106 protein-coding genes, 1 tRNA gene and 1 riboswitch (1 of these 108 running past the window's edge) are annotated in these 110,968 nt (G+C 68.3%); of the genes, 68 read left to right on the top strand and 39 right to left on the bottom strand.

The window, feature by feature from the left end; genetic code table 11:
* On the bottom strand, positions 1-324 hold the start of the coding sequence (locus QM732_RS01040) for a helix-turn-helix domain-containing protein (protein WP_415654361.1). 396 nt of this gene lie to the left of the window's left edge; the window shows 324 of its 720 coding nt (coding positions 1-324); its start codon is at positions 322-324; the stop codon falls past the left edge of the window.
* Between the two features lie 172 nt (positions 325-496).
* Here QM732_RS01040 and QM732_RS01035 point away from each other — a divergent pair, with 172 nt between their 5' ends.
* From QM732_RS01035 to QM732_RS01025, 3 genes are read left to right on the top strand one after another with little or no spacing between them, the layout of a single operon-like run.
* Positions 497-2,743, top strand: coding sequence for a TonB-dependent receptor (locus QM732_RS01035; protein WP_415654360.1), 2,247 nt, complete (start codon positions 497-499; stop codon positions 2,741-2,743).
* Positions 2,744-2,756: 13 nt separating this feature from the next.
* A complete protein-coding gene (locus tag QM732_RS01030; RefSeq protein WP_415654359.1) occupies positions 2,757-4,655 on the top strand; it encodes a serine hydrolase in 1,899 nt (632 codons plus the stop codon).
* 7 nt (positions 4,656-4,662) lie between these two features.
* Positions 4,663-6,228 carry a M81 family metallopeptidase gene (locus tag QM732_RS01025; RefSeq protein ID WP_415654358.1) on the top strand — a complete coding sequence of 522 codons (1,566 nt, stop codon included), beginning with the start codon at positions 4,663-4,665 and terminating at the stop codon, positions 6,226-6,228.
* On the opposite strand, the gene QM732_RS01020 is transcribed toward QM732_RS01025, so the two are convergent.
* From QM732_RS01020 to QM732_RS01000, 5 genes are all read right to left on the bottom strand, one after another.
* The gene (locus QM732_RS01020) at positions 6,156-6,764 is read right to left on the bottom strand and encodes a GNAT family N-acetyltransferase (RefSeq protein ID WP_415654357.1); all 609 of its coding nucleotides are present in this window, start codon (positions 6,762-6,764) and stop codon (positions 6,156-6,158) included. The genes QM732_RS01025 and QM732_RS01020 overlap by 73 nt on opposite strands.
* A gap of 226 nt (positions 6,765-6,990) precedes the next feature.
* Positions 6,991-8,871: a molecular chaperone HtpG gene (gene htpG, locus QM732_RS01015; RefSeq protein WP_415654356.1), complete on the bottom strand. Its 1,881-nt coding sequence runs from the start codon at positions 8,869-8,871 to the stop codon at positions 6,991-6,993.
* Positions 8,872-8,937: 66 nt separating this feature from the next.
* Positions 8,938-9,249, bottom strand: a complete 312-nt coding sequence (locus tag QM732_RS01010; RefSeq protein WP_415654355.1) for a hypothetical protein — start codon at positions 9,247-9,249, stop codon at positions 8,938-8,940.
* A gap of 13 nt (positions 9,250-9,262) precedes the next feature.
* Positions 9,263-10,387 (bottom strand): 3-deoxy-7-phosphoheptulonate synthase, encoded by a 1,125-nt coding sequence (locus tag QM732_RS01005; protein ID WP_415654354.1) that lies wholly within the window; start codon positions 10,385-10,387, stop codon positions 9,263-9,265.
* A 221-nt stretch (positions 10,388-10,608) separates the two neighbouring features.
* Entirely contained in the window at positions 10,609-11,532 is a 924-nt protein-coding gene (locus QM732_RS01000) for a LysR substrate-binding domain-containing protein (protein ID WP_415654353.1), read from the bottom strand.
* 96 nt (positions 11,533-11,628) lie between these two features.
* Here QM732_RS01000 and metE point away from each other — a divergent pair, with 96 nt between their 5' ends.
* Both metE and QM732_RS00990 read left to right on the top strand, forming a co-directional pair.
* Positions 11,629-13,956: a 5-methyltetrahydropteroyltriglutamate--homocysteine S-methyltransferase gene (metE, locus tag QM732_RS00995; RefSeq protein WP_415654352.1), complete on the top strand. Its 2,328-nt coding sequence runs from the start codon at positions 11,629-11,631 to the stop codon at positions 13,954-13,956.
* Positions 13,949-14,710 (top strand): acyl-CoA thioesterase, encoded by a 762-nt coding sequence (locus QM732_RS00990; protein ID WP_415654351.1) that lies wholly within the window; start codon positions 13,949-13,951, stop codon positions 14,708-14,710. Before metE ends, QM732_RS00990 begins: the two co-directional genes overlap by 8 nt.
* Here the strand turns inward: QM732_RS00990 and tldD are convergent, their stop codons facing one another.
* A complete protein-coding gene (gene tldD / locus QM732_RS00985; RefSeq protein ID WP_415654350.1) occupies positions 14,711-16,174 on the bottom strand; it encodes a metalloprotease TldD in 1,464 nt (487 codons plus the stop codon).
* A gap of 115 nt (positions 16,175-16,289) precedes the next feature.
* Between tldD and QM732_RS00980 the strand changes: the two genes are divergently transcribed.
* Positions 16,290-16,643 carry a hypothetical protein gene (locus QM732_RS00980; protein ID WP_415654349.1) on the top strand — a complete coding sequence of 118 codons (354 nt, stop codon included), beginning with the start codon at positions 16,290-16,292 and terminating at the stop codon, positions 16,641-16,643.
* A 21-nt stretch (positions 16,644-16,664) separates the two neighbouring features.
* Here the strand turns inward: QM732_RS00980 and rsmI are convergent, their stop codons facing one another.
* The gene (gene rsmI, locus QM732_RS00975; protein WP_415654348.1) at positions 16,665-17,591 is read right to left on the bottom strand and encodes a 16S rRNA (cytidine(1402)-2'-O)-methyltransferase; all 927 of its coding nucleotides are present in this window, start codon (positions 17,589-17,591) and stop codon (positions 16,665-16,667) included.
* Between the two features lie 47 nt (positions 17,592-17,638).
* Between rsmI and QM732_RS00970 the strand changes: the two genes are divergently transcribed.
* The 3 genes from QM732_RS00970 to QM732_RS00960 are packed head-to-tail and all read left to right on the top strand — an operon-like array spanning position 17,639 to position 19,093.
* Positions 17,639-17,854, top strand: coding sequence for a hypothetical protein (locus tag QM732_RS00970; protein WP_415654347.1), 216 nt, complete (start codon positions 17,639-17,641; stop codon positions 17,852-17,854).
* Positions 17,855-17,883: 29 nt separating this feature from the next.
* Entirely contained in the window at positions 17,884-18,462 is a 579-nt protein-coding gene (locus QM732_RS00965) for an SIS domain-containing protein (protein ID WP_415654346.1), read from the top strand.
* Positions 18,463-18,481: 19 nt separating this feature from the next.
* Entirely contained in the window at positions 18,482-19,093 is a 612-nt protein-coding gene (locus QM732_RS00960) for a BON domain-containing protein (protein WP_415654345.1), read from the top strand.
* Between the two features lie 223 nt (positions 19,094-19,316).
* Here QM732_RS00960 and QM732_RS00955 read toward each other — a convergent pair whose 3' ends face one another.
* From QM732_RS00955 to QM732_RS00945, 3 genes are all read right to left on the bottom strand, one after another.
* Positions 19,317-20,207 carry an NAD(P)-dependent oxidoreductase gene (locus QM732_RS00955; RefSeq protein ID WP_415654344.1) on the bottom strand — a complete coding sequence of 297 codons (891 nt, stop codon included), beginning with the start codon at positions 20,205-20,207 and terminating at the stop codon, positions 19,317-19,319.
* 5 nt (positions 20,208-20,212) lie between these two features.
* Positions 20,213-21,349, bottom strand: a complete 1,137-nt coding sequence (locus tag QM732_RS00950; RefSeq protein WP_415654343.1) for a PilT/PilU family type 4a pilus ATPase — start codon at positions 21,347-21,349, stop codon at positions 20,213-20,215.
* Between the two features lie 152 nt (positions 21,350-21,501).
* Positions 21,502-22,545, bottom strand: coding sequence for a type IV pilus twitching motility protein PilT (locus QM732_RS00945; protein WP_415654342.1), 1,044 nt, complete (start codon positions 22,543-22,545; stop codon positions 21,502-21,504).
* Positions 22,546-22,572: 27 nt separating this feature from the next.
* Between QM732_RS00945 and QM732_RS00940 the strand changes: the two genes are divergently transcribed.
* The 6 genes from QM732_RS00940 (at position 22,573) to QM732_RS00915 (ending at position 28,880) form a co-directional block, all read left to right on the top strand.
* Entirely contained in the window at positions 22,573-23,247 is a 675-nt protein-coding gene (locus QM732_RS00940; RefSeq protein WP_415654341.1) for a YggS family pyridoxal phosphate-dependent enzyme, read from the top strand.
* Positions 23,244-24,668 carry a PLP-dependent aminotransferase family protein gene (locus QM732_RS00935; protein WP_415654340.1) on the top strand — a complete coding sequence of 475 codons (1,425 nt, stop codon included), beginning with the start codon at positions 23,244-23,246 and terminating at the stop codon, positions 24,666-24,668. Before QM732_RS00940 ends, QM732_RS00935 begins: the two co-directional genes overlap by 4 nt.
* A 35-nt stretch (positions 24,669-24,703) precedes the next feature.
* Positions 24,704-25,423 (top strand): c-type cytochrome, encoded by a 720-nt coding sequence (locus QM732_RS00930; RefSeq protein ID WP_415654339.1) that lies wholly within the window; start codon positions 24,704-24,706, stop codon positions 25,421-25,423.
* Complete coding sequence (locus QM732_RS00925; RefSeq protein ID WP_415654338.1) at positions 25,420-26,712, top strand: c-type cytochrome; 1,293 nt, start codon at positions 25,420-25,422, stop codon at positions 26,710-26,712. Before QM732_RS00930 ends, QM732_RS00925 begins: the two co-directional genes overlap by 4 nt.
* Positions 26,713-26,985: 273 nt before the next feature.
* A complete protein-coding gene (locus QM732_RS00920) occupies positions 26,986-28,533 on the top strand; it encodes a methyl-accepting chemotaxis protein (RefSeq protein WP_415654337.1) in 1,548 nt (515 codons plus the stop codon).
* Positions 28,534-28,562: 29 nt separating this feature from the next.
* The gene (locus QM732_RS00915) at positions 28,563-28,880 is read left to right on the top strand and encodes an energy transducer TonB (protein ID WP_415654336.1); all 318 of its coding nucleotides are present in this window, start codon (positions 28,563-28,565) and stop codon (positions 28,878-28,880) included.
* Positions 28,881-29,030: 150 nt separating this feature from the next.
* On the opposite strand, the gene QM732_RS00910 is transcribed toward QM732_RS00915, so the two are convergent.
* The gene (locus tag QM732_RS00910; RefSeq protein WP_415654335.1) at positions 29,031-29,432 is read right to left on the bottom strand and encodes a hypothetical protein; all 402 of its coding nucleotides are present in this window, start codon (positions 29,430-29,432) and stop codon (positions 29,031-29,033) included.
* A 107-nt stretch (positions 29,433-29,539) separates the two neighbouring features.
* On the opposite strand from QM732_RS00910, the gene ylqF reads away from it, so the two are divergent.
* From ylqF to QM732_RS00895, 3 genes are read left to right on the top strand one after another with little or no spacing between them, the layout of a single operon-like run.
* A complete protein-coding gene (gene ylqF / locus QM732_RS00905; protein ID WP_415654334.1) occupies positions 29,540-30,493 on the top strand; it encodes a ribosome biogenesis GTPase YlqF in 954 nt (317 codons plus the stop codon).
* 45 nt (positions 30,494-30,538) lie between these two features.
* Positions 30,539-31,930, top strand: a complete 1,392-nt coding sequence (locus tag QM732_RS00900; RefSeq protein WP_415654333.1) for a wax ester/triacylglycerol synthase domain-containing protein — start codon at positions 30,539-30,541, stop codon at positions 31,928-31,930.
* Positions 31,927-33,132, top strand: coding sequence for an acetyl-CoA C-acetyltransferase (locus QM732_RS00895; RefSeq protein WP_415654332.1), 1,206 nt, complete (start codon positions 31,927-31,929; stop codon positions 33,130-33,132). The genes QM732_RS00900 and QM732_RS00895 overlap by 4 nt, the downstream gene beginning before the upstream one ends.
* Here the strand turns inward: QM732_RS00895 and QM732_RS00890 are convergent, their stop codons facing one another.
* Complete coding sequence (locus QM732_RS00890; RefSeq protein WP_415654331.1) at positions 33,133-33,480, bottom strand: hypothetical protein; 348 nt, start codon at positions 33,478-33,480, stop codon at positions 33,133-33,135.
* 82 nt (positions 33,481-33,562) lie between these two features.
* On the bottom strand, positions 33,563-35,599 hold the full coding sequence (locus QM732_RS00885) for a S9 family peptidase (RefSeq protein WP_415654330.1): 2,037 nt from the start codon (positions 35,597-35,599) through the stop codon (positions 33,563-33,565).
* 65 nt (positions 35,600-35,664) lie between these two features.
* Between QM732_RS00885 and QM732_RS00880 the strand changes: the two genes are divergently transcribed.
* Entirely contained in the window at positions 35,665-35,925 is a 261-nt protein-coding gene (locus tag QM732_RS00880; protein ID WP_415654329.1) for a hypothetical protein, read from the top strand.
* Positions 35,926-35,931: 6 nt separating this feature from the next.
* Here QM732_RS00880 and QM732_RS00875 read toward each other — a convergent pair whose 3' ends face one another.
* Positions 35,932-37,089, bottom strand: coding sequence for a YbfB/YjiJ family MFS transporter (locus QM732_RS00875; protein WP_415654328.1), 1,158 nt, complete (start codon positions 37,087-37,089; stop codon positions 35,932-35,934).
* A gap of 56 nt (positions 37,090-37,145) precedes the next feature.
* Between QM732_RS00875 and QM732_RS00870 the strand changes: the two genes are divergently transcribed.
* Complete coding sequence (locus QM732_RS00870) at positions 37,146-37,976, top strand: zinc-dependent peptidase (protein ID WP_415654327.1); 831 nt, start codon at positions 37,146-37,148, stop codon at positions 37,974-37,976.
* Between the two features lie 12 nt (positions 37,977-37,988).
* On the opposite strand, the gene QM732_RS00865 is transcribed toward QM732_RS00870, so the two are convergent.
* The 6 genes from QM732_RS00865 to QM732_RS00840 form a co-directional block, all read right to left on the bottom strand.
* Positions 37,989-38,546 (bottom strand): protein phosphatase CheZ, encoded by a 558-nt coding sequence (locus tag QM732_RS00865; protein WP_415654326.1) that lies wholly within the window; start codon positions 38,544-38,546, stop codon positions 37,989-37,991.
* A gap of 126 nt (positions 38,547-38,672) precedes the next feature.
* Positions 38,673-39,476 (bottom strand): DUF2520 domain-containing protein, encoded by an 804-nt coding sequence (locus QM732_RS00860; protein ID WP_415654325.1) that lies wholly within the window; start codon positions 39,474-39,476, stop codon positions 38,673-38,675.
* Between the two features lie 26 nt (positions 39,477-39,502).
* Positions 39,503-40,270 carry a class I SAM-dependent methyltransferase gene (locus QM732_RS00855; protein ID WP_415654324.1) on the bottom strand — a complete coding sequence of 256 codons (768 nt, stop codon included), beginning with the start codon at positions 40,268-40,270 and terminating at the stop codon, positions 39,503-39,505.
* 87 nt (positions 40,271-40,357) lie between these two features.
* On the bottom strand, positions 40,358-42,391 hold the full coding sequence (locus QM732_RS00850; protein ID WP_415654323.1) for an alkaline phosphatase: 2,034 nt from the start codon (positions 42,389-42,391) through the stop codon (positions 40,358-40,360).
* Positions 42,392-42,407: 16 nt separating this feature from the next.
* Entirely contained in the window at positions 42,408-42,899 is a 492-nt protein-coding gene (locus tag QM732_RS00845; protein ID WP_415654322.1) for a hypothetical protein, read from the bottom strand.
* 78 nt (positions 42,900-42,977) lie between these two features.
* A complete protein-coding gene (locus QM732_RS00840; RefSeq protein WP_415654321.1) occupies positions 42,978-43,817 on the bottom strand; it encodes an SGNH/GDSL hydrolase family protein in 840 nt (279 codons plus the stop codon).
* A 359-nt stretch (positions 43,818-44,176) separates the two neighbouring features.
* On the opposite strand from QM732_RS00840, the gene chrA reads away from it, so the two are divergent.
* The 3 genes from chrA to QM732_RS00825 all read left to right on the top strand — a co-directional run bounded on the left by chrA (position 44,177) and on the right by QM732_RS00825 (position 48,934).
* Entirely contained in the window at positions 44,177-45,514 is a 1,338-nt protein-coding gene (gene chrA, locus QM732_RS00835) for a chromate efflux transporter (RefSeq protein WP_415659315.1), read from the top strand.
* 181 nt (positions 45,515-45,695) lie between these two features.
* Positions 45,696-48,341, top strand: a complete 2,646-nt coding sequence (locus tag QM732_RS00830; RefSeq protein WP_415654320.1) for a TonB-dependent receptor — start codon at positions 45,696-45,698, stop codon at positions 48,339-48,341.
* Positions 48,342-48,376: 35 nt separating this feature from the next.
* Positions 48,377-48,934 carry a DUF1439 domain-containing protein gene (locus tag QM732_RS00825; RefSeq protein ID WP_415654319.1) on the top strand — a complete coding sequence of 186 codons (558 nt, stop codon included), beginning with the start codon at positions 48,377-48,379 and terminating at the stop codon, positions 48,932-48,934.
* On the opposite strand, the gene QM732_RS00820 is transcribed toward QM732_RS00825, so the two are convergent.
* Genes QM732_RS00820 through QM732_RS00805 form a run of 4 tightly spaced genes read right to left on the bottom strand, consistent with a single transcriptional unit; the run spans position 48,931 to position 52,566 of the window.
* Positions 48,931-49,725, bottom strand: a complete 795-nt coding sequence (locus tag QM732_RS00820; RefSeq protein ID WP_415659314.1) for a sulfite exporter TauE/SafE family protein — start codon at positions 49,723-49,725, stop codon at positions 48,931-48,933. The genes QM732_RS00825 and QM732_RS00820 overlap by 4 nt on opposite strands.
* A 37-nt stretch (positions 49,726-49,762) precedes the next feature.
* Positions 49,763-51,430 (bottom strand): TIGR01244 family sulfur transferase, encoded by a 1,668-nt coding sequence (locus QM732_RS00815; RefSeq protein WP_415654318.1) that lies wholly within the window; start codon positions 51,428-51,430, stop codon positions 49,763-49,765.
* A 30-nt stretch (positions 51,431-51,460) separates the two neighbouring features.
* On the bottom strand, positions 51,461-52,357 hold the full coding sequence (locus QM732_RS00810; protein ID WP_415654317.1) for an MBL fold metallo-hydrolase: 897 nt from the start codon (positions 52,355-52,357) through the stop codon (positions 51,461-51,463).
* Positions 52,358-52,380: 23 nt separating this feature from the next.
* On the bottom strand, positions 52,381-52,566 hold the full coding sequence (locus QM732_RS00805; RefSeq protein ID WP_415654316.1) for a DUF2892 domain-containing protein: 186 nt from the start codon (positions 52,564-52,566) through the stop codon (positions 52,381-52,383).
* 755 nt (positions 52,567-53,321) lie between these two features.
* Between QM732_RS00805 and soxC the strand changes: the two genes are divergently transcribed.
* The 12 genes from soxC (at position 53,322) to QM732_RS00745 (ending at position 63,440) form a co-directional block, all read left to right on the top strand.
* Positions 53,322-54,680 (top strand): sulfite dehydrogenase, encoded by a 1,359-nt coding sequence (gene soxC, locus QM732_RS00800; RefSeq protein WP_415654315.1) that lies wholly within the window; start codon positions 53,322-53,324, stop codon positions 54,678-54,680.
* The gene (locus QM732_RS00795) at positions 54,664-55,797 is read left to right on the top strand and encodes a c-type cytochrome (protein ID WP_415654314.1); all 1,134 of its coding nucleotides are present in this window, start codon (positions 54,664-54,666) and stop codon (positions 55,795-55,797) included. Before soxC ends, QM732_RS00795 begins: the two co-directional genes overlap by 17 nt.
* A gap of 36 nt (positions 55,798-55,833) precedes the next feature.
* Positions 55,834-56,292: a thiosulfate oxidation carrier protein SoxY gene (gene soxY / locus QM732_RS00790; RefSeq protein ID WP_415654313.1), complete on the top strand. Its 459-nt coding sequence runs from the start codon at positions 55,834-55,836 to the stop codon at positions 56,290-56,292.
* A gap of 28 nt (positions 56,293-56,320) precedes the next feature.
* On the top strand, positions 56,321-56,632 hold the full coding sequence (soxZ, locus tag QM732_RS00785; protein WP_415654312.1) for a thiosulfate oxidation carrier complex protein SoxZ: 312 nt from the start codon (positions 56,321-56,323) through the stop codon (positions 56,630-56,632).
* Between the two features lie 19 nt (positions 56,633-56,651).
* Positions 56,652-57,473 carry a sulfur oxidation c-type cytochrome SoxA gene (soxA, locus tag QM732_RS00780; protein WP_415654311.1) on the top strand — a complete coding sequence of 274 codons (822 nt, stop codon included), beginning with the start codon at positions 56,652-56,654 and terminating at the stop codon, positions 57,471-57,473.
* 11 nt (positions 57,474-57,484) lie between these two features.
* Positions 57,485-58,120 carry a sulfur oxidation c-type cytochrome SoxX gene (gene soxX, locus QM732_RS00775; RefSeq protein ID WP_415654310.1) on the top strand — a complete coding sequence of 212 codons (636 nt, stop codon included), beginning with the start codon at positions 57,485-57,487 and terminating at the stop codon, positions 58,118-58,120.
* 7 nt (positions 58,121-58,127) lie between these two features.
* Positions 58,128-59,867, top strand: a complete 1,740-nt coding sequence (gene soxB, locus QM732_RS00770) for a thiosulfohydrolase SoxB (protein ID WP_415654309.1) — start codon at positions 58,128-58,130, stop codon at positions 59,865-59,867.
* Between the two features lie 16 nt (positions 59,868-59,883).
* Positions 59,884-60,384: a GlcG/HbpS family heme-binding protein gene (locus QM732_RS00765; RefSeq protein ID WP_415654308.1), complete on the top strand. Its 501-nt coding sequence runs from the start codon at positions 59,884-59,886 to the stop codon at positions 60,382-60,384.
* Positions 60,385-60,415: 31 nt separating this feature from the next.
* Entirely contained in the window at positions 60,416-60,829 is a 414-nt protein-coding gene (locus QM732_RS00760; protein WP_415654307.1) for a DsrE family protein, read from the top strand.
* A 114-nt stretch (positions 60,830-60,943) separates the two neighbouring features.
* On the top strand, positions 60,944-62,017 hold the full coding sequence (locus QM732_RS00755) for a YeeE/YedE family protein (RefSeq protein ID WP_415654306.1): 1,074 nt from the start codon (positions 60,944-60,946) through the stop codon (positions 62,015-62,017).
* On the top strand, positions 62,014-62,934 hold the full coding sequence (locus tag QM732_RS00750; protein ID WP_415654305.1) for an MBL fold metallo-hydrolase: 921 nt from the start codon (positions 62,014-62,016) through the stop codon (positions 62,932-62,934). Before QM732_RS00755 ends, QM732_RS00750 begins: the two co-directional genes overlap by 4 nt.
* Entirely contained in the window at positions 62,931-63,440 is a 510-nt protein-coding gene (locus QM732_RS00745) for a TlpA family protein disulfide reductase (protein WP_415654304.1), read from the top strand. Before QM732_RS00750 ends, QM732_RS00745 begins: the two co-directional genes overlap by 4 nt.
* Here QM732_RS00745 and QM732_RS00740 read toward each other — a convergent pair.
* On the bottom strand, positions 63,410-64,522 hold the full coding sequence (locus tag QM732_RS00740) for a YeeE/YedE family protein (protein WP_415654303.1): 1,113 nt from the start codon (positions 64,520-64,522) through the stop codon (positions 63,410-63,412). The two genes, QM732_RS00745 and QM732_RS00740, sit on opposite strands and share 31 nt — an antisense overlap.
* 107 nt (positions 64,523-64,629) lie before the next feature.
* Between QM732_RS00740 and QM732_RS00735 the strand changes: the two genes are divergently transcribed.
* Both QM732_RS00735 and QM732_RS00730 read left to right on the top strand, forming a co-directional pair.
* Complete coding sequence (locus QM732_RS00735) at positions 64,630-64,986, top strand: metalloregulator ArsR/SmtB family transcription factor (RefSeq protein ID WP_331178924.1); 357 nt, start codon at positions 64,630-64,632, stop codon at positions 64,984-64,986.
* Positions 64,987-64,994: 8 nt separating this feature from the next.
* Positions 64,995-65,513: a TlpA family protein disulfide reductase gene (locus tag QM732_RS00730; protein WP_415654302.1), complete on the top strand. Its 519-nt coding sequence runs from the start codon at positions 64,995-64,997 to the stop codon at positions 65,511-65,513.
* Positions 65,514-65,620: 107 nt separating this feature from the next.
* Here QM732_RS00730 and QM732_RS00725 read toward each other — a convergent pair.
* A protein-coding gene (locus QM732_RS00725) for an IS3 family transposase (RefSeq protein ID WP_415654301.1) occupies positions 65,621-66,759 on the bottom strand; the annotation gives its coding sequence in 2 pieces (ribosomal slippage) (positions 65,621-66,519 and positions 66,519-66,759; 1,140 coding nt in all).
* A 110-nt stretch (positions 66,760-66,869) separates the two neighbouring features.
* Between QM732_RS00725 and QM732_RS00720 the strand changes: the two genes are divergently transcribed.
* Positions 66,870-67,196 carry a hypothetical protein gene (locus QM732_RS00720; protein WP_415654300.1) on the top strand — a complete coding sequence of 109 codons (327 nt, stop codon included), beginning with the start codon at positions 66,870-66,872 and terminating at the stop codon, positions 67,194-67,196.
* Between the two features lie 480 nt (positions 67,197-67,676).
* On the opposite strand, the gene hrcA is transcribed toward QM732_RS00720, so the two are convergent.
* Positions 67,677-68,684 carry a heat-inducible transcriptional repressor HrcA gene (hrcA, locus tag QM732_RS00715; RefSeq protein ID WP_415654299.1) on the bottom strand — a complete coding sequence of 336 codons (1,008 nt, stop codon included), beginning with the start codon at positions 68,682-68,684 and terminating at the stop codon, positions 67,677-67,679.
* A 68-nt stretch (positions 68,685-68,752) separates the two neighbouring features.
* On the opposite strand from hrcA, the gene QM732_RS00710 reads away from it, so the two are divergent.
* The 6 genes from QM732_RS00710 to QM732_RS00685 are packed head-to-tail and all read left to right on the top strand — an operon-like array spanning position 68,753 to position 75,552.
* Positions 68,753-69,619, top strand: a complete 867-nt coding sequence (locus QM732_RS00710; RefSeq protein ID WP_415654298.1) for an NAD kinase — start codon at positions 68,753-68,755, stop codon at positions 69,617-69,619.
* A 10-nt stretch (positions 69,620-69,629) separates the two neighbouring features.
* The gene (recN, locus tag QM732_RS00705; RefSeq protein ID WP_415654297.1) at positions 69,630-71,336 is read left to right on the top strand and encodes a DNA repair protein RecN; all 1,707 of its coding nucleotides are present in this window, start codon (positions 69,630-69,632) and stop codon (positions 71,334-71,336) included.
* Complete coding sequence (gene rapZ / locus QM732_RS00700; protein WP_415654296.1) at positions 71,333-72,247, top strand: RNase adapter RapZ; 915 nt, start codon at positions 71,333-71,335, stop codon at positions 72,245-72,247. The genes recN and rapZ overlap by 4 nt, the downstream gene beginning before the upstream one ends.
* Positions 72,248-72,299: 52 nt before the next feature.
* Entirely contained in the window at positions 72,300-72,692 is a 393-nt protein-coding gene (locus QM732_RS00695) for a BlaI/MecI/CopY family transcriptional regulator (RefSeq protein ID WP_415654295.1), read from the top strand.
* Positions 72,689-74,428, top strand: coding sequence for a M56 family metallopeptidase (locus QM732_RS00690; RefSeq protein WP_415654294.1), 1,740 nt, complete (start codon positions 72,689-72,691; stop codon positions 74,426-74,428). The genes QM732_RS00695 and QM732_RS00690 overlap by 4 nt, the downstream gene beginning before the upstream one ends.
* On the top strand, positions 74,425-75,552 hold the full coding sequence (locus QM732_RS00685; RefSeq protein WP_415654293.1) for an FAD-dependent oxidoreductase: 1,128 nt from the start codon (positions 74,425-74,427) through the stop codon (positions 75,550-75,552). Before QM732_RS00690 ends, QM732_RS00685 begins: the two co-directional genes overlap by 4 nt.
* On the opposite strand, the gene QM732_RS00680 is transcribed toward QM732_RS00685, so the two are convergent.
* The 4 genes from QM732_RS00680 to mutM all read right to left on the bottom strand — a co-directional run bounded on the left by QM732_RS00680 (position 75,549) and on the right by mutM (position 79,655).
* Complete coding sequence (locus QM732_RS00680; RefSeq protein ID WP_415654292.1) at positions 75,549-77,345, bottom strand: methyl-accepting chemotaxis protein; 1,797 nt, start codon at positions 77,343-77,345, stop codon at positions 75,549-75,551. The genes QM732_RS00685 and QM732_RS00680 overlap by 4 nt on opposite strands.
* Before the next feature lie 88 nt (positions 77,346-77,433).
* Positions 77,434-77,736, bottom strand: a complete 303-nt coding sequence (locus QM732_RS00675; protein ID WP_415654291.1) for a hypothetical protein — start codon at positions 77,734-77,736, stop codon at positions 77,434-77,436.
* 81 nt (positions 77,737-77,817) lie between these two features.
* Complete coding sequence (mutY, locus tag QM732_RS00670) at positions 77,818-78,840, bottom strand: A/G-specific adenine glycosylase (RefSeq protein WP_415654290.1); 1,023 nt, start codon at positions 78,838-78,840, stop codon at positions 77,818-77,820.
* Positions 78,837-79,655 (bottom strand): bifunctional DNA-formamidopyrimidine glycosylase/DNA-(apurinic or apyrimidinic site) lyase, encoded by an 819-nt coding sequence (mutM, locus tag QM732_RS00665; RefSeq protein ID WP_415654289.1) that lies wholly within the window; start codon positions 79,653-79,655, stop codon positions 78,837-78,839. Before mutM ends, mutY begins: the two co-directional genes overlap by 4 nt.
* Before the next feature lie 42 nt (positions 79,656-79,697).
* Here mutM and QM732_RS00660 point away from each other — a divergent pair, with 42 nt between their 5' ends.
* The 6 genes from QM732_RS00660 (at position 79,698) to QM732_RS00635 (ending at position 84,695) form a co-directional block, all read left to right on the top strand.
* Positions 79,698-81,452, top strand: coding sequence for a tetratricopeptide repeat protein (locus QM732_RS00660; protein ID WP_415654288.1), 1,755 nt, complete (start codon positions 79,698-79,700; stop codon positions 81,450-81,452).
* Entirely contained in the window at positions 81,449-81,973 is a 525-nt protein-coding gene (locus tag QM732_RS00655) for an outer membrane lipoprotein LolB (protein ID WP_415654287.1), read from the top strand. The genes QM732_RS00660 and QM732_RS00655 overlap by 4 nt, the downstream gene beginning before the upstream one ends.
* Positions 81,957-82,850: a 4-(cytidine 5'-diphospho)-2-C-methyl-D-erythritol kinase gene (gene ispE, locus QM732_RS00650; protein WP_415654286.1), complete on the top strand. Its 894-nt coding sequence runs from the start codon at positions 81,957-81,959 to the stop codon at positions 82,848-82,850. The genes QM732_RS00655 and ispE overlap by 17 nt, the downstream gene beginning before the upstream one ends.
* A 39-nt stretch (positions 82,851-82,889) precedes the next feature.
* Positions 82,890-82,966: transfer RNA gene (locus QM732_RS00645), tRNA-Gln, on the top strand.
* A 61-nt stretch (positions 82,967-83,027) separates the two neighbouring features.
* Positions 83,028-83,990 (top strand): ribose-phosphate pyrophosphokinase, encoded by a 963-nt coding sequence (locus QM732_RS00640; protein ID WP_415654285.1) that lies wholly within the window; start codon positions 83,028-83,030, stop codon positions 83,988-83,990.
* Positions 83,991-84,071: 81 nt separating this feature from the next.
* Positions 84,072-84,695 carry a 50S ribosomal protein L25/general stress protein Ctc gene (locus QM732_RS00635; protein ID WP_415654284.1) on the top strand — a complete coding sequence of 208 codons (624 nt, stop codon included), beginning with the start codon at positions 84,072-84,074 and terminating at the stop codon, positions 84,693-84,695.
* Positions 84,696-84,746: 51 nt separating this feature from the next.
* Here QM732_RS00635 and QM732_RS00630 read toward each other — a convergent pair whose 3' ends face one another.
* From QM732_RS00630 to QM732_RS00615, 4 genes are read right to left on the bottom strand one after another with little or no spacing between them, the layout of a single operon-like run.
* Positions 84,747-86,159, bottom strand: coding sequence for an efflux transporter outer membrane subunit (locus tag QM732_RS00630; RefSeq protein ID WP_415654283.1), 1,413 nt, complete (start codon positions 86,157-86,159; stop codon positions 84,747-84,749).
* A 4-nt stretch (positions 86,160-86,163) separates the two neighbouring features.
* Entirely contained in the window at positions 86,164-89,277 is a 3,114-nt protein-coding gene (locus QM732_RS00625; RefSeq protein ID WP_415654282.1) for a multidrug efflux RND transporter permease subunit, read from the bottom strand.
* A complete protein-coding gene (locus tag QM732_RS00620) occupies positions 89,274-92,405 on the bottom strand; it encodes an MdtB/MuxB family multidrug efflux RND transporter permease subunit (protein ID WP_415654281.1) in 3,132 nt (1,043 codons plus the stop codon). Before QM732_RS00620 ends, QM732_RS00625 begins: the two co-directional genes overlap by 4 nt.
* A 10-nt stretch (positions 92,406-92,415) precedes the next feature.
* A complete protein-coding gene (locus QM732_RS00615; RefSeq protein ID WP_415654280.1) occupies positions 92,416-93,840 on the bottom strand; it encodes an MdtA/MuxA family multidrug efflux RND transporter periplasmic adaptor subunit in 1,425 nt (474 codons plus the stop codon).
* A gap of 82 nt (positions 93,841-93,922) precedes the next feature.
* Here QM732_RS00615 and pth point away from each other — a divergent pair, with 82 nt between their 5' ends.
* The 18 genes from pth to QM732_RS00525 all read left to right on the top strand — a co-directional run bounded on the left by pth (position 93,923) and on the right by QM732_RS00525 (position 109,549).
* Positions 93,923-94,555 carry an aminoacyl-tRNA hydrolase gene (gene pth / locus QM732_RS00610; RefSeq protein WP_415654279.1) on the top strand — a complete coding sequence of 211 codons (633 nt, stop codon included), beginning with the start codon at positions 93,923-93,925 and terminating at the stop codon, positions 94,553-94,555.
* A gap of 97 nt (positions 94,556-94,652) precedes the next feature.
* A riboswitch (cobalamin riboswitch) is annotated at positions 94,653-94,884 on the top strand.
* Positions 94,885-94,959: 75 nt separating this feature from the next.
* The gene (locus QM732_RS00605) at positions 94,960-96,825 is read left to right on the top strand and encodes a TonB-dependent receptor plug domain-containing protein (protein WP_415654278.1); all 1,866 of its coding nucleotides are present in this window, start codon (positions 94,960-94,962) and stop codon (positions 96,823-96,825) included.
* Between the two features lie 10 nt (positions 96,826-96,835).
* A complete protein-coding gene (gene cobU, locus QM732_RS00600) occupies positions 96,836-97,393 on the top strand; it encodes a bifunctional adenosylcobinamide kinase/adenosylcobinamide-phosphate guanylyltransferase (protein ID WP_415654277.1) in 558 nt (185 codons plus the stop codon).
* A complete protein-coding gene (locus QM732_RS00595) occupies positions 97,386-98,243 on the top strand; it encodes an ABC transporter substrate-binding protein (protein ID WP_415654276.1) in 858 nt (285 codons plus the stop codon). Before cobU ends, QM732_RS00595 begins: the two co-directional genes overlap by 8 nt.
* Positions 98,240-99,220 carry a FecCD family ABC transporter permease gene (locus QM732_RS00590; RefSeq protein ID WP_415654275.1) on the top strand — a complete coding sequence of 327 codons (981 nt, stop codon included), beginning with the start codon at positions 98,240-98,242 and terminating at the stop codon, positions 99,218-99,220. Before QM732_RS00595 ends, QM732_RS00590 begins: the two co-directional genes overlap by 4 nt.
* Positions 99,217-99,978 carry an ABC transporter ATP-binding protein gene (locus QM732_RS00585; protein ID WP_415654274.1) on the top strand — a complete coding sequence of 254 codons (762 nt, stop codon included), beginning with the start codon at positions 99,217-99,219 and terminating at the stop codon, positions 99,976-99,978. Before QM732_RS00590 ends, QM732_RS00585 begins: the two co-directional genes overlap by 4 nt.
* A gap of 15 nt (positions 99,979-99,993) precedes the next feature.
* Positions 99,994-100,563, top strand: coding sequence for a cob(I)yrinic acid a,c-diamide adenosyltransferase (gene cobO / locus QM732_RS00580; protein WP_415654273.1), 570 nt, complete (start codon positions 99,994-99,996; stop codon positions 100,561-100,563).
* Positions 100,563-100,895: a DUF1636 family protein gene (locus tag QM732_RS00575; protein ID WP_415654272.1), complete on the top strand. Its 333-nt coding sequence runs from the start codon at positions 100,563-100,565 to the stop codon at positions 100,893-100,895. Before cobO ends, QM732_RS00575 begins: the two co-directional genes overlap by 1 nt.
* Positions 100,895-101,815 carry an adenosylcobinamide-phosphate synthase CbiB gene (gene cbiB, locus QM732_RS00570; RefSeq protein ID WP_415654271.1) on the top strand — a complete coding sequence of 307 codons (921 nt, stop codon included), beginning with the start codon at positions 100,895-100,897 and terminating at the stop codon, positions 101,813-101,815. The genes QM732_RS00575 and cbiB overlap by 1 nt, the downstream gene beginning before the upstream one ends.
* Positions 101,815-102,807: a pyridoxal phosphate-dependent aminotransferase gene (locus QM732_RS00565; protein WP_415654270.1), complete on the top strand. Its 993-nt coding sequence runs from the start codon at positions 101,815-101,817 to the stop codon at positions 102,805-102,807. Before cbiB ends, QM732_RS00565 begins: the two co-directional genes overlap by 1 nt.
* Positions 102,808-102,824: 17 nt before the next feature.
* Complete coding sequence (locus QM732_RS00560) at positions 102,825-104,246, top strand: cobyric acid synthase (protein ID WP_415659313.1); 1,422 nt, start codon at positions 102,825-102,827, stop codon at positions 104,244-104,246.
* Positions 104,243-105,280, top strand: coding sequence for a nicotinate-nucleotide--dimethylbenzimidazole phosphoribosyltransferase (cobT, locus tag QM732_RS00555; protein ID WP_415654269.1), 1,038 nt, complete (start codon positions 104,243-104,245; stop codon positions 105,278-105,280). The genes QM732_RS00560 and cobT overlap by 4 nt, the downstream gene beginning before the upstream one ends.
* A 146-nt stretch (positions 105,281-105,426) precedes the next feature.
* Entirely contained in the window at positions 105,427-105,810 is a 384-nt protein-coding gene (locus QM732_RS00550; protein WP_415654268.1) for a hypothetical protein, read from the top strand.
* A gap of 363 nt (positions 105,811-106,173) precedes the next feature.
* Positions 106,174-106,506 carry a hypothetical protein gene (locus QM732_RS00545; RefSeq protein ID WP_415654267.1) on the top strand — a complete coding sequence of 111 codons (333 nt, stop codon included), beginning with the start codon at positions 106,174-106,176 and terminating at the stop codon, positions 106,504-106,506.
* The gene (locus QM732_RS00540) at positions 106,506-107,006 is read left to right on the top strand and encodes a methyltransferase family protein (RefSeq protein WP_415654266.1); all 501 of its coding nucleotides are present in this window, start codon (positions 106,506-106,508) and stop codon (positions 107,004-107,006) included. Before QM732_RS00545 ends, QM732_RS00540 begins: the two co-directional genes overlap by 1 nt.
* A gap of 144 nt (positions 107,007-107,150) precedes the next feature.
* Positions 107,151-107,927: an adenosylcobinamide-GDP ribazoletransferase gene (gene cobS, locus QM732_RS00535; protein WP_415654265.1), complete on the top strand. Its 777-nt coding sequence runs from the start codon at positions 107,151-107,153 to the stop codon at positions 107,925-107,927.
* A complete protein-coding gene (locus QM732_RS00530; RefSeq protein WP_415654264.1) occupies positions 107,918-108,439 on the top strand; it encodes a histidine phosphatase family protein in 522 nt (173 codons plus the stop codon). The genes cobS and QM732_RS00530 overlap by 10 nt, the downstream gene beginning before the upstream one ends.
* Before the next feature lie 45 nt (positions 108,440-108,484).
* The gene (locus tag QM732_RS00525) at positions 108,485-109,549 is read left to right on the top strand and encodes a S1/P1 nuclease (RefSeq protein ID WP_415654263.1); all 1,065 of its coding nucleotides are present in this window, start codon (positions 108,485-108,487) and stop codon (positions 109,547-109,549) included.
* Here QM732_RS00525 and QM732_RS00520 read toward each other — a convergent pair.
* From QM732_RS00520 to rsmD, 3 genes are all read right to left on the bottom strand, one after another.
* Positions 109,542-109,796 (bottom strand): YfhL family 4Fe-4S dicluster ferredoxin, encoded by a 255-nt coding sequence (locus tag QM732_RS00520; RefSeq protein ID WP_415654262.1) that lies wholly within the window; start codon positions 109,794-109,796, stop codon positions 109,542-109,544. The genes QM732_RS00525 and QM732_RS00520 overlap by 8 nt on opposite strands.
* 123 nt (positions 109,797-109,919) lie before the next feature.
* Entirely contained in the window at positions 109,920-110,417 is a 498-nt protein-coding gene (gene coaD, locus QM732_RS00515; protein ID WP_415654261.1) for a pantetheine-phosphate adenylyltransferase, read from the bottom strand.
* Positions 110,414-110,965: a 16S rRNA (guanine(966)-N(2))-methyltransferase RsmD gene (gene rsmD / locus QM732_RS00510; protein WP_415654260.1), complete on the bottom strand. Its 552-nt coding sequence runs from the start codon at positions 110,963-110,965 to the stop codon at positions 110,414-110,416. The genes coaD and rsmD overlap by 4 nt, the downstream gene beginning before the upstream one ends.
* Positions 110,966-110,968: the final 3 nt, after the last annotated feature.

Here is a 110,968-nt window from a genome sequence, read left to right as displayed (position 1 = left end):
CAACTCAGCCGCGAGATAGGTCTGCTTGTAGCTCCGGGTGTCGACGACCTGGCCGTCACCCGCCCGGTGCACGACGCGTCGCCCTCCGCCACTGGGCGCGGCGCGCGCGCCTTGCGCGTCATGCAGCAATTCCGCCATGTCCACGCCCAGCCCACGGCTGAGCAGCATCAGCTTGTCGTAGGACAGCGAGACGTTGCCTTTTTCCAGTTTGGACAACGTGGACACCGCCATCCCCGTGCGTTCGCCCACCTGTGCCAAGGTCAGGCCGAGCCGCTTGCGGACGCTGCGGATGTGGTCGCCGGGAGAGGGGGTGGAGCTGGCCATGTCTCTGTGGAGAGGGTGTCGATTCATCTTAGGTCATGCCTGCCTTCGGGCCTCCTGCTCGCTTGTCCTGAGCCATATCTTCATTTCATCTAAGGTTTACACCAATGGGAAATATTTTTCCAAAATAGAAACTTTGCTCATCAAGCAACCAACCCCTGATCCAGGAGATGCCATGAGCCGGTCCACCCACTTCGCTCCTCTCGGCACGCCGCCCGAACGCCCCCGATGCCACAAGCGTCGCAAGCTCGCGGCCTTGATCGCGCCCGGCCTGGCCGCGCTCTGCGCGGGGCCACTGTGGGCACAGTCCCAGGCAGCCGCGGCCTCCGACACCAGGGCCGACGTCGAGAAGCTCGATGTCGTGACCGTCACGGCCACACGCCGCCGTGAGCCGGTGCGCGACGTGCCGCTGCGCGTGGAGACACTGGGTGCCGAGAACATGGAGCGCGCGGGCGCAGCGTCGCTGAGCGACTACGTGGGCGGCCTGCCCGGCGTGGACGTGAAGACGTCCGGCGGCCCCGGTCGCGGCGCGGTGACCATGCGTGGCGTCAGCGTCGGCGAACAGCAGATCGCGACGGTGGGCATGTACGTGGACGAGGTGGCCTTCGGCTCCAGTAGCGCCTTCGTCGGAGGCGCCAACACGGCGCTGGACCTGTCGCTGCTGGACCTGCGCCACATCGAGGTGCTGCGCGGGCCGCAAGGCACGCTGTACGGTGCGGGTGCCATGGGCGGCCTGCTGAAGTACGTGACCCACGAGCCCGACAGCTCGCAGTTCTCCGGAAAGCTGGGCGTGGGCCTGCGCAGCGCCAGGAGTGGCGCACTGGGCCACACCGAACATGCAGTACTCAACGTGCCGCTGAGCCAGGACGTGGCGGCCCTGCGCGTGTCGGCATTCAATGATCATGAGGGCGGCTACATCAAGTCCGTCGGCAAGGCCGCGGGCGAGCACATCAACGACGGCAACACGCGCGGCGCGCGGATCTCGGTGCTGATCGAGCCCGTGTCCAGGATGAAGCTGCGCCTGGCCCATACGCAGCAGGAGATCCAGCGCAACGGCCTGAACGTCGTCGAGTACGACACCGCCAAGGGCCAGCCCGTCTACGGCGACATGACTCGCCATCTCGACACGGGCGAGGCCTACAAGACCAAGACCCGGCTGAGTTCGGCCGACTTCGAATACGACTTCAGCTGGGCACGCCTCAACGCCATCGCGTCAACGCAACGCCTGGACAGCGCCACCGGTCAGGATGCGACGGCTCTGCTGGGCAACAACCCGGCCTTCGACTTCGTCGCGCTGGACAACGCCTATGGCCTGCGCAAGCAGACGCAGGAGCTGCGCCTGACCTCGGCGCGAGGCACCCTCGAGTGGCTGGTGGGTTACTACCACACCAAGGAGCGGGGCCACGTCGGCCAGCGCCTGTGGGCGCAGGTGGCGGGCGGCGGCGGCGAGATGACGCTCACCACCACCGGGCAGCCCTCGGAGTACCGCGAGCGCGCGTTCTACGGCGACCTGACCTGGAACGTCGATACGACCTGGTCGCTGACCCTTGGCGCCCGCGTCGCCAAGAACGAGCAGGTCTACACCGTCTTCATCAACGAGCAGCTGAGCTCCTCGGCGCCCAGCGAAGACACCGCCAAGACCTATCTCGCCACGCTGCGCTATGCGATCGACAAGCAGAGCAACGTCTACTTCCGCGCCGCCAGCGGCTACCGGCCCGGTGGCCCGAACTCGCCGGCCATCGACGCCAACGGCCAGGTCATTCCAGGCACGCCGACCACCTTCGGCCACGACACGCTGTGGAGCTACGAGCTTGGCTACAAGGCCGATCTGCTGGACAAGCGCCTGAGCCTTGAGGCGGCCCTGTTCAACATCGAGTGGAACGACCTGCAGCAACCCAAGGCGGTGGGCGCCAGCACCATCGTCGTCAACGCCGGCAAGGCACGCGTGCGCGGCCTGGAGTTCGCGGCGCGCTACAAGCTTGACGCCCACTGGAACCTGGACGGCAGCTTTGCCTGGACTGCACCGAAGCTGACCGAGGACGCCCCTGCCCTCGGCCCCGCCGGCTCACGCATGCCCAACACCGCCCGGCTGGCCTACACGCTGGGTCTGCGCTACGCCTATGACCTGGCCCACTACCCCTCCTACGCCGGCCTCGGCGTGCGGCGCGTGGGTCAGCGCAACGCGGGCTTCGACACGGTGGGCAGCTCGGTACCCAACTTCAGCCAGCCGGCCTACACGCTGGTGGACGCGCAATGGGGTATGGAGATTGGCCGCTGGCAGCTCTCCGCCTTCATCCGCAACCTGACCGACAAGCGCGCCATCCTGGCTGCCGACACGGCACTGACCGCGTTCGGCCTGCCGCTGAACGTCACCACGGCGGCCCCGCGCACGGTGGGCGCCAACCTGACCCTGAACTTCTGACGCAGGAACCCACATGAAGCAGCTGTTCGCAAGCCTGCGCGCCCTCGCGCTGGCCGCCATGGTCGGCGCCCTCCCGACCGCCAATGCCCAACCCAGGCCGGCCACGGCCCTCACCGCCGTCGATGCCGAAGCCTTCATCGACGGCCTGATGCCCAGCGCGCTGCGTGCCGCGCGCGTGCCGGGCGCCGTAGTCGTCGTCGTCAAGGACGGCCAGCCCTTGCTGCAAAAGGGCTATGGCTTGGCGGACTGGGACAGGAACATCCCCGTAGACCCGCACAAGACCCTCTTCCGGCCCGGCTCGGTGTCCAAGCTGTTCACGTGGACGGCCGTGATGCAGCTCGTCGAGCAAGGCAAGCTGGACCTGGATGCCGACCTCAACCAGTACCTGGACTTCACCATACCGGGGCGCAACGGCAAGGCGCTGACGCTGCGCCACGTGATGACGCACACGACCGGCTTCGAGGAAACGGCGCGCGACCTGCTGACCTATGACACGCCGGGGCCTGATCTCGGCCGCGTGCTCAAGGGCTACATCCCGCCCTATGTCTACGACCCGGGCAGCACGCCCGGCTACTCCAACTACGCAACCGCCCTGGCGGGCTACATCGTGCAGCGCGTCAGCGGCAAGCCCTTCGACGACTATATGGACCAGCAGGTCTTCGGGCCGCTGGGCATGAGGCAGTCCACATTCCGCCAACCGCTGCCCGACGCCCTCAAGAGTCAGATGTCGCAGGGCTACATGACCCAGGACGACAAGCCCAAGGGCTTCGAGGTCATCAGCATGCCACCCGCCGGCAGCATGTCATCCACCGGTGCCGACATGGGCCGCTTCATGCTGGCCTTCCTGCAGCAGGGCCGGCTGGGCGACTCGCAGGTCCTCAAGCCCGAGACGGTCAAGCTGATGCACGGCCAGCTCACGCGGCCACTGCCGGGTCTGTCGGGCATCGGCCTGGGCTTCTACGAGCAGAACATCAACGGCCACCGAGTGCTGGCCCACGGCGGCGACACGGTGCTCTTTCACAGTGACCTGCTGCTGTTCGTGGACGAGGGGATCGGCCTCTATGTGTCGGTCAACGCCGCGGGACACGAGCGCCAGGGTGCCTGGCTGCGCGACAAGCTGTTCGAGGCCTTCGCCGACCGCTACCTGCCCGACCAGCGCCCGGCCACCAAGCCGGAGGTCGACGAAGCCACGGCCAGGCTGCATGCACAGCAGATGGCCGGCGCCTACCGCAACACGCGCCGCGAGGACTCGACCTGGCTGTCGGTGCTGCAACTGCTGAGCCCGCTGAAGGTACAGGCCCTGGAGGATGGCCGCCTGTCCATCGACCTGGCCGGCGCGCGCAGCACCTACCGCGAGGTGAGGCCCTATCTCTGGGAGGAAGAACACGGCAAGCGCCGCCTGCAGGCAGTCGTCGAGAACGGCAAGGTCAAGCACTGGGGGCTGGAGCCCTTCGTGTTCGCCTTCATCTTCGAGCCCGTCCCCTTCATGGCCAGCCCGACCGTGCTGGCCCTGACGGGCCTGGCCGTCGTCACGCTGCTGGTGACCGCGCTGCTGTGGCCTGTGGCCGCCGTGCTGCGGCGCCGCCATCATGTGGCCGTGCCGCCCGCCCGCCAGGTCACCTGGGTGCGGGGCGCCAGCGTGCTGGCCCTGGTGGCTCTGGGCCTCTGGGGCTGGGTCGTGGCCTTGCTGGAAAGCCTTGGCGACGCGTCGGTGCTGCTGCCCATGGCGCAACTGGCGATGGCGGTATCCGCCATCGGCGGCCTGATCGCCGCAGGCCTGCATGCCCGCCAAGTGCTCAAGCTCGGCGACAGGTGGAGCCAGGCGCTGGCGGTCGCCTGGGTGCTGGCCTTTGCGGTGCTGCTGATCGTGGCGCTCAGCCACCACCTGATCGGCTTCAACCAGAACTACTGAGGCCGACATGAACGACAGGCCCATGCGGCTCTTCCTTGGCGGGCTGGTGCACGAGACCAGCAGCTTCTCGCCGCTGCCCACCAGCGTGCAGTCCTTCCACGAGGGGGTGCTGATACGGCGCAGCGACCCGCGCGCCCTGCAGCAGATCGCGGCGCAACCCAACCTGGTGGGCGTCATCGCCGCGGCGGCACGCCATGGCGACACGCTGTTGCCGGGGCTGTACGCCCAGGCCCAGCCCTCGGGCCCGCTCTCCCGCACCGACTATGAGCGGCTGCGTGACGAGTTGCTGGCAGACCTGCGCGCCGCACTCAGCCTGGGCGCGGTGGACGCCGTGTTGCTGGAGCTGCACGGCGCCATGCTGGCCGAGGGCTATCCCGACTGCGAGGGTGACCTGCTGCAACGCATGCGGGCACTGGTCGGGTCGTCCATCCCCATCGGCGCCCTGCTGGACCTGCACTGCAACCTCAGCCCGGCCATGGTGGAGTCCGGCGCGATGCTGGTGGCCTGCAAGGAGTACCCGCACATCGACTACGGCGCCCGCGGGGAGGAACTTCACGCCATGCTGAGGGCGATGGTCCGCGGCGAGCCCGCCCTGAAAGCCCAGTGGCGACGCGTGCCCATGCTCGGCATCTTCGGCACGACCCGGCCGCCGATGCGCGACTTCGTGCAACGCTTGCAGTCCTGCGAACAGACCGTGCCGGGCGTGGTCTCGGTGTCAGCGCTGCACGGCTTTCCCTGGTCGGACACGCCGCACACCAGCGCGGCCGTGCTGGTACTGGCCCAGGACACGCCGGCGGCTGCCAAGGCGGCCACGCAGCTGCTTGGCGAGCTCTCCGAGGCTTTCTACGACCTGCGCGAGCGGGCCAGCGCCAACCGGCTGCCGCTGCCCGCGGCGCTGGATGAGGCCATCGAGGCGATGCAGTCCGCGGACGGCCGCCCCGTCGTGCTGGCCGATACATCCGACAACGCTGGCGGCGGCGCGGCCGGTGACAGCACCTTCGTGCTGCGCGAGTTGCTGCAGCGCGGCGTCCGCGACGTGGCCCTGGGGATGATCTGGGACCCGCAGGCGGTGGCGATCGCCACCTCGGCCGGCTCCGGGGCGCGGCTGCCGCTGCGCATCGGCGGCAAGGTGGGTCCGATGTCGGGTGACCCAGTAGACCTCGACGTCGAGGTCCTGGCCTGCCGTACCGACGCCCGCCAGCGCAGCCTGACACCGGGCGGCACAGATCCCCTCGGCCCCGCGGTGGCGGTACGCGCCCAGGGGATAGACATCGTGCTCAACAGCATCCGCCAGCAGGTCTTCTCGCCCGAGTGCTTCACGGAGCTGGGCATCGACCCCGTTGCCAGGCGGCTGGTCGTCGTGAAGTCGACCCAGCATTTCCGCTCGGGCTTCGACGCGATGGCCGCAGCCGTGGTGTACGCCGACGCGCCGGGCAGCCTGCAGTCCGACCTGGGACGCCTGCCCTACAAGCACCTGCCCCGGCCGGTCTGGCCGCTGGATCAGGCCGTGAAGGCCACCACTTCGGGCTCGTTGCGGGGCAACGTCGCCCAGCGGTCGGCACCCAGTTCGTAAAGCAGTGCCGCCGCGCTGCCAGGGCCGTCGGCCAGCGCGCCCTTGAGGCGCAGGCCCAGGCCCTCAAGCGTCTTGCGCGTGGGCGCGTTGTTGGGCAGCACCGCGGCAACGATGGCACCCTCATGGCGCTGCTCGAACGCCTGGCAGATCGCGTACTGGGACATTTCCGACGCCAGCCCGCGGCCCCAGGCCTGGGGCGTGATGCGGTAGTAGAGGTAGAGGCCCGTATGGCCGGCCACGCTACGGTGCATCAGCCCGCCGAAGCCGATGAGCTGGTCGGGCTGCTCGCGCTCTGCGATGGCCCAATGGCCGAAGCCGTAGGCCTGCCAATGAGCAATCCAGCATTGCAGCTGCGCCTCGATCGCCGCCGCGCCCTGCGGCGTGGCTGCGGCGCAGAAACGGTTCACGGCAGGATCGGCATGCAACGCCGACAGAGTGTCCAGATCACTGCCCCGTGGCGGGCGCAGCACCAGGCGGCGGGTGACCATGGCTGCCGGCACGGCGGCGACGGGCTCGCTGAACTCAATCTGGACCATGAAGCGCGAAACTCGGTAAAAACCCTAGGAGGGTAGCCGCGAGCTGGCCGGGGCGGAAGCCCAATTGCGGGGGAGTTGTAGCAAATCCGTAACAAAACCACGTAAAGAACGTGTTCAGGGCCTGCTCCCGCCGGGGTCGGGACAGGCCAGCGCACCGCGCCGGACGCCCCTGAAGCGCGATCGGCCCGGCATCGCCTCGCGACGCCGGGCCGGCCCCGATGGGATCTCAGCCGGTCAGCAGCGCGTTGACGCGGCGGACATAGGCGGCCGGGTCTTCAAGATGGCCGCCCTCGGCCAGCACGGCCTGGTCGAACAGCACCTGGGCCAGGTCGTCGAAGTGAGCGCTGCCCTCAAGCTGCCTCACCAGTGCATGCTCGGCGTTGATCTCCAGCGTGGGCTTGCTTTCGGGTGCGTTCTGGCCGGCCTGCTTCAAGAGGCGGGCCAGGTGGCCGCTCATGTCGCCTTCCTCCACGACGATGCAGGCAGGCGAATCAACCAGGCGGGTCGTCACGCGCACGTCCTTGGCCCGCTCCTTCAGTGCTTCCTTGAGCTTGTCCAGCAGGGGCTTCAGGCTTTCGGCGGTCTCTTCGGCCTTCTTCTTCTCGTCCTCGTCCTGCAACTTGCCGAGATCCACGGCGCCCTTGGCAACGGACTGCAACTGCTTGCCGTCGAACTCGTAGAGGTGGGACAGCATCCATTCGTCGACGCGGTCCACCAGCAGCAGCACCTCGATGCCCTTCTTGCGGAAGATCTCAAGTTGCGGACTGTGCTTGGCAGCGGCCAGCGAATCGGCGGTGATGTAGTAGATGACGTCCTGGCCGTCCTTCATGCGGGCGACGTAGTCCGCCAGGCTGACGTTCCCGTCGGCATGCGTGGACGCGAAGCGGAACAGCTTGGCCAGGCGTTCCTGGTTCTGATGGTCTTCGCCGATGCCTTCCTTCAATACTTGGCCGAAATCGGTCCAGAAGGCGGCGTACTTGTCCTTGTCGGCCTGCTCCTCGCTGTTGGCCAGGCTCTCCAGCATCCCCAGCACGCGCTTGGTGGACCCCTCGCGGATGGCCTTCACGTCACGGCTTTCCTGCAGCAGCTCCCGGGAAACGTTCAGCGGCAGATCGGCCGAATCGATGACGCCCTTGACGAAGCGCAGGTAGACCGGCATCAGCGCCTCGGCGTCGTCCATGATGAAGACGCGCTTCACGTAGAGCTTCACGCCGCCGCGCTTGTCACGATTCCACAGGTCGAAGGGGGCCTTCTGCGGGATGTAGAGCAGCTGCGTGTACTCGCTACGCCCCTCCACGCGGTTGTGCGTGTAGGCCAGCGGCGCCTCGCTGTCGTGGCTGATCTGCTTGTAGAACTCCTCGTACTGCTCGGACGTGATGTCGCTCTTGCTGCGGCTCCACAGCGCGGAAGCCTTGTTGACGGGCTCCCACTCATCGGTGACGACCTGCTTGGCGGCCTCCGCGTCCCATGTCTCTTTCTTCATCAGGATGGGCAGCGAGATGTGGTCGCTGTACTTGCTGATGGTGGACTTGACGCGCCAGGTCTTCAGGAACTCTTCCTCTCCTTCGCGCAGGTGCAGGATGACGTCGGTGCCACGGCCGGCCTTGGTGATGGTCTCGATCTCGTACTCGCCGGTGCCCTCGCTGCTCCAGCGCACGCCCTGGTCAGCGGGCAGGCCGGCGCGGCGGGTCTCGACGGTGATGCGGTCGGCGACGATGAAGCCCGAATAGAAGCCCACGCCGAACTGGCCGATGAGCTGGGCGTCCTTCTTCTGGTCGCCCTCCAGCTTGGCCATGAACTCGCGTGTACCGCTCTTGGCGATGGTGCCCAGGTGGGCCGCAGCCTCGTCGGCGCTCATGCCGATGCCGTTGTCGCTGATGGTCAGCGTCTTGGCATCCTCGTCAAAGCTGACACGCACCTCCAGGCCGGGCGCGTCCTCGAACAGCCCCGCGTTGTCCAGTGCCTCAAAGCGCAGCTTGTCGCAGGCATCGCTGGCGTTGGACACCAGCTCGCGCAGGAAGATCTCCTTGTTGGAGTACAGCGAGTGCGTGACGAGGTGCAGGATCTGCTTGACTTCAGCCTGGAAGGCGTGGGTTTGCTTGGTCATGGCGGGTGGGTTCAGAAAGCGCAACGCGGCCGAAGTGGGGCCGCGCCTGCAGGTTTCAAGTCGGGGTTAGTAGGACACGGCCAGCCGGGGCACGTCGACCTTGACGAGCGCCTTGGACAGCGCGCCGGCCGCCGCGCGGGCGTAGTCCAGCGCCCAGGCCGGGTCGGCAAAGCCGGCCGGGCCGGCCGCGGCGGCGACCTGGATCAGCTTGTCGGCCAGCAGTACCTTGCCCGAGCCGCGCAGCGGCTCGCACTCCAGGCGCACGAAGGCCTCGTCCAGCCAGCGGCGAGCGGCATCGAAGCTCAGCACCTCGGCGCCGTCGAGCTCGATGTCGACAGGCGCGCCGGTCTCGAAGATGACAGTGATCCGGGCTTGCATGACCCGGATTGTGTCAGCGCCTGGCCTTCACCGCCTGAGACAGCACCTCCAGCACATCCAGCGAGGCGTCCCAGCCCAGGCAAGCATCGGTGATGCTCTTGCCGTACTCGAGCGCGGTCGGGTCGTCCTTGCCCGGCGTGAACTTCTGTGCGCCATCGTTCAGGTGGCTTTCCACCATCACGCCGAAGATGCTGCGGCTGCCGTCGCGCAACTGGCCGGCGATGTCGCGCGCCACGTCCAGCTGGCGCTGGTGCTGCTTGCTGGAATTGGCGTGCGAGCAGTCCACCATCAGGCGCTGCGGCAGCTTGGACTTCTCCAGGTCGGCGCAGGCCGCGGCCACATGCTGGGCGTCGTAGTTGGGCGTCTTGCCGCCGCGCAAGATGACGTGGCAGTCGGCATTGCCGCGCGTCTCGACGATGGAGACCTGCCCGTTCTTGTGCACCGACAGGAAATGGTGGCCGCGCGCCGCGGCCTGAATGGCGTCGGTGGCGATCTTGATGTTGCCGTCGGTGCCGTTCTTGAAGCCGATAGGCGCCGACAAGCCCGAGGCCAGCTCTCGGTGCACCTGGCTCTCGGTGGTGCGCGCGCCAATGGCGCCCCAGGCGATCAGGTCACCGATGTACTGCGGCGAGATGACGTCCAGGAACTCGCTGCCGGCCGGCACGCCCAGGCGGTTGATCTCCAGCAGCAACTGGCGCGCGATGCGCAGGCCCTCGTCGATGCGGTAGCTCTCGTCCAGATAGGGATCGTTGATGAGCCCTTTCCAGCCCACCGTGGTACGCGGCTTCTCGAAGTAGACCCGCATGACGATCTCCAGCGTGTCGGCGTACTTCTCGCGCTGGGCCTTCAATCGGCGGGCGTACTCGATGGCGGCATTGGGGTCGTGGATGGAGCAGGGGCCGATGACCACCAGCAGCCGGTCATCCTCGCCGCCCATGATCTTGCGGATGCGCTGGCGCGTCTGGCTGACCAGGCCCTCCATCGCCGTACCGCGGATGGGGAAGAAGCGGATCAGGTGCTCCGGCGGTGGCAGCGGCGTGATGTCCAGGATGCGCTCGTCATCGGTGGCGCTGGTCTTGTCGTCCTGGGAGTACCAGCGCTGGGCTTCGGGTTCGACGGAAGAGACTTTGGCGTTCATCTTTTGCACCTCGGAAATGAAAAAACCGCCGGGCTTTGGAGGCCCGGCGGTTCGTAGGGAGTTCTCTGTTCAGCGCGCGCGCTCAGGACTCTCCACCGCCGGGGCGGGGAAAAAACCAAAAGCGAAAGCAGGAAGCGGCGCGGAACATGGGGACGAAATCTAGCACGCCGGCCAGCGCACGGCTTCGGCGCGGCACAAAGCAGCCATCGCGAGACGCGACGTCACAACAGGCGCACCCCCGCCAGATTCAGCAGCGAGGTCTCGCGCATGATTCGCACAAAGTCGGCCAGGAAGGGCTTGGCGGCCAGGCTCCCGGTGCTGACTGCGTAGAGGCGCCCCGTCAGCCCCCCCTCGCCGATGCGCTGGCGCGCGACGTAGCCTCGCGCCAAGTAGCCCTCCACCGCCCACAGTGGCAGCGCTGCAATGCCCCGACCGCTGGCCACCAGTTGCAGCATGGCCACCGTCAGCTCGCTGGTGCGGCGCGGCGGCGTGATGCCCGCGGGCCGCAGCACGCCGCGCACGAGGTCCAGCATGTCGTCGGGCACGGGATAGGTGATCAGCGTGTGGTCGGCGAAGTCCCGCGCTTCGAGCCAGGGCAAGGTCAGCAGCGCATGGCCCTTCGGCAGCAGCGCGACGATCTCGAAGCTGAACAGCGGGTGCACGACGACACCGGCCTCTTCGGCGTCCACGTCCGACACGATGGCCAGCTCGGCGCGCCCCTGGTGCAGCAGGCCCACCGGGTCGGCCTGGAAGCCGGAGACGATGTCGAGCTCCACCTCTGGCCAGCGCTCCCGGAACGCGTCCATCGCCGGCATCAGCCAGTCGAAGCAGGTGTGACACTCCACGGCAATGCGCAGCTGGCCGGCCGATCCGTCCACAAGGCGGCGCACGTCGCGGTCGGCTTCATCGACCTGGGGCAGCACCTGGTCGGCCAGCTTGAGCAACCGCTGCCCCGCAACGCCGAACACCAGCGGGTTGCTCTTGCGCGCGAACAGCTCGGCGCCGTAGTGCTCCTCCAGGCCCTTGAGCTGATGGGACAGGGCCGACTGCGTCAGGTTCAGCAACTGCGCGGCACGCGACAGGTTGCCAGCCTCGCGCAGGGCGGCCAACGTCCGCAGGTGACGAAGCTCCAACGGCGTCTGCATGAATGAAACTCGTGATGATTCAAAAAACGTTTCGTTTGAATCATAGCCATGGATTGCAGATCATCACGAATCGATTTCAGCATTGTTCGATTCATCATGATCAAGACTCATATCCTCGGCTTCCCCCGCATGGGCGAGCAGCGCGAGCTGAAGACGGCGCTCGAGCGCCACTGGCGCGGCGAGCTCGGCGCCGACGCGCTGGAGGCACAGGCCGCCGGGCTGCGCGCCCGCCACTGGACGCTGCAGCGGCAGGCCGGCCTGGACCACGTCACCGTCGGCGACTTCGCCCTCTACGACCATGTCGCCCACCTGATCCAGCTGTTCGGCTGCGAGCCGCGCCGCTTCGGCTTCACTGGGGAGGAAACACTGCTGCAGCGCTACTTCGCGATGGCCCGCGGCACCGCCACCCACGCCCACTGCGAGGCCTGCGGCTGCGGTGCCGCGTCGGGCGCGGGCGCGCCGGCTCTGGAGATGACGAAATGGTTCGATACCAACTACCACTACCTCGTGCCCGAGTTCGACAGCACCACGCGCTTCAGCCTCCACCCAGAGCGCCTGCTCGCCGAAGTCGATGAGGCCATCGCCCTGCCCGCCAGCCCCAAGGTCGCGCTGCTCGGACCGGTGAGCTTCCTCCATCTGGGCAAGAGCAAGGAGGAGGGCTTCGACCGTCTCTCGCTCCTCGAGCAGTTGCTGCCGGCCTATGAGGCCCTGTTGACCCGGCTCGCCGCCCGCGGTGTGACCTGGGTTCAGCTGGACGAGCCCATCCTCGGCCTTGACCTGCCCCCCGCCTGGCAGGCTGCGTTGCGCCAGGCCTACACCCGCCTCGCGCGCAACGGGCAGCACCTGCTGCTGGCCACCTATTTCTCGCCGCTGGCCGACAACCTGGCCCTCGCCTGCGAGCTGCCCGTGGCCGGACTGCACGTGGACGCCGTACGCGCGCCGGGCGAGCTGCTGGACGTGGCCCGGCGGCTGCCGCTGGAGCGCGAGCTGTCGGTCGGCATCGTCGACGGCCGCAACATCTGGCGCAGCGACCTCGACGCCGCGCTGTCCACGCTGCGCCAGGTGCGGGAGCTGCGCGGCGGGCGGTTGTGGGTGGCGACTTCATGCTCGCTGCTGCACGTGCCCATCAGCCTGCGACACGATCAGGCGCTGGACACCGAACTGCGCAGCTGGCTGGCAGGCGCCACCGAGAAGCTGGACGAGCTGCGCGTGCTCAAGCGTGCGCTCTGGAATGACGAGAGCGGTGTGGCCAACGAACTGGCCGAATCTCGAGTCGCTCGCGCAGCTCGCACCGGCAGCCCGCGCGTGCGCAACGGCACCGTCGCGGCCCGCGTGGCCGCGATGCCGGCAGACGCCGACCGGCGCCGCGCCCCATTCCCCGCCCGCCAGGCCGCGCAGCGCCGCCGCCTGCGCCTGCCGGCCTTCCCGACAACCACCATCGGCTCCTTCCCGCAGACGCCGGAGATCCGCGCGGCCCGCGCCGCCTTCAAGCGCGGCCAGTTGCCGCAGGCCGACTATCACCTGGCCATGCAACGCGAGATCGAACTGGCCGTGCGCAAGCAGGAGACGCTGGGGCTGGACGTGCTGGTGCACGGCGAAGCCGAGCGCAACGACATGGTGGAGTACTTCGGCGAGCAGCTCGACGGCTTCGCCTTCACGGCCAACGGCTGGGTCCAGAGCTATGGCTCGCGCTGCGTGAAACCGCCTGTGCTGTTCGGCGACGTCTCTCGCCCCCGGGCCATGACGGTGGCCTGGACCACGTTCGCCCAGGGCCTGACCGACAAACCCATGAAGGGCATGCTGACCGGCCCCATCACCATCCTGCAATGGTCCTTCGTGCGCGACGACCAGCCACGCGCCGACACCGCGCTGCAGATCGCGCTAGCCATCCGCGACGAGGTGGCCGACCTGGAGGCTGCCGGCATCGCCGTCATCCAGATCGACGAGCCTGCCATCCGCGAAGGCCTTCCGCTGCGCCGCGCCGCATGGGGCGGCTACCTCGCCTGGGCCACGCGCGCCTTCCGCGTGGCTGCCGGCCCGGTCCGCGACGACACGCAGATCCACACTCACATGTGCTATTCGGAATTCAACGACATCCTGCCCGAGATCGCCGCGATGGACGCCGACGTCATCACCATCGAGACCAGTCGCTCCGACATGGAGCTGCTGCGCGGATTCGGCGATTTCCGCTACCCGAACGAGATCGGCCCTGGCGTCTACGACATCCATTCGCCACGCGTTCCGGATGCCGCGGAGATGGTGCGCCTGCTGAACAAGGCCGCGGAGGTCATCCCCGCCGAACAGCTCTGGGTCAACCCCGACTGCGGGCTCAAGACGCGCGGCTGGCCGGAGACCGAGGCCGCGCTGCGGCGGATGGTGGACGCGGCGAAATCGATGCGCAGCCTGGCACAGCGTCATGAATGAAGCCCTCTCGCAGGGCGCGGGACCTGACCTGGTCGTTGTCGACATGGTCTGGCCCGACCAGTCGAACCATCACGGCACGCTGTTCGGCGGCGCGGCGCTGTCGATGCTCGACCGCGTGGCTTTCATCGTCGGCAGCAAGTCCCTGCGGGGCTCCGTCGTGACGGCCGCCGTGGGCAGGCTGAACTTTGCCGCTCCCGCCCCCGCCGGTCACCTGGTCGAATGCCGAGCCAGCATCCTGCACAAGGGCCGGCGTTCCGTCACGGTGGATACAAGCCTGATCGCCGAAGACCTGTTGACGGGCGCACGCACCGAATGCCTGACAGGCGAGTTCGTCATGGTGCGGCAGACGGCCGCGCCGGACGACGCAGAGCCGGCCGGCGCCGCGGCGGCTCCTGGCGTGCCACCGGCGCTGGGGCCTGGGCAAGCCTGCACCCTGGTAGCCGAGATCGTGTTTCCCGGCCACGTCAACCATCGCGACGTACTGCATGGTGGCCCCGCCATGGCTTGGATGGCCAAGGCCGGCTTCGTGGCCGCCACACGAGCCGTGCGCCGCACCGTCGTGATGGCAGGCAGCGAGCAGCTGGATTTCAAGGCATCAGCTCACGTGGGCGATGTCGTCGAGGTCATGGCCCGCGTGGTGGGCACCGGCCGGCGTTCGGTACGCGTGCAGACGGACATGTGGGCCGAATCGGCCAAGACCGGCGAGAGGCGCTTGTGCACCTCGGCAAGGCTGACCTATGTGGCGGTAGCCTGATCAGGCCGTTCCGCCCACCGTCAATCCATCGATGCGCAGCGTCGGCTGGCCCACACCCACCGGCACGCTCTGGCCTTCCTTGCCGCAGACCCCCACGCCGGTGTCCAGCGCCATGTCGTTGCCGATCATGCTGACGCGCGTCAGCGCGTCCGGGCCGTTGCCGATGATGGTGGCGCCCTTGACCGGGTACTGGATCCTGCCGTTCTCGACCCAGTAGGCCTCGCTCGCCGAGAACACGAACTTGCCGCTGGTGATGTCGACCTGGCCGCCGCCGAAATTGGTGGCGTACAGGCCCTTCTTGATGGACGCCACGATCTCCTGGGGGTCGTCCTTGCCGCCGAGCATGTAGGTGTTGGTCATGCGCGGCATGGGCACGTGGGCATAGCTCTCGCGGCGGCCGTTGCCGGTGGGGGCTGTCTTCATCAGCCGCGCGTTCATCGCGTCCTGGATGTAGCCCTTCAGGATGCCGTCCTCGATGAGCACGTTGCGCTGGCTGGCTGCACCCTCGTCGTCCACGTTCAGCGAGCCGCGGCGGTCGGGGAGGGTGCCGTCATCCAGCACCGTGACGCCCTTGGCAGCGACCCGCTGGCCGATGCGGCCGGAGAAGGCGCTCGAGCCCTTGCGATTGAAATCACCCTCCAGGCCGTGGCCCACGGCTTCGTGCAGCAGAACGCCTGGCCAGCCGGGCCCAAGCACCACGGTCATCTCGCCGGCCGGCGCCGGGCGGCTGTCCAGGTTCGTCAGCGCCGCGTGCACGGCCTGCTCGACGTAGCTGGCGATCATCTCGTCGGTGAAATAGGCCAGGCCGAAGCGCCCGCCGCCACCGCCCGAGCCCACCTCGCGGCGACCGTTGCTCTCGGCAATGACGGTCAGCGACAGCCGCACCAGCGGACGCACGTCTGCCGCCAGCGTGCCGTCGGCGCGGGCTATCAGCACCACCTCGTGCTCGGCAGCCAGGCCGGCCATGACCTGGGCCACGCGCGGGTCCTTGGCGCGGGCCATCTTCTCGGCGCGCTCCAACAGCGCGACCTTGGCGGCGCTGTCCAGGCTGGCGATAGGGTCGGCCACGCCATACAGCTCGCGGCTGCCGGCCACACGGCCCTGGGAGGGCACCTTGACCTTGCGGCTCTGGCCGGCCGCGGCGATGGTACGCACCGTGCGGGCCGCATCGAGCAGCGACTCCAGCGAGATGTCGTCCGAATAGGCGAAGGCCGTCTTCTCACCCGCCACGGCACGCACGCCGACGCCCTGGTCGATGCTGAAGCTGCCACTCTTGACGATGCCCTCCTCGAGGCTCCATCCCTCGGCTCGCGTGGTCTGGAAGTACAGGTCGGCATCATCGACGCGGTGTTCGGTGATGAGACGCAACGCCTGCGACAGCGATGCCTCGCTGAGACCGAAGGGCTCCAGCAGTTGCGAGCGGGCGGTGGCCAGGCGGGCCAGGGTGGGTTCGACGGCGATCATGGGCCGATTCTAGGAAGCCATCGCGGACATGCTTCTTTACTCGGGCCATGTCGTCGGTTGTTACAAGGGCTTCGTTGTGGACGAGCTTGCAACCCGACACCACCAGGAGTCCTCGATGAAGACCTCTCGCAAAGCCCTGATCGCCCTGCTCGCCCTGGCCGGGGCGAGCGCCTTCGCCCAGGCGCCCGCAGCCTCCGCACCCGGCACCAACACCCCGCGCATCGACAAGCGCGAAGCTCGCCAGCAGGCCCGTATTGCACAGGGTGCGGAGAACGGCAGCCTGACGCCGCGCGAGACCCAGCGCCTGGAGAAGGAGCAGGCACGCATCGACAACGCCGAGTCCAAGGCCAAGTCCGACGGCACGGTAACGGCCAAGGAACGCCGTCGCCTGACCGCGATGCAGGACGGCGCCAGCCGCGACATCCACCGCAAGCGCCACAACGCCCGCGCCGCCAGCGCGCCGGGCTGAACCCGCCGCCAAGGGCGGCCTTCAGTGCACGTCGTCGCCGCTGCGCTTCAGCTCGAGGCCGGCCTCGTAGAGCCGGTTGCGCGGTGCGCCGCTGATCTGCGCCGTCAGCGCGACGGCCTGCTTCAGCGGCAGCTCTGTCGCCAACAGTCCCAGCACGCGCAGCGCCTCGGCCGGCAGGTCGCCCTGCGCCGCGGCCTGCGCAGCGCGGGCATGTAGCACCAGCACGAACTCGCCCCGCTGGCGCTGGGCGTCGGCCGCGAGCCACCCGGGCAGCGTCGCCGCCGCGGCCGTGTACACGGTCTCGAACTGCTTGGTCAATTCGCGACAGACCGTCACGCGACGCTCGGGCGCCAGTTCGGCCAGCAGCGCGATCAGGTCCTCAATGCGATGCGGGGCCTCGAAGACCACTTGGCTCTGGGCCTCGGCCGCCAGCAGGGCCTGGAGCGCCACACGGCGTTCGCCCCCCTTGGTTGGCAGGAAACCGGCGAAGGCGAAGCCCTGCGCCGCCGTGTCGCCCGCGACGCTGAGGGCCGTCACCGCGCTGCTGGGCCCAGGCAGCGGCAGCACGCGGTGGCCGGCGGCCACCACCTCTTGCACGAGCACGGCGCCGGGGTCGGAGATGGCCGGCGTGCCGGCATCGGATGCATAGGCGACACGCTCGCCTGCAGCCAGCCGCGCCAGCACCTGGGCGCTGGCCTCGCGCTCGTTGTGCTGGTGCAGCGCGATCAGCGGTTTGTGCAACCCCAGATGGCGCAGCAGCGCGCCGCCCTGGCGGGTGTCTTCACAGGCCAGCGCATCCACAAGGCCCAGCGCGTGGATGACGCGCAGGCTGAGGTCAGCAAGATTGCCGATGGGCGTCGCGACGAGATAGAGCGTGGCGGACGGGTACTGCTGGCCGCCGGCCGCGGCCTGAGCGGCCTGGCGAAGCAGGGAGGCGTCAATGTTCAACGGAAGCTCTCGTTCAAGGCGTGCCGAGACGGGCTCGGCGGGCGAGGATGCAGCACCGACCCATCTGCAGCGCGCGGGCCTGCGCCTTCCCGAGCCGAATTATCGAGTCGCCGCCGGTCGAGGAGCTGCGCCGCCTCGTCTACGCGCCCGGCATTACCCGGCACAAGCCGGCGCGCCACGCCAGCCCGTCCTGCCGCCTCGACGCCATCCGCGCCGACGACGAGGCCCTCACCGGGCTGCAAGCGACGCTTGGAGCGGGTTAACCTCGGGTTGACCCTATCATTCGCGCCGCATGATTGAACAACGCATCCAGCAGCAGTTCTTCGAGAGCGCCGACCTGCTCTACCAGGCCGCCGAGCAGTTGGCCCGCCCGCTGGCGATGGCCGCGCAAATGGTGGTGGACGCCATCACCGGCGGCAACCGCATCCTCTGCGCGGCCCAGGGCCTGGCGAGCATGGAGGCGGACTACCTGGCCGCCCGCCTGGCGGGCCGCTTCGAGCAGGAACGCCCCGGCCTGGCCGCCTGGAGCCTGGCCGCCCAGGCCCGCGACGCCGCCGGCCTGGATCTCGCCCGCCTGCTCCAGGCCCATGGCCACCCGGGAGACGTACTGGTCATGATCGAGCCGCTGCGCGAGCAGCGCGACGCCTGGCAGCCGGCCCTCGCGGTGGCCCATGCACAGGAGATGAGCATCATCGCGCTGACGGCCCAGCCGCCCGGCGCGACGGATGAATGGCGCGGCCTGCTGCAGGACACCGACATCCAGATCCGTGTCAGCCACGGGCGCGAGCCGCGCGTTGTCGAAGCCCAGCGCGTGCTGCTGCATGCGCTGGCCGATGCCGTCGACCTGCAATTGCTCGGCAGCGACGAATAACCTTCCAGATGGGATCCCGATGAAGAAGTTCACCCTCACCCTGACTGCCGCCGTCTTCGCCGGCACGCTGGCCACCGGCTGCGCGCCGCTGCTGATCGGTGGCGCGATGGTCGGCACGGTGCAGGTCGCCACTGACCGCCGCACCTCGGCCACTCAACTGGAAGACCAGACCATCGAGCTCAAGGCCGGCGCGCGCATCCGCGAGCAACTGGGCGACCGTGTCCACATCAACGTCAACAGCTACAACCGCGTCGCGCTGGTCACCGGCGAGGCCCGCAACGAAGCGGACCGCGCTGAGGTGGAGCGCATCGTCGGCGGCGTCGAGAACGTCACCAAGGTCATGAACGAGGTGGCCGTCACGATGCACAGCTCGCTGAGCACCCGCTCCAACGACGTGGTCATCCAGGGCAAGATCAAGGCCAAGCTCATCGACGCGCGCGACCTGTTGAGCAACGCCTTCTACGTTGTGGTCGAGCGCGGCGAGGCATTCCTGATGGGCCGCGTGACCGAGCGCGAGGCCGACCGCGCGACCGAGATCGCACGTCAGGTCGGCGGCGTGAAGAAGGTGGTGCGGGCGTTCGAGATCATCAGTGAGGAAGAGCTCGCCCGCATCACGCCGAAGAAGCAATGACCCCTCGCCCAGCGCTTCAGCGCTGGGCGGCCTAGACCTGCGTCCCCGGAACCGCTGCCCGTCAGCTGACACATGCTGTCCATCGAGCGCCATGTGTCCGGCCTCAGTCACCGAGAGGGCGAGAGGGCGAGAGGGCGCCGATGCTCGCGGAGGCAAAGGCCCGCTCGCACATCGGCTCAAGCACGCACCGGCAGCGACGCGGTGGTGCGCTTGGCTGGAGCGCTCAAAGACGCTTGATCAGCGACGAGGTGTCCCAGCGGTTGCCACCCAGCGCCTGCACGTCGGCGTAGAACTGGTCAACAAGCGCCGTCAGCGGCAGGCGGGAGCCGTTGCGGCGGGCCTCGTCGAGCACCAGGCCGAGATCCTTGCGCATCCAATCGACCGCGAAGCCGAAGTCGAACTTGTCTTCGACCATGGTCTTGCCACGGTTGTCCATCTGCCAGCTCTGGGCCGCACCCTTGCCGATGACCTCCAGCACCTGAACCATGTCCAGGCCCGCGTTCTGGCCGAAGCGCACGGCCTCGGACAGCCCCTGGACGACGCCTGCGATGCAGATCTGGTTGACCATCTTGGCCAGCTGGCCCGAGCCGGGGCCGCCCAGCAGCGTCACCGCCCTGGCAAACGCCATCGCGATGGGTCTGGCGATCTCGAACGGCGCCGCGTCGCCACCGCACATGACGGTCAGCGCACCGTTGACGGCACCGGCCTGGCCACCCGATACCGGCGCATCGATGAAGGCTACGCCACGCCGGGCGGCTTCGGCATGCAGCTCGCGGGCCACGGCCGCCGAGGCGGTGGTGTGATCCACGAAGACGGCCCCCGAGGTCATGCCGGCCAGTGCGCCGGCTTCGCCCAGCACGACCGAACGCAGATCGTCGTCGTTGCCCACGCAGCAGAACACGAGCTCCGCGCCCTTGACGGCCTCCGCCGGCGTCGCCGCGAAGGCACCACCGTACTCCTTCACCCACGCCTCGGCCTTGGCCGCTGTGCGGTTGTAGACGGTGACCTGGTGGCCGGCGCGTGCCAGATGGCCGGCCATGGGATGGCCCATGACGCCCAGGCCCAGGAAGGCAACACGGCGGGGAGGAACAGGGTCGTAGCTGCGGGTACTCATGTTGCTCAAAGAATGGTCAGATGTTCGGTGCCGGACGACAGGTCTCCGGAGCGGGCGCGCTCGCTGTTGAGCTTGATCTGCAGGCGCAGGTCGTTGACCGAGTCGGCGTTGCGCAGCGCATCTTCGTAGGTGACTTTGCCCGCTTCGTAAAGGTCGAACAGCGCCTGGTCGAAGGTCTGCATGCCCTGCTCGCGCGAGCGCTTCATCAGCTCCTTGATCTCGCTGATCTCACCCTTGAAGATCAGGTCGGAGATCAGCGGCGAGTTCAGCAGGATCTCCACCGCCGCGACGCGGCCCTTGCCCTCGCGGCGCGGCAGCAGGCGCTGGGAAATCAGTGCCCGCAAGTTCAGTGACAGATCCATCAGCAGCTGCTGGCGGCGGTCTTCGGGAAAGAAGTTAATGATGCGGTCCAGCGCCTGATTGGCGCTGTTGGCGTGCAGTGTGGCCATGCACAGGTGGCCGGTCTCGGCGAAGGCGACCGCATGTTCCATGGTCTCGCGGTCGCGCAGTTCGCCCATCAGGATGACGTCAGGCGCCTGGCGCAGCGAGTTCTTCAGCGCGGCCTCCCAACTGTCGGTATCCAGGCCCAGCTCGCGCTGGGTGACGATGCAGTTTTTGTGCGGGTGCACGAACTCGATCGGGTCCTCGATGGTCACGATGTGCCCGTAGGTCGTCTCGTTACGCTCGTCGATCATGGCTGCCAGCGAGGTGCTCTTGCCCGAACCCGTGGCGCCGACGACGATGACCAGGCCGCGCTTGTGCTGCACCACCTCGCGCAGCACGACGGGCAGGTCCAGCGAGGCGATGGTGGGCAGCGTGGATGGGATGGTCCGCAGCACCAGGCCGACCTGGCCCTGCTGCAAGAAGGCGTTCACGCGGAAGCGCCCGATGCCGTGCGGCGAGATCGCGAAATTGCACTCCTTGGTGCGCTCGAACTCGGCGGCCTGCTTGTCGTTCATGATGGAACGGGCTAGTTGCAGCGTGTGCTGGCCGGTCAGCGGCTGCGGCGAGACCTTGGTGAGCTTGCCGTCGACCTTGATGGCCGGCGGAAACTCGGCGGTCAGGAACAGGTCGGAACCCTTGCGCGACAGCATCAGCCGCAGCAGGTCGTTGATGAATTTCGAGGCCTGGTCGCGTTCCATGGTTGATCCAATGCGAATGACTGCCGTATTCGGGCCGAGCGCCGGGCCGCTCCCAAGACGACCCGCGATGCAATCCTATGGGCGCCCCGCGCGCATAGGATTGCCCCCTCGGAGATGGCCCGGCGTGCCCGCCGAACCGGGGGCAAACCGCTCTAGCCAGGGAAGTTCTCGGGGAACTTGGCCTTGGCTCGCGCTTCCGCGGGCGAGATGATGTTGCGGCGGACGAGGTCTGTAAGGTTCTGGTCCAGCGTCTGCATGCCCTGCGAGTTGCCTGTCTGGATGGACGAGTACATCTGCGCCACCTTGTTCTCGCGGATCAGATTGCGGATGGCCGAGGTGCCCAGCATGATCTCGTGAGCCGCGACGCGGCCGGTGCCATCCTTGAGCTTGCACAGGCTCTGCGAAATGACCGCCACCAGCGACTCGGACACCATCGCCCGCACCATCTCCTTTTCGGCAGCGGGGAAGACGTCGACGATGCGGTCCACCGTCTTGGCCGCCGACGAGGTGTGCAGGGTCCCGAACACCAGGTGCCCCGTCTCGGCGGCCGTCAGCGCCAGGCGGATGGTTTCCAGGTCACGCATTTCGCCGACCAGCACGCAGTCCGGGTCTTCGCGCAGCGCCGAACGCAGCGCGTTGCTGAAGCTGTGCGTGTGCGGCCCGACTTCCCGCTGGTTGATCAGGCTCTTCTTGGACTCGTGCACGAACTCGATCGGGTCCTCGATGGTGAGGATGTGTCCGTACTCGTTCTCGTTGAGGTGGTTGATCATGGCCGCCAGCGTCGTGCTCTTGCCCGATCCGGTCGGTCCGGTGACGAGCACCATGCCGCGAGGCTTCAGCGCCAGCTCGGCGAAGACCTTGGGCGCGGCAAGCTGCTCCAGGCTGAGGATCTTGCTCGGAATGGTCCGGAACACGGCGCCTGCGCCGCGGTTCTGGTTGAAGGCGTTGACGCGAAAGCGCGCCAGGCCCTGGATCTCGAAGGAGAAGTCGACCTCCAGCGTCTCCTCGTACACCTTGCGCTGGGAGTCGTTCATGATGTCGTAGACCATGTCGTGGACCGCGCGGTGGTCCAGCGCCTCGACATTGATGCGGCGCACATCGCCGTGTACCCGGATCATCGGCGGCAGGCCGGCCGAAAGGTGCAGGTCCGATGCCTTGTTCTTGACCGAGAATGCCAGCAGCTGAGTGATGTCCATGGTGTGCAGTGGAGTCCTCGTTTCATTATGGCGATCTCCGACTCCCTGCAAGCCACCAAAAACCGCATTGCTGCGGCATGTGTCTCAGCCGGCCGTGCACCCGACGCGGTCCGCCTGCTGGCGGTCAGCAAGACCTTCCCGGCCTCCGCCGTGCGCGAGGCCTTCTCAGCCGGAGCCAGGGCCTTCGGCGAGAACTATGTCCAGGAGGGCCTGGCCAAGATCGAGGCCCTCATCGACCTGCGCAGCCAGATCGAATGGCATCTGATCGGCCCGCTGCAGTCGAACAAGACCCGGTCCGTGGCCGAACAGTTCGACTGGGTGCACAGTGTGGACCGACTCAAGATCGCCGAGCGGCTGTCGGAACAGCGCCCGGCCGAACTGCAACCACTGAGCGTCTGCCTGCAGGTCAACATCAGCGGCGAGGCCAGCAAGAACGGCCTGCTGCCGGCCGAGGTGGCACCATTGGCCCGCCAGGTGGCCGCTCTGCCCCGCCTGAGACTGCGCGGGCTGATGGCCATTCCCGAGCCCGGCCCCGAGGCTGCCACCCAGCATCGCGCGATGGCCGCCCTGTTCGACGCGCTGAAGGCCGAGGGACTGGACGTGGACACGCTGTCCCTGGGCATGAGCGCCGACCTGGAGGCGGCCATCGTGGCAGGCTCCACGATGGTGCGCATCGGCACGGCGGTTTTCGGCACCCGGTGAACGAGGCTGCTCCCCGCTACCGCCAACTGGCAGACGACATCGCCGGCCTGATCGGGAGCGGTGCGCTGCGCCCGGGTGACAGGCTGCCCTCCGTACGCCAGACCCAGGCCAGCCGTGACTGCAGCGCGGCCACGGTGTTCCAGGCCTACCACCTGCTGGAGTCACGCGGCCTGGTGCGAGCAGCGGAGCGCTCCGGCTACTTCGTCGCACCGGCCGCACCGCCGCCGTCCGCGCCACGTGAACGCGCCCCGCAACCGGTGGCCGTCAGCGAGATGGTGTTCCAGCTGCTGGGCACGGGCGGGCATGAAATCCACGCACCGCTGGGTTCGGCGTTTCCCTGCCCATCGCTGTTCCCCCTGGACGGGCTGCGGCGAGCATTGACGGCCGGCAACCGCCGCATCGTCCCAGCCGAGCTGACCCAACAGTTGCCAGGCGGCCACGCCGGCCTGCGCCGGCAGATCGCGCTGCGCTACCTGCGTCTGGGCATGAGCATCGCGCCCGATGAGATCGTGCTGACCGACGGCGCGCTGGAGGGACTGAACCTGTCGCTGCAGTTGCTGACGCGCCCCGGCGACACGGTGCTTATCGAGTCGCCCGGCTTCTACGCCGCGCTGCAGGCCCTGGAGCGGCTGGGCCTGCGCGCCGTCGAGGTGCCCGCCACCCCGGCCGAAGGTGCGGACCTGGACTCGATGGCCACCGCCATCGCCCGCCACGCACCCAAGGCCTGCTGGCTGATGACCAGCTTCTCCAATCCGACCGGCAGCCTGATGCCGCCCGAGAAGAAGCGCGCCCTGGTCGCGCTTCTGGAACGCCACGGCATCCCGCTGATCGAGGATGACGTCTACGCCGAACTACCCCACGAGGGAGCCCCACCGCTGCCGGCCAAGGCGTATTCGACGCGCGGCGAGGTCCTGCATGCCGGCTCGTTCTCGAAGACGCTGGCGCCGGGCTACCGCGTCGGCTGGGTGGCCGCAGGGCGCTTCGCGTCTGCGCTGCTGCGGGCCAAGCTCAGCCAGAGCCTGTCGGGCTCCTGGCCGGCTCAGGCCGCCATCGCACACTACCTGGCAGGAGGCGACTATGACCGCCACTTGCGCGCTCTGCGCCGGGCGCTGGCCGAGCAACAGCGCGCACTGCGCGCCGCAGTGCTGCAGCATTTCCCCGCCGGCACGCGGGTCACGCGGCCGCTCGGCGGCTATTTCGTCTGGGTCGAGATGCCTGTGCGCACAGGCGGCGGGCACGACAGCCTGGCCCTGCACCGCGCCGCGCTCGCCGAAGGCATCAGCCTGGCCCCCGGCCCTCTGTTCTCGGCCGGCGGTGACTTTCGCGCCTGCCTGCGCCTGAACGGCGGCCAGCCGTGGACGCCCGCACTGGCCCGCGCCGTCGCGCGGCTGGGTGAACTGATACGGTCACAAACCGCTTGATCTGCTCCTTACGCACCATCCTGCACCCAGGCAAGATGGCCGGCATGCTCCGCCATGCCTGCCTGCTCGCCGCCCTGCTGTGCCTCCCCGCTGTGGCGCGGCCCGCGCCCGACGCGCCGGCCCCGCGAGTCGTACCGGACACACTGGCGCAACGCGCCCTGGCCTGCACTGGCTGCCACGGGAAGGAGGGCCGCGCCGCGCCCGACGGCTACTACCCGCGCCTGGCCGGCAAACCCGCCGGCTATCTCTACAACCAGTTGCTGAACTTCCGCGACGGCCGGCGCGACTATGGGCTGATGAGCGAGCTAATCGCGCCGCTCTCTGATGCCTACCTGAAGGAACTCGCCGGCCACTTCGCGTCACTGGATCTGCCCTACCCGCCGCCACAGCGGTCCACGCTGGCCGCTGCGGAACTGGCGCGCGCCGAGCAATTGATCCGCCAGGGCGATACCGCCCGTCGCCTACCGGCCTGCACTGCATGCCACGGCGAGCGCCTGACGGGCACCCAGCCGGCCGTGCCCGGCCTGCTGGGCCTGTCGCGCGACTATCTCAATGGTCAGCTGGGCGCCTGGCGCAGCGGCCAGCGGCACGCGCAGCCCCCCGACTGCATGGCCAGCATCGCCAAGGCGCTGACAGCGGCCGAGATCAACGCGATGACCCAGTTCCTCGCCGGCCAGGCCATGCCGGCCGACCCGCATCCCGCACCGGCGCTGACAGCGCCGGCACCGGTGCGTTGTGGGGGGCTGACGCCATGAAACGGCTGCTGACGGTCTTGGTCGCCCTCGCCGGCCTGCTGGTGGGAGCGGCCTTTGCGCTGCTGGCCTGGCAGCGCGGCCTTGGCGACTCCACCCCCGCCGCTTCAGCGCCGATCAATCTGGAGCGCGGCGCCTATCTCGCGGCGGTGGGCAATTGCGCCGGCTGTCACACGACACGGGGTGGCTCGCGGCTGGCAGGCGGCCGGCCCATCCCCACGCCCTTCGGCACCGCGTTCTCCAGTAACCTGACGCCCGACGTCACCGGTCTTGCCGGCTGGAGCTCCGATGACTTCTGGCGCGCACTCCACCTGGGCATATCGCGCGACGGCCGGCTGCTCGTGCCGGCCCACCCGATCACGAACACGACCCGGGTGACGCGCGAAGACGCCGATGCCCTGCACGCCTGGCTGCAGGCCCAGCCCGCCGTGGCAGCGCCCCGCCGCCCCCACGAACTGCGCTGGCCCATGAACAGCGAGTTGGGCGCACAGCTGGCCGTGGCTGCCTGGCGGGCGCTGTACTTCAGCCCCGGCGCCTACCGGCCCGATCCCGTCCGCGACCCTATCTGGAACCGTGGCGCCTACCTGGCGCAGGGCCTGGCCCACTGCAGCGCCTGCCATGCCGGGCGCAACGCGCTGGGCGGCGACGACGGCCCCGCGGACTTCCGCGGTGGCCTCCTGGCCGGCCTGGGCTGGGCAGCGCCTTCCCTGCACGACCCGGCCGAAGCCGGGGTGCAGCGCTGGTCCGACACGACGCTGCAGCGCTGGCTACGCGAAGGCCATGCCGACGGCCACACCGCCCAGGGGCCGATGGCCGAGGTTGTTCTCGGCAGCACAGCCTCGCTGGACGACGCCGACCTTGCGGCCATGAGCCGCTATCTGCGCAGCCTGCCCGAACAGGCCGTTACGCGACCCGAGCCGGCACGGCCCGACGCGCGGCGCCGCGAGCGCGGCGCCGGCCTCTACCGCGAGCATTGTGCGGCCTGCCACGGCGCACAGGGTGAAGGCCGGCGCGACGACAGCGGCGCGTTGGCCTACCCGGCGCTGGCTGGCAGCCGGCTCGTGACCCAGGCCAGCGCCGCCAATCTGATCCGCGTGATCGAGCGCGGCGGCTTTGCACCGGCCACGCCCGGCAATCCCCGACCCTATGGCATGCCGCCCTTTGCCGGCTTGCTCGATGCGCAGGAGCTGGCCGCGCTGACCAGCTATCTGCGCGGCACCTTTGGCCACGATGCGGGCGAGGTCGACGCCGTTGAGGTCCTGAGGCTGCGCGCCGCCTCGGCCAGGCGCTGAGCACACCCGGATCAGGGTCTTCCACCATCCGGCGGCCCCCTCCTGGGCCTGCCCTCAGGCGCTGGCAAGCCCCGGGGCGCGGGGAGCGACGTGAACGACTTCACGCAAGCTTCCCGCAGTCATGAAGCAAATGGTCACAGGTCGCGACACACTGCGCGCCGGCCCCTGGGTAGGGCCGAAAAAACAGGGCCGCGAGGCCTACAGTCGTCGTCGGATTCAAGAGCGGCAGCTCGCCGCCAATACCCGAGATCACCGGACAAGGACCTGAATCGCATGAACTTCCTGACCCAACTACGCATTGGCCAGCGCCTTTTCGTGAGCTTCAGCCTGCTGATCCTGCTGCTGGTGGCCATCGGCGTCTACGGCGCGAGGAACGCCAGCAGCCTGGCGCAGGATCTGGATCGCACCGCGAACTCCAGCCTCGTGAAGATCGGCGCGGCCAACGGCCTGGAGAATCAAGTCAACATCATTTCGCGCGCCGTGCGCGACCTGCTGCTGCTGGACACCGCCGGCGCCATCAAGAAGCAAAAGGCCGCCATTGCCGCCGCGACCGAGGAAGCCGAGAAGCAGCTCACCGGCCTGGAGGCCGCAGTGGCCGGGGACCAGGAGAAGGCCGTCATCAGCGAAGTGCGCGAGCGCAAGACCAAGTTCCTGGCTGCGCTGGAGAAGTTCCAGAAGATCCAGACCGACGGCAGCCCCGACGAGGCCCGCGAAAGCCTGATCACCGACCTGCGCCCCGCCCAGACCGCCCTGCAAGATGACCTGAAGAAGCTGGTCGACATGCAGTTCGACAGCGGCAAGGAACTCGCCACCAAGGGCGGCGAGGTGGCACGCACCTCGGTGCTGGTGACCGCTGGCCTCGTCTTTATCGCCGCAGCACTGGGCTTCGGCGGCTTCCTCGTGATCTCGCGCTCCATCGTCGGCCCGGCCCGCAAAGCCCAGGCTGCGGCTGAAGCCATCCGCGCTGGTGACCTGACCCAGGACATCCAGGTCGAGGGCCGCGACGAGCTGAGCCAGATGCTGCAGGCCATGAAGGACATGCAGACCGCACTTTCCGGTGTCGTCCGCGATGTCTCCACCGCCGCCAGCGAAGTCGCCCAGAACTCCGGCTCCATCGCCGACAGCAATACCAACCTGGCCGACCGCACGACACGCTCCGCCGCCAGCCTGCAGAACACGGCCGCGTCCGTTGAGCAGATCGCCTCCACGCTCAAGGGCGCTAGCGAACTGACCCGCCGCGCCGCCGGTATCGCCGTGACGGCGCGCCAGTCGGCCAGCAACGGCGGTGCCGTGGTCTCCAAGGTCGTCGAGACCATGGAAGAGATCAGCGCCAGCTCCAAGAAGATCGGCGACATCATCGGCGTCATCGACGGCATCGCCTTCCAGACCAACATCCTGGCACTGAATGCCGCCGTCGAAGCTGCCCGTGCCGGTGAGCATGGCCGCGGCTTCGCGGTCGTCGCCTCGGAAGTTCGTGCCCTGGCCCAGCGTTCGGCCGGCGCCGCCAAGGAAATCAAGGTGCTGATCCAGGAATCGACCGTCAAGGTCGAGAACGGCACCACGCTCGTCAACAACGCCGGTGTGACGATCCGCAGCGTCGTCGACGAGGTCAACAACATGGGCCAGCTGATCGAGGAAATCTCGCATTCGGCCCAGGAGCAGGCCACCGGCGTCACCGTCGTCAACGGCGCGATGAGCGAGCTGGACAAGGCCACGCAGCAGAACACCAGCCTGGTAGGCGAACTCAGCCGCTCGGCCGACGCGCTGCGCGACAGCTCCACACGCCTGATCGAAGCGGTCGGTTTCTTCCGCGCTGCCTGACCCCAACCATTCACCTGCCGAGGTTCGCCATGTCACTCCTGCGTTCCGCCACCGTCCTTGCCGCCAGCCTGATGCTGGCCCTGGCCGCCCAGGCCACCCCCAAGATCGTCAAGAAGGTGCCGCCCGACTTCCCTGCCGAGGCCGCCAAGAAGGGCATCTCCACCGGCGTCGTCAAGGCCAAGATGGTCATTGAGGCCGACGGCAAGGTCAGCGACGTCGAAATCCTCGAGGCTGAGCCGAAGCGCATCTTCGACCGCGCGGTCAAGTCGGCGCTGATGGAATGGAAGTTCGAGCCGGGCGAGAAGGCCACCCACGAAGTCAAGCTCGTCTTCAAGAACGAGGACTGAACAAGGCCCGGCGGCCTGCTCCATGCCCTGTGAAGACCCGGCGCCAGGCAAGGCGCAGGCTGGAGCTGGTCCGAGAACGACGCCTGCGCGGCGTTCTCGCCGGCGCTACGCCGTAGCTGGCATACGGCCAGGGACGGGGCTGGGCTGCCTCTACCGCCTCATCGCGGGCGGCACATCGTGAGTCACCGCCGGGTGCCACCAGCGCACGCCGCCCAGCACCAGCATCACCGTCACGACGGCGCCTCCGGCCACCAGGCCGAGGCGCCGTTTTCTTTGCGCCTGGCGGGCGCGAAAGCGCGCCCCGCCCGTCGCCTCTCGCATCGCCGTCGGACTGACGTGGCCACGCGACAAGCGGCGCAGTTGGACAGCCTGCTTGCGGCCGTCACGACCCGTCACAATTTCAAAGCTGAGCCGCTCGTCCAGCCGCGCGCCCTCCCCATCCGTAGGGAAGGCCGCCAGGCCAACAAAGACCTCTTCGCCGCCGCCAGACGGCCGAATGGCGCCATGACCAGTATTCGGGTCCCAGGCGCTCAGCACTCCTTCAAATCTCATGTTCACCTCGACGACACCCTGAATTCTTGAGATAGATGGCATGGGCCGCAGCAACGGGATGTAAGCCCGACAATGCGCTCTTTGCAAGCCCCCAAGCTCGTCAGCGCATGCCCATCAACTGGTTCCCCGGCCACATGAACTCCACCCGTCAGGCGATCAAGGATCGCGTGAAGGCGGGGCTGGACGTGGTCATCGAGCTGCTCGACGCACGACTGCCCGGCTCCAGCAGCAACCCGCTGCTGGCCGCGCTGACCACTGGCCGCCCGTCGCTCAAGGTGCTGAACAAGCAGGACCTTGCCGATCCCGACATCACGGCCGACTGGTTGGCTTTTTACAACGCCCAGCCGCACACCCGCGCCATCGCGCTGGACGCCAGCGACAAGTCGCCCGCCCGCGCGCTGGTCAAGGCCTGTCGCGAACTGGCGCCGCTGCGCGGCGACCTGCACAAGCCGCTGCGAGTGTTGATCTGTGGCATTCCCAACGTGGGAAAGAGCACGCTGATCAACACGCTGGTCGGCAAGCGCGCGGCCAAGACCGGCGACGAGCCCGGCATCACCAAGACCGAGCAGAAGATCGTGCTGGAGAACGGCTTCTATCTGTTCGACACGCCCGGCATGCTGTGGCCGCGCATCGCCATCGAGCAAAGTGGCTACCACCTCGCGGCCAGCGGCGCCATCGGCCGCAATGCCTTCGACGAGGAGGAGGTGGCGCTGGAGCTGATCGCCGTGCTCAAGCGACGCTACCCCGAACGGCTGCAGGAGCGCTTCGGCCTGACGGAACTTGGCGCGGACGAGGCCGTGCTTGAGGCCATCGGCATCAAGCGCGGCGCCAAGGTGCGCGGCGGCGGCGTACAGATGCACAAGGCCGCCGAGGCGCTGCTGATCGACTATCGCCAGGGGCTGCTGGGCCGCATCACGCTGGAGACGCCACAGGAGATGGCGGCCTGGCGCCAGGCCGCCGCCGCCGAGGAGGCTCGCAAGGCGGAGAAGGCCGAGGCCGACCGGACGGCAGACAAGGAACGTCGCAGCGGCAGGCGCAAGGCGAGCAGCGGCGACGCGTGATTCCCCTGGTTTGACCGTCCCGGGCACCCGCCTATGCTGGATGCCATGACCCGCCTCTCCCTGCTCGACCTGGCCTTCTTCATCGCCGAGAGCGAGGCCAGCCCCAAGCACGTGGCGGGGCTGCACATCCACCAGATCCCCAAGGGTGGCAAGGCGGTTTTCGCCCGACAGCTCTACGAGGAGTTCCTGCGCCACACCGACGTGCAGCCGCCCTTCGACCAGGTCATCAACTTCGTGTCGCCGGCACTGATGCCGAGCTGGAGCACGGCCGAGGGCGTGGACCTGAAGCAGCACGTCTTCCTCCACAAGCTCGAACGCGCGGCCAATGACCGCGAGGCCCTCTACGCGCTGGTGGCCCGATTGCACGAGCCGGTGCTGGACCGCAGTCGACCGCTGTGGGAAGTACACGTCATCGCCGGCCTCTGGGATCGGCAGTTCGCGATCTACTACAAGATGCACCACGCAGTGGCCGACGGCATCACGATGACGCGCTGGGGCGTGGAATCGCTGCGCATGGCGCCGGACGACCTGGCTGTCACGCCGGTCTGGACCCTTGCCCATACTCGTCGTGAGGACCACGGCCGCAGGAAGCGCCTGGATCAGGCCGTCGCCGGCACGGTCTGGAAGCAGCTGACCGCCAACAGCAAGCGTGCCGTTGGCATCGGGCGGCTCACGGCCATGCTGGCGCTGGAGGCCGTGAAGCTGACCAAGAACGCCATCGCTCTGCCCTTCATGGCCAGCGGCGACACGCCCTTCACCGGCAACGCCACGCCCGGCCGCCAGTTCGCAACGGCGGCCGTGCCCATGGCCCGCATCGACGCCATCCGCAAGCTGTCGCGTGCCACCCTCAACCACGTTGCGCTCACGTGCCTTGACGGTGCCATGCACCGCTACCTGGCGGACGAAGGCATAGCGCTGGACCGGCCGATCACTATCCAGATGCCCGTCAACCTGCGCCGCGAAGGCGAGAAGGGTGGCGGCAACAAGATCGGCATCATCCTCGTCGACCTGTCACCGCCGACCGACGACGCCTATGTGCGGCTGCGCAACGTCGGCTACTCGCTGCGCAACGTGCGCGCCATGATCGACGCCGTCGCACCTGAGGCGGTCGAGACCTACACCATCCTCACGGGCCTGCTGGGCCAGATCGCCGGCATGCTCAAGCTGGCCGACGTCGTCACGCCCATGGGCAACACGCTGGTATCCAACGTCCCGGGGCCGGCCGAGCGCCTGTACCTGAAAGGTGCACCGCTGCTGGAAATGCACCCGGTCTCGACGCTGCCGGCTACCCATCTGCTCAACATCACGCTGTTCAGCTACGCGGGTACGCTCTACGTCGGCCTGATCGCCACCGACGCCCTGCCCAACCTGGGCCGGCTGGCCACCTACGTCGAGGACGAGATCGCGACGCTGGAGAAGGCGGTAGGCATCGCATGAGCTTTGACGCCTACCTCTACGACCACTGCCGCACGCCGCGCGGCAAGGGCAAGCCCGAGGGATCGCTGCACGCGGCCACACCGATCTGGCTGGTGCGCACGCTGCTGCAGGCGCTTCGCGAGCGCAACCGGCTGGACACGCGTCTCGTCGATGACGTCGTGCTCGGCTGTGTGACGCCCATCGCCGAGCAAGGAGGCGACATCGCCCGCATTGCCGTGCTGGATGCCGGCTGGGCCGAGTCGGTCGCGGGCATCACGCAATCGCGCTTCTGCGCCTCCGGGCTGGAGAGCGTCAACCTCGCCGCGGCCAAGGTGGCTAGCGGCTTCGAGCGGCTGGTCGTGGCCGGTGGCGTGGAAAGCATGAGTCGCGTGCCCATGGGCAGCGACGGCGGCGCCTGGCTGCTGGACGGACGTGTCGTCGAGGCCGTCGGCTTCGTGCCCCAGGGCATCAGTGCCGACCTGATCGCCACGCTGGAGGGTTTCTCGCGCGAGGCGCTGGATGCCTATGCCGCGCGTTCGCACCAGCGCGCCGCCAACGCGAGCGCGGCCGGCTATTTCGGTCGATCCGTCGTGCCGGTGCACGATGGAGCCGGTACGCTGCTGTTGGCCGAGGACGAGACGATACGTCCGCAAACGACGCCCGAAACCCTGGCCGGGCTGAATCCGAGCTTCGTCAAGCTGGGCGCGACGCTCGATGCGCTGGCACTGCGGAAGTATCCGCAGGTGCCCGCCATAGAGCACCGCCACCACGCGGGCAACTCCTCGGGCATCGTCGATGGCGCTGCCCTGGTGCTGGTGGGTTCCAGGACCGGCGGCGAGGCGGCGGGGCTCCAGCCCCGCGCCCGAATCCGCGCCGCTGCAGTGACGGGTAGCGAGCCTACGATCATGCTCACGGGAACGACACCGGCATGCCTCAAAGCGCTGGAGCAGGCCGGCATGAAACCTGGCGACATCGACCTGTGGGAGATCAACGAGGCCTTCGCTGCCGTACCCCTGAAGACGGCACGCGACCTTGGCCTCGACATGGATCGCGTCAACGTCAACGGTGGCGCCATCGCCCTTGGGCACCCGCTGGGGGCGACCGGCGCGATGCTGCTGGGCACCCTGCTTGACGAGCTGGAGCGGCGCGACCTCCAGACCGGCGCCGTGACCCTGTGCGTGGGCGCCGGCATGGGCATCGCCACCGTCATCGAGCGCGTCTGATCACAGGCGGAACCAGCCGCCGATGCGCAGATGCCAGCGTCCGCCCCGGTTCTCCCAGCGGTTCGGCTCATAGCGATAGCCGGGATGGGGGCGCTCGTAATAGCCCGGCACCCATTGATGGCGCCCGCTGCGCCAACCCCAGTAGCCGCCGATCCACACCGCGCCCGGGTAAGGCGCGACGGGGACGACCTCGGCATAGGGTGCCGGGGGCGGTGCATCGACGACGATCTCGCCACCATCGGCATAGCCGCCGCCGTAATAGCCCGCGCGATGCGCAGGCACCACCACGCAGCCCGACAGCAGGGCCGCGGAAGCGATCAGCGTGAGAGCCAGGGCCAGTCGTTTCATGAGGCAACTCCAGGCCGCTGAAAGCGCGGCCGCATGCCTCTAACCCTCAGCCATGCCAACCGGATGACGGGCTCACACAGAGTTACTTCGTGGCGGACTGTGTCTGCGGCTTCAGGTAGTGGTCCATCCAGGCAATGAAGCGCGTCTCCCAGTCACGCTGGTAGCTGGGCAGCGACAGGCCATGGAACTGCCCCGGATAGATGACCAGTTGGGTCGGCACGCCCAGTGTCTTCAGCGCGAGGTACATCTGCTCGCTGCCCGAGATCGGCACGTTGAAGTCCTTCTCGCCGCCGAGGAAAAGCGTCGGCGTCCTGATGCGCTCAGCCTTGAAGAAGGGGGCGGACACCTTGAGCCAGCGCTCGCGCTGCGCCCAAGGCAAGCCCATCTCGCGCTCGTACTGCACGGCGTACTGGTCGGTACCGAACATGCTGAGCTGGTTGCCGCTGCCGGCGCCGCTGACAGCAGCCTTGAAGCGGGTGTCGGCGGCGATGAGTGCATCGGTCAGGATGCCGCCATAGCTCCAGCCGCCCACGCCCAGGCGCGACGGATCGGCAATGCCCTGCTTCACCGCCCAGTCCACCGCGGCATGCAGGTCCTGAACTTCCAGCCGCCCCCAGTCCGCGAAGATCGCGCGCTGGAAGGCCTTGCCACGCCCGCTGCTGCCACGGTAGTTGACGAGCAGCACCGCATATCCGGCCGCCACCAGGCGCTCCCGCAGCGAGCTGCGGGTGGACAGCTCCTGCGCGTCCTGGCTGTTCGGGCCGCCGTGAATGAGCAGCACCGTCGGCAGCGGCAGCACGGCCTCGGGTGGCAGCGCCAGCAGGCCGTGCACGTCGGTGCTATCGGCGCTCGCCGTCGCGAACTCGCGCAGGCGGGACAGGGCCACGTCACGGCGCCAGCCCTCGTGGTGGGCCGTTACCGCGCGGGGCCCGGCGGCGTCCAGCACATGCAGCTCGGCGGGCTGCTGCCAGCCGCCCGCCAGAAAGGCAACGCTGCCGTCACGTGCCACGCTGGCCTGCCCAGCGGTGCCCGGTCCGCTGAGCCGCTGCACCTGTCCGTCCGCCACCCCGATGCGCGTCAGCCGGCTCTGGCGGTCTTCGTCGACGACACCGATCAGGGCCTTGCCGTCCGCCGCCCACGCCAGTTGCGGCTGCCAGCCGCGATCCAGGTCCGCGCCCAGCACCTGTGCCGCACCGCCACCCACTTCAAAGACGCCAGGGCGCCATTGCTGGTAGGCGCTCCATTTCACTTCGTCCCCGGTCGGCAGCGCGATGAAACGGCCATCGGGACTCCATGCAGGGCGGGCATCGCTGTCCGTCGTCAGCGTCGCCAGGCCTCGCGCCGACGCACCAGCCTCGACGGGCATGACGAAAAGGCCTGTCGCCTCGGTACGGTCCCGCTCCGGAGACCGCCTGCTGAGGAAGGCCAGCAGGCGTCCGTCCGGACTCCAGGCCGGCGCGACCTCGTCGAACTCGCCCTGGGTCAGCACGTCGAGCCTGCGGCTGGCCAGGTCCAGCAGTTGCAGATGCTTGCGTCGGCCGTCGAGATAGCCCTCGCGATCCTGCTTGAAGTGGAAGCCGTCGATGACGATGGGCAGCGGCGTCTTGCGCCGCCAGCCGGCGAGCTTCTCGGGGTCCGGGGCCTCCTCCTGAACGACAAGCACCGCACGGCTGCCATCGGGTGCGACCGCATAGTCCTCGACACCGCCCTTGAGCTCGGTCAGTTGCTCGGCCTCGCCGCCAGCCAGCGACAGGCGCCAGAGCTGCGCGCCTTTCTTCTTCTCGTCGTCGCTGCCGCGCGCGGCCAGGAAGGCGATGGCTGCCCCCTCGGCGCCTACCCAGCGCGGCTTGCCGCCGAAGTCGCCGGTGAAGGTCAGCCGACGCGGCGCGCCGCCGGCCGCCGTTGGCGCGAGCCACAGGTCGGTCTGGTACTTGTCCCTGGCCGGATCCGCCACGCGCAGGCCATAGACCACCCAGCGTCCGTCGGGCGAGATCTCCGGTTCGACGAGGCGCTGCAGGCTGTTCGCGGTCTCGGCGTCGAACGGTCGCGCCGCAGGCTGGGCCTGCACGGTGGCCTGCGTCAGGCCAAGGAAGGTGAAGATCACCAGCAGCTGTCTCATTTCAATGGCGGTAAATGGTCGGGCTCGCAGTATTCTCCGGCGCCTCAACCCGATTGCCTTCCGACATGAAACGAGCATTGCCCCCGACCTGGCTGTCCCTCCTCCTCGCCGCCGCACTGGCTGGCTGCGCCTCGACGCCTGCGGGCAACGAGCAGGTCGCCGTCGCGAAGGACAAGGACGTCGTTTGCGACCGCGAGGAGCAGCTGGGCTCGATGTTCTCCAAGGTGAAGTGCCGCACCGTGCAGCAGAAGGAAACCGAACGCGCCGACGCGGCCGCCTTTGGGGACAACCTCCGGCATCACTCCCCAACGCCCGTCGGCAAGTAAGCCGGCTCAGCGCGACTCGCGCAGCACCGCAGCCAGGGCCAGCATTCCCAGCGCCAGCACCGTGGCCGTCAGCCACAGTGCCGCATCGAAGCGGCCGCTGGCCTCCACCATGCGGCCGGTCAGTGCCGGTGCGCTGATCTGGGCCACGCCGTAGCTCAGCGTCAGCCGGGCCATCGCCTTGCCGGGGTTGGCGGGCGAGCGGCGCCCGACCAGCGCCAGCGTCAGGCTGACGATGCCGATGAAGGTTGCGCCGTACAACAGGGCGCCTGCCAGCGCGGCGACCAGCCCCCCGGCCAGCACCGGCAGCAGCACGCCGACGATCTGCGCCGCAAAGGCGATCATCAACGCGCCGACATCGCCCGTGCGTCGCGCGATACGGTCCCACACGAACACCGCCGGCGTGGCCGCAAGGCCGACCAGCAGCCAGGCCCAGGGCCCCTGCCCCGCCAGCAGCGGTTGCTTCTCGACGATGGTGACGGTGAAGGTCGCATTGATGACAAACCCCCAGCCGGCGCAGAAATAGGCCGCCACCATCAGCCCCATCCAGCGCCGGCTCGGGTTGTGGCCGGCGGCTGCCCTGGCGGGTGGCGGTGGCACCGGCGGGCGCCAGCGCCAGGCCGGGATCAGGAAGGCCAGGCCCAGCAGCGCAAAGCCCTGCCATTGCGCCGCCCAGCCCAGGTCCAGCCTGGTCATGCCCATCGCGCCCAGGGCCGACACGACGATGCCCAGGCCCAGCCCGATGAAGTAGAGGCCCAGCTCGGGCCGGCGCCCCGAGCGCATCAGCCAGCCCTGCACCAGGCCCGATCCCAGCAGCATGCCGGCGGCGCCGCACAGGCCGCCGACGTAGCGCGACACGGCCCACGCGCCGAAGGACGAGCTCCAGCCCATCAGTGCCGTGACGGGCAGGGCCAGCGGCAGTCCCCAGCTGTACAGACGCTGGCGCCAGACCGGGCTCTCGATCCAGGCCGCCAGCAGCGCGCCGCTCATGTAGCCGGCGTAGTTGATGGCTGCCAGCAGCCCGCCATCACCCAGGCCCAGGCCCGCCTGGGCCTGCATCTGCGGCAGCAAGGGCGTGTACGCGAAGCGGGCCAGGCCTATCGTCAGCACCAGCGCGCAGATGCCGCCCAGCAGCACCTGCCAGGCCGCAAGTGGGGAAGTACGCATGCCCGCAGCCTACCCCGGGACTTGCAAAGCCGACGCGCGCACCCAGTTGGCCTGCCATGCCCTTGCTCATCTGCTTCTGCCTCGTCCTGCTGGCCGCCGCCGGTATCGCGCTGTGGCCCCTGTGGGTGAGACGTCGCCGCGAACGCGTCGCGAGCCGCCCCTTCCCGGCCGCCTGGCGCCGCCTGCTGCGCCGCCATGTGCCGCTGGTCGCGAGGCTGCCCGCCCGGCAGCAATTGCGACTCAAGGGGCTGATGCAGGTCTTCCTGGCCGAAAAACCCATCCTCGGCTGCCGCGGCCTGCGCGTGACGGACGAGGTGCGCGTGACCATCGCGGCACTGGCCTGCCTGCCACTGCTGGGCGCGGCGCGCGGCATCTACCCGGAGCTGCGCCAGGTGCTGGTCTACCCCAGCGCCTTTGTCGTCGACCGGCCGGTGACGGAAGCCGGTGGCGTGCTGTCCGACCAGCGCCGCGTGCTGGCCGGCGAGAGCTGGAGCCAGGGGCAGGTACTGCTGGCCTGGGACGAGGTCAAGCGCGGAGCTGCCACGCCCGGCGACGGGCACAACGTCGTCATCCACGAATTCGCCCACCAGTTGGACCAGGCCGGTGGCCCCGCCAACGGCGCGCCTGCGCTCCCCACCGCCGAGGCCTACCGACGCTGGTCGACGGTGATGCAAAACGAGTTCGATGCGCTCAGGTGGCGGCTGGCACGGGTGCACGAGATGGGCCCGGGGCTCATCGATGCCTATGCAGCCACCGACCCGGCAGAGTTCTTCGCAGTGGTCAGCGAGCTGTTCTTCGAGCGGCCACTCGAGCTGGCCGCCGGCCATCCAGCGCTGTACGCCGAACTGAGCGGCTACTACCGCCTCGATCCGGCGTCCTGGGCCTGAAAGCCCAAGGGCTCAGAAGCCGAGGCTGGCCAGCAGGTCGTCCACGTCGTCCTGCTTGAGCGCCTTGTCGGGCGTCTGCACGCCGTGAAGTTCGGTAGACGCGTCTTGCGCAGCGACGGGCGCCGGCAGGGAATCGATCAGGTCATTGAGCGGCGGCTCGGCGCGCTCCAGCATCCTGCTGACCTTGTTGATCACCTGGCCGGAGAGATCCTGGAAGTCCTGCGACATCATGATCTCGGTATGCAGCGATTTCTCGCGCGACGCGAAACTGGCCGCATCGGCCGCATAGGCGGCGCACAGCTTCATCAGCGCACGGGCACGGTCGGTGCTGATGTTGGTGGACAGGGCCAGGCGATTCAACGCGTCCGACAGCTCCCGGCCCTTCTTGCGCACCGCCTCAGCGTCCGCCTGGGCGGCCTCGACGAGGTTGAGCACCTTGGTGGCGGCCTGCTCCGTCATGCTGCGCACATAGGCTAGTCGCTCGCGAGCATCGGGCAGCTCGTCGACGACGCTGTGCAGGATCTGGGCGGCGTCGGCCCGGATCATGGCTTGAATGGATGCGTCGGACATCTGGACTCCCTGGGTGCTCCCGCCACCAGCGACGGATTTGGGAAGTTTAGAAGTCCACCCCCGCAACGTTGGGGGCGCAAACCGGGCCGATCGCGGCCTTTGTCACGCTGCCGGCCGCCAGCGCATTCATTGCCCCGCCAGGCTGGCCCGCAGCGCGCAGCTCTGGGCGGCGTCCAGACGGCCGGCAGCCTCGGCCAACGCGAGCTGGCGCCGGGCCAACGCGAGCAGCAGGTCGGCGTCCAGGCCCGCTGTCGCCAATGCCTGCAGATGACGCGTCAGCACGCCCGCATCGCCACGTGCAATGGGGCCGGAGACGGCACCGGCCAGGCCGCGAGCCAGCGCGGTATCCAGCGCGCCACGGCTCAGCGGCGTCAGCGCCGGCAGGCCGTCGGCAGGCGCCAGGCCGGCGGCTTCCCACAGCGCCAGAGCCTCGGCCAGCACTGCCAGCACCCCACTGGCGGCGAGGTTGGCTGCCGCGTGGTAGGCCGCCCGCGCGTGCTCCGTCATGGGCGAAGGCAGCACCAGCGGTACCAGGCCAAGCACCTGGGCGAGCTCCTGCAGCGCGGGCCGGAACGCAGCGTCGGCTTCAATGCCGACGTGCACGCCCGCAAGACCCGCATCGCCGGCCAGCAGTTTGAGCGGATGGAAACCGGCCGCCTCCGGCGCCGGCGCCAGCGCAGCCAGCGACGTGGCGCCGCTGCAGTGCAGCGCGAGCTGACCCGCGCGCCAGGGCAATGCCGCGGCGGTCGCCGCGATGCGGTCGTCAGGTACGGTCAGCCAGACCCAGTCGGCCGCACGAGCAGCATCCGCGGGCAGGAGTTCGCCTGCGCCGGGCGAACGCCGCCCAACGACGACCACCTCACCCGCGGCGCGCAGCGCCGGCACCAGCGCGCGCGCGAGACGGCCATAGCCGATGACGGCATGGATCATGTCCGCCCGCTTTGCCCGCACTGTCGTCAAGGCTTGACGAACTTCAGCGTCATGCGATCGCTCTCGCCGATGGCTTGGTACTTCGCGCGGTCCTTGTCCTTGAGCGCGAAGGTCGGCGGCAGCGTCCAGACGCCTTCGGGATGCTCGGCCGTATCCCTGGCGTTGGCATTGACCTCGCTGCGGCCCGCCAGCTTGAAGCCGGCGTTCTCGGCGAACTTGATGACAACGGCCTCATGCACATAGCCCGAGCCGGCCTTGGGATCTTGGGTGCGCGAGGCCGGCAGGCGATGCTCCTCCACGCCCAGCACGCCGCCCGGCTTCAGCGCCTTGAAGGCCGCGTCGAACACGGCTTGCGCCGTACCGGCGCTCATCCAGTTGTGCACGTTGCGGAAGGTCAGCACCGCGTCGGCGCTGCCCGGAGGGGCGATATCGAACTGGCCCTTGGCGGGGTTGAAACTGGTGATGGTGACCTTGCCATAGATGCCCATGGACTCCATCTTGGCCTTGAAGCGTGCGCCGCCACCGTCTGCGGCATAAAGCTGGCCTGTCTCGCGCAGATAGGGCGCCAGGATCTCGGTGTACCAGCCGCCGCCCGGCGCCAGCTCAACCACCGTGTGGTTGGGCTTGATGCCGAAGAAGCTCAGCGTCTCGTATGGGTGGCGCGCGGCGTCGCGCGCGACATTGCCGACCAGGCGGTTGTCGGCCGCGATGGCGGCCTTCAGCGGGTCGGCCGTCTGGGCCTGGGAGCCGACGGCAGCGGCGGCAACGAGGGTGGCGATGAGCCAGGTCTTCATGGGTACGGTCTCCTGTTTGAGCCGAGCCAGTATCCCGTCTCGGCCGTACCCATGACTAAGGTCAGCCTGCCCCGCCATGGCCGGCCCTCAACGCCTGGGCTTGGGCGGCTTCTTGGCGCCGCTGGAGTCGGCCGGCGCGACGACGCCCTTCACCGCCGCTTGCGCGAGCTTGAAGAACACGTCGGTGTTGTCGATGACGCCGGTAAAGGCCAGTGCGCCGGGGCCGTAAGCCGACAGCGGCACATCAGTAGCCGTGTGCACAGCCTGCTCGCCGGGCACCTGGCCGGTCACTTGGTACTCACCCAGCGCGTCATCTCGCTCTGCCGCGTTGGCGGGATACCACTTCAGCGGCATCTCGCCGACGAACGGCTGCTGGCCGTCACGTTGCGGTGTCTTCTTGGTGCGCCAGTCCTCGTAGCGGTCGGCGTTGGCGCCGTAGCCCACCAGCAGGCGATAGTCGATGTCGGTCGTCTCGGGGTAACCGTCAGGCGCCAGCCTGTAGTGCGGGAAGCCGGCCTTCTCGTAGACGCCCACCACGCTGTTGCGCAGGTTGGCCACGCCCTTCTTGGCCGCCAGCTCGGCGAGCTTGGCATCCGTCACGATGGAGCCCCCGATCAGCGCGGCGCCGGAGCACTCGTGATCGGCCGTGACAATGACCAGCGTGTCGCCTTGCTCGGCCGCGAAGTCCTGCGCCACGCGCACGGCACGATCGAACTCCAGCGTGTCCAGCATCCAGCGCTCGGTGTCCATGTTGTGGGCTTGCTTGTCGATGGACGCGCCTTCGATCATCAGCACGAAGCCCTTGGGCGAGCGCCTGAGCACGTTGATGGCCTGGGCTGCCATCTCGTCCAGCATGGGCTGGTCGGGCAGGCCGAAGTCTTCCACGACGCTGGCACCGGAGAGACCGTTCTTGTCCGCGCCGCGGCGGCCGTTGATCTTGTCCAGCGCCACATTCATGTTGGAGAACGCGAACAGGCCCAGCAGCGGCCTGGCCGGATCGGCCTTGTCCAGTTCGGCCTTGGTCGCAGCGTACTGGAATCCGGCAGACTGGAAGTCCTGGATGAGATCGCGCCCCTTGTCCAGGCCGCCAGCGGACACGCCCCAGCGTTTGACGATCTCGGCCGTATGCGGATCGATGGCGGAGAACGCGTAGTCGTTGGTTTCGGTGCGCGCCGAGCCGGGCGTTCCCGCCGGCAGGAACCACTTGCGGCCGCCGCCCATCAGCACCGTCAAGCCCGTGTGGGCGCGGTCGTCGAAGAACTGGTCCACGATGCCGGTGCCGGCGCCGCGATTGCTGGTGTGCACGGCGTTGCCAGCCGGCGTGGCGTCGAAGACGTCGGCCGTGGTCACGATGCCCAGCTGTTTGCCCTGCGTGCGGTGCAGGTATTCGGACAGGTATTCGACGCGTGGGTTGTCGAACGGGTCGACCGTATCGTCGGGAAACACGCCCTCCTCGTTGTTGTTGTTCTTGTTGCCGCTCACATAGGCCGTCATGCCTGGCGAGGAGTCCGTGACGATTGAGTTCAGCGATGAAGTCTTGACCAGTGCAGTGGCCGAGAAGCTGTCCATGGCCAGCGGCTCGATGGCCTTGCCCTGGGCATAGCCATGCACGATGCGGGCGGCGGTGCGCTGCGCCGCGCCCATGCCGTCACCCAGCAGGATGATGATGTTCTTGATCTTGGGGCCCATCGCTGCCGAGAAGGGCACGACCTCGAAGTTCCCCTTGGCAACGACACGCTGGCCGTCTGCCTGCGTCGCCTCGACGCTGAACTCGTGCTTCCCCGCGGCGCTGGCGCTGAGCGCGCGCACGGTAGCGATGGCCGTCTCGGCGGCGGCGCCCTTCACACAGCCCGTCGAACAGTCGCGCAGCGCGACGGCAGCGCCCACCGGCTTGCCGTCGACGAGGAAGCGCGCGGCCGTGATCTTCTGACCCGCGTCGGGCCTGATCGTTGCCTGCAGGTCAAAGCGCTGGCCGGGCAGGAAGCGGGCGATGACGGGGTCGGCGCGGCCGCTGGAGAACAGCTCGCTAGGCGGTGTCAGGCGCGTCACGGTGGGGGCGGCAACGGCGGTGCCGCAGGCGCAGGCGACGGCGGCGGCAAGGAGCAGGGCGGGGTGTTTCATCGTCTTCCGGATGAGGTCAATGCGAATGGGCTGTTGCCGCGGCGGCGGGCTGGGCGGCCAGCGCGTCGGACGCGAGGTGCAGGCGCAGCCAGGAAACGCGGCCGGTCTCGTCCTCGGCCGCGCCGTACTCGAGGCGGCCGCTCAGCGCCAGCGGCCCGGCCTGGTGGGCTACGACGCGGCCGCGCTGGGCCTCAGGCAGCAGCACGGTGACGGTGGCGGCAGGCAGGTCATCGGCCTCGCCGTCGGCATGCTCGGACATGGCGACCGGTCGCGGCGTCAGCAGAAAACGTCCCGGCTGCACATGCTCGCGCTGCACCATGAAGCCGACCAGGCGAACTTCACGGCCGCGGGCGGCGAGCAATCGGGCCGTCGGCTCCAGGCCGCGCGGGCCGGCAGGCTGCACGAAGAAGTCGCCGAAGCCCAGCTCCAGCGGGGCCTCGGCAGCGAGGGCGGCCGATGTGGAGGTGATCAGGCCGCTCAGGGCCAGCAGGACAGGCAGCAGCTTCATGCGACGCGGCATTGCAAAACCGGCGATGCTGGTCGCGCTGCGTGACAAGGGCGTGACGGCGCCGGGCGCCACCCCGTCTCAGGCCAGTCGGTCGGCCCAGATGCTGGCCTGCTTGCGCCAGCCTCTGGCGTTGGGGTGGATCTCGTTCTTCCAGTCGCCGCTGCTGCCAGTGGCGTCGGGCGAGGCCGGGGTCAGCACGCCAGTGGTGGGCATCAGCTCGACGCCAGTGCGCCCGATGGCCCACCCCTCGACCGCGGCCTTGATGTCCCTGAACAGCCCCTGAGTCAGGGACGGCCACAGCGACGGGTCGATGTGGTTGCTGCGGTAGGCCGTCCACAGCCAGGGGCCGACCAGGCCGGGTATGGCCGGCGCATTACGGGCGACCGGCGTGTCGTAGCAGTTCAGCAGCAGGGGTGTGCCCGCGTTTCTGGAGCTGGCCCGCAGCGCGTCGTACATGGCTGCGAAATTGGGGTTCAGGAAACCATCGACCAAGCTCCTCAGGGCCTCCTGGCGGACGCATTCGTAGCCATCGGCGGGCAGGGGCTGGCCCTGCATGTCGCGCAGCAAGCCTTCGCCCGCCGCCTCATCGCGGGCTGCGTCGATGAAGTCGTTGCCGCCGGCGCTGAGCAGGACGGCGTCGTAGCGCAACTGCTTCAGCCACCATAGGTAGTCGCCACTCATGGTCGCGGAGATGCGCTGCAGCGTCTGGCCTGAGGTAGAAATGTTGATGATGAGGTGGGTCTTGCCCCGCCGGTTGAACTCTTCGGCGAGGTAGTAGGGCAGCGAGCCCTGGACCGCTGCGCTGGCGTCCATCCAGGAATCGCCCTCGGCGAGAAAGGTCTTCTCGAAGGGCCCGAACTGGTCGGCCTGCTCCGGACGAACCAGGTAGCGGCTCCCGGTGATCACCACGGACGTCATGAACTCTCCCCTGGGCTGGGCACCCGATGTCGGCGGGCGCCAGCCTCGGGCATATCCGCTTGCGGCGCCACGGGGTCGCCCCGAACGGATCCCCAACTCTGCGGAGATCGCAGCCGCCGGGGCGCCGCAGTGGAGCGCCCAAGAAAAACCCTTCGGCCGGCGGAGCGGTCCGAAGGGCTGAATCCACCCTTGGCGGGAGGAGGAGACAAACAGTGGGGCAACGTTAACGCCAGACAAACCCCCACGGCGATCAAGTTCACGACTGAACGCATGCCAAAAGCGCCGCGAGACATCAGGCAAGGCAGGACAGGCACCAGGACCTACATTGCCACCTCACCCCGCCCGCCGGAGACACAGCCATCGCCACCTCCCCGCCCTGCCCCGTCGGCTTCTGGGAAGCCCTGCGCTTCTGGCTCAGGCTCGGTTTCGTCAGCTTTGGCGGGCCGGCCGGCCAGATCGCCATCATGCACACAGAGCTGGTGGAGCGGCGCCGCTGGATCAGCGAGCGGCGTTTCCTGCATGCCCTGAACTACTGCATGCTGCTACCCGGCCCCGAAGCCCAGCAGCTGGCCACCTACATCGGCTGGCTGATGCACGGCACCCGGGGCGGGCTGGTGGCCGGTGCGCTCTTCGTTCTTCCATCACTGTTCATCCTGGTCGCGCTGTCCTGGATCTACCTGGCCTGGGGCCAACTGCCGCTGGTGGCCGGGCTGTTCTACGGCCTCAAGCCGGCCGTGACGGCGCTGGTTCTGCACGCGGCCCACCGCATTGGCACGCGTGCATTGAAGAACGCATGGCTCTGGGCCATCGCCGCTGCGGCCTTTGTCGCCATCTTTGCACTGGACGCGCCCTTCCCGCTCATCGTGCTGACCGCTGCCCTCGTCGGGCATTTCGGCGGCCGATGGGCGCCGCAGGTCTTCACACCCGGCGGCGCCCCAGGTACGGAAGGACCCGGCCATGGCCCGGCGCTCATCGACGACGCTACACCCACGCCGGCCCACGCCCACTTCGGCCGTACCCGGCTGGCGCGCGTGCTGGCCGCCGGCCTCGGGCTGTGGGCGGCCGCGATGGCAGCCCTGATGCTGGTCTGCGGCGTGCAGGGGGCGCTGACGCAGATGGGCTGGTTCTTCACCAAGGCGGCGCTGCTGACTTTCGGCGGCGCCTACGCCGTACTGCCCTATGTCTACCAGGGCGCCGTGGAGCAGCACCAGTGGCTGACGGGCACACAGATGATCGACGGCCTGGCCCTCGGGGAGACGACACCGGGGCCGCTGATCATGGTGGTGGCCTTTGTCGGCTTCGTGGGCGGCTGGACGAAGCAGCTGTTCGGCCCCGATGCCCTCTTCCTGGCCGGCGCGGCGGCCGCCGGCGTGGTCACTTTCTTCACCTTCCTGCCGTCCTTCGTGTTCATCCTGGCAGGCGGCCCGGTCATCGAGTCCACGCACGGCCAGTTGCAGTTCACTGCCCCGCTGACGGCGGTCACAGCCGCCGTCGTCGGCGTCATCCTGAACCTGGCGCTGTTCTTCGCCTGGCATGTACTGTGGCCGAAAGGGCTGACCGGGCGCATCGACACGATCCCGGCGCTGATCGCCGTCGGAGCCAGCATCGCGCTGTTCCGCTTCAGGCTGGGCATCATGCCGCTGCTGGCCTCGTGCGCGGTGCTGGGGCTGGCTGCAAGCTGGCTGCAAGGCAGCTGAGCCGAAACCGGGGCGCACGCCCCCGGCCGGGCGGGGGCTGTGGCCACGCCGTCACGCATTCCGAAATCAAGATAGCTGCGCGCAAAGAAGTCATATCTGGCGCATGTAACCGCTCCGTACCATGGTTTTCAGCCGGCCCCCGAGAGGGCCGTCGTCACTAGAAAAACCTACGGAGACATCCATGCCCAAGACCCTTTTCAAGCCAACTCGGCTTGCCCTGCTGCTACAAGCCCTCGTGCTGCTGCCGGCCACCGCCCAGACTGGCGCACCCACCCCAAATGACAACGCTGCCGACAAGCTGGACACCGTTGTCGTCAGCGGCATCCGCGCCTCAGTGCGCAAGGCGCTGGACACCAAGGAAGCGTCCAACAGCATGATTGAGGTCATCGCGTCGGAGGACATCGGCAAGCTGCCCGACACGACCATCGCCGAGTCCCTGGCGCGGCTGCCGGGCCTGTCCGCCGGCATCGACCGCGGCAATGCCAGCCAGATCGTCGCTCGCGGCCTGGGCCCGCGCTTCGTCGGTGCAACGCTGAATGGCCGCGAATTCGCCTCCTCCGAGCCCGACCGTGCGGTGCGCTTCGAGATGTTTCCCTCGGAGTCGGTATCAGGTGCGACGGTCTACAAGACGCAATCCGCAGAAATCGTCGAAGGCGGCATCGCCACCACCATTGACCTGCAAACCGTGCAGCCGTTGGCTTACCGCGAACGCACGGTTTCGCTGAAGGCTGACGCGCTGTACTACCAGCTCGGCAAGGACATCCAGGGCGCAAAGAAGTACGCGCCCCGCCTGGGCGGCATCTACGTGGATCAGTTCGCCGACCGCACCGTCGGCGTGGCTCTGGCCTTCAGCTACTACGACCAGCCCTCGCTGGAGGATCGTGTCGACAACTGGGGCTTCAACGAGGAGCACTCCGCCGACGTGACTGGCGACGGCAAGGTGGACAAGACACCCTGGGGCTTCCAGAACGGCGTAAAGAAAGGCACCGACAAACGCTCCAGCCTGCTGGGCAAGATTGAGTACCGGCCCAACGCCAACGTGGCCATCACGGGCGACGTCTATGCCGCCCGCTCCAACATCCTCGAGCCCACGCTGGTGCACGTGGAAGGCAACGTCGGCAACTGGGACGGCTGGCAAAGCGGCGCCTTCAGCAAGGTCACGACCGATGGCGGCTACGTGACCGGCGCGACGGTGGCAGACGTCAACCTGGACAACCTGAACGCCCGCTGGAAGCAGAACATGCGCAACTTCGCCGCAGGCCTGAACGGCAAGTTCAAGCTCGACGACTGGAATCTGGACGCTGACATCGCACGCTCCACCGCTGGACGCGACACGATGTGGACCGCCGTGCAGATGAGCATGCTGCAGCCCGGATCCGTGACCTGGAGCTTCCCACGCGACGGCTGGATGACCTACAGATTCAGCCGCGACTCCGGCGACCCGGCCGCCTTCTCCACCAACGTCTTCGAGACCTGGGGGCCTACCTATGCCGGCAAGCTAAACGACGCGCTGAACTCACAACAGTTCAACGCCAGCCGCGCCGTGAAGTGGGGCGATTTCAGCCGGCTCAAGTTCGGCCTGCGCGCCACGCAACGCGAGAAGTCTTATGCCCAGACCTCGTGGAACTACGCTTCGGCGGCCACCATCCCGACCAGCGCATTCCGGCGCGTGAGCGTCGCCGGCCGGCCCGACTTCATCGAGTTCGCTGAAGGCTTCGACAATGCCGTACCCAAGTACTTCGGCACCGCCGCCCTCAGCGCCGACGGCCGCAGCCCCACCACCGGCGACATGGTGCAAAACAACTGGCGAGCCAAGGAAAGCAGCACAGCGGCCTTCGCTCAGGCCGACCTGAGCGGCAGCGCCTTCGGCGACCTGAGCTACCGCGGCAACCTGGGCCTGCGTGCCGTGCACAGCCGCCAGACCGGCTACGGCATGGAGCAGCTCAACGGCGGCACGCCCACGCCGGTGTCCGCCGGCACGAGCTACACGCGCTTCCTGCCCAGCCTCAACCTCATCCTCAACCTCGACTCGGAGGACGTGAACCAGCTGCGCTTCGGCGTCTCGCGAGCCATGGCTCGCGCGCCGCTGGATGTCATGAACGCCGCGCACACCGTCAGCATCGACCCCAATGGCGTCAACCCCACGACGGTCTCGGGGGGTAACCCGCTGCTCAAGCCCATGATGGCCAGCCAGGTCGACCTGACCTACCAGCGCTTCTTCGACAAGGACAGCCTGGCCTCGGTGGGCCTGTTCTTCAAGAAGGTCAGTGACTACATCGGCATCGCGTCAGTCGCCGGCAGCTTCAACGGCAAGCCGGCCTACTACACGCAGCAGGTCAACCGCGAAGGCGGCAACGTCAAGGGCATAGAGCTGGTCTACCAGCAAGCCTTCACCGGACTGCCGGCGCCCTGGAACAGCCTCGGCCTGATGGCCAACTACACCTACACCGACAGCAACATCAAGGAGAACGGCGACCGTAGCGGCGGCAGCTTCAACCCCATCGCCACCAATGGACTGATGAAGAGCAACGGCGGCCTGACGCTCTGGTACGCCCGCAACGGCTTCGAGGCCCGCCTGGCCGCAAACCACCACTCGGCCTACAACCGCGCGCCGACCTGGGATTCAACCGCCTTCCAGATCAACGGCGCCGAGACCTGGGTGTCGGCCAATGTGTCGCAGCAGCTCACGTCGCAGCTGCAGCTGCGCTTGGGCGTCGAGAACGCAACCAACCAGCGCGTGACCTATACCGACCCGCTCAATCCGTGGCACCAGACCAACTTCCAGTTCGGACGGCGCTTCAACGTGGGTCTGACCTACAAGCTGTGACGCAGGCGCGGCGGGGATGGCGTAGCCTTGGCGCCATGTCCCGCCGTCTCGCTGCCATCACCGCCGCCCTGCTCGCCGCCGTGGCGCTCGCCACCTGCGCAGCCGTCAACCACCTGGCTGACGGCCATCTCGACATCGAGCAGGCCGAGCTGCAGGCGCGCATCGCGCCGCGCTTCCCCACGCATCAATGCAAGCTCGTCGTCGCCTGCCTGGACTTGTCCAACCCCGTCGTCGTGCTGACCGAGGGAGAGGACCGCATCGGCCTCACGGTCGACACCAAGGTGGGGCTGAGCGGGCGCGAGTACACGGGCCGCGTTGGCTTCTCCGGCCGGCCGCGCTACGTGCCCGGCGAGGGCCAGCTCTTCCTGGACGACCTGCAGATCACCACTCTGGAGTTCGCCGGTCTACCCGACGAGTACGCCGCTCTCGTGAAGCTTCGCGGGCCGGCGGTGATCAACGCCCAGTTGCGCTCCCGCCCCGTCTACACGTTGGACGCCAGCACCGCCAAGGGAGCGTTGGCGAAAAGGGCCGTGCGCGACGTGAAGGTCGTCGGCGGCAAGCTGAGGATCAGCTTCGGCGCAGCAACGACTTAGCGGTCCGCCCATCCGGCGACGCGCAGCAGCATCAGCACGGCCACTACGGCCGCAAGGGCGCCGAAGGCCTGCTGCAACCGCGCCCCGCTCCAGCGCGCGCTGAACTGGCGGCCGACCAATAGCGCGAGGACCGCCCCCGCGGCGAACGGCAGCGCCACGGGCCAGGCCATCGCGCCCTGCGTAGCCGCACCTAGCACGCCCCCCACCGACACCAGCGCGATGACCGCCATGGACGTCGCGACCACACCGCGCGGCGGCACGTTGCTGATGCCAGACAGCATGGGCGCGATGACGAAGCCGCCCCCGACCCCAAGCAGCCCGCTGAGCATGCCCGACAGGCTGCCCGTCAGCGCAAGCATCGCGGTGCATGGCGCCCGCCACGACAACCGCCCGGTGGCCGGATTCATGGCGCAGAGCGGGGCCTTGGACGCCTGGACGGCCGCCGCGTCTACCGGCTTGCGACCCAGGCCAAGGTTGCGCCAAGCCACCCAGCCCAGCACGGCGGCGAATGCCGCCATCACCGGCTCGTTGGGCAGCTCGCGTGCAAGCCACACCCCCAGCGGCGCCACGAGCATGCCGGTCAGCCCGATCATCAGGGCAGCCCTATAGCGCACCAGCCCCTCCCTCAGCCCGAGCAGCGCGCCGATGGCCGCAGCCAGGCCTACCGCGAGCAGGCCGACGGGCGCTGCCTGGGCCATCTGCAGGTGCAGGCCGAACACCAGCAAGGGCACCGCCAGGATGCCGCCGCCGGCGCCCGTCAGCGCCAGCACGACGCCGACCACGCCTCCCATCAGCAGGCTCAGGCCGGCAACATCCCAAGCCACAGCTTCAGCCCGCCATCTCGGGTTGGGCCAGCCATTCGCGGCCCTTGAGCATGCCCTGCCAGTACAGCGGCGGCAAGATGCGCTCCTTCAGATACCAAGCCAGGCGTGATGGCCGCGTACCGTCGATGAACCAGCGAGGGAAGCTGGGCGCGAGTTTGCCGCCGTAGGTGAATTCGGCCAGCACGATCTTGCCCCGTTCCACCGTCAGCGGACAGGAGCCGTAGCCGTCGTAGCGCGCCTCGCCCTTGGCCGCGCCGCGCGCAGCGAGCACGTTGTGGGCCACCACGGGTGCTTGCTTGCGGGCTGCGGCCGCCGTCTTGGCATTGGTGGTGTTGCCGGCATCCCCCAGCGCGAAGACGTTGGGAAAGCGCTTGTGACGCAGCGTTGCCGGGTCCACGTCCACCCAGCCTGCCGCGTCGGCCAGCGGGCTGACGCGGATGAAGTCCGGCGCCCTCTGCGGCGGCACCACGTGGATCATGTCGAACTCGCGCACCACCTGGGTCTTGCTACCGTCGGCGTTCGCCTGGCTGAAGGTGGCCTTGCGTGCCGGCCCGTCGATGGCGACAAGCGACTGGCCGAAGTTCAGGTGGATGCCGTACGCCTGCACGTACTCCATCAGCGCAGGCACATAGTCGGGAACGCCGAAGAGCACGGCGCCGGCATTGCAGAACTGGATGTCCACGTCGCGCAGCACGCCAGCCCGGCGCCATTGGTCTGCCGACAGGTACATCGCCTTCTGCGGCGCTCCGGCGCACTTGATGGGCATGGGTGGCTGGGTGAACATGGCACGGCCGCCGTTCAGCCCTCGCACGAGCTGCCAGGTGTAGGGCGCCAGGTCGTAGCGGTAGTTGGACGTGACGCCGTGACGGCCCAGGGTCTCGACGAGCCCGTCAATGCCGTGCCAGTCCAGCTTCAGGCCGGGGCAGACGATGAGCTGGCGGTACTTGACGACGCGACAGCCGTCGAGGATGACCGCGTCGCGCTCCGGCTCGAAGGCTGCCACGGCGGCCTTCAGCCAGTGAACCCCGCGCGGCAGTACCGAGGCCATCGTGCGCGCGGTGCGCGACGCATCGAAGACCCCGCTGCCCACCAGTGTCCACCCGGGCTGGTAGTAGTGCACGTCGGCAGGATCAATGACGGCGATGTCCAGGTCCGGCTGGCGCGCCAGCAGGCTGGACGCCACCGCGATGCCGGCCGCGCCGCCACCGATGATGACGACCTGGTGCGTCGCGTCGGCCACCTCCACGGGCGTCTTGCCGCCGTTGGCGAGGCGGCGCACCACGCCCTTGAGGTCGTAGCCGGCGCCTGCGGCGCGCTCGATGATCTGGGGCAGCGGCAGCGTACCGGACTGGGACAGCGCCCACATCGTCGACGAGCGCATGCCGGTGCGGCAGAAGGCCAGCACGGGCTTGGAGCTGACGGCCATCAGCGCGCCGAACTGGCGGCCCTGCTCGTCGGTGACCTTGCCCGATTCGGCGGGCAGATAGTGCATGGAGATGCCCAGCCCGCGGGCCGCTGCTTCAAGTTCGGCAAAAACTGGCTGGTCGTTTCCCTCGCCGTCAGGACGATTGCAGATCAGCGTACGGAAGCCCGCGCGGGCAATCGCAGGCAGGTCGGGCGGGTGAATCTGCGCCGCCACCGACAGCTCGGGCGTCAGGGTCTTGAGTTCCATGGTTTGTCTCCTTGTCTTCTTGTCAGGGACTCAGACCGCGTTGAGCGGGATCTTGAGGTAGCGCAAGCCGTTGTCCTCGGCGGGCGGCAGCTCGCCGGCGCGCATGTTCACCTGCACGGAAGGCAGGATCAGCGTGGGCATGCCCAGCGTCGCGTCGCGGGCCTGGCGCATGGCGACGAAGCTGTCTTCGCTGATGCCGTCGCGCACGTGGATGTTGTGGGCACGTTCGTCGGCCACCGTGCAGATGAACTGCACCTCTCGGCCACCGGGCTGGTAGTCGTGGCACATGTAGAGGCGAGTCTGTGGCGGCAGGCTCAGCACCTTGTTGATGGAGCGGTACAGCGCACGCGCGTCACCGCCGGGGAAGTCGCAACGCGCGGTACCGTAGTCGGGCATGAAGAGGGTGTCGCCGACAAAGGCGGCAATGTCCGCCTCGGCGCCCTCGCCAGCCGTCACCACGTAGGTCATGCAGGCCGGCGTATGGCCGGGTGTGTGCAGCGCACGCGCCTGCAGACCGCCGATAGCGAAGCCCTCGTCGTCCCCGAACAGGTGGTCGAACTGGCGGCCATCGCGGGCAAAGTCGGGTCCGGCATTGAACAGCTTGCCGAAGACCTGCTGCACAGTCGTGATGTGGCAGCCTATGGCCACCCTACCGCCCAGCGCCTGGCGGAGATAGGGCGCGGCGGACAGGTGGTCGGCGTGCACGTGGGTCTCGAGAATCCACTGCACCTGCGCGCCCAGCTGCCGCACTCGCTCGATCAGGCGGTCTGCGCTGGCGGTGGACGTTCGGCCGGACTTGGGGTCGTAGTCCAGCACGCTGTCAACGAGAGCGCATTGACCCGTCGGGCGGTCAAGCACCAGGTAGCTGACGGTCCAGGTCGCGGCGTCGAAGAAGCCCTCGATCTGCGTCCGGGAGGCATCGTTCATGCGAATCTCCAGATGACGGGCGCTCAACGCCGACAGGTGTTGATGCCCAGCACCGCGTACAGCGGGCACCAGCCCACGATGCCGGTCAGCAGCGGCACGACGCCGATCCAGCCCCAGGCACCCACGGTGCCGGTGGCGGCCAGCGCGATCAATGCCAAGCCGGCGACGACGCGCAGGCCCCGATCCACGGTTCCTTCATTTGCTTTCATCAAGGTCTCCTCGTTGGGACATTGCCGATGCACCGTTGCAACGGCAGCAGCCGGTGTCTCAAGCCAGTGGCATTTCAAGAGGCGTGCCAGGCCGTGGCAACGCAGCACTCGACATGCTCAAGCCATTGAGGCATAACGGGATTCCGCACCAGCGACTTGGCCGGCGATGCGCACTGCATGCCACCATCGACTGCCATATGCCACCGAACTGGCAGCCCCATGGCAGTCCATGACAGTCCCCTGGCAGCAATCGCAGCCGCCGCACGCCATCGCCCGCTTCCGCGCCAAGGGTGCCGCCGGACAAAGCCGCATGCCTGCAGCCGCCGCCAAGTCCCCCTGCAGTCCTGCCAGCGCAGCCCCAGACCCTGACCAGCCCGGCGAGCGCTGCCCCATGAAGCACGCCTTCGAGTCAAAGGGCCCTGCGTGCCGAACCTTCACTGATCACACCGCGTGCCCCTCCGGAGCCTAGGGTTGCCACCAGGCCCTGCAACATCCATCATCGTTAATATAATGATTCACTGATGTTGATGGAGATCAACGTCCATGAAGGCACCCCAAGCGGCTGACCAGCGGCTGAGGTGCCCGCTGGATGAACAAGGGCCTGGCCGGGATGCCAGCCCACAGGAGACAAGGCTTCTTATGCCGTGCACCGACTTTGCGGCGCCCCCCTCGCCGGCCCATGCCGATGCGGGGTACGCCGGCGTCACCCGCCTGGGCAGCGCCCGGCCCGCCCCGACAGCTTCCGGGAATCTGCCTTGAACCACGACCCCTCCCAGTCCGGCCGCCTTCGCAAGGCGCCGGAGAACTTCCTTTCACCGGACGGCGTCCGGTCCGTCTTCGACGAGGCCAAGCAGGGTCGTCGCGACTTTGTGCGCAACGCTTTCGCGGCGGCGCTGGCCGGCAGCAGCGCCGTCGCGGCACAGGCTGCTCCCGATGGAGATCCCAACATCCTGACCCTGCCCGAGCACAGCCAGGGCCTGGGGCAGGCGGTCGTGACGGATGGCTATGGCAAGCCCTCCAAGTACGAGGCCAATGTGCAGCGTCGCCCCAGCCCGGGTCTGACGCAGACCACGCAGGCCTCGGTCTCCTTCGCGCCGCTGCAGTCGCTGTTCGGCATCGTCACGCCCAGCGGCCTGCACTTCGAGCGCCACCACCAAGGCTGGTGGGACATCGACCCGTCCAAGCATCGGCTCATGATCAACGGCAGCGACAGCGCGCTGCTGAAGCGGCCTCTGGTGTTCACGATGGACGAGCTGATGCGCCTGCCCAGCGTCAGTCGCTTCCACTTCATCGAATGCGGCGCCAACACCGGCATGGAGTGGGGCAACGTGGCCGTTCCCACTTGCCAGTACACCCACGGCATGCTGAGCTGCAGCGAGTTCACAGGCGTACCACTGCGCGTGCTGTTCGACCTGTGCGGCGTGGACTACAAGCGCGCCCGCTACGTGCTCGCCGAGGGCGCTGATGGCTCCAGCATGACACGCACCGTGCCCATGGAACTGGTCGAGAGCGGTGAGGTCTTCGTCGCCTACGGCCAGAACGGCGAGATGCTGCGCCCCGAGCAGGGCTACCCGCTGCGCCTGGTGGTGCCGGGCGTGCAGGGCGTAAGCTGGGTCAAGTACCTGCGCCGCCTGGAGGTGGGCGACCAGCCCTATGCCACCAAGGACGAGGCGGTGCACTACATCGACCTCATGCCCGGTGGCCTGCATCGCCAGTACACCAGCACCCAGGAATGCAAGAGCGTCGTCACGACGCCTTCGGGCGGCCAGATGCTGCTCGACAAGGGCTACTACCAGATCAGCGGGCTGGCCTGGTCCGGCCGCGGCAAGATCAGGCAGGTGGACGTGACAACCGACGGCGGCCGCAACTGGCGCACCGCTCGGCTGCAGGATCCGGTGATGAGCAAATGCCTGACCCGCTTCACGCTGGACTGGCAATGGGATGGCAAGCCTGCCATCGTGCAGAGCCGCGCCACCGACGAGACCGGCTACGTGCAGCCCAGCACCCGCCAGCTGCGCGCAGTACGCGGCACACGGTCGATCTATCACAACAACGCCATCCAGTCCTGGCTGGTGGAGGAAAGCGGCGAGGTGCGCAATGTCCAGCTCTCGTAAGTTCGCCGCAGCGCTGCTTGGGCTGGCGGTACTGGGCCCGGCCTGGGCCCAGCAGGCCGCCACCGCGCCTGCCTACCCCGGTATCGGTCGCACGGCCACCAAGGCCGAGATCGCGGCCTGGGACATCGACGTGCGCCCCGACTTCAAGGGCCTGCCCAAGGGCTCTGGCTCGGTGAACCTGGGCCAGGAGGTCTGGGAGGCCAAGTGCGCGTCCTGCCACGGCATCTTTGGCGAAAGCAACGAGGTGTTCTCGCCGCTCGTTGGCGGCACGACGGCTGAAGACATCAAGGCCGGCCGCGTCGCACGGCTGAACGACACCACCTTCCCCGGCCGCACGACGCTGATGAAGGTCGCCACGCTGTCCACGCTGTGGGACTACATCAACCGGGCGATGCCGTGGAACGCGCCCAAGTCGCTGAAGACCGACGAGGTCTATGCAGTCACCGCCTACCTGCTCAGCCTGGGCGGGATCGTGCCCGAGGACTTCACGCTGTCCGACGCCAACATCGCCGACGTGCAAAAGCGCATGCCCAACCGCAACGGCATGACGACGGCGCACGCGATGTGGCCCGGCAAGAGCCTGGGCAAGGCCGCACCGCCAGACGTGAAGGCCACGGCCTGCATGCGCGACTGCGACACCGAACCCAAAGTGGCCTCGCTGCTGCCCGACTTTGCGCGCAACAACAACGGCAACCTCGCCGAGCAGCAGCGCCTCGTCGGCCCGCAGCGTGGCATCGACACCACCCGCCCGGCCGGGACGCGTCGCGACGGCCCGATCAGCATCGCTGCGACGCCGGCGCCAGCCGTAACGGCATCGCCCACGGTCACGCCGGCCCAGGCGCCAGCAACAGGCAATGTCGCCGCCGCCCTGGCGCTCATCAAGAAGAATTCGTGCACGGCCTGCCACGGCATGGACCAGAAGCTGGTCGGTCCTGGCTTCAAGCAGATCGCGGCCAAGCACGGTTCGCGCAGCGACGCCGAGGCCTATCTGGCGAGCCGGATCAAGAGCGGCGGCCAGGGTGTCTGGGGACCTATCCCCATGCCGGCCCAGGCCCTTCCGGATGCAGATTTGAAGACCATCGCCGCCTGGCTGGCCGCCGGCGCGGCCAGCCGTTGAACGCCCCACCCCGTGCATGACACCAAGGAGAACCCCATGCTGACCCGTCGAACCGCACTTGCCCGCTCCGCGCAGGTGGCCCTCATGCTGGGAGGCCTGGGCCTGCTGCCCCGGACCGCCATGGCTGCCTACCCGACCGCGGCCTTCGAAGCCAAGAGCCTGGCCGACCTGCTGAAGGTCCTGGGAGCAGGCGCCCCCGTCGAGAGCAAGGACGTCACCGTCACCGCGCCGGACATCGCCGAGAACGGCGCCGTCGTGCCGGTGGGTGCGTCCACCACGCTGCCCGGTGCCAAGCGCTTGCTCATACTGGTCGAGAAGAACCCGAGCGTGCTGTCGGCCGCCTTCGATGTGAATGAATCCGTCGAGCCCGCGTTCACGACGCGCGTGAAGATGGGTCAGTCCTCCAACGTCATCGCCGTTGCGCTGATGAACGACGGCAAGGTGCTGTTCGCGCAGAAGGAAGTCAAGGTCACCCTCGGCGGCTGCGGCGGCTGAAGCAACACTCAGATAGAAGGAGAACACCATGCCAGATCCGATGCGCATCCGGGCCCAGGCGGCCGGCGACAAGACCACTGTGCGTGTGCTGATGAGCCACGAGATGGAGACCGGCCTCCGCAAGGACGCGGCCGGCAAGACCATTCCCGCCTGGTTCATCCAGGAAGTCACCGCACAGCTCAACGGAAAGCCCGTCCTCACCGCCGAGTGGGGACCGTCAGTGTCCAAGAACCCTTTCCTGCAGTTCATCGTGAAGGGTGCCAAGGCCGGCGACAAGATCGCCGTTACCTGGCGCGATAACCGCGGCGAGACCCGCACCGACGAAGCCACCGTTTCCTGAACACTCCACTGGAGGGGACATGCGCTCAACAAGACTGATGGCCGCCATCGCAGCAGCCACCGCCGCCTTCGCGGCCGTACCGCTGCTGGCCCAGACCCAGCAACCCAAGTCCGCCGCCGACGGCATCGCCGAGTACCGCAAGATGCTCGAGGACGGCAATCCCGCTGAGCTCTTCGAGGCCAAGGGCGAGGAGCTGTGGAAGACCCCGCGCGGGCCGAAGAACGTGTCTTTGGAATCCTGCGACCTGGGCCTCGGCCCCGGCGTGGTCAAGGGCGCATGGGTGCAGCTGCCGCGCTGGTTCCCCGACACGAAGAAGGTGCAGGACCTGGAGTCGCGCCTGCTGTCCTGCATGCAGATGCTGCAGGGCTACGACGCCGAGGAGATTGCCAAGACGCCGTTCGACAAGGGCGAGCAGGCCTCCGTCACGGCGCTGGCGGCGTGGATCTCGTCCATGTCGCGCGGCATGAAGATGGCGCTGCCGCAGAAGCACGCCGAGGAGAAGCGGTACTACGAGCTCGGCAAGCGCGCGTTCTTCTACCGCGGCGGGCCAATGGACTTCTCCTGCGCAAGCTGCCACGGCGAACCGGGCAAGCGCATCCGCCTTCAGGACCTGCCCGACCTGACCAAGAACCCAGGTGACGGCGTCGGCTTCGCCGCCTGGCCCGCCTACCGTGTCTCCAGCGGCGAGCTGTGGAGCATGCAGCGCCGCCTCAACGACTGCTTCCGCCAGCAGCGCTTCCCCTACCCGGGCTTCGCGTCCGACGTGACGGTGGCGCTTGGCGTCTACATGGGCGTCAACGCCAAGGGCGCCGAGTCCATCGCACCCGCCATCAAGCGCTGAGGAGACAGGCCATGAAGACCACCCACATCGCCACGCTGCTCTCGCTGCTGGTCACCGGCGCCGCCCAGGCGCAATCGGCCAAGCAACTGGACCAGCAGACCGCCGCCATGATGCAGGCCTCGTTCCGCGAGCAGGGCATCGCCAAGATGGACCGCATCGTGCAGGACGATGCGCAGAAGGCATGCTCCCAGGCCAAGCCGCCGTCGGAGGCCGTCACGAAGAAGATCGAGGCCGCGCAGCTGGCCGCGGTGAAATGGCCCAGCGACGGCCAGTTCATCGGCGACTGGAAGGAAGGCGAGAAGCTCGCCCAGAACGGCCGCGGGATGACCTGGACCGACGCCAGCACAGCACCGTCCAAGAACGGGGCCATGTGCTACAACTGCCATCAGGTGGACAAGAAGGAGATCTCCTTCGGCACCATCGGCCCCAGCCTGTGGAACTACGGCAAGCTGCGCGGCGTCGCCAATCCAGCGGATCCGGCGTCGGAAGCCATCGTCAAGTACACCTGGGGCAAGCTCTGGAACAGCAAGGCCTACTCGGCCTGCTCCACCATGCCGCGCTTCGGCCACGCGGAGCTGTTGACGGAAGCACAGATCCGCGACCTGATGGCGCTGCTGCTGGACCCCAAGTCCCCGGTCAACCAGTAAGGCCGCGATGTCACTGTCCAAACGCGAATTCCTGCAGATGCTGTCCTGCGCGGCGGTGGCCGGCATGCCGCTGGCCCGCCACGCCGAGGCGGCCACGGGCGAGGCCGAGGGGCTGCTCTACGACGTGCCGCCGTTCGGCAATGTGTCTTTGCTGCACATGACGGACTGCCATGCGCAGCTCAACCCCGTCTATTTCCGCGAGCCCAGCGTCAACCTCGGCGTCGGCGGCATGCAGGGCCAGTTGCCGCACCTGGTGGGCGAGCACCTGCTCAAGGCCGCCGGCATTCGCCCCGGCACGGCCTCCGCCCATGCGTTCACTTCACTGAGCTTCGAGACCGCGGCACGCCGCTACGGCCGCGTGGGCGGCTTCGCCCACCTGAGCACGCTCGTCAAGCGCCTCAAGGCCAGCCGCCCCGGCGCACTGCTGCTGGATGGCGGCGATACCTGGCAGGGCTCGGCCACCTCGCTGTGGACCAACGCGCAGGACATGGTGGACGCCTGCAAGCTGCTGGGCGTGGACGTGATGACCGGCCACTGGGAGTTCACCTACGGCATGGAGCGCGTCAAGGAGATCGTCGAGAAAGACTTCGCCGGCAAGGTCGACTTCGTTGCCCAGAACGTCAAGACGGCCGACTTCGGCGATCCCGTCTTCAAGCCTTACGCCCTGAAGAACATCAACGGCGTGCAAGTCGCCATCGTCGGCCAGGCCTTCCCGTACACACCCATCGCCAACCCGCGCTACATGGTGGCCGACTGGGAGTTCGGCATCCAGGACGCCAACATGCAAAAGGTGGTGGACGAGGCCCGTGCCGCCGGCGCGCAGCTCGTCTGCGTGCTGTCGCACAACGGCATGGACGTGGACCTGAAGATGGCCTCGCGCGTGCGTGGCATCGACGCCATCCTCGGCGGCCACACCCACGACGGAGTGCCGGTGGCCGTGCCGGTGAAGAACGCCGGCGGGACCACGCTGGTGACCAATGCCGGCAGCAACGGCAAGTTCCTGGGCGTCATGGATTTCGACGTCAAGGGCGGCAAGCTGGTGGACTTCCGCTACCGGCTGCTGCCGGTGTTCGCCAACCAGCTGCGCCCCGACCCCGACATGCAGACGCTGATCAGCAAGGTCCGCGCACCGTTCGAAGCGAAGCTTGGCGAGAAGCTCGCCGTCACCGATGGCCTGCTGTACCGCCGCGGCAACTTCAACGGCAGCTGGGATCAGCTCATCTGCGATGCGCTGATGGACACGCAAGGCGCCGAGATCGCGTTCTCGCCTGGTTTCCGCTGGGGCACGAGCCTGCTGCCGGGCGACACCATCACGCGCGAGCTGCTGATGGACCAGCTCGCCATCACCTACCCCTACGCGACGCTCACCGAGATGACAGGCACGACCATCAAGACCGTGCTGGAGGACGTAGCTGACAACCTCTTCAACCCCGACCCCTACTACCAGCAGGGTGGCGACATGGTGCGCGTGGGCGGGCTGAGCTACACGATGACGCCGACCGAGACCATGGGCCGGCGCGTGAGCGACATGCGCCTGAACGGCAAACCCATAGAGGCCGACAAACGCTACAAGGTGGCCGGATGGGCGCCCGTGGCCGAGGAAGCCAAGAGTGCGCCGGGCGTCAAGCCCGTATGGGAGCATGTCGAGACTTGGCTGCGCGGCCAGCATGGCCGTGTGAAGCCACGCAAGATCAATACGCCCCGCCTCGTCGCGATGCAGGGCAATCCCGGCCTCTTGCCGGGCTAAACCCGGGGAGTCCGCCATGCGCCGACTGCTATCCCTCGCCGCCCTGGCCTTCGCCGCATCGGTGCAGGCCGCAGACACTCCGCCGCTGTTCACCGTGCAGCAGCTGACACCCGAGACCGCGCTGGCTGCGGCACAGGCGGCGCTCGCGCATTGCCGCGCGGCCGGCCATCAGGTCGGCGTCGCTGTCGTGGACCGTGCCGGCGTCTTGCAGGTGCTGCTGCGCGACCGCTTCGCTGGCGCGCACACGGTGGACATCGCCCCGCAAAAGGCCTGGACGGCCGCGAGCTTTCGCATGCCCACCGCTGCGCTGGCCGCCGAAACACAGGCTGGCCGACCCATGAGCGGCATCCGCTCGGCGCCGCGCGTCATGGCGATCGGGGGCGGCCAAGTGATCGAGGCCGCCGGCGCGGTCGTAGGCGCCATCGGCGTGTCCGGCGCACCGGGTGGCGAGGCGGACGACGCCTGCGCGCTGGCCGGCGTCAAGGCCGTCGCCGAGGCCGTCGAGCTCGGTGGTTGAAGATACTGGTCGCCTTCCGAAGGAGAACCCCATGCGCAAACGCGTCCTGCTCGCCCTGTTCGCGATGTTCCTCGCCACCCCGCTTGCGTGGGCCGGCGACCTGGTCGTCTACCACTTCGACAATGCCGCCACGCAAGGCCTCAAGGGCCTGCGCAACATCCGCAACCACCTGGACACCGATCCCTCGGCCCAGATCACCGTGGTCACCCACGCCGAGGGCGTGGACCTGCTGATGGAGGGCGCCAAGTCTGCCAACGGTACCGAGTACGCGCCGCTGGTGTCAGCGCTGAAGGCACGCGGCGTACGCTTCGAGGTCTGCGAGATCACGCTGAAGAACCGCGGCCTGAACAAGGACCAGTTCGTCCTCGACGCCGACTACACGCCCTCCGGCGTCGTGCGCATCGTCAAGCTGCAGAAGCAGGGCTACGCCTACATCAAGCCCTAGTCCTGCCGCCCTCGCCTGCCAGGTGCGCCGACCAGTCCCCGGCAGGACGGCGATGCGCATCGCATCGATGCCACGAGCACCGACCTGCTACCGCCTGACCACTGAAGCCTTCGCATGCTCCTCGAATCCGCCATCGACACGCTCGGCGAACCCGGCACGCTGGCTCTGGGCGCGCTGCTGATCGGCCTGGTGTTCGGCTTCTGCACGCAGCGCTCACGCTTTTGCCTGCGTGCCGCCGTCATTGAGTTCGCACGCCACCAGCGCAGCGACGGCCGGTTGACGGTATGGCTGTTCGCCTTCGCGAGCGCCGTCGGCGCCACGCAATTGCTGGCACTGCTGGGCGCGTTCGACGCCGGCAACGCACGCCAGATCGCAGCGCGCGGCAGCCTTTCAGGCGCGGCCATAGGCGGCGCGCTGTTCGGCACAGGCATGATCCTGGCGCGCGGCTGCGCGAGCCGGCTGCTGGTGCTGGCGGCGCAGGGCAATCTGCGCGCACTGCTGTCGGGTCTGATCTTCGCCGTCACTGCGCAGTCGGCGCTGACCGGTGCGCTGTCGCCGCTGCGCGAGGCACTCTCCGGCTGGTGGACCATAGACGGCGGCGGCGCGCGCGACCTGATCGCCCGCACCGGCATCGGCCACGGCGGCGCACTGCTCTTTGCCGGGGTCTGGTTCGCCGCCGCGGTGTTCTGGGCGCGGCGCCAGCGCGTCGGCGCCTGGGGCTGGGGCGGCGCCATCGGCGTAGGCCTGGCGGTGGCGGCCGGCTGGTGGTTCACCTACGCGGTCTCCCGGCTTGCCTTCGACCCGCACCCCATCCAGTCGCTGAGCTTCACCGGGCCGTCGGCCGAGCTGCTGAGCCGTGTGCTCTTCGTAAGCGACAAGCCACTGTCCTTCGACCTCGGCCTGCTGCCGGGTGTGGTGCTGGGCGCCTTCGCCGCCGCGGCGCTGTCGGGCGAACTCAGGCTGGAAGGCTTCCAGGGCGGGGCCAGCATGCGCCGCTACATCGTCGGTGCCGTCTGCATGGGTTTCGGCGGCATGCTGGCCGGCGGCTGCGCTGTGGGCGCCGGCCTGTCGGGTGCGGCCGTCTTCACGGCGACCGCATGGGTCACGTTGGTCGGCATCTGGGCCGCCGCGGCACTGACGGACCGCTTGCTCGACCAACGCGAGGCGCAGCCGGGAGCCGCGCCGTGAAGGGCTGGCTCGCACTGGCGCTGCTGTTTGCGGGCGCCGCCTGCGCCGCGCCGCTGCAGCTGCAGCCTGTCGCCCCCAATGTCTGGTTCGCGCAGGGCGAGGCAGCGCTGGGCTCGGCCGAGAACCGCAACTTCATCTCCAACGCAGGCGTCGTCATCACCTCAGCCGGCGTCGTCGTCATCGACGCACTGGGGTCGCCCGCGCTGGCCGAGGATCTGCTGGACGCAATCCGGGCCATCACGCCGCTGCCGGTACGCTACGTCGTGCTGACGCACTACCACGCCGACCACATCTACGGTCTGCAGGTCTTCAAGGACCGCGGCGCCACCGTCATCGCGCATGAGGCCGGCCGTGACTACCTGCAGTCCGACACTGCGCTGATGCGGCTGCAGGCCAGCCGCGAGGCGCTGGCGCCCTGGATAGACGCTGGCACCCGACTGGTGCCCGCCGATCGCTGGATCGCCGGCGACATGACACTGGAGCTGGGCGGCGAGCGCCTGCGCATCCATCGCGTCGGGCCGGCCCACACACCAGAGGACCTGACCGTCTTCGTCGAGAGTGCGCGCGTGCTGTTCGCGGGCGACTTGGCATTCCGCGGCCGCATCCCCTACGTCGGCCAGGCTGACAGCCGGGGCTGGATCGCCGCGCTGTCGACGTTAATCGACGCAGCCCCCGCCGTCATCGTTCCCGGCCACGGGCCGGCCTCGACTGAGGCGCTCGCCGACCTGAAGTTGACGCGCGACTATCTGCTGTACCTGCGCGACACCATGGGTCGCGCCGCCGCCGCCATGACGCCCTTCGACGAAGCCTATGCTGGCACCGACTGGTCGGCCTTCCAGCACCTGCCGCTGTTCGGCGCGGCCAACCGCATGAACGCCTACAACACCTATTTGCTGATGGAGCGCAGCGAGCCATGAGCCGCTGGGCCTTGCTGGCGGGCTTGCTGGCGCTGGGTGCCGCGCAGGCGGACCCGGGCAACGCTGCGCCGTTCGCGCACTGCCCGGGCGGTGTCCCCAAGGTCGACATCCAGGGCCGCCCCATCGATGCCGGGTTCTGGCGCCGAGGGCCGGTGCTGGCCGTCTTCTGGTCGGTGGACTGCGGCTTTTGCCAGCGCCACAACGCCAGCCTGGACCGGATTCTGAGCGAACGGCCCGGCGCAGCCGTGCTGGGCGTGGCAGTGGACGAGGACCCCGAGGCCGTGCGCCGCGCCGTTGAGCGCCGCGGCTATCGCTTTCCCATCATCGTGGACGGCAGCGGCGACTGCGCGCTGCGGCCGCAGCTGACTGCGCGCCGCCTCGTGCCCATGACCTGCTGGCTGGGCGACGCTCCGACCCAGCCCCGCTGCATCCCCGGCGAGATGAGCGACGACGACCTGCGCAGCCTGTTGCGTGATCAGGTCCGGTCCAGCCGCCATTCCTGGTAGCGCAGGCCAAGCCAAGCGCCTGCCAACATGGCTGCCAGCGCCAGGAAGCTGCCCACCGACAGCGTCGACACGCCGGTGATGCCCTGGCCAAGGGTGCAGCCCATCGCAACGATGCCGCCAACACCCATGCAGACGGCACCCGCGAGATGCAGGCCCAGGTCGCCAACGCTGCCAAAACCCTCCCAGCGGAAACTGCCGTCACGCCAGGCCATCAGACCCGCGCCGATGACGATGCCTGCCACGCTGGCGATGCCCAGAGTCAGCGACTTGGACTGGTCGCTGAACATCAGCAGCCAGTCCAGCGCATAGGCGATCGGCGCAATGGTGCTGAGCGACTCCATATGGCGCGAGTTCGTCGCAAGGTAGACCGGCTCCAGCGTGCGCGGATCCTCGGGCAGGAAGCCCAGGTGGCCGGACACCCACCACAGCGCGGAGATCACCGCCCCGACACCCAGTCCAGCCAGCACGACCTCCAGCGACCGCCCGTCGCGCGGCAGCAAGGCCCAGGCCAGCAGCCCCACGGCCGCCACCGCGGCCAGGCCCAGTCCCCATGCCGCGGCGCTTCCGGACAGGGTGCTGGCCAGCAGCCCGGGCAGCGCCTGCCCTGCAGGCAGCTCGACAAAGACCTTCTCCACAGTGGCCACGCGCAGCACTGCCGTCAGGCCGCGCAACGTCGCTCCTGCCGCGATGGCCGCGACCACCAGCACCACCAGCGACTTCAGGTTGCCACCGCCCAGGCGCACGAGATTGCGGCTGATGCAGCCAGAGCCGAGCACCATGCCGAAGCCGAACAACAGGCCGCCCGTGACGGCCGACAACCACAGCAGGCGCGGCCCTGTGTAGATGCTGCCGGCTGGATCAACGAGACCCAGCGCCACCAATCCGTTGAACCCAAGCATCGCGACGGCCACTGCGACGATCCACATGCGGGCACGCCGCCAGTCGCCCATTGCGTAGACATCGGAGATGGCACCCATCGTGCAGAACCGGGTGCGCTGGCACAGGGCCCCGAACAGCACCGCCAGGCCGAACGCTGCACCAAGCACCTGATGCGTGAGGGCGGGCAAGCTCGATTCATCCATGGGGTGGGTGCTGCAAGAGTTCCGAAAGCCGCATTCTCCATTCACTGCGGCACACATCGGCGCTTGCTGATACAGTGATTTTCCCGCTCCACCTACTTGCCGCCGCGATGAACGCCGCCCCCGAGGAAGATCGCGTTTTCGAATCCGCCGCCGAACTCTTCGGCGTGCTGGCCACGCCGATCCGGCTCAAGATCATCAGCGCCGTCTGCAATGGCGAGCGCAACGTGTCGGAACTGCTGGAGCAGATCCAGACCACCCAGCCCAACATGTCCCAGCACCTGTCCACGCTCTACCGCGCTGGCGTCCTGGGCAAGCGCCGCGAGGGCACGCAGATCTACTACCGGCTGCAGAGCGAGAAGGTCGCCATGCTGTGCCGCGCCGTCTGCACGCAGCTCGCGGTGGAGCTGGACGGCGACGAGTCGGTGCCGACCGAAGAGCGCCTGCTCGTCGGCGGCCTGCGCTGAACGCTGCCATGCCGCACCTGGACCGACGCCATTGGTGCCGTAGCGTCGGCACCGTGCTGGCATTGGGCCTGGGTGGGCCGCTTGCTCGCGCGGCCGAGCCGCTCAAGAACGTCCCCGCAGTCGGTACCGCGCTACGTCTGCCGGACGTCCCGCTGCTGGAAGGCGGCGAGTTCAAGGCCGCCTCGGCCCAAGGCAAGGTCGTCGTCGTGTATTGGTGGGCCAGTTGGTGCCCCTTCTGCGCCCAGGTCACGCCCGCCATTCAGAAGCTCTGGCGCGCGCAGCGCGAGCGCGGCCTGATGGTGCTCGGCCTGTCCATCGACCAGGAGCCCGCCGCCGCCAAGGCCTACCGCGCCAAGCGCGGCTACGACTTCCCCAGTGGGTGGGTGACGCCGGCCGTCGAGGCCCAACTTCCAAGGCCCCAGGGCTTGCCGGTCACGCTGGTGCGGGGCCGCGACAGCCATGTCGCGGCAGTCGAGATCGGCCAACTCTTCCCCGAGGACGTCGAGCAACTGGCGCGCTTCCTCTGACGGAATAGCAAGTGGTGGGCATTCGCCCACGCAGCCGCACTCCTCTCCTTGGGCGTTGGGTCGCCTGCACGGCGCTGCGCTGCCCCCAGGATTCGTAGCACTTCGATCTAGAGCCCAGGGGTTTGCATCGTAGTTGTCGATGCGGGGTTTGGCGCGGTGTCGCCAGCATGCTGGCGACACCGCGCGGCGAACACGGCCGGCGGCACATACCCGAGGGTGCTGTGCGGCCGGTGGTGGTTGTAGTCCTCGCGCCAGTTGTCGATGACGCTGCGCATGTGGCTCAGGCTGGCGAACCAGTGCTGCGACAGGCACTCGTCTCGGAAGCGGCTGTTGAAGCTCTCGATGTAGGCGTTCTGCACCGGCTTGCCGGGCTGGATGAAGCGCAGCTCGACGCCGTTCCTGGCGGCCCATGTCTGCATCGTCCGGCCCGCGAACTCCGGGCCGTTGTCGGTGCGGATCACTTTGGGCAAGCCTCGTTCGGCCTTGACCTGGTCGAGCACCCGCGTGACATACAGCGCGGGTATCGACGTGTCCACGGCGATCTGCACTGCCTCCTTGCTGCAGTCGTCCACCACAGTCAGCGTCTTGACCCTGCGGCCGTTGGCCAGCTCGTCGAACACAAAGTCCATGCTCCACACCTCATCGGGTTGCATCGGGCGCACCAACGGCTGCCGCTCAGGCACGGGCAGCTTCTTGCGCCGGCGCTTGCGCACCATCAGCCCTTCCTCGCGGTAGACCCGGTAGGTGCGCTTGACGTTGATCGTCCAGCCTTCGAGCTGCAGTCGGCTGTGCAGCATGCGGTAGCCGTGGCGGCGATGCTGGCCGGCGAGCTCTGTCAGTCGCTCACGCAGCCGGCCGTTGCCGTCGTCGCGGGGCCGGTAGCGCAGGGTGCTGGCGCTCATGCCCACCAGCTTGAGGGCCCGGCGTTCGCTCAAGCCTTTGTCCTGCAACTGCCGCACGACCTCGCGCCGCGCCGCCACGGCCATCACTTTCCCTTGAGCACCTCGCGCATCGCGTCGATCTCGAGCATCGAGTTGGCCAGCAGCTTCTTGAGCTTCGTGTTCTCGGTCTCCAGCGTCTTCAGCCGCTGCGCGTCCGACACGTTCATTCCGCCGAACTTGGCCTTCCAGGCGTAGTAGCTCGGCTCGCTGAAGCCATGCTTCCTGCACAGCTCCTTGACCGGCAGGCCAGCATCGGCCTCACGCAGGAACCCAATGATCTGTTCCTCGGTGTATCGCTTCTTCATCGGTCCGATCTCCATCTCGGGTTGATCGGACTCTAGAACTACCTGCTGCGAATCTCAGGGGGCAGCGCACGGCGGCAAACCCTACGAGTCTCGTGGCGTTGAGCTAAGACATGGCCGACAGCGGCCGCATCGACCCCAACGCATATGCGAACAGCTTGGCCTACTTCCGGGACCGCTACTTCCAGGGCGGCCAGTTCACCCACAATTTCGAGCAACTGCTATTCCGCCCGCGCGATCGGCGGGCTTTGGTGGAGGGTGTGCTGAGCGGCCAGGATGGTGACCCGCAGCACATGGTCGCAGCGTTGCTGCTCATCGTGTATCGGCTGAGGAACAACCTCTTCCACGGGGCTAAGTGGGCCTACGGTATCAAGGGGCAGCAACCCAACTTCAACCACGGGGCCGAGGTACTGATGGCAGTCCTGGGCGCGCACTACTAGCCTGGAGAAGCCCCGACAGGCGTCGGGTGTCGTAAGTGGTAGGCCGTGCAGGACTTGAACCTGCGACCAAAGGATTCCGGTTTGTGCCCATTTCTGGACTCCCTGGACTATGCCTTCGCCGTGGGCCTTGCGGCCTGTAGGCGGGCGCCGTCTAGTCTCTACACCTTCCCCTTTCAGGGCTTGGCTCGGCATTGCCTTGCGCCCTTGCGGGCCGTCAGGTTTCACCGACTTTGACGCCATTCACTCGGGCGCTTTCGCCTCCCGGTGCACAACTTTCGCTATGAGTCCTCTGCTCTAACCAACTGAGCTAACGGCCCACTGATACAACAACTTCTATTTTCCCTCGCCCCAGGACGCTGACAGTCTGCGTACAGCGGCCCCGCAAACACTGCCACCGCCATAGGTGGAAGCAGTTGTTTATGAGTCCTCTGCTCTGACCAACTGAGCTAACGGCCCCCGGTTGGAAGGGGCGGATTCTAGTCAGCGCTGCGACAACGCCTGCCCAACCATGCGCGACGTGATGTCCACGATCTGGATCATGCGGTCGTAGGCCATGCGCGTGGGGCCGATGACGCCCAGCGTGCCAACCACCTGACCGTCGACCTCGTACGGTGCCGACACGATGGATAGCTCCTCGTAGGGCACCACCTGGCTTTCGCCGCCGATGTATATGCGCACGCCCTCCGCACGGCTGGACGTGTCAAGCAGGCGCATAAGCTGGGTCTTCTGCTCGAAGAGGTCGAACAAGCGGCGCAGGCTGCCCATGTCATGGCTGAAGTCCTGGACAGTCAACAGGTTGCGCTCGCCGGAAACGACAACGCGCTCCTCTTCCTGTGCGATAGCCTCACTGCCGACCTGGACCGCCGCACTCATCAGCTGCGCGATCTCGCCGCGCAGCGCGTCAACCTCGTGCCGCAGGCGTTCGCGCACGGCCTCCAGCGTCAGGCCCGCGTAGCCGGCGTTGAGGCGGTTGCTGGCCTCGGCCAGTTCGGCCTGGCTCAGGTCCTGTGCGGTGAAGATGACACGGTTCTGCACGTCACCGTCGGGCGACACGAGGATGACCAGCACGCGCCGCTCGCCCAGGCGCAGGAACTCGATGTGATGGAAAACGCTTGGCTTCCTGGGCGACGTGACGACGCCGACGAAGCTCGACAGGTTGGACAGCATCTGCGCCGCGCTGGCGATGACGCGCTGGGGCTGGTCGGGCTGCAGCTGGGCCGTCTCCACCCCGATAAGGCCGGGCTGGGCGGTCAGCATGGTGTCGACGAAGAGCCGGTAGCCGCGCGCCGTCGGAATGCGGCCTGCGCTGGTGTGGGGGCTGGCGATGAGGCCCAGCTCTTCCAGGTCCGCCATCACATTACGGATGGTGGCTGGGCTGAGCTCCAGGCCCGAGGCCTTGGACAGCGTGCGCGAGCCGACCGGCTGGCCGTCCGCGATGTAGCGTTCGACCAGGGTCTTCAGCAGGGATTTGGATCGCTCGTCGAGCATGGCGCCCATTCTAGAAACCCCCCGGATTCACCCATGACGGGCAAAACCCCTGTGGTGTAATTTGTCGCATGGCCGAGCGCTTCAGACATGTCGCCATCGTGGGCAAGCATCAGGCGCCGGGCATCAAGCCGGTGCTGGAGGAGATTGCCCAGTTTTTGTGCAGCCAAGGGCTCGATGTCTCGCTGGAGGCAGACACCGCGCAGAACACTGGACTGACAGGTTACGAAGCCCTGTCACACGATGAACTGGGGCGGGCCTGCGACCTGGCCGTGGTCGTCGGCGGCGACGGCACCATGCTGGGCTTTGCGCGCGAAATGGCACGGCACGGCATTCCGCTGGTGGGCATCAACCAGGGGCGCCTGGGCTTCATCACCGATATCCCGTTCGAGCGCTGGCGCGAGTCGCTGGCACCCATCCTGGCCGGCGACTACGAGGTCGAGCCGCGCGCGATGCTGGAGGGCGAGGTCTGGCGCGACGGCGAGTCCATCTTCTCCGGCCAGGCGCTCAACGACGTGGTGCTCAGCCGCGGCCAGACGGCCAGCATGATCGAGCTGCGCATCCATGCAGGAGGCCAGCTCGTCGCCAGCATCCGCGCCGACGGCATCATCGTCGCCACGCCGACGGGCTCGACCGCCTACTCACTGTCTGCCGGCGGGCCCATCCTGCACCCGAGCATCGCCGGCTGGGTGCTCGTGCCCATCGCCTCGCACACGCTGTCCAACCGACCCATCGTGCTACCCGACCTCGGCGAAGTGAGCTTGGAGATCGTCGCGGGCCGCGATGCCTCGGTGAACTTTGACATGCAGAGCCTCGCCAGCCTGCTGCACGGCGACACCATCACTGTGCGGCGCAGCCAGCACCAGATCCGTTTCCTCCATCCCAAGGGGTGGAGCTATTACGCGACGCTGCGTCGCAAACTGCGTTGGTACGTCTAGAGCCTGACCCATGCTGCGGCATCTGAGCCTGAAGGATTTCGTCATCGTCCCCACGCTGGAGCTCGACTTCGAGCCCGGCTTCGCTGTGCTGACCGGCGAGACCGGCGCTGGCAAGTCCATCCTCATCGACGCGTTGCAGCTGGCGCTGGGTGGTCGGGGCGATTCCGGCGTTGTACGCGAGGGTGCCCCCAGGGCCGAAATCTGCGCCGAGTTCGACACGCCGGAACATCTACGCGCCTGGCTGGACGAGGCCGGCTTCGAGACATCGGGAACGGCCGACGACGCGCTGCTGCTGCGCCGAGTCATCGACGCAGCGGGCAAGAGCCGCGCATGGATCAACGGCAGCGCCGCCACGCTCACGCAGCTGCGCGAACTGGCCGACCACCTGCTGGACATCCACGGCCAACACGCCTGGCAGGGCCTGACCCGCCCGGCTGCCGTGCGCGAGCTGCTCGACGGCTTCGCCGGCTTGGATACTGCGCCTCTGACCCGGGCCTGCCTCGCCTGGAAGCAGGCCTCCGAGGCACTGCACAAGGCCCAGGGCCAGCAGGCCGACGCCCTGCGAGAACGCGAGCGCCTGGCATGGCAGATCGCCGAGCTGGACGGCCTGGCGCCGGCCGAGGGCGAGTGGGAGGAGCTCAACGCCGAGCATGGTCGGCTGTCGCACGGCCAGTCCCTCATCGACGCGGCCAAGTCGGCCCTGGATGCACTGGACGAAGCCGAGCCCAGCGCGCAGTCGCTGGCCGGCGGCGCACTTGACCAGCTCGAACGCGTGCTGGACCACGACGCCCGCCTGCTGCCCGCCGTGCAGGCTTTGCGCGACGTGCAGGCCCAGTTGCAGGACGCCAGCCACACGCTGTCGGCCTATCTGCACAAGGCCGACCTCGATCCAGCCCGGCTGGCCGAGCTGGACGAGCGCGTTTCCGCCTGGATGACTCTGGCGCGCCGCTACCGCCGCCAGCCGCAGGAGCTGCCCGCCCTGCTGGCGCAATGGCGTGCCGAACTCTCCGCGCTCGACGCCGCCAGCGACCCTGGCCAGCTCGAGGCGGCGCTCGCCACCGCTCGCCAGGTTTTCGATACGGAGGCCCGCGCCGCCAGCCGCGCACGCGCCAAGGCAGCACCCCAGCTCGCCGCCGCCGTCACGGCCGCGATGCAGCAGCTGGGCATGGCCGGTGGCCAGTTCGACATCGCGTTGAATGCCACCGACGGCCCGCAGAGCTTCGGCCTGGAGTCCGCCGAATTCCTCGTTGCCGGCCACGCCGGCAGCACGCCGCGTCCGCTGGCCAAGGTGGCCTCGGGTGGCGAGCTGTCGCGCATCGCACTGGCCATCGCCGTCACGGCCAGTCAGGCCGCCAGTGACAGCGCGCCTGGCACACTGATCTTCGACGAGATCGACGTGGGTATCGGCGGCGCCGTCGCCGAGACGGTGGGCCGGCTGATGAAACAACTGGGGCATGCGACAGGCGGCCGGCGCCAGGTGCTGGCCGTCACCCACCTGCCCCAGGTCGCCGCCTGCGCCGACCGCCACCTCGTCGTCGCCAAGGCGATGCAGGGCAGCAGCACTGTCAGCTCCGTGAACCCGGTGACTGGCGAAGCCCGGGTTGCCGAGATCGCCCGCATGCTGGGTGGCGAGCGCCTGTCGTCCACCAGCCTGGCGCATGCGCAGGAGATGCTGGACGCGTCCACCACCCCCAAGCCACGCAAGGCAAAGTCATGAACCTGGACACCGAACTGCAGGGCGACGTCGTGCTGCTGACGGGCATGTCCGGCGGCGGCAAGTCCGTCGCCATGCATGCGCTGGAGGACGCCGGGTATTTCTGCGTCGACAACCTGCCGGCCGAGCTGCTGCTGGACTTCCTCAAGCTGGAGCAGCAGCGTGGCGAACGCCGCGTCGCCATCGCCGTGGATGTGCGCTCCTCAGGCTCGCTGCCCTTGCTGCTGCCCTTGATCAAGGACCTGCGCGCAGCCGGTGTGGCCGTGCGATCGGTGTTCCTCGATGCCAGCAACGAAGCGCTGATGCGGCGCTTTTCGGAGACGCGTCGTCCCCATCCGCTTCGCGAGGATCGCGACACCAGCTTCGGCACGCTGGATGGCGGCGCTGACGACAGTCACCGCCTGCTGCTCGACGCAATCAAGCTGGAGCGCGAACTGCTCGGCGGGCTCAAGGCCGAGTCCACCGTCATCGACACCAGCCAATTGCGCCCGGCCCAGTTGCGCGCCTGGCTGGCCGATCTCGTCGGGCCCAATGCGGGCGCCAAGCTGACGCTGGTGTTCGAGAGCTTCGCCTTCAAGCACGGCGTGCCCAGCGACGCCGACTTCGTCTTCGACGTGCGCGTGCTGCCCAACCCCTATTACGACCGTGAGCTACGCCCGCTGACCGGCCGCGACGCGCCGGTGGCTGCCTATCTTGCGGCGCAGCCGGAGGTAGGCCTCATGATGGGACAGATCGCTGGTTTCCTGTCGCGCTGGCTACCCAACTTCGCGGCCGATCAGCGCAGTTACCTGACCGTTGCCATCGGCTGTACCGGCGGCCAGCACCGTTCGGTCTACCTCGTCGAGATGCTGGCTCGCCAGTTCAGTCACCACGGCCACGTGCTGAAGCGCCACCGCGAGCTGGACGCACGCTAGATTCAGAATTTTTGTTCTAGACATAGAGTTCTAGAACGACTATTCTGAATCCATGAAACCCACCTCTCCTCCCGCGGCCCGGCCCACGGCCGCCGAGCTGGACCTGCTGCAGGTCCTGTGGCGGCTCGGCGCTGCCGACGCCAAGGCCGTCCACGAGGCCCTGCTGCCCGAACGTCCCGACGCAAGCTACGCCACCGTGCTGCGCCAGCTGCAGGTCATGCACGGCAAGGGACTGCTGAGCCGAGACGAAAGCCAGCGCCCGCAGCTCTATGCGCCCTTGCACGCCCAGGACAAGCTGCAGCAGTCCCTGGTCAGGGACTTCATCGCCAAGGCCTTCGCCGGCTCGGGCAAGGCCCTGGTGCTGGCCGCGCTGAAAGGCCATGTCAACGCAAAGGAGCGTGCGGAGATCCGTCAGTTGCTTGCAAAGAACGGAGACGAAGCATGAGCCTTGACGCCGTGATGAACGCCTGGGGCTGGGCTCTGCTGAACTTCGTCTGGCAAGGCGCCCTCGTCGGTGCCGTGGCGGCGCTGCTGCTGGCGCTGCTGCGCGGCGCGTCTGCGCGCTGGCGCTACGCCGTTTGCGCCGTCAGTCTGGGTCTGTGCCTGGGCCTGCCGCTGGCTCAATGCTTGGACTTCGCGCCCACTGAAGGCCAGTTCGTCGGCGAGTTGTCGGCGCTGGCCGAGCAGATGCCAGCACTCGTCAGCGCCTGGGCGCTGGGCACGGGGCTGATGCTATTCCGCCTCGCGTTGGGCCTGGTCTGGGTCGGCCGTGCACGGCGCCGCAGCCAGCCGGCGCCCGCCGAATGGCAGGTGCGGCTTGACGCCCTGGCCCACCGCCTGGGTCTGCGCCGCGCCGTCAGCCTGCGCCTGCTGCCCGAACTGGCCAGCCCGATCACGCTGGGCTCGCTCAGGCCCTGCGTGCTGCTGCCCGCAGCGCTGCTGAGCCGCTTGCCCGTGGAGCTGCTCGAGGCCTTGCTGGCCCACGAGCTGGCCCATGTGCGGCGTTGGGACTACCTCGCCAACCTGCTGCAAAGCGCCGTCGAGGCCCTGCTGTTCTTCCACCCGGTCGTCTGGTGGTTGTCAGCGCGCATGCGCCATGAGCGCGAGCTGGTGGCCGACGAGATTTCGGCCGAACTCCTCGGCGACTCGCGCCGCCTGGCGCTGGCCCTGCACGCATTGTCCGAACTGGATCACTCACCCATGCCCTCTTCCCTCGCCCTGGCCGCCCGTGGTGGCGACCTGCTCGCCCGCATCGAACGCCTGCTCGCCCCACGCCCCCAGGCTACCGGCTGGAAGCTGGCCTTGCCAGCCTTGCTGATCGCGACGACCAGCTTCGTCGTCCAGGCCCGCACCAAGGACGCCCCCCGTACATCCGACACGCCAGCCGCCACCGCCGTCGCGGACGCTCCCGTCGCAAACCTGCCACCCGCCCAGCAACTGCGCCTGCCGGTGAACGCAAAGCATGTGGTCGTCGTCGACGACGCGACCGGCCAGGTGCTGATGGCGCGCGATGCCGACACCGTCGTTCCCATCGCGTCGCTGACCAAGCTGCTGACGGCCATGGTGGTGCTGGACGCCAAGTTGGACCCGGCCGAGAAGCTGCGCATCACCAGCGACGACGTCGACACTCTCAAGCACAGCCGCTCCCGTGTGCGCGTCGGTACGCAGATGAGCCGCCTGGCGGCGCTGGAGCTGGCACTGATGGAGTCCGAGAACCGCGCGGCCGCCGCGCTGGCGCGCACCTTCCCCGGCGGCGAGGCCGGCTTCGCCAAGGCCATGCAGGCCAAGATCCGCGCGCTTGGACTGAAGCGCACGGCCATCAGCGACCCCACCGGCCTGTCGCCGGCCAACACCTCCACCGCCACCGAGATCGCCACCATCACGGCCGCCGCGGCGCGCTATGGCGAGATCGAACGCATCACCAGCGTCAGGAAGGCCAACGTGCCGGTGGACGGCCGTCCGCGCGAGATCCGCAACACCAACCGCCTGGTGGGTGCCAAGGGCTGGAATATCAGGGTCTCAAAGACCGGCTACACCGAGGAGGCCGGCCGCTGCCTGGCGATGCGCATCCTCAACGGCAAACGGCCTGTCACCGTCGTGCTGCTGGACGCCGACGGCTCGGCCAACCGCTTGCGCGACGCGGCGCTGATCCGCAAGTCGCTGGCCCGGCAGGCCTCATGAAGCGCCGCAGCCTGCTCGCGGCCGGCAGTGCCGCGCTCACCCTGCCCGCATGGCCCCTGGAATTCGCGGCGCCGCACCCACCGGCCGCGATGCGCGTCAGCACGGACCGCATCGTCGACATCGCCGTGGGCATACGCCCCTTCCGCGCCCAAGGCCCGCGCATCGAGTCGCAGAAGCGTTTCGGCAAGACGGTGATCCACCACTACGGCCACGGTGGCAGCGGGTGGTCGCTATCCTGGGGCTCCGCACAGCGAGCCCTGGCACTGCTCCAGGCCAGTGGCGCGAAGCCCGGCGAGCGCGTCGCCGTCATCGGCTGCGGCGCCATCGGGCTGACGACCGCACGCACGCTCCAGCAAGCCGGCCACAAGGTGCGCCTCTACGCCAAGGACCGTCCGCCCCTCGTGCATTCCTCGGCGGCGACGGGGTTGTGGACACCGGATTCGCGCATCGTCGCGAGCGAACACGCCAGCGAGCCCTGGATGGTCAGCTGGGAAGCGATGGCCCGGGCCTCGTTCAAGGTGCATCAGGGCTATCTCGGACTGCCCTCCGGGCCAGTCGAATGGCATGACGGCTACGTGGTGTCCGACGAGGGTTTCAATGCACCGCTGGGAGGCCATGTCGGCGAGCCCGACTACCCCGATCTCGCAGGCCGCGTCGCCGACCTGCGTCCACAGGGCAAGGCGATGGCGGCCGACGAGCACCCGTTTCGCACACCCCATGTGCGCCGCTTCACGCAGCTCGTCTTCAACATCCCGGCCTACCAGCGCCTGCTGCTGGACGATTTCGCGCGCGACGGCGGCGAATTGGTGCAGCGCGAGTTCCGCTCGCCGCGGGAGTTCGCGCGACTACCGGAGAAATGCGTCGTCAACTGCACCGGCGACGGTGCCCGCCTGCTACTGGGCGACGCCAGCATGACCCCCGTGCGCGGCCAGACGGCCCATCTCGTGCCTCAGCCCGAGGTGGACTACGCTCTGATCTACCGTGGCCAGAACGTCGTCGCGCTGCCGCGTCGCGACGGCCTGCTCGTCGCCGCAATGGGCGAGCATGATTTCGGAAACGACGACCTGCGCCCCGATCGCGCGCACTCGGAGGACGCCGTACGGCGCCTGGCGCGGCTGTTCTAGAAGGTCTCCCAGTCGCCCTCGCTGGGCGCTGGCGCGGCAGGCCGAGGTGCCGGCGCGGCGGAGACGGGCCGGGGCACAGCGACCGCGGGCTTGGCCACAGGCTTCTTCGCGGCGGCCCTCACGATGGCGGCCTTGGCCGGCTTGGGAGCGAGCGGCCTGGCGGACGCCACGACCGGCCGCGGGGCTGGCGGCCTGGGTGCGCTGCGCGACGCGGCCGGCGCAAGGCCGGCGCTGTCGACGCGGAAGGCCGCCACGGCCTCGGACAGCTTGGCCGTCTGCATGCGCATGCTCTCCGCGGCCGCAGCAGTCTGTTCCACCAGGGCCGCGTTCTGCTGCGTGGCCTGGTCGAGCTGGCTGACGGCGGCATTGATCTGCCCCACGCCTTCGGATTGCTCGCGGCTGGACACGGTGATCTCGCCGACCAGATCGGTCACCTTGCGCACCTCGTTGACCATCTGGCCTATGGTCTCGCGCGCAGCCAGCACCTGGGCGCTGCCGCTCTCCACCTTGCCGACGCTGTCGCCGATGAGGCTCTTGATCTCCTTGGCCGCCTCGGCGCTGCGCTGGGCCAGCAGCCGCACCTCGCCGGCCACGACAGCGAAACCGCGGCCTTGCTCGCCGGCACGGGCCGCTTCCACCGCCGCATTCAGCGCCAGGATGTTGGTCTGGAAGGCAATGCCGTCGATGGTGCCAATGATGTCGGAGATCTTGCGGCTGGACTCGGAGATCGCGTCCATCGTCGTGACCACCTCGCCGACCGCCGTGCCGCCCGCGCCGGCCACCTCGGAGGCATGGTTGGCGAGCTGGTCGGCCTGGCGGGCATTGTCGGCATTGGCCTTGATCTGCGCCGCCATCTGCTCGACGGAGGCGGCCGTCTCTTCGAGGCTGGATGCCTGGCTCTCGGTGCGCGCGGACAGGTCGGCATTGCCTTGTGCGATCTCTGCCGCAGCGACGTTGAGCTGGTCGCAGCCCTGGCGCACGCCGGACACCATGCGCGCCAGGTTCTGTGTCATCTCGTCGAGCATGCTCAACAGCTGGCCGAGCTCGTCGCGTGAGCTGCTGTGCACGCGCTTGGTCAGATCGCCGCCGGCCACAGCTCTGACAGCTTCAGAGGCGAGCTGCACCGGACCGGTGATGGAACGCGTGATGAGCACCGCCGCGACGATGCCCAGGCCCAGGGCCACCAGCGAGGCGATGGCGAACGTCCACAGCACGCGGCGGTAGGCTGCCTCAGCAGAGGCCGTCGTGGCGTTGGCCAGCTTCTCGTTGTAGGCCCACCATTGATCAACTGCCTCGCGCACGGGCGTGAAGGCGGCGCGAGCTGCGCCGAAGGTCATCTCCCTGGCTGCAGTTCCCTGGGTCGGATCGGACGCACTGTCGCTGGACGCCTTCAGCACCTTGTCCTGCACGGCGAGGTAGGCGGCCAGGCCTTCGCCCACCTTCTTCAGCAGCGCGCGGTCCTCGTCGTCGGTCACCAGCGGCTCGTACTCCTTGAGCCGTTTCTGCAGGTCGCCACGCGCCTTGGCAATGCGCTCGCCAAGCGACTTCTTCTCCTTGTCGTCGTCGCTCAGGATGTGCTGCTGTTCCAGTCGCCGCGCGTCGGAGATGGCGCCGTCGATCTGGTGGATGTTGCGCAGCGACGGCAGGATGTTGCCGGGGTAGTACTCTGCGTAGTAGTTGATTGACTTCGCCAGCAGCGCCCCGCCGCCGGCCATCGCCAGCATCAGCGCCAGCAAAACAAAGAATGCAAAGCCAAGGCGCGCCCCAACGCGCAGGTTCTTCAATGCATCCACGGCTGTCTCCCCTTCGTCGTTGTGCCGGGGGACTTTGCCCTTTTCGCCTCAGGCAGGCAATGAGCGCGGGCGTGCAGACTGCACGATGTCAGCTTTCCGCCGCATCGGCCTCGCTGAGCAGCAACGCCAGCAGCACGGCCGTTCCGACGGGCATGAAGATCACCACGGCGATGAACCAGGGCCAAAAGGCCCTCCCGGTGCGCCGCACGAGCTGCATCATGAAGACGCAGTGCATGGCGCCGGACACGATGAGGCCCAGGCCCGAGATCGCAAGCAGGCCGGCCGACGGCTCTCCTTCCTGCGTGCTGCCGATGAGCTGCCACAGGCAGAAGCCCGCGATGACCAGCGTGATCAGCGAGTACTCGATGCCACTCTTGATGTGGGCCTTCATGCCAGTGCCACCCGGTCGCACGCGGGCAACGATACGCCCGACCGGAGGGCGGCGATCGTGGTGGGCGTGGTGGCAGCTTCGTCAGCTTTCATCGATCAGCTTCTTCAGAGGCGCCGGCAGCGCGTAGCTGGCGAGTTTCTCCCGGGCGACCCAGGTACCGCCAGGCAGGTTTCCCTCGGGAGCCTCGGCCCGCATCGTGTGCAGCACCCAGTCGAAATGAGTCAGCGCATGTTCTATGCGCGGCAGCGTCTCCAGCGCGGCGCCAGGCAGGGCCGCGCGCGCACCGGCCTCGTCCTCGAACATCGGCAGCGTCCACAACCCGGCCCAGACGCCAGTGGCAGGACGCTGTTGCAGCAGGATCTGGCCGCCGGCCTTCTCCACCCACAGCCACCAGCTCTCGCGTCGGCCGCGCTTGAGCTTGCGGGTCTTGACCGGATAGCGTGTCGGCGAGCCGTCTCGCTGAGCGAGGCACAGCGGCTGCACCGGGCAAAGCAGGCAGTTGGGCGAACGCGCCGTGCAGACAGTGGCCCCCAGGTCCATCAGGCCTTGCGTATACCGCTCCACGTCCTGTTCAGGCAGCAGCCCGGTGGCATGGTCCCAGAGCTTCCTCTCAGCGACGCTGCTGGCCAGGTCGCCCTCGAAGGCCAGCACGCGGCCCAGCACGCGCTTGACGTTGCCGTCCAGGATGGCGACGCGCTCGCCGAAGCAAAAGGCCGCGATCGCGGCCGCCGTCGAGCGACCTATGCCCGGCAGCGTCTGCAAGCCCGCCGCCGTGGGCGGGAATTCGCCGCCATGCAGTTGCGCCACGGCCCGGGCGCAGGCATGCAGGTTGCGCGCGCGGCTGTAGTAGCCCAGGCCGGCCCACTGCGCCAGCACCTCGTCCAGCGAGGCAGCAGCGAGGTCCGTGACCCTCGGCCAGCGCGCCAGGAAGCGCTCGTAGTAGCCCAGCACCGTCGACACCTGTGTCTGCTGCAGCATGACCTCGGACAGCCAGACGCGGTAGGGATCGCGAGTGTTCTGCCACGGCAGCGTGTGCCGGCCATGCTGGCGCTGCCAGGCAACGACGGTCTTGCCGAAGTCCTCGGTCAGCGCTTGTGGCGTCATCGTTTCTGACATTGGGGACAGAAAAAGGTGGAGCGCTGCCCCTGCACGATGCGCCGGATGGCGGTGCCGCAGCGCCGGCAGGCCTCGCCCTCGCGGCCATAGACCTGGGCCTGCATCTGGAAGCTGCCGGCCACGCCGTGGGCGTCCCGGAAGTCGCGCAGCGTCGTGCCGCCGGCCTCCAGCGCCTGGCCGAGCACCTGCCGCACGGCAGCAGCGAGCTTGTCGGCTCGCGGCCGGCTGAGCTTGCCCGAGGGCAGGCGCGGGTCGATACCGGCCATGAAGAGGGCTTCGCACGCATAGATGTTGCCGGCGCCGACGACGATGTCGCCCGCCAGAAGCGCCTGCTTGACGGGCACGCGCCGGCCACTCAGCGCTGCATGCAGGTGCAGGCCGTCAAAACGTTCATCGAAAGGCTCCAGGCCCAGCCCCCCCAGCAGCGTCACCACCGGCTCGGCCTGCAGCGAAGCCGCCCAGACAACGGCGCCGAAGCGACGAGGGTCGGTCAGCCGCAGCAGGCCGCGGTCGGTATGCAGGTCGAAATGGTCGTGCGCACCCGGCGCTGGCGTCGTGTCGAGAAAGGCCAGGGAACCCGACATGCCCAGGTGCATCAGCAGCCCGCCACTGTCATGCAGCGGAAGCCACAAATATTTACCACGCCTTTGCACTTCGCCGACCCGGCTGCCAAGCAGCGTTTCAGGGTCCACGCCAATGGGCCAGCGCAGCGGTTTCCCCAGGCGCAGGCCGGTAACCCGGGCTCCCTGGATGGCGGCGGCAAAGCTGCGGCGCGTGACTTCGACTTCGGGCAACTCGGGCATGGGGGCGAAATCATAATCAGGCCGTTGTTTGCCGGAGCCCGAATGCCTTTGCCCCTTCGCCGAGTGATGATCGCCGCCAGCCTGCTGGCCGCGCTGCAAGCCCATGCCCAGGACGCCGCGCCGCCGAGCTCTGCGGCCAGTGCACCTGCCGAGGCGCCGACGAACTCGGCGATGGACGCGCCACTGTTCTATCAGTTGCTGATCGGCGAGATCGAGCTGCAGAACGGCCAGGCCGGAGTCGCCTTCCAGGTCCTGCTGGACGCCGCACGGCGGACGGCCGACGAGGAGCTGTTCAAGCGCGTCGTCAACATCGCCATCCAGGCCCGCGCCGGCGACCAGGCGCTGATGGCTTCGCGCGCCTGGGCCGAAACCGTGCCGACGTCCAGCGAAGCACTGCAGAGCACGGTGCAACTGCTGGCCCTGATGAACAAGCCCGCCGAGGTGTCGCAGCCGCTGTCGGCGCTGCTGCGCATCGCGCCTGCGGCGCAGCGCCCTGGCCTCATCCTCGCGCTGCCGCGACTATTCCAGCGCTCGCCCGACCCCAAGGCGGTGCTCGCCGCCATCGGCCCGGTGTTGCGCGCCCAGACCGGATCGCTCCACCCCCCCGCCGTCTATACCGAAGCCCGCCTCGCCATCAATGCCGGCGAAAGCGCACGGGCGCTAGCGCTGACCCGGGAGCTTAGCCAGGCCCTGCCGGACGGTGACGACGCGATGCAGCTTGCCGTCGACCTCATGCCCACCGAACCACAGGCAGAAGGCCTGATCACCGAACGGCTGCAGCGCAAGCCCGACCAGCATGCGCTGCGCCAGGCCTACGGCCGCGCGCTGATCCAGGCCCAGCGGCCGGCAGACGCGGCACGCGAGTTCCGCCAGCTGACTGTGGCCACGCCTGACAACCCCGCGCCTTGGCTGGCCCTGGGTGCCATCGAGCTGGAGCTCAAGCATCCGACCGCGGCTGAAGATGCGCTGCGCGAAGGCCTGAAACGCCTGGACACGCCGGCCGCCGGCACCGACGCCGAGATCAAGGCCCGCACGGACGGGCGCCGGCAGGCCTGGCTGATGCTGTCCCAGGCGGCCGAGCAGCGCGGCGACCTGAAGGCCGCGGAGGCCGCGCTGCAAAAGGTCGACAGCAGCGGCCTGGACGTGCGCTACCGCCGCGCCAGCCTGCTGGCCCGGCGGGGCTTGCTGGCCGAGGCCCGCAAGCTGCTGCAGCCAGACGCCGACACCAGTGACGCGGACGCCCGCGCCCTGCTGCTGGCCGAGGCGCAGCTGATGCGCGAGCAACGCGACTACGCGGCCTCGCTCAAGGTGCTCAAAACCGCCACGGCCCGATTCAGCGGCGATCCCGACCTGATCTACGAGCAGGCCATGATGACCGAGAAGGTCGGCCGGTTCGATGAGATGGAGTCCCTGCTGCGCAAGGTCATCGAGATCAAGCCCGACTACCACCACGCCTACAACGCGCTTGGCTACTCGCTGGCCGAGCGCAATCAGCGCCTGCCCGAGGCCAAGCAGCTCATCGAGCAGGCGCTGAAGCTGGCACCTGGCGAGCCCTTCATCGTCGACAGCCTGGGCTGGGTTGAGTTTCGCCTCGGCAACCTGGCCGAAGCCACCCGGCTGCTGCGCCAGGCTCACGCCGGCCGGCCCGACGCCGAGATTGCGGCCCACCTGGGCGAAGTGCTCTGGGCCAGTGGTGCGCAGGACGAGGCCCGGCGCGTGCTCGCCGAAGCCGCGCGGCGCGACCCCGATAACGAGGCGCTGCGCGAAACCCTCGACCGGCTGAAGGTCAAGCCGTGAGGTTGGCGCTCGCCTGCCTCGCGCTGGCCTTCGCCGGCTGCGCGCAACTGCCCCATACACCGCCGGCTGGTCACGAAGCCCGGCTCAGCGGCCGCATCAGCGTGACCGTGGCCGGCGACGTTCACAGCCGTGGCACCGGCGGCGCTGCCAGTTTCGAGCTCTTCGGTGGCCCCGAGGCCGGCCGGCTGGAACTCACCTCGCCGCTGGGCTCGCTGGTGGCCCGTGCGGACTGGCAGCCGGGTCGGGTCACTTTGCAGACGCCAAACGACGAACGGCGCTTCGACGACCTGGACTCGCTGACCCGTGAGCTGCTGGGTGAGGCCGTGCCGGTGGCCGCGCTGTTCGACTGGCTGAACGGGCGCCCCTGGTCCGCGGCACCGCATCAGAAGACGGCCAACGGCTTCGAACAGTTGGGCTGGCGCATCGAGCCGCGACCGCCCGCCCTCGTCGCAACGCGACTGGCCGAGCCCGTCGTCACGCTACGCGCCAAGCTGGATGGAGGCGATGAAGGCACTCCATGACCTGGCCGCGCCGGCCAAGCTCAATCTATTCCTGCACGTCGTCGGCAAGCGGGCAGACGGCTACCACCTGCTGCAATCACTCTTCGTGCTGCTCGACTGGGCCGACACGCTGCATGTCGAACGTCGCACCGATGGGCAATTGCGCCGCCACGACGTGCTCGGGGGCGATCTGCCGGCAGACGACCTCTGCCTGCGCGCCGCCCGCCTGCTGCAGGCGGAGACGTGCTGCGCACTGGGCGCCGACATCCACCTCGAGAAGCGCCTGCCCGCCGGTGCCGGCATGGGCGGCGGCTCGTCCGATGCGGCGACGACGCTGCTGGCGCTGAATCGCCTCTGGGACCTGCGGCTGCCACTGCCCAGGCTGTCGGCGCTGGGCCTCAAGCTCGGTGCCGATGTGCCGTTCTTCCTCGGCGGCGGGCCGGCCCTCGTCGAGGGCATCGGTGAAATCCTGCACCCGCTTTCCGTCCCGGAACAGCGCTTCGCCGTCATCAAGGGACCGGGCGGCCTGGCCACCAAAGAGATCTTTTCGAGCGAACTCTTGGCAAGGTCCGAAAACTTGGCTATAGTCGCGGGCTTTCCCGCCCTGGCTGGAACTGCAGAAAACCTGGTGAGTGGATTCGGTCGAAACGACCTGCAACCCGCCGCCGAAGGGATCAGCAGTGACGTGCGAGACGCGTTGGCTCTGTTGTCAGAACATTTTGGCAACGCCCGGATGACGGGCTCAGGAGCCGCCGTGTTTGCCGCACTCTCCGGGGATGGAAAAGATGGCAAGGACGACCAGTCCCTGGCGACATTGCTTCAGGCTCGACCTGAAGGGTGGACCGGTCGAATCTGCCGCAGTCTGGCTCAACACCCGCTCGCGGGCTGGGCCGATTGAGAAAGTTGTAGGGTGCAGCAGCTCTGCTGTGTCCTGTGTAGGGGAGTCGCCAAGTTGGTCAAGGCATCGGATTTTGATTCCGACATGCGAGGGTTCGAGTCCTTCCTCCCCTGCCAAATTTCTGCTTTTCGCTGAACCGGCTTGCTTCAGCGAGCCACTGATACCCAGAGGCTCCCAGTGCTGCTCAACACGGTTCTCTTCACCGGCAACGCGAACCCGGTTCTCTCCCAGGAGATCGCCACCCATCTCGGCCTCGAGCTGGGCAAGGCCGTGGTCGGCCGCTTTTCCGATGGCGAGGTCACCGTCGAGATCCAGCAGAACGTCCGCGCCCGCGACGTTTTCGTCGTCCAGCCCACCTGCGCGCCGACGAACGAGAACCTGATGGAGCTGCTGATCATGGTGGACGCGCTCAAGCGCGCCAGCGCCCGCCGCATCACCGCCGTGATCCCCTACTTCGGCTATGCCCGCCAGGACCGTCGCCCGCGCTCGACCCGCGTGCCCATCTCGGCCAAGGTCGTCGCCAACCTGCTGGAGACCGTCGGCGTCGAGCGCGTGCTGACCATGGACCTGCATGCCGACCAGATCCAGGGCTTCTTTGACATCCCGGTCGACAACATCTACGCATCGCCGGTGCTGCTGTCGGACCTGAAGAGCCGCAACTACAAGGATCTCGTCGTCGTGTCGCCGGACGTCGGCGGCGTCGTGCGCGCCCGCGCGCTGGCCAAGCAGCTGGGCTGCGACCTGGCCATCATCGACAAGCGCCGCCCGGCAGCCAACGTGTCCGAGGTGATGCATGTCATCGGCGAGATCGACGGCCGCAACTGCGTGATCATGGACGACATGATCGACACCGCCGGCACGCTGGTGAAGGCGGCCGAGGTGCTGAAGGCCCGCGGGGCCAAGAGCGTGTTCGCCTATTGCACCCACCCCATCCTGTCGGGCCCGGCCATCGAGCGCATCGCTGGCTCGCAGCTGGACGAAGTCGTCATCACCAACACCATTCCCTTGACCGACGCGGCCAAGGCCTGCAAGAAGATCCGCCAGCTGTCGGTGGCCTTCCTGTTCGCCGAGACCATCCGCCGCATCTCCGATGGCGAGTCGGTCACATCCCTCTTCTCGGAACAGAACAACAACTTCTGATCCGGGTTTCGTCGCTGTCGCAAGACGGCATTGCAATACGGCGCCTGGTCGCGGGTGCCGTTCTCTTTTTGGAGATAAACCATGAAGTTCGTCGCTTTTGAGCGCAAGCTGCAGGGGACCGGAGCGAGCCGCCGCCTGCGAGTCGCCGGCAAGGTGCCCGGTATCGTTTTTGGCGCTGGTGAGCCCACCATGATCGAACTCGATCACAACGCGCTCTTCCACGCCCTCAAGAAGGAAGCCTTCCACAGCTCGCTGCTGGACATGGAGCTGAACGGCACCACGACGCAAGTGCTGCTGCGCGACTTCCAGATGCACCCCTACAAGCCGCAAGTCCTGCACGCTGACTTCCAGCGCGTGGACGGCACGACCAAGATCACGAAGAAGGTGCCGCTGCACTTCATCGGTGAAGAGACCTCGCCGGCCGTCAAGACCGACCACTGCACGGTCAACCACGTCGTCACCGAGCTGCTGATCACGTGCCTGGCCCAGCAACTGCCCGAGTTCATCGAGATCGACCTGTCCGGCCTGACCAAGGGTCACTCGCTGCACGTCAACGACATCAAGATGCCCGCCGGCGTCAAGGTCGTTACCCACGGCAAGCCCAACCCCGTCATCGCGACGCCGGTCGAGCCCAAGGTCGAGGAAATCGTCGTGGCTGCCGCTCCGGCCGCCGACGACAAGAAGGGCAAGAAGGGCAAGAAGTAATTCTTCTCGCCGGCTTCAGCCAAGACGAAGGGCTCCGCACGGAGCCCTTTTTCATTGCTGCGCCGACGACGGCGGCAGCCGTCCGCCCAGGTTCTTCAGCAGCAGGTTGGCCGCCACCAGCTGACGATTTCGCGACGAAAGCAGGTTGCCCTCCGCCGTCAGCGCCGAGGTCTGCGCTGCACTGACGTTCAAGAAACTGACCGTACCGGCACGGTACTGGTTCAGCACCAGGTCGAGGTTGCGCTCGGCCGCCTCGAACGCATCGCGCTGCAAGGCCAGTGATGCGCCTGACTCGGCGAATTGCACGAGGTTGTCTTCGACCTCCTGGAAGGCCGTGAGCACCACCTGGCGGTAATTGGCCGTCGCCGCTTCGGCCGATGCGCGGGCCTGATCGCTGGCCAGCCTGCGCTGGCCGCCGTCCAGCAGCGGTGCCGCCACGGCCGCGCCAATGGACCACAGCAGGTTGGGCGCCGACACCAGGTTGGACCAGGAGGACCCACGATAGCCCGCACTGCCCGACAGGCTGACCGAGGGGAAGAAAGCCGCATCGGCAATGCCGATCTGCGCGTAGGCGGCTGTCTGGCGCGCCCGTGCGGCGGCGATGTCGGGGCGCTGGGCGAGCAGCGTCGACGGCACCAGGTCCGGCACCGGCGGCAGTTCGGGTAGATGGGCCGTATCTTTACTCGACGGCAGCCGGAACTGCCCTGGCAGCTTGCCCAGCTGCGTCGCGAGGGCATGCTCAAGTTGGGCGCGCTGCGTGCGCATATCGCTGAGCTGGGACTGCACGCTGCGAAGTTGGGTACGGGCCTGCAGCACATCCGTCTGTGCGGCGACACCGCTCGCGTAGCGGGCCTCAGTCAGCTCCAGCGCGCGCTGGTAGGCAGCCGCGGTGCGCTCCAGCAGTGCCTGCTGGGCCTCGGCAGTGCGCAGCGAGAAATAGCTCTGCGTCAATGTCGCCTGGGCCGACAGGCGCAACGCGGCAAGATCGGCCTGACTGGCCTGGTAGCTCGCGCCCGCAGCCTTCACACCCTCTGCGAGACGCCCCCAGAGATCGATCTCCCAGGCTGCATTGGCGGTCAGCGAGTTGCTGGTCGACACGGTGCTCTGGCCGTTGTTGCTCTGCGCAGTCGCCGAACGCGTGCTGCCAGCGCCGACGGACAGCGTCGGGAAGATGGCCGCTTGGCTGGCCCGCAGCACGGCACGCGCCGAACTGACCTGGGCCAGCGCCGCAGCGAGATTCTGGTTGCCGACGACGAGCTCGGCCTGGAGGCCGTCGAGCACCGGGTCCTTGAACATCGTCCACCAGTCCTCGGGCACAGCCACCTCAGGTGCCACGCGCTGCCAATCGTCCGAACCCCGGAAGCTCGCGGGGGGAGCGGCCTCGGCGGGCGGGCGCTGCGGGGTGACGGCGCAACCGGCCAGCAGCAGGGCCAGGGTCAGGGGAGCGAGGGCGGTCTTCGGCATGGCTTCAGGTCGCGGTCTGGACGGTGGCCGCAACGACAGGCGCGGCCTTGGGGCGCCTGCGGCTCAGCCGATCCATGCAGCAGAACACGACAGGCGTGGTGTAGAGAGTCAGCAGCTGGCTCAGCAGCAGGCCTCCGACGATGGAGATGCCAAGCGGCACGCGCAACTCCGCGCCCTCGCCGTGGCCCAGGGCCAGCGGGACGGCACCGAAGACGGCTGCCACCGTCGTCATCAGGATGGGCCGCAGTCGCAGCAACGCCGCGCGGTAGATGGCCGAACCGGCAGTCAGCCGCCGCCCCCGCTCGGCGGCCGCGCGCTGCGCCGAGATGGCGAAGTCCAGCATCATGATGGCGTTCTTCTTGACGATGCCGATCAGCAGGATGACGCCGATCAGCGCGATGATGGTGAAGTCGGTCTTGAAGGCCATCAGCGCCAGCAGCGCGCCGACACCAGCCGATGGCAGCGTAGACAGGATCGTGATCGGATGGATCAGGCTCTCGTAAAGCATGCCCAACACCAGGTAGATGGTCACGACGGCCGCGAGAATGAGCAGCGGCTGAGACTTCAGCGAAGACTGAAAGGCCTGGGCCGTCCCCTGAAAGCTGCCACGCACCGACACCGGAGCACCGCTGCCCGCGACGGCGTCGTTGACGGCCGTCACCGCGTCGGAAAGCGACACACCTTCCGCCAGATTGAAGCTGATGGTGCTGGCCGGCGTGCCGCTCTGGTGGCTGACGGACAACGGCGTATTCGTCGTCTCGACGCGGGCGACGGCCGACAGCGGTACCTGCTGGCCGCCGCTGCTGGTCAGCATCAGACGGTCCAGCGTTTGCGGACTCTGCAGCCAGACGGGAGCCAGCTCCATGACGACGCGGTACTGGTTCAGCGGGTTGTAGATAACGCCCACCTGACGCTGGCCGAAAGCATTGTTCAGCGTGTTGTCGAAGGCGCTCATCGTGATGCCGAGCCGCGCCAGCGCGTCGCGATCGACGACAAGGGAAGTCTGCGTGCCCTTGTCCTGCTGGTCGGTGTTGACGTCGGTGATCTCGGGCACCTCGGTCAGTGCGCGGCGGATGCGCGGTTCCCAGGTGCGCAGGTCGGCCAAGTCGTCGGCCTGCAGCGTGTACTGCCAGGCCGCGTTGGATTGCCGGCCACCGATGCGGATGTCCTGCACGGGTGCGAGGAAGAGGTTGGCGCCCGGCACCTTGGCCAGCTTGCCGCGAAGCCGGTTGATGACGTCGTCCACGCTCTCCTTGCGCTCGGTGCGGGGTTTGAGGCTGATGAACATGTTGGCGCTGTTGCGCTGGCCCCCGCCGGTGAAGCCGGTCACGTTGGCAACGGCCGGGTCCGCCCGCACGATGTCGTGGAAGGTGCGCAGCTTGAGCTGCATGGACTGGAAGGAACTGGCCTGGTCGGCCTGCACGCCGCCCACCATCAGCCCTGTGTCCTGCTGCGGGAAGAAGCCCTTTGGGATGGTCATGTACAGGTGCACGTTCAGCACGATGACGCCGATCAGTGCCATCAGCGCCAGCGGCTGATGGCGCAGCGTCCAGCGCAGCGAGCGGCGGTAGCCGCGCATCAGCGCGCGCTGGGCCCGAGCCATGGCCCGGCCGAAACGCCCGGGCCGGCGTGCAGCGGCGTGCGGCTTGAGCAGCGTGGCGGCCATCATGGGCGTTGTCGTCAGCGACACCACCATGGACACCAGGATGGCCACCGACAGCACCACCGCGAACTCGCGGAACAGCCGCCCAACGATGCCCCCCATCGCGAGGATGGGGATGAAGACGGCGATCAGGCTCAACGAGATCGACACGACGGTGAAGCCGATCTCGCGCGCTCCGCGCAGCGCCGCCTCGCGCGGTGGCACGCCGCGTTCGATGTGACGCGAGATGTTCTCCAGCACCACGATGGCGTCATCGACGACGAAGCCGGTGGCCACGGTCATCGCCATCAGTGAAAGGTTGTCAATGCTGTAGCCCAGCAGGTACATGGCACCGAACGTGCCAGCCAGCGACACTGGCACGGCCACCGCTGGCAGCAGCGCCGCACGGAAGCGCCGCAAGAAGATGAAGACGACGACGATGACCAGCCCGAAGGCGATGACCAGCGTGCGCTGCACCTCCACGATGCTGCCGCGTATGGTGGCCGTGCGGTCCATGACGACGTTCACATCAATGGCCGGCGAGATGGACGCGCGCAGTTGCGGCAGCAGGCCGCGCACGGTATCCACCGTCTGGATGATGTTGGCGCTGGGCGCCTTGTTCAGGATCAGCAGCACGGCCTGGCGGCCGTTGGCCAGGCCATCGTTGCGAAGGTCCTGCACGCTGTCCTGCAAGTCGGCCACGTCACGCAGGTGCACGGCAGCGCCGTTCCTGTAGCTCAACACCAGCGGCGCGTACTCGGCCGCAGTCTTGGCCTGGTCGTTCGCGGCAATCTGCCAGTAGCGGCCCTCGGACTCCAGCTGACCCTTGGGTCGGTTGGCGTTCGTCGCAACGACGGCCGCGCGCACCTGATCCAGCGAGATGCCCTGGGACGCCAGCTTGTTCGGGTCCAGCTCGATGCGCACAGCCGGCAGCGCGCCGCCGCCCACGGTCACCTGGCCCACGCCATCGACCTGCGACAGCCGCTGCGCCAGCACGGTAGACGCGGCGTCGTACATCTGGCCGCGCGTCAGCGTGTCCGACGTCAGCGAGATGATCATGATGGGTGCATCGGCCGGATTGACCTTGCGGTAGGTCGGGTTGCTGGGCATGCCGCTGGGCAGCAGCGCGCGGGATGCATTGATGCCGGCCTGCACCTCGCGCGCCGCGGCATCGATGTTTCGGCCAAGGTCGAACTGCAGCGTGATACGGGTGCTGCCCAGCGACGACGACGAGGTGATCTCGGTGACGCCAGCGATGCTGCCCAGCGTACGCTCCAGCGGCGTGGCGACCGTCGCGGCCATGGTGTCCGGGCTGGCGCCTGGGAGGGATGCGCTGACCGAGATGGTCGGGAACTCCACCTGCGGCAACGGCGCTATGGGCAGCAAAAGGTAGGCGATGGCCCCGGCCAGCGCGACGCCGCAGGTGATCAGCGCCGTGCCGATGGGGCGCGCTATGAAGACGTGCGACAGGTTCACGCCGCGGCCCCTTCACTGCCCGCCGGCTGGTGGCGGCTGCCCTTGAGACGGGCGGCCAGCGCAGAGAAACCGAGATAGATGACTGGTGTCGTGAAGAGCGTGAGCAGTTGACTGACGATCAAGCCGCCCACCATCACCACGCCCAGCGGATGGCGCAGCTCGCTGCCAACACCCGTGCCCAGCATCAGCGGCAGCGCACCCAGCAGCGCGGCCATCGTCGTCATGAGGATGGGCCGGAAGCGCAGCAGGCATGCCTGATAGATGGCCTCGCGCGGCTTCAGCCCCAGGTCGCGCTCCGCCTCCAGCGCAAAGTCGATCATCATGATCGCGTTCTTCTTGACGATGCCAATCAGCAGCACGATGCCGATGATGGCGATGATGTCCAGGTCCAGCCGGAAGGCCATTAGCGCCAGCAATGCACCCAGACCAGCCGAGGGCAGCGTGGACAGGATGGTCAACGGGTGGATGGTGCTCTCGTAGAGCACGCCCAGCACGATGTACATGGTCACGATGGCCGCCAGGATCAGCAGCAGAGTGCTGGTCAGCGACGCCTGGAAGGCCAGCGCCGCACCCTCGAAGCGAGTCTCCACGCTGAGCGGCAGCTGCAGCGCGTCCACCTCGGCCTTGATGGCCTTCACAGCCTCGCCCAGCGACGCACCCGGCGCGAGGTTGAAGGAGATCGTGGACGACGGGAACTGTGCGACGTGGTTGACCGCGAGCGGTGCTTGCTTCTCGGCGAAGCGGGCTACGGAGCTGAGCGGCACCTGCGTGCCACCGGTGCCCGGCACGTAGAGCCGCCTCAGACCGTCCAATCCGGCGCGGAAGTCAGGCGCCACCTCCAGCACGACGCGGTACTGGTTGCTCTGCGTGAAGATGGTGGAGATCAGCCGCTGACCGAAGGCACTGTAGAGGGCGCTGTCGATGGCGGCGACGCTGACGCCCAGTCGCCCAGCCGCGTCGCGATCAATGTCCACGTAGGCCTGCAGGCCCAGCTCCTGCTGGTCGCTGGCGACGTCCACGATGGACTTGAGTCCTCGCAGGTGATCCAGCACGGCCGCGGTGGAACGGCTCAGCTCGGCCGAGTCCGGCGAGGACAGCGTGAACTGGTACTGGGTCTTCGCAATACGGTCCTCGATGGTGAGGTCCTGCACCGGCTGCAGGTAGAGGGAGATGCCGGGCTCGTCCGCCACCGTGTCGGCGAGGCGACGCGCCACTTCGGCCGCGCTCGCTCCGCGCCCCTCCTTGGGCTTGAGGGTGATCTGAAGCCGGCCCTGGTTCAGCGTCGTGTTGCCGCCATCCACGCCGATGAAGGAGGACACGCTCTCCACGGCCGGATCCTTCAGCACGCGCTCTGCCAGCCGCTGCTGGTGTTCGGCCATGGCAGAGAAGGAGGTGGACTGGGCGGCCTCCGTGATGCCCTGGAGCTGGCCAGTGTCCTGCACCGGAAAGAAGCCCTTGGGCACCAGCAGATAGAGAACACCGGTCAGCACCAGCGTTGCTATGAAGACCACCAGAGTCACCGCCGAACGGTCCAGGACCCAGTTCAACATGCGGCCGTAGGCGGCGATGGTGTCATCGAAAGCCTTGCCGACGCGGCGCCACAGACGACCGTGATCCTCGTCGTGCTCGTGCTTGAGCAGGCGCGCGCACATCATGGGCGTCAGCGTCAACGACACGAAGGCCGAGATCAGGATGGACACCGCCAGCGTGATGGCGAACTCGTGGAACAGGCGTCCCACCACGTCGCCCATGAACAGCAGCGGGATCAGCACCGCGATGAGCGACACCGTCAGCGAGATGATGGTGAAGCCTATCTGCCTGGAGCCGGTCAGGGCCGCGTCGAAGGCACTCACCGTTTCGCCGCCCTCCTCCATGTGGCGCGCGATGTTCTCGATCATGACGATGGCGTCGTCGACGACGAAGCCCGTCGAGATCACAAGCGCCATCAGCGTCAAGTTGTTGATGGAAAAGCCTGCCATGTACATGACGCCAAAGGTGCCCACCAGCGACACCGGCACGGCGACAGCCGGGATGATGGTGGCCGGCAGGCTGCGCAGGAACACGAAGATGACGCCGATGACGAGGACGATGGCGAACAGCAGCTCATGCTCCACGTCACGCACCGAAGCACGGATGGTCGTCGTGCGGTCGCTCAGCACCCGCACATCCAGCGAGGCCGGCAGGCTGGCCTGCAACTGCGGCAGCACGGCCTGCACGCGGTCGACCGTGTCGATGACGTTGGCACCGGGCTGGCGCTGCACGTTCAGGATGACGGCCGACACGGAGGACTGGCCCGCCTGCCCAGCCCAGGCTGCCAGTCGCAGGTTCTCGGCGTCGTCGACCAGGCGGGCCACGTCCTTGAGCCGCACGGGGTTGCCATTCTTGTAGGCGATGACCAGGCTGGCGTATTCGGAGGCACTGCGAAGCTGGTCGTTGGCATCCAGCGTGGAGGCCCGCAGCGGCCCGTCGAAGCTGCCCTTGGACTGGTTGACGTTGGCGGACGAGATGGCCGTGCGCACGTCGTCGATGGACATCCCCAGCGCGGCCAATGCACCCGGGTCGGCCTGGATGCGCACGGCCGGCCGCCGGCCGCCCGCGATGCCCACCAGGCCAACGCCCGGCACCTGCGAGATCTTCTGCGCGAGGCGGCTCTCGACGAGGTCATGCACGCGCGTGATTGGCAGCGTGGCCGACGACACCGCGATGGTCAGCACCGGCGCATCCGCCGGGTTGACCTTGCTGTAGACCGGCGGCATGGGCAGGTCGCTTGGCAGCAGGTTGCTGCCCGCGTTGATGGCCGCCTGAACCTCCTGCTCGGCCACGTCCAGCGACAGGCTGAGCTCGAAGCGCAGCGTGATCACCGAGGCCCCGCCGGAGCTGGTCGACGACATCTGAGCCAGCCCCGGCATCTGGCCGAACTGGCGCTCCAGTGGGGCTGTGACGGAGGAAGTCATCACGTCCGGGCTGGCGCCGGGATAGAGCGTAGTGACCTGGATGGTGGGGTAATCCACCTCCGGCAGGGCCGACACCGGCAGCAGCCGGTAGGCCAGCGCACCGGCCAGCACGATGGCCAGCATCAGCAGCGAGGTCGCGACCGGCCGCGCGATGAACAGGCGTGACGGATTCATGGCCGCTGCCTCAGTTGGCAGGTACTGAGCCTGCGGCGGAGGCGCGATGCTCCTGCAGCCAGGCGCGGCGATCCTCTGGACTCATGGCCCGGAGCTTCTCGACCATCTCGGGCGGTACGCGCTCCATCCAGCGCGACCGATCGCCGCCGGCCGCTTCTGCTCCACTGGCAGGATCGCTCGATGCAGCGCTGGCCGCACCACTGCGGCCCCGGCCACGCCCTCCGCCCGACGCGGCTCCCGCCGCAGGTGTCTTGATGACCTCGGCCTTGCCGCCATCGCGCAGACGGTCAGCCCCGTCGGTAACGACCTGATCACCGGGCCTGAGCTCGCCCTGCACGGCCGTCGAGTCGCCATCAGTGGCCAGCGGCACGACCTTGCGCAGCGTGACTTGGCCGTCCGTCACGACATAGACGAAGGTGCCCGGTGCCCCGCGCTGCACGGCGGCGCTGGGCACGACAAGCACGTCCTTGAGCCGGTCCAGCTGCAGGCGCACATTGACGAACTGGTTGGGGAAGAGGCTGTTGTCCTTGTTGGCGAACAAGGCCTTGACCTTGATGGTGCCCGTCGTCGCATCGATGGCGTTGTCCGTGCTCGCCACCCGGCCTTCACCCAGCAACTGCTTGCGCTCGCGGTCCCAGGCCTGCACGGCCAATGCCTGCTTGTCGGCCAGTTGCTGGCGGATGCGCGGCAGACGCGCGTCGGGTACGGCGAAGACGACGGCGGCCGGCTGGGTCTGGGCGATGCTGAGGATGCCGTTGGTGTCGCTGGGCGTCACGTTGTTGCCCAGGTCCGCCTGCTTCAGGCCGGCCTGCCCGGCGATGGGCGCCGTCACGCGGGTATAGGAGAGCTGCAGCTTGGCGTTGTCCACGGCGGCCTGGTCGGACAGCAGCGTGGCCTCCAGCTGGCGCACCAGGGCCTGCTGGGTGTCGAGCTGCTGGCGCGGCGCGGCATCCTTGGCGACGAGGTCCTTGTAGCGTGCCAGGTCGGCGCGTGCGTTCTCCAGCTGGGCCTGGTCGCGGGCCAGCGTCGCCAGCGCCTGGTCGCGCGCGATCTCGTAGGGCTTGGGATCGATCAGCGCGAGCACCTGGCCCGCCCTCACCGGCTGGCCTTCATGGAAGTACAGGGCCTTGAGCTCGCCGCTGACCTTGGCCCGCACGACAGCCGTGTTGGCCGAGGCGATGCTGCCGATGGCGTCGACGATGACGTTCATGTCGCGCCGCTGCACCATGGCAACGGAGACCGGCTGCGGCCCGCTGCGGCCGAAGCGCCCTCCGGGCGTGCGGCCGGCGCCGGACGCGGCTGACGCTGCCCCGGCCGGTCCATCAGCGGCGCTGCCGTCCCGCCCCTTCCACCACCAGCCCGCGAGGGCCAGTCCGGCCACGGCCACGGCAATCAACACCCAGGTCCTGCTGCGCTTGGAATCCTTGTTTTGCATTCGGTCCACTCCTGATGGCGGCCCAGTGTCCCGGCCGAATGTAGCTGCTGCGTTGCTGAGGCCCAAAGCTACGATCACGGCCATGATCAAACTGATGGTGGGCCTGGGCAACCCCGGCTCCGAGTACGAAGACACTCGCCACAACGCCGGCTTCTGGTGGATAGACGGCCTGGCGCGCGGGCTCAAGGTGAGCCCCTCGCCGGACAAGGCCTACCACGGTCTCGTCGCCCGCGTGAATGGTGCGCCCGGCGCGTCGGGCCCGGTCTGGCTGCTGCAGCCCATGACCTACATGAACCTGTCCGGCAAGTCGGTCGCGGCGCTGGCGCGGTTCTTCAAGATCGCGCCGGAGGAGATCCTGGCCATCCACGACGAACTCGACCTCGCTCCTGGCGAGATGAAGTTCAAGAAGGGCGGCGGCGACGGCGGTCACAACGGGCTGAAAGACATGCGGGCGCAGCTTGGCAGCGGCGAGTTCTGGCGGCTGCGACTGGGCATAGGCCATCCGGGCCACAAGGCCGAGGTCGCCAACTACGTGCTGCGCAAGCCGCCGCTTACCGAGCGCCAGGCGATAGAGGATTGCATCGAGAAAAGCTATGGCGCCGTCGAGCTGATGCTGAGCGGCCAGATGGACAAGGCCTTGGCCAAGATTCACGCCAAGCCGCCGCGCCCCAAGCCGCCCAAGCCCACGCCGCCGGATCCAACTCCCGCGGCATGAGTCCCCTGCCGCCCCTCATCCGGGCGCGGCGCTGCCGATAGCGAGGGCGCCCAGCGCGGTCGGGCCGCGCAAGCCGCACGGGGCATTGGCGCCGGCCGATAGAATCCATACCGTTGGTGCTCGCGCCCGCCTCCATGGCGGCCGCAGTTCAACGGGAATCAGGAGGGGGATCCGCTGCGCGGCCAACCTAACCTGAGCTGTCCCCGCAACGGTAAGTGGACGAGGCTCCCAGCCTCAGCGTTCGATCCACGACCACTGGCCTCATGGCTGGGAAGGTCTCGAATGCAGCGCCACCAGCCCGGATACCGGCCAACGACGGGGTTGCCGTGCCAGCAGGCCGGCAGCCGTTTTTCAGCGGTGCTGCGGGGGTCAGCGCGGCTGAGTGTTCGTGCCCGCTTCATTCAATGTCCCACTCCCTCCTCGCGGCCCGTCGGTCGCTGCTCGCCCTGTCCACCCTGGCCCTGGCGGCGTCCGCCCACGCCCAGAACAAGCTCGATACCGTCGTCACCACCGCCACACGCACGCCGCAGAAGCTGTCCGAGGTGTTGGCCGACCTGACCGTCATCACCCGTGCCGACATCGAGCGCCAGGCCTCGGCCAGCCTCGCCGACCTGCTGCGCAACAACGGTTGTGCCGAGATGGTCCGCAACGGCGGACCCGCGTCCACGACATCGCTGTACCTGCGTGGCGCCGAGACGCGTCACACGCTGGTCCTCGTGGACGGCGTGCGCGTGGACTCGCAGTCCACCGGCGGCGCGAGCTGGCAGGGCATCCCGCTGGCCCAGATCGAGCGCGTGGAAGTGCTGAAGGGCCCGGCCAGCGCCATCTATGGCTCCGACGCCGTCGGCGGCGTCGTGCAGATCTTCACCCGCAAGGGTGGCAACAATGCCGGAGTGGACCTCGGCGTCGCCGCCGGCAACCTGGGCACCGCCAAGATTGACGGCGCCGTGTTCGGCAGCGCCGGCATCTTCGACTACGCCGTGTCTGCGGCCTTCGATCGCAGCACCGGCTTCAACGCGACCACCCCCGACAGCACCTTCAGCTACGTGCCCGACCGCGACGGCTACCGGCGCCGCGAAGGCAGCTTGCGCCTGGGCGCGCAGATCGCAGAAGCTCATCGTGCCGAAGTCGTCGCAATGCGCAGCCACGTCAACGGCCAATACGACGCCTCTCGGTCCAAGCCACTGGTGGACGACCACACGCTGCAGGACACCGATGCCGCGCGCCTGGCCTGGACGGCGCAATGGGCGCCTGCACTGCAAACGCAGCTGAGCTACGGCGAGTCGCGCGACCGCTATGAGACGACGCCTTCCCCCTATCTGACGATCACGCGCATCAAGAACGTCGCGCTGACCGGCTACTACCAACTGGCCCCGGGCCAGCAAGTCAACTTCACCGGAGAACGCGCCGAGGACAAGCTGGAAAACAGCGGCCTCGTGACGGCCGGCGTCGGCAAGCGCCACCGCAACGCGATCGGCGCCGGCTACATCTTCAACGCCGGCGCATTCAGCTTCCAGGCCCACGGTCGCCACGACGACGACAGCCAGTTCGGAGGCGCCGACACTGGCACGCTGCTGGCCGGTTACGAGGTGTCGCCGGGCCTGCGCGTCGTCGGCTCGGTCGGCAACGCGTTCCGCGCGCCCACGCTGTACCAGCAGGGCACCGTCTACGGCCCCGACCTCAGCAAGCCCGGCGTGACACCACTGGATGCCGAGAAGGGCCACAACGTCGAGTTCGGCCTGAAGTACGGCTCGGGCGACCATGAGCTGTCCGCCACGGCCTACCGCAACCGCATCAGCAACCTCATCATCTTCGGCGCAGCCGGCAGCTGCAACAGCAGTTTCGGCTGCTACCAGAACGTGTCCATGGCCCGCCTGCAAGGTCTGACTCTGGCCGGTGGCACCCGGCTCGCGTCCGTCAACCTCAAGGCCACGCTGGACCTGCAGGCGCCCAAGGACGCCAGCACCGGCCTGCTGCTGGCCCGCCGAGCCAAGCGCCTGGGCACCGTCAGCGCTGACACCGCGCTCGGCGACTGGCTGCTGGGCGCCGGCGTGCAGTGGTCCGGCGCGCGTTTCGACAACGCCGCCAACACGCGCCGCCTGGGTGGCTACGGCCTGTTTAACCTGAGTGCGCAGTACAAGTTCAGCCGCGAACTGAGGATGCAGCTCAACGTGGACAACGCCTTCGACCGCGACTACACGACCGCCTACGGCTACGCGTCGGCACCACGCACGGTGCTGGTCTCGCTGCGCTGGAGCCCGTCTCTCTGATCCGGCGGCGATGAGCGCACATCAACTCATCGTCGGCGGCCAGCGCAGCGGCAAGTCGCGGCGTGCCGAAAGGCAGGCGCTGCGCTGGCAGGCCGACGGTGGCCACGTAGCGATCGTCGCGACCGCGCTGGCCGCCGACGACGAGATGCGCGCCCGCATCGCCCACCACCGCGCCACCCGGCCTGCAGGCTTCGAGACCATCGAGGCTCCGCAGCGCTTGTGTGCAGCCTTGCAGCAGCTCGACGATGCCGGCACGCTGGTCATCGTCGACTGCCTCACACTATGGCTCACCAACTGGCTGATGCCCATGAGCGGCGCGTGCGACGAGCCGGGCTGGCAGGCCGAGCGCGACTCGCTGCTGGCGCTGCTGCCGCGGCTGGCTTCACCCGTCATCTTCGTATCCAACGAGGTCGGCTGGGGGGTGTCGCCGCTGGGCCGCGAGGTGCGCGACTTCGTGGACGAACTGGGCCGGCTGAACCAGGACGTGGCCCGGTGCTGCGGCCAGCTGACACTGATGGTCGCGGGCCAGGCCTGGACGCGGCCCGTCGAGGACATTCCCCATGCTTGAACGCCTTCTGTTGATCGCGCTGCTGCTGGGCAGCGCCCTGCCCGCCCAGGCCGTCGAAATCAAGGACGATCTTGGCCACACGACCACGCTGGTCACGCCGCCGCAGCGCATCGTCAGCCTGCTGCCATCGCTGACCGAGACGGTCTGCGAGTTGGGCGCCTGCGCCCGGCTGGTCGGCGTGGACCGGTACTCCAACTACCCGGCGCAAGTGAATGCGTTGCCCAAGCTCGGCGGCCTAGACGACACCAACGTCGAGATGATCGCGGCGCTCAGGCCCGACGTCGTGCTGGTGGCCGTGTCCTCGCGCGTCGCCGAGCGGTTGCGCGCGCTGGGCATGAAAGTCATCGTGCTGGAGCCCAAGTCCTATCGCGACGTACAGCGTGTGCTGGGCATCGTAGGCCGCGTGCTGGACGTTCCGGATGCACAGCGTGTCTGGCGCCACATCGAGGCCGGCGTTGCCGCAGCGGCCGGCAGCGTGCCAGCCCGGGCGCGCGGCATGCGCGTCTATTACGAGGTCGCGCCAGGCCTGTACGCGGCCGGCACCGTCTCATTCATGGGCGAGACTCTGACCCGCCTGGGCGCGGGCAACATCATCCCGCCCGAGTTGGGGCCCTTCCCCAAGATCAACCCCGAGTTCGTCGTCAAGGCCGACCCGGCCCTCATCATGATCGGTACGCGCGGCTCGGAAGGCCTTGCCCAGCGTCCGGGGTGGCAGCAGATCGCCGCCATCAGGAGCGGCCGCGTCTGCGTCTTCAAGCCCGAGGAGGGCGACATCATGGCCCGGCCCGGCCCGCGCATGGCCGAAGCCGCACAGATCATGGCCCGCTGCCTGCGGGAGAAGGCCCAGTGACTCTGCGCCCCGGTGTCCTGCTCGGGCTGCTGCTGGCAGTCGGCGCCCTCGGCGTGCTGGCCGGCGTCGCCGCAGGCAGCACCGGCTGGGCCAGCCTGGGCGACGAGGGCATGGCCCTGATCCTGTGGGAAATCCGTCTGCCGCGCTCGCTGGGCGCCTGGTGGGCTGGCGCATTGCTGGGCATGGCCGGCGCCATCTCGCAAGGCCTGTTCCGCAACCCGCTGGCCGATCCCTATCTGCTAGGCAGCGCCTCGGGCGCCCAGCTCGCCGTCGCCATCGCTCTTGCGCTGACCGGCATGTCGGCGCAGAACGCATCTCTGCTCGCCAACGTCGGCCTCACCGGCATCGCCTTCGTCGGCACGCTGGCCGGCGTGGGCCTGACGCTGGTGCTGGCGCGCGGTGTGGAACAGACGCTACGGCTGCTGCTGGCCGGCGTGGTCGTCGGCGTGGTGCTCAACGCGCTGACCAACCTCGCAACGCTTTGGGCGCCCGATATCCTGCGTGCGATGCAGGCATTCCTGCTAGGCAACACCGGGCTGCTGGGCTGGAACAGCGTGGGCGTAATGGCTGCCTGCGGCGTCGCCGCCCTCGCCGTGGGCTTGGTCGCCAGCCCCGCGCTGGACGCGCTGACGCTGGGCGAATCCACCGCCGCGTCGCTTGGCGTACGCCTGCCCCTGGTGCGGCTGCTGCTGATCTTCGCGTTTGCACTGGCCACCGGCGCGGCCGTCGCGCAGACCGGTATCGTCGCCTTCGTGGGTCTGGTGTCGCCTCACCTGGTGCGCTCGCTGTGCCCCATGCTGCACGGCTGGCTCATCTTGCTGTCGGCTGCGGCCGGTGGCGCACTGCTATTGGTGGCCGACGTCATCGCCCGCGCCGTCATCCGGCCACAGGAGCTGCCGGTGGGCCTGGTTACCGCGCTCGTGGGCGGCGTCTACCTGCTGGTGCTGATGCACCGCCGAGGAGCCCCCCGGAAATGAGCACGGCACTGCAGGCCCGCATTGAGCGCGTGCGCATCGACGGCCGTGACCTCATCAGTGGCATTGCACTAGACGTTCCTGCCGGCCGCTGGACGGCCATCGTCGGCCCCAACGGCGCTGGCAAATCAACGCTGCTGCGCGCCGTCGCTGGCCTGCAGCGCTGCGAGGGCCGTGTGACGCTGGAGGGGCGGCCACTACCCGACTGGCCCGCCCGCGCCCTCGCCCGGCAACTCGCCTGGATGGGCCAGCACGAGACCGGCGCCGACGACCTGACGGCGTTGGACGTGGTGCTGCTGGGTCGCCTACCGCACCGCCCCTGGCTCGCGCCCCCCACGGCGGCAGACCATGCGGCGGCCAGGCAGGCAATGGATGCCACGCAAAGCTGGGCCTGGCGCGAGCGCCGCCTGGGCAGTCTGTCGGGAGGCGAACGCCAGCGCGTGCTGTTGGCCCGCGCCTTGGCCGTGCAGGCCCCGCTGACGCTGATGGACGAGCCGCTGGCCCACCTGGATCCGCCCCACCAGGCCGAATGGATGGCGCTGGTGCGAAAGCGCGTCGCCGGCGGTCACGGCGTCGTCAGCGTGTTGCACGAGCTGCATCTGGCGTTGCAGGCTGACCACCTCGTGCTGATGGCCAACGGCCGCATCGTCCATGCCGGCGCGCCCGCTGACCCTACGACGCACGACGCACTCAAGCGCGTCTTCGGCCCCAGCCTGCGCATCGCGCAGATCGATGGCTGCTGGGTGGCGCTGCCCCTCTAGACCCTCTAGACCGCCATGCAGATCGAACAACCTCCCCTCGACCATCAGCGCCTGTCGCAGCCTGCCGAACGCCGTGGCCTCGTGCTCGTGCACACCGGCGACGGCAAGGGCAAGAGCACGGCCGCCTTCGGCCTCGCGTTGCGCGCCCATGGCCGCGGCAAGCCGGTGTTGATCTACCAGTTCATGAAGGTGCCCAGCGCGCGCTTCGGTGAACATCGTGTGTTCGAGCAACTGGGCGTGCCCATCATCGGCCTGGGGGACGGCTTCTCGTGGAAGAGCAAGGATCTGGAGCATTCCGCCGAATTGGCCCGCGAGGGCTGGGCGCGCGCTGAAAGCAGTATCCGCGGCGGAGAGCATTTCCTCGTTGTGCTGGACGAGATCATGTATCCGCTGCGATACGGCTGGCTGTCGCTCGACGCCGTGCTGGCCTGCCTGCGCGAGCGACCACCGCATGTGCACGTTGTTTTGACCGGTCGCGGCGCGCCAGTCGAGCTGACAGCGCTGGCCGACACCGTCACCGAGATGGCGCTGGTGAAACATCACTACAAGGCCGGTGTGCCGGCGCAGCGGGGCATCGAAGACTGATGAACACGCTCGTGATATGCACGACCTGCGCTGATGGCGAGGGTCAGGCGCTTCTGGAAGCGGTCGAGAACGAGGCGCTCGCACGGGACTTCACGCAGCCCATTCGCGGCCAGGCCTGCATGGCGGCCTGCAGCCAAGGCTGTGCAGCGGCATTGCAGGGTCAGGGCAAGCACAGCTATCTGTTCGGCAGGCTGGCACCAGACGCAGCCAGCGTCGACGCTCTGCTGGCCGTGGCCGCTGAGCACGCGGAACCCGGCGATGGTCTGCTGGCCTGGGCCCGTCGCCCGGAGCGGCTCAAGGCCGGGCTGATCGCGCGCCTGCCCCCGTTGTGATGACCCTGCTGCTGCCGCTCGCAATGGCCGTGGCCCTGGCGACGGACCGCCTGCTGGGCGAACCGCCCACGTGGGCGCATCCGGTCGTTGGCATGGGTCGCTACCTGGACGTGTTCAGGCTGGCCAGACTGCCGCCGGCTCTGGGCTTCATCGCCGGTGCACTGGCCTGGCTTGGCGGCGCAGCGCTGGTCGCCTTCATCGCGCTATGGCTGGAAGGCTGGGTGCTGATCGCGCTGCAGCCCTGGGCCTCTCCACTGCGCCTGATCGGCGCCGCCGTGCTGATCGGCCTGCTGCTGAAGCCTCTGCTGGCTTGGGCAATGCTGGCGGAGGAGGCCATGGCCGTGGAGACAGTTCTGGCCGAATCGCTGGAAGCCGGCCGTGCCAGGCTATCGCGCATCGTCAGCCGCGACACCTCGGTGCTGAGCGCCACCGAGGTGCGCGAAGCCGCCATCGAGACGCTGGCGGAGAACCTGAACGACTCGGTCGTCGCGCCGTTGTTCTGGTTCGCAGTCGCCGGTCTGCCCGGCGCGGCCGTCTACAGATTCGCGAACACGGCGGACGCGATGTGGGGCTACCGTGACGAACGCGAGTGGTGCGGCAAATGGGCCGCGAGGGCTGACGACGCGCTGTCCTGGCTGCCGGCGCGGCTGACGGCCTTGGTGCTGATGCCGCCATCGCTGGGTCTGCTGCTGCGCGAAGCCCGCAGCACACCCTCACCCAATAGTGGCTGGCCCATGGCCGCGATGGCGCTTCGGCTGGGACTGCGGCTGACCAAGCCCGGCGTCTACACCCTGCACAAGGCCGGCCGGCCCGTCCGGGCCGGCGACCTGCAGGCCGCACGCGGAGCGGCCCGGCAGGCAGTCATCACTGGCACGGCACTGATGGCTACGCTAGCCTGGAGCCTTAGGAGCGGACTGTGATGCGACCTCCAATGCCGGAGCACGGCGGCCCCGATGGCGGCCCTGATGCGACACATGACTTCTCGACGAACGCCAGCCCGCTGGGCCCGCCGCCGGCGCTACTAAGTGCTGTGCAGCAGGCCGACCGCCGCGCCTACCCCGACCCGGCCTATGGCGTGCTGCGCCGCCGGCTCGGCGACGCCCATGGGCTGCGCGCCGAACGCGTGCTCCCCACGGCGGGCGGTTCCGAAGGTATCCGCCGCCTGACGTCGACCGCGCTGCGCACGGGCCGTCGCGAGGTCTGGGTGCCGCAGCCGGGATTCGGCGACTACGCCGCCGCCGCACAGGCCCTGGGCCTGACCGTGCGACCCTATGCCAGCCCCACCGACATCCGCCCCGCAGTACCGGCGCTGGTATGGATCTGCGAGCCCTGCAACCCCACCGGCACCAGCCTGACGGCCTGGCCCACGCTGGGCGACGAGCACCTCCTGGCCGTGGACCGCGCCTATGAACCGCTGCGCCTGCGAGGTGAGGCGCCGGCCGTACCGCCACACGCCTGGCAGTTGGTCTGCCCCAACAAGGCGCTCGGGCTGACGGGTGTTCGCGCCGGCTACCTTCTCGCTCCGGCCGAGGACGCGGCCTTGGAAAGCGCGCTGGCGCTGGCGCCGAGCTGGGTGCTGTCGGCAGAGGGCGTGGCCATGTTGACGCATTGGCATGACGCGGCCACCGCAGACTGGCTCGTGGGCGCACGCGCACAGCTGCGCGACTGGAGCATCGCCCAGCGACGCATGCTGGAGACGCTGGACTGGACGCAGCAGCCCAGCTGCACCCCGTTCTGGCTGGCACGCCCGCCGCGGCCCGACATCGCGCTGCGGCTGCGTGAACGGGGCATCCGCGTGCGCGACGCGGCCTCGTTCGGCCTGCCAGGCTGGGTGCGCGTGTCGGCGCAGCCGCGGCGCAGCCAGGACGCGCTGCAGCAGGCGCTGCTGGAAATCGAAAGCGAGGATTCGTGAGCCAGGGCAAAGCGGTGATGGTGCTGGGAACGACCAGCGGTGCGGGGAAGAGTTGGCTGGCCACGGCGCTGTGCCGGTGGTATGCCCGCCAGGGGCTGAAGGTAGCGCCCTACAAGGCGCAGAACATGAGCAACAACGCGCGCGTCGTGCCGGGACTAGACAACCGCATGGGCGAGATTGGCAGTGCCCAGTACTTCCAGGCCCTTGCCGCGCGCCGCGTGCCTGAGGTGCGCATGAACCCGGTGCTGCTCAAGCCCGAGGCCGACACGCAAAGCCAGGTGGTCGTGCTGGGTGAAGTCGATGCTGCACTGGCGCACCTGCCCTGGCGCGAGCGCAGTGCCCTACTGGGCCCGCGGGCGGAAGGTGCGCTGCACGAGCTGATGACCGAGAACGACGTGGTCGTCATTGAGGGCGCAGGCTCGCCTGCCGAGATCAACCTCGCGGCCAACGACTACGTGAACCTGGGTACCGCGCGCGCGGCCCGTGCTGCCTGCCTGCTCGTCGCCGACATCGACCGCGGCGGCGCCTTCGCCCACCTGTACGGCACGCACCAACTGATCCCTCCGGACGTGCGCGCGCTGCTGCGTGGCTTCGTACTGAACCGCTTCCGCGGCGACGCTGCACTGTTGTCGCCCGGCCCGGAGCAACTGCAGGCGCTGACCGGCGTGCCTACCGTCGCGACGCTGCCCATGTGGCGCGGCCACGGCCTGCCCGAAGAGGACGGCGTATTCGACGACGCTACGACGGGCGCCGGCCTGCACATTGCCGTCGTCGCCTATCCGCGCATCTCCAATCTCGACGAATTCCAGCCGCTGCGACAGCTGACTGGCGTGCGCCTGTCCTGGGCCCGCACGCCACAGGACCTGCGCGGTGCGGACTGGATCATCCTGCCCGGCTCCAAATCCACCGCCGCCGACCTGGCCTGGCTGCGCGCGCAGAAGCTGGATGCAGCGATCAATGCGCACACCGGCCCCATCCTGGGTATCTGCGGCGGCCTGCAGATGCTGGGTGAAGCGCTGATCGATACAGAAGGCGTTGACGGCAACGCGCCGGGCCTGGGGCTGCTGCCACTGGTGACGGTGTTCGCTCGGGAGAAGCTGCTGCTGGACACCGCTGTCCGCTTCGGCACGCTCGACGGCCCTTGGGGCGTACTCGCCGACGTGAGCGCCCGCGGCTACGAAATCCGCCATGGCCGCACTCGCGCCCACCCCGCCTTCGAGCCGCCCCGTGTCGCGCTGCGCAATGCCAGCGGCGAGGCCATAGGCTGGCAGGCGGGGCGGGTGCTGGGAATTTACGCCCACGGCCTGTTCGAGCAGCCCGCCGTGCTGCAGGCATTGTTCAGTCAACACGTGAAGCCCCTGGACGCGGTCTTCGACGGCCTTGCCGACTTCATCGACCTCCATTTCAAACCCGGTGCGCTGGCCGACCTGCTCTCATGAACGATCTCATCCCCCTCATCACGCCGCTCGACCAGCCTGGGTTGGCCGAAGCTCTGCATCGGCGTATCGACAACAAGACCAAGCCGCTCGGCGCGCTGGGCCAGCTCGAGACGCTGATGCTGCGCCTGGGGTTGATCCTCGGCAGCGAAACGCCACGCCTCGTGGCACCACAACTGCTGGTCTTCGCCGCAGACCACGGGCTGACGGCCCAGGGCGTGTCAGCCTACCCAAGCGAGGTCAGTTGGCAGATGGTCGAGAACTTCCTCGCCGGCGGCGCCGCGGTCAGCGTGCTGGCACGCCAGCACGGCCTGGCTCTGCAAGTCGTCGACGCCGGCGTGGCCCACGACTTTGCACCGCGCGCCGGGCTGATCGCCCGCAAGATCGCCCCCGGCACGGCCGACAGCTCCTTGGGCCCGGCGATGACGCATGCGCAATGCGAAGCCGCCCTGCTCGCAGGCCGCGCGGTAGTGCAGTCGCTGCCGGGCAATGCACTGCTGCTGGGCGAGATGGGCATAGGCAACAGTTCCGCCGCGGCGCTGCTGTTGGCGCGCCTGTCTGGTGCGCCGCTCGCCGACTGCGTGGGTCGCGGCACCGGCCTGGACGACGCCGGCCTTGCGCACAAGACGGCCGTGCTGACGCGCGTTCTGGCGCGGCATGCTGACGCGCACGCGCCGCTGGACGCGCTGGCCGCGATGGGCGGCTTCGAGATCGCGATGATGACGGGCGCGGTGCTGGAGGCCGCCGCGCAGCGCCGCGTCGTCGTCGTGGACGGCTTCATCACGGGCAGCGCGGTCCTGCTGGCATCGCGGCTGGCACCGGCCGTGCTGCAGTGCTGCGTGTTTTCGCACTGCTCTGCCGAGCCAGGCCACCGCCGCATGCTGGCCGCGCTGGGCGCGCGCCCGCTTCTGGACCTGGGTCTGCGCCTGGGCGAGGGTTCAGGTGCCGCGCTGGCCTGGCCTTTGCTGGTGTCGGCCTGCGACCTGCTGCGCGAGATGGCCAGCTTCGAGACAGCCGGGGTCAGCGAGAAGACCTGAAGTCCGACGCACGGGGGCAATCACAGCCTTTGAAGATCTGCCGCCTTCGCTAGTGTCTTGTTGGCATAGTCGTGCGGAGGCAGTCACATGCGGCGGCTTCAGCATTCCGCAGCAACCGCTTTGTCCCGCAACAGACTAGGACTCCCATGACATTGCGCGCAAGTTCCATCGCGGCCTTGCTGGCGCTATTGATGCCGGTGCTGCTACTCGTTGCTCGCCCCCCCAACTCCGACGGACCGCCATCGTTTGAGCCACGGTTTCTTGTCGCAAACTGGTTGTACCTCGCCGCGCCGCAGCTCGTGGTGCTGACGATCGCTGCAATCTATGCTCCCGCACGGCGGCACTTCGTGGTGCCTGCGCTTGCTGCAAGTGCGCTGCTTGTTGCTGCGTTTCAAGCGTGGAGCTGGTTCTTTGTCCCTGCGCGTGAAGGTGGCCTCGCCTGGATTCTCTATATTCCGCTTTGGGCGGCGCTGCCGGCGGTAGTCGCTGGCATTGCCTGGTTGCAGCAAAGGCGCACAAATGAACTCTAGCCAGCCACTCAAGCCGACCGGCGTCGGCCGGCAGGCGCCCAGCATCGTCGCGCAGCGCGCAGGCCAACGCTGCCTTCGAGGCAGCACCTTGCCCATCGGCCTCAACCGGGCGGGCTCGCGCGGCTACTCGGACCAGATCCCGCCAGGAGCGCACTGGGGCGATGCGCATGCCTGCCACTCTTCAGACGGAATCTCGAAGCTCCGACTTCAACGCACGCGCGAGTGTCTTGTCGACGCCGACGGTGATCTTCTGCAAGAGCTCGAGTGGGTCCCCGGCCTCACCGCCGACATCGTCAGAACAGGCTGGGCAAGGCACTCGAATGGGACCTACCAGCAACACACCGGGCGCAATCGTCAGGCTCCATGTTTCTGATTCCACTCCTGGCGTTTCCGTTCGTCTTCGCCGCAGCCGCATACCGTCTCTACACCTTGCCGCGTCGCTGTATCGCAGGCACCCTTCGCCTTGCCAAGCCTGGCCTCACCTTGCGCACCAGCCTCACCGCAGCCGCGTACCTGGGACTACTGGCCTACGTCGTTGTGTTGCCGGTGCTAGCCGCGAAGGTCCTGGCCCTCGGCACGTTCAATCTGGAAGCCTGGCTAGGTCTCGGCCCTGCGCTTGCCGGGTTCCCGGTCGCCTACATCGCCTCTGAATGGACCTTCTACTACGGCTTCCAGCGCCCGTCCAGGCACGCCTGATGCAGCGCCTGCGCTTCCCCGTCCGCTCAACCCACCATCACATGCATGCACTCGAACTGAGAATTCCCCCGTTGGCGCTAGTGCTTGCCTTCGCGAGCGGGATGGTAGTCATCGCATACACCGTGCCTGCTGCGGTAGCGGTTCCGTGGCGGATCGCTCTGACCATTGCGCTGGCTCTTGCCGGCGCAATGGTGGCCCTGGCTGGCGTCGTTGCCTTCCGCAACCACAGCACAACGGTCAACCCGTTCACACCGGAGCAGTCTTCGTCACTCGTCTCGACGGGCATTTACCGTATCAGTCGCAACCCCATGTATCTGGGCTTTGTGCTTGCGCTCGCCGGACTTTCCGCCTTCCTCGCCAACTGGGCCGCTGCTTTGCTGATCCCGGCGTTCATCGCATACATGAACTGGTTTCAGATCCGACCGGAGGAGCGTGCGCTCGAGCAGCGATTCGGCCACGAGTTCGCAACTTACTCCGCCACCGTCAGGCGTTGGCTGTAGGAGCGCCGCGCGCCCTCGCATCCGCCTTCGCAGCAAGTGGCCGACTCATGCCGGCGGGTCGAGGGAGCCACCTGCCGCCACCCATCACCCCGCGCCCAGCCAAGAGCTGCCGCTGATGCTTATCCCTCGCCGACACTCGCGTGGATGCTGCCCCTGCGCCTGTTCTTCACCGCCCTCCAGTTCCTGACCCGCCTGCCCATTCCACGCTGGGTAGGTTTCGAGCCGGAGTGGCTGGCCCGCTGCACGCCCTACTTCGTACCAGTCGGGGTGCTAGTGGGCGCGCTGACCGGCGCCGTGCTGTGGGCGTCCGCGCAGCTGTGGCCGCCAGTCATCGCCGTGCTGCTCGCGATGGCCGCCGGTGTCTACATCACCGGCGGCTTCCACGAGGACGGGCTTGCCGACACCTGCGACGGCCTGGGCGGCGCCGTGAGCCGCGAGAAGGCGCTGCTCATCATGAAGGACTCGCGCCTGGGCAGCTATGGGGCGCTGGGGCTGGTGCTGGTGCTGGCGCTCAAGGCCGCGGCGCTGTGGACGCTGGCCCAGGCCAGCCCGCTGACAGCTGCGCTGATGCTGACCTGGACGCAGGGCATCAGCCGCGCGCTGCCGGTGGCGTTGATGACTGCACTGCCGTATGCAGGCGATCCGGAGCATGCAAAGGCAAAGCCTCTGGCCAGTGGCAGCGGCACGGGCGAGCTGGCTCTGACGATGGGGTTTGCGCTGGCGCTGTGCGCACTGCTTGCCACACTGCGCCCCACGCTCCTGCCCGCAATGGCTGTAGGGCTCGCCACCTGCGCTGCCGTGGGCCTGTGGATGGCACGCTGGCTGCATCGCCGCCTGGGTGGCTATACCGGAGACACGCTGGGCGCTACGCAGCAGTTCGGCGAGGTCGCGCTGCTGCTGGGGCTGCTGGCATGGCACTGACCGTCTGGCGTCACCCGCGCCCCGAGGGCGTGAGCGGCCTGTGCGTCGGTGCAGGCAGCGATCCAACCGTTCACTGGCGCCGCGCCAAGCGGCTGGCGCGGCGCATTCAGGCCCATGCGCGCCGGCACCGGCTGGCGCATGAGGTCGTCACATCGCCGCGCTCACGCTGCGCCGACGTCGGCGTCTGGTTGGCGCGTTGGGGCTGGCGCCACCGCACCGATGCCGGGCTGCTGGAGCTGGACTTCGGCGCCTGGGACGGTCGGCGCTGGGACGACATCGGTGCCGCCTCGCTGACGGCCTGGACGGATGACTTCCTGCAACACCGCCCAGGCGGAGGGGAAAGCCTGGCCGCGCTGCTGGCGCGCGCCGCCCGGCCTCCGGATGCGACGCTCGCCGTGGGTCACGGCGGTTGGATGCTGGCGCGGCGCTGGCTGCTCGAGTCGCCCGGCGAGGCGCCCAGGGCGGACAGCTGGCCCCCCCCGCCCCGCTATGGCCAATGCTGGCGGCTTTAGGACGCACGCGGCAATATGGAGCCATACCACTACCCCCTGCCCTCGATGCGCCAGTTGCTCACCTCCGCCCTGCTCGCCGGCTGCGCGCTGAACGCCCATGCCTGGGGCGCTGACGGCCACGCCACGGTGGGAACTATCGCGGCCGGGCTGCTCAAGGGCACGCCGACCGAGGCTCGTGTGGATGCGCTGCTGAACGGCCTCACGCTGGCGCAAGCCGCCGTCTGGGCCGATTGCGTGAAGGGCATTTCACCCAGCCAGCACTACACCTACCCATCACCCGGCAAGTACCCTGAGTGCGCCCCGCTGGAGACGCCCACTGGCATCGCGGAGATGGCCGACTATGTGAAGCGCAACGACCGCCAGTGTCAGGTCGGCCTGGACGAGGACGCCTGCCATCGCCAGACGCACTACGCCGATGTCGCGCTGCAGCGCAGCCGCTACCTGCAAGGCTTTGTCGGCACGCGCGGCGATGACGTCGTGGGCGCGCTGCGGACCGCCATCCTGGTGCTCCAGGGCAAGCCTGCGGTCGGCCCGCCGAACCTCGAAGGCCGGCGCGAGGCCTTGCTCGTCCTCGTGCACCTGGTGGGCGACCTGCACCAGCCCCTGCACGTCGGTGCGGTCTACCTCGACGCGCAAGGCGAGCGCGTGGACCCGGACAAGAGCGGGCTGGACGAGAACAGCTTTACCGTGGGCGGCAACAGCATCTGGGTGGTGGGCGCGCCCAAACCCCCAGCTCCGCCTGCCAGCACGACGGCTGGGCCTGGGCCGGTGGCCGCCGGCTTCGGTCCGCTGAAGCTGCATACGCTGTGGGACGGCGTGCCAGACAAATTCAAGCCCCAGCGCGTGAATGCCGCCTGGCTGGCCGAGGCGCGCAAGATTCGCCTCAGCCGGGGCGATCCGGCCGACTGGCCGGCCCGCTGGGCGTCGCAGTCGCTTGAGCAGGCCGGTCTGGCCTTCGAGGGCCTGAAGTTCTCGGCCAAGCAGGGCTCGCACTGGACAGTGGTCCTGCCTCGCGGCTACAGCGCCAAGGCGGATGCCATCAAGCGTCAGCAGCTGACCATCGCCGGGGCCAAGCTGGCCCAGTTGCTGAAGGCACTGTTCCCTAACTAGCCGCGGCCGTGAGGCGCTGGTATTTCTGCAGCAGCGTCTCGCGACTCTCGATGTGCGCCGGGTTGATCGGGATGCAGGCGACGGGGCACAACATCACGCACTGTGGCTCGTCGAAATGGCCCACGCATTCGGTGCACTTGGCCGGGTCGATCTTGTAGAACTCGTCGCCCATGGAGATGGCGTTGTTCGGGCAGGCCGGCTCGCAGACATCGCAGTTGATGCATTCGTCCGTGATCATCAGCGCCATGGATTGCTCCCATCCGGCCGACTGACGAATGCGGTGCGCACCAGCAGGCATGCGCCCCCCCTGGCGAGGGCAGGCAGACCTTGCCGGCTCCCGCCACGCGTGTCGGCGCTCAGCCACGCCATCTCAGGCCCCCTTGAACTTCGCATCCAGCCGCGCCAGCACGCCAGGTGACACGAACTCCGCCACCTCGCCACCCAGCGTCGCGATCTCGCGCACGAAGGTGCTTGAGGTGTATTGGTGGCGCTCGCCGGGGGTCAGGAAGATGGTCTCGACCTCGGGCATGAGCTTGCGGTTCATGCCGGCCATCTGGAACTCGTATTCAAAGTCGCCCCCGGTGCGCAGGCCGCGCACCACGACACGGCCGGCATGGGCACGAACGAAGTCGCGCAGCAGCCCGTCGAAAGCGATGACCTCCACGTTACCCAGCGGCGCGGCCACGTCCTGGGCCATGGCCAGTCGCTCGTCCAGCGAGAACAGCGTCTTCTTGTGATGGCCCACGGCCACCGCCAGCACCAGCCGCTCGAACATGCCAGCGGCGCGGCGCATCAGGTCTTCGTGCCCGAGGGTAATCGGGTCGAAGGTGCCGGGATAGATGGCTGTGATGGTGGTGCGCGACGTCATATGGCAGGATTCTCGCCCCGACGCAGTACTTGGTAGTGCACGGCGCCCGCGCGGCCCTGACGCCAGGTGGAAAATCCAGGCGGCGCGGCGATGCCGCCTGGCGACTCGACGTAGATCAGGCCGTCTTCGGCCAGCAGTGGCAGCGAAGCGGCCAGGGCGGCGTCGAACAGGTCGGCGGCAAAGGGCGGATCGAGCAGGATCAGGTCGAACCGGCCGGCTGGCTGCGAGCGCATCCAGGCCAGCGCATCGGCGGTGTGGATCTGTATCGTCGTGGCCTTGAGCCGCTGCGCGCTGGCGCGCAGACCGGCGGCGAGCCGGGCGTCACGCTCCACCAGAACCACCTCTGCCGCGTCACGCGAGGCCGCCTCGAAGCCCAGCGCGCCACTGCCGGCGAAGGCGTCCAGCACATGCCAGCCGGCCAGCGTCTGGCCCAGCCAGTTGAACAGAGTCTCGCGGATGCGGTCGGACGTGGGGCGCAGCCCCGGTGCGTCGGGCACAGGCAGCTTGGAGCGCTTCCACTGCCCCCCGATGATGCGGACCTCACCCATCAC

It is taken from the genome of Roseateles sp. (genome assembly GCF_047654805.1).
Classification (GTDB): Bacteria; Pseudomonadota; Gammaproteobacteria; order Burkholderiales; family Burkholderiaceae_C; genus Pelomonas.
This window is presented reverse-complemented; position numbering and strand designations above follow the sequence as displayed.

What these genes read in the sequence shown, in the direction of transcription:
- QM732_RS00575 (WP_415654272.1), top strand. Translation starts at nt 100,563, where the DNA reads ATGAACACGCTCGTGATATGCACGACCTGCGCTGATGGCGAGGGTCAG.
- soxX (WP_415654310.1), top strand. Translation starts at nt 57,485, where the DNA reads ATGAAGACCACCCACATCGCCACGCTGCTCTCGCTGCTGGTCACCGGC.
- QM732_RS00585 (WP_415654274.1), top strand. Translation starts at nt 99,217, where the DNA reads ATGAGCACGGCACTGCAGGCCCGCATTGAGCGCGTGCGCATCGACGGC.
- QM732_RS00925 (WP_415654338.1), top strand. Translation starts at nt 25,420, where the DNA reads ATGAAACGGCTGCTGACGGTCTTGGTCGCCCTCGCCGGCCTGCTGGTG.
- QM732_RS00840 (WP_415654321.1), bottom strand. Translation starts at nt 43,817, where the DNA reads ATGACGTCCGTGGTGATCACCGGGAGCCGCTACCTGGTTCGTCCGGAG.
- pth (WP_415654279.1), top strand. Translation starts at nt 93,923, where the DNA reads ATGATCAAACTGATGGTGGGCCTGGGCAACCCCGGCTCCGAGTACGAA.
- QM732_RS00855 (WP_415654324.1), bottom strand. Translation starts at nt 40,270, where the DNA reads ATGAAGACCTGGCTCATCGCCACCCTCGTTGCCGCCGCTGCCGTCGGC.
- mutY (WP_415654290.1), bottom strand. Translation starts at nt 78,840, where the DNA reads ATGACGCCACAAGCGCTGACCGAGGACTTCGGCAAGACCGTCGTTGCC.
- QM732_RS00620 (WP_415654281.1), bottom strand. Translation starts at nt 92,405, where the DNA reads ATGAATCCGTCACGCCTGTTCATCGCGCGGCCGGTCGCGACCTCGCTG.
- metE (WP_415654352.1), top strand. Translation starts at nt 11,629, where the DNA reads ATGATCAAGACTCATATCCTCGGCTTCCCCCGCATGGGCGAGCAGCGC.
- QM732_RS00690 (WP_415654294.1), top strand. Translation starts at nt 72,689, where the DNA reads ATGAGCCTTGACGCCGTGATGAACGCCTGGGGCTGGGCTCTGCTGAAC.
- QM732_RS00955 (WP_415654344.1), bottom strand. Translation starts at nt 20,207, where the DNA reads ATGAGTACCCGCAGCTACGACCCTGTTCCTCCCCGCCGTGTTGCCTTC.
- QM732_RS00595 (WP_415654276.1), top strand. Translation starts at nt 97,386, where the DNA reads ATGCTTGAACGCCTTCTGTTGATCGCGCTGCTGCTGGGCAGCGCCCTG.
- QM732_RS00900 (WP_415654333.1), top strand. Translation starts at nt 30,539, where the DNA reads ATGACCCGCCTCTCCCTGCTCGACCTGGCCTTCTTCATCGCCGAGAGC.
- QM732_RS00960 (WP_415654345.1), top strand. Translation starts at nt 18,482, where the DNA reads ATGAAGAAGTTCACCCTCACCCTGACTGCCGCCGTCTTCGCCGGCACG.
- QM732_RS00540 (WP_415654266.1), top strand. Translation starts at nt 106,506, where the DNA reads ATGCAGCGCCTGCGCTTCCCCGTCCGCTCAACCCACCATCACATGCAT.
- QM732_RS00520 (WP_415654262.1), bottom strand. Translation starts at nt 109,796, where the DNA reads ATGGCGCTGATGATCACGGACGAATGCATCAACTGCGATGTCTGCGAG.
- QM732_RS00895 (WP_415654332.1), top strand. Translation starts at nt 31,927, where the DNA reads ATGAGCTTTGACGCCTACCTCTACGACCACTGCCGCACGCCGCGCGGC.
- QM732_RS00695 (WP_415654295.1), top strand. Translation starts at nt 72,300, where the DNA reads ATGAAACCCACCTCTCCTCCCGCGGCCCGGCCCACGGCCGCCGAGCTG.
- QM732_RS00915 (WP_415654336.1), top strand. Translation starts at nt 28,563, where the DNA reads ATGTCACTCCTGCGTTCCGCCACCGTCCTTGCCGCCAGCCTGATGCTG.
- ylqF (WP_415654334.1), top strand. Translation starts at nt 29,540, where the DNA reads ATGCCCATCAACTGGTTCCCCGGCCACATGAACTCCACCCGTCAGGCG.
- QM732_RS00860 (WP_415654325.1), bottom strand. Translation starts at nt 39,476, where the DNA reads ATGATCCATGCCGTCATCGGCTATGGCCGTCTCGCGCGCGCGCTGGTG.
- QM732_RS00930 (WP_415654339.1), top strand. Translation starts at nt 24,704, where the DNA reads ATGGCCGGCATGCTCCGCCATGCCTGCCTGCTCGCCGCCCTGCTGTGC.
- QM732_RS00660 (WP_415654288.1), top strand. Translation starts at nt 79,698, where the DNA reads ATGCCTTTGCCCCTTCGCCGAGTGATGATCGCCGCCAGCCTGCTGGCC.
- QM732_RS00615 (WP_415654280.1), bottom strand. Translation starts at nt 93,840, where the DNA reads ATGCAAAACAAGGATTCCAAGCGCAGCAGGACCTGGGTGTTGATTGCC.
- QM732_RS00685 (WP_415654293.1), top strand. Translation starts at nt 74,425, where the DNA reads ATGAAGCGCCGCAGCCTGCTCGCGGCCGGCAGTGCCGCGCTCACCCTG.
- QM732_RS00980 (WP_415654349.1), top strand. Translation starts at nt 16,290, where the DNA reads ATGAAGACCTCTCGCAAAGCCCTGATCGCCCTGCTCGCCCTGGCCGGG.
- QM732_RS00525 (WP_415654263.1), top strand. Translation starts at nt 108,485, where the DNA reads ATGCGCCAGTTGCTCACCTCCGCCCTGCTCGCCGGCTGCGCGCTGAAC.
- QM732_RS00870 (WP_415654327.1), top strand. Translation starts at nt 37,146, where the DNA reads ATGCCCTTGCTCATCTGCTTCTGCCTCGTCCTGCTGGCCGCCGCCGGT.
- QM732_RS00815 (WP_415654318.1), bottom strand. Translation starts at nt 51,430, where the DNA reads ATGGAACTCAAGACCCTGACGCCCGAGCTGTCGGTGGCGGCGCAGATT.
- QM732_RS00875 (WP_415654328.1), bottom strand. Translation starts at nt 37,089, where the DNA reads ATGCGTACTTCCCCACTTGCGGCCTGGCAGGTGCTGCTGGGCGGCATC.
- QM732_RS00560 (WP_415659313.1), top strand. Translation starts at nt 102,825, where the DNA reads ATGGTGCTGGGAACGACCAGCGGTGCGGGGAAGAGTTGGCTGGCCACG.
- QM732_RS00845 (WP_415654322.1), bottom strand. Translation starts at nt 42,899, where the DNA reads ATGAAGCTGCTGCCTGTCCTGCTGGCCCTGAGCGGCCTGATCACCTCC.
- QM732_RS00965 (WP_415654346.1), top strand. Translation starts at nt 17,884, where the DNA reads ATGATTGAACAACGCATCCAGCAGCAGTTCTTCGAGAGCGCCGACCTG.
- QM732_RS00745 (WP_415654304.1), top strand. Translation starts at nt 62,931, where the DNA reads ATGAGCCGCTGGGCCTTGCTGGCGGGCTTGCTGGCGCTGGGTGCCGCG.
- QM732_RS01010 (WP_415654355.1), bottom strand. Translation starts at nt 9,249, where the DNA reads ATGCAAGCCCGGATCACTGTCATCTTCGAGACCGGCGCGCCTGTCGAC.
- QM732_RS00850 (WP_415654323.1), bottom strand. Translation starts at nt 42,391, where the DNA reads ATGAAACACCCCGCCCTGCTCCTTGCCGCCGCCGTCGCCTGCGCCTGC.
- soxB (WP_415654309.1), top strand. Translation starts at nt 58,128, where the DNA reads ATGTCACTGTCCAAACGCGAATTCCTGCAGATGCTGTCCTGCGCGGCG.
- QM732_RS00940 (WP_415654341.1), top strand. Translation starts at nt 22,573, where the DNA reads ATGGCGATCTCCGACTCCCTGCAAGCCACCAAAAACCGCATTGCTGCG.
- cbiB (WP_415654271.1), top strand. Translation starts at nt 100,895, where the DNA reads ATGACCCTGCTGCTGCCGCTCGCAATGGCCGTGGCCCTGGCGACGGAC.
- QM732_RS01035 (WP_415654360.1), top strand. Translation starts at nt 497, where the DNA reads ATGAGCCGGTCCACCCACTTCGCTCCTCTCGGCACGCCGCCCGAACGC.
- tldD (WP_415654350.1), bottom strand. Translation starts at nt 16,174, where the DNA reads ATGATCGCCGTCGAACCCACCCTGGCCCGCCTGGCCACCGCCCGCTCG.
- coaD (WP_415654261.1), bottom strand. Translation starts at nt 110,417, where the DNA reads ATGACGTCGCGCACCACCATCACAGCCATCTATCCCGGCACCTTCGAC.
- QM732_RS00530 (WP_415654264.1), top strand. Translation starts at nt 107,918, where the DNA reads ATGGCACTGACCGTCTGGCGTCACCCGCGCCCCGAGGGCGTGAGCGGC.
- QM732_RS00755 (WP_415654306.1), top strand. Translation starts at nt 60,944, where the DNA reads ATGCTCCTCGAATCCGCCATCGACACGCTCGGCGAACCCGGCACGCTG.
- QM732_RS00795 (WP_415654314.1), top strand. Translation starts at nt 54,664, where the DNA reads ATGTCCAGCTCTCGTAAGTTCGCCGCAGCGCTGCTTGGGCTGGCGGTA.
- QM732_RS00605 (WP_415654278.1), top strand. Translation starts at nt 94,960, where the DNA reads ATGTCCCACTCCCTCCTCGCGGCCCGTCGGTCGCTGCTCGCCCTGTCC.
- QM732_RS00710 (WP_415654298.1), top strand. Translation starts at nt 68,753, where the DNA reads ATGGCCGAGCGCTTCAGACATGTCGCCATCGTGGGCAAGCATCAGGCG.
- QM732_RS00675 (WP_415654291.1), bottom strand. Translation starts at nt 77,736, where the DNA reads ATGAAGGCCCACATCAAGAGTGGCATCGAGTACTCGCTGATCACGCTG.
- QM732_RS00825 (WP_415654319.1), top strand. Translation starts at nt 48,377, where the DNA reads ATGTCCCGCCGTCTCGCTGCCATCACCGCCGCCCTGCTCGCCGCCGTG.
- soxY (WP_415654313.1), top strand. Translation starts at nt 55,834, where the DNA reads ATGCTGACCCGTCGAACCGCACTTGCCCGCTCCGCGCAGGTGGCCCTC.
- QM732_RS00565 (WP_415654270.1), top strand. Translation starts at nt 101,815, where the DNA reads ATGCGACCTCCAATGCCGGAGCACGGCGGCCCCGATGGCGGCCCTGAT.
- QM732_RS00735 (WP_331178924.1), top strand. Translation starts at nt 64,630, where the DNA reads ATGAACGCCGCCCCCGAGGAAGATCGCGTTTTCGAATCCGCCGCCGAA.
- QM732_RS00720 (WP_415654300.1), top strand. Translation starts at nt 66,870, where the DNA reads ATGGCCGACAGCGGCCGCATCGACCCCAACGCATATGCGAACAGCTTG.
- QM732_RS00820 (WP_415659314.1), bottom strand. Translation starts at nt 49,725, where the DNA reads ATGGGAGGCGTGGTCGGCGTCGTGCTGGCGCTGACGGGCGCCGGCGGC.
- rsmD (WP_415654260.1), bottom strand. Translation starts at nt 110,965, where the DNA reads ATGGGTGAGGTCCGCATCATCGGGGGGCAGTGGAAGCGCTCCAAGCTG.
- QM732_RS00805 (WP_415654316.1), bottom strand. Translation starts at nt 52,566, where the DNA reads ATGAAAGCAAATGAAGGAACCGTGGATCGGGGCCTGCGCGTCGTCGCC.
- QM732_RS00630 (WP_415654283.1), bottom strand. Translation starts at nt 86,159, where the DNA reads ATGCCGAAGACCGCCCTCGCTCCCCTGACCCTGGCCCTGCTGCTGGCC.
- cobT (WP_415654269.1), top strand. Translation starts at nt 104,243, where the DNA reads ATGAACGATCTCATCCCCCTCATCACGCCGCTCGACCAGCCTGGGTTG.
- QM732_RS00740 (WP_415654303.1), bottom strand. Translation starts at nt 64,522, where the DNA reads ATGGATGAATCGAGCTTGCCCGCCCTCACGCATCAGGTGCTTGGTGCA.
- QM732_RS01020 (WP_415654357.1), bottom strand. Translation starts at nt 6,764, where the DNA reads ATGGTCCAGATTGAGTTCAGCGAGCCCGTCGCCGCCGTGCCGGCAGCC.
- QM732_RS00945 (WP_415654342.1), bottom strand. Translation starts at nt 22,545, where the DNA reads ATGGACATCACTCAGCTGCTGGCATTCTCGGTCAAGAACAAGGCATCG.
- QM732_RS00545 (WP_415654267.1), top strand. Translation starts at nt 106,174, where the DNA reads ATGTTTCTGATTCCACTCCTGGCGTTTCCGTTCGTCTTCGCCGCAGCC.
- QM732_RS00765 (WP_415654308.1), top strand. Translation starts at nt 59,884, where the DNA reads ATGCGCCGACTGCTATCCCTCGCCGCCCTGGCCTTCGCCGCATCGGTG.
- QM732_RS00810 (WP_415654317.1), bottom strand. Translation starts at nt 52,357, where the DNA reads ATGAACGATGCCTCCCGGACGCAGATCGAGGGCTTCTTCGACGCCGCG.
- QM732_RS00885 (WP_415654330.1), bottom strand. Translation starts at nt 35,599, where the DNA reads ATGAGACAGCTGCTGGTGATCTTCACCTTCCTTGGCCTGACGCAGGCC.
- QM732_RS00890 (WP_415654331.1), bottom strand. Translation starts at nt 33,480, where the DNA reads ATGAAACGACTGGCCCTGGCTCTCACGCTGATCGCTTCCGCGGCCCTG.
- hrcA (WP_415654299.1), bottom strand. Translation starts at nt 68,684, where the DNA reads ATGCTCGACGAGCGATCCAAATCCCTGCTGAAGACCCTGGTCGAACGC.
- QM732_RS00970 (WP_415654347.1), top strand. Translation starts at nt 17,639, where the DNA reads ATGCAGCACCGACCCATCTGCAGCGCGCGGGCCTGCGCCTTCCCGAGC.
- QM732_RS01000 (WP_415654353.1), bottom strand. Translation starts at nt 11,532, where the DNA reads ATGCAGACGCCGTTGGAGCTTCGTCACCTGCGGACGTTGGCCGCCCTG.
- QM732_RS01005 (WP_415654354.1), bottom strand. Translation starts at nt 10,387, where the DNA reads ATGAACGCCAAAGTCTCTTCCGTCGAACCCGAAGCCCAGCGCTGGTAC.
- QM732_RS00760 (WP_415654307.1), top strand. Translation starts at nt 60,416, where the DNA reads ATGCGCAAACGCGTCCTGCTCGCCCTGTTCGCGATGTTCCTCGCCACC.
- mutM (WP_415654289.1), bottom strand. Translation starts at nt 79,655, where the DNA reads ATGCCCGAGTTGCCCGAAGTCGAAGTCACGCGCCGCAGCTTTGCCGCC.
- soxA (WP_415654311.1), top strand. Translation starts at nt 56,652, where the DNA reads ATGCGCTCAACAAGACTGATGGCCGCCATCGCAGCAGCCACCGCCGCC.
- ispE (WP_415654286.1), top strand. Translation starts at nt 81,957, where the DNA reads ATGAAGGCACTCCATGACCTGGCCGCGCCGGCCAAGCTCAATCTATTC.
- QM732_RS00550 (WP_415654268.1), top strand. Translation starts at nt 105,427, where the DNA reads ATGACATTGCGCGCAAGTTCCATCGCGGCCTTGCTGGCGCTATTGATG.
- QM732_RS00730 (WP_415654302.1), top strand. Translation starts at nt 64,995, where the DNA reads ATGCCGCACCTGGACCGACGCCATTGGTGCCGTAGCGTCGGCACCGTG.
- QM732_RS00830 (WP_415654320.1), top strand. Translation starts at nt 45,696, where the DNA reads ATGCCCAAGACCCTTTTCAAGCCAACTCGGCTTGCCCTGCTGCTACAA.
- cobU (WP_415654277.1), top strand. Translation starts at nt 96,836, where the DNA reads ATGAGCGCACATCAACTCATCGTCGGCGGCCAGCGCAGCGGCAAGTCG.
- QM732_RS00865 (WP_415654326.1), bottom strand. Translation starts at nt 38,546, where the DNA reads ATGTCCGACGCATCCATTCAAGCCATGATCCGGGCCGACGCCGCCCAG.
- recN (WP_415654297.1), top strand. Translation starts at nt 69,630, where the DNA reads ATGCTGCGGCATCTGAGCCTGAAGGATTTCGTCATCGTCCCCACGCTG.
- rapZ (WP_415654296.1), top strand. Translation starts at nt 71,333, where the DNA reads ATGAACCTGGACACCGAACTGCAGGGCGACGTCGTGCTGCTGACGGGC.
- cobS (WP_415654265.1), top strand. Translation starts at nt 107,151, where the DNA reads ATGCTGCCCCTGCGCCTGTTCTTCACCGCCCTCCAGTTCCTGACCCGC.
- QM732_RS00990 (WP_415654351.1), top strand. Translation starts at nt 13,949, where the DNA reads ATGAATGAAGCCCTCTCGCAGGGCGCGGGACCTGACCTGGTCGTTGTC.
- cobO (WP_415654273.1), top strand. Translation starts at nt 99,994, where the DNA reads ATGCAGATCGAACAACCTCCCCTCGACCATCAGCGCCTGTCGCAGCCT.
- QM732_RS00910 (WP_415654335.1), bottom strand. Translation starts at nt 29,432, where the DNA reads ATGAGATTTGAAGGAGTGCTGAGCGCCTGGGACCCGAATACTGGTCAT.
- htpG (WP_415654356.1), bottom strand. Translation starts at nt 8,871, where the DNA reads ATGACCAAGCAAACCCACGCCTTCCAGGCTGAAGTCAAGCAGATCCTG.
- QM732_RS00950 (WP_415654343.1), bottom strand. Translation starts at nt 21,349, where the DNA reads ATGGAACGCGACCAGGCCTCGAAATTCATCAACGACCTGCTGCGGCTG.
- QM732_RS01025 (WP_415654358.1), top strand. Translation starts at nt 4,663, where the DNA reads ATGAACGACAGGCCCATGCGGCTCTTCCTTGGCGGGCTGGTGCACGAG.
- QM732_RS00920 (WP_415654337.1), top strand. Translation starts at nt 26,986, where the DNA reads ATGAACTTCCTGACCCAACTACGCATTGGCCAGCGCCTTTTCGTGAGC.
- QM732_RS01030 (WP_415654359.1), top strand. Translation starts at nt 2,757, where the DNA reads ATGAAGCAGCTGTTCGCAAGCCTGCGCGCCCTCGCGCTGGCCGCCATG.
- QM732_RS00635 (WP_415654284.1), top strand. Translation starts at nt 84,072, where the DNA reads ATGAAGTTCGTCGCTTTTGAGCGCAAGCTGCAGGGGACCGGAGCGAGC.
- QM732_RS00880 (WP_415654329.1), top strand. Translation starts at nt 35,665, where the DNA reads ATGAAACGAGCATTGCCCCCGACCTGGCTGTCCCTCCTCCTCGCCGCC.
- soxZ (WP_415654312.1), top strand. Translation starts at nt 56,321, where the DNA reads ATGCCAGATCCGATGCGCATCCGGGCCCAGGCGGCCGGCGACAAGACC.